Genomic DNA, 92,407 nt, shown 5'->3' with positions numbered 1-92,407 from the left:
ACGGAATAGAAAACCTGCGTGCTGATGGTGCGCCTTGGTCAGAAGATGGAGAGATATATTTCTGGAAGGCATACCGAGAATGGAATCGCGAGATATATGTTGAATATGATGGTAGCTGGCGTGGATGGAATAATGATGATAAAAGCGATGATACGTTTAAATATGAATTTAAACATAATGGAACAAAGTGGGAAATTGTGGGCTACGAAGGTGTGGATAAGTAATCATGGAGAAATTTTTGAAGGATTCTGATGTGTTGAGTCGCCGCACCCTGCTGAGTAGCGGTGCGCTTGTGGGCCTGGGGGCCCTGCTTGCGGCGTGTGGCCAGCAGGCAAATAACGAGGCGGCAGCTACCGCCTCCACCGCACCGAATGAGTTGGCTTCGGCTGCGGTATCTGAGTCGCCTTCGGCGAGTGCTACTCCGTCTACTGTTCGTGGCTACTCGGGTGGTTCCAAGGCGCCGGATGGTGAGTACCGCCCTGCGGATAAGTACGGCAATGCACAGAATGTACCCAAGCCTGCTGAGCCAGAAGATGGGTACCGTGAGAAGTCTGTTGAAGGCATGCGTAAGACCCTTAAAGCGTGGGTTGAATGGGCTAACTATGGCACCGAGACTGGTGATTATTCCGTGGCTCGTCAGTTTGTGTCGTCGGAGTTTAAAGATGAGTTGCAGGCATATGCCGATGTTGAGGATCTTTACGCTAGTGGCGGTTGGATTATTGGTGGAGTTGACTATTTTGAGGCTGATGGTGCGCCGTGGTCTGAGGATGGGGAGACGTATTTTTGGAAGGCGTATCGTCACTGGGATCGTGAGATTTATGTTGAATCTGACAGTAGTTCGCGTAGCTGGGTGAATGAGGATAAGACCAATGACACTTTCAAATTCGAGCTGAAGCATGATGGTCAGAAATGGGAAATTATGGGCTACGAAGGTGTGGATAAGTAATTATGAAGAAATTTTTGATGGATTCTGATGTGTTGAGCCGCCGCGCATTTTGAAGCAACAACCAAAGTGAAGCCCTCCTAAACTTTCCGCAAGATAGACCGCCACCCGCCCGGAGGGTAGGAAAGCAATGACAGGTTCCACGTGCGCGCTCGCGCATAATGGAGATAAGCGGGAGACCATGCACTACAACGATGTGGAGGACCAACCATGAACCCGAACATGCTGAACCGCCGCTCAATGCTGACCGGAGGCACACTCATCAGCCTCAGCACCCTACTCGCCGCCTGCGCACCGCACGACATCACAACTGCAGGAGACGGATCCACCGCCTCCGGCAAGTCTGCCACCAACAGCAGCCCAAGCAGTAGTTCCGGCAACAATGCCGGTAACAGCGAATACCGCAAGGCAGACGCCAAAGGCCCCGCCCAGAACGTCCCCAAACCCAACGCCCCCGAAGACGGCTACCGCGCAAAGACCCCCGACGGCCTCCTCAAAACCATGGACGCCTGGAACCAATGGGTCAACTACGGCGTCCAAACCGGCGACTACAGCAAAGCCCGCGAATTCCTCTCCTCATCAAACGACGGAGAACTCAAAATCTACAAGGAAATAGAAGCGCTCTACCAGCGCGGCGGATGGGTCATCGACGGCATCGAACACTTCGAACCCGAAGGCATACCCTGGAGCGACGACGGCCAAACCTACTACCTGAAAACCAACCACGAATGGGACAAACACACCGAGGTAGAACCCGACGGCCGCCAAGAAACCTGGAGCAGCGACAAGGAAGAAGAAATCTACACATTCGCCCTCGAACACCGCGACGGCAGGTGGCAGATCCTCTACTCCCGAATCGAAGCCTAACCGTACCGGCGTATAACCACGACATATACGTCCACGCGTAAGAGGGTAAGAATTAGCGGGCACAAAAATAGGGGAGAGGCCTTGAACCTTCAGGACCTCTCCCCACACCCAACAAGCACAACCCCCACAGAGCCACTAGGGAGCCACACCGCAGGGCACAAACGACTTAGTGCGGGTACTCGCCGTACTTCACCATCGGAACCGGGCGGCGCATACGACGAATCATCATCATACGGTTAAACGCATACATGCCAGAACCACGCTGAACCTCGCCGAACTTCGCAATCAGCTTCTTCTTCAGGCTGCGCCACAAAATAAAGTAGTCAACAACCCACAGAATCATCAGCGCATACATTGCGTACACGGAACCGTAATAAATCGGTGCCGCCGCAGTAGACGTACCCGACACACCCTGAGCAATCCAGCCACCAATAAGCAGAACCAGCAGCACAGCCAACATAAAATCGCCAAGGTTACGGCGCGCATCCACATAATCACGGATATAACGGCGCTGCGAACCACGGTCCACGGCGGGCAGGTAACGTTGATCGCCACCCATCAACGCATCATTCTGACGCTCACGAGCCTTCGCCATCGCCTCACGTTCACGCGCCTTCGCCTCCTTACGGTCATTAACAACCAGAGGCTGACGACGAGCCGCCTGCTGCTCCTTACGCGAAGGAGTAGGACGGCCCTTCTTCGGGGTGAACTTCGGATTAACCGGAGCCTGAGGCTCCTCTACAACCTGCGGCTGAACAGCTTCCGCTTCAGCCTTCTCTTTCTTACGACCAAACACCCTCCCATCATACCCGAACGGCACACACCAAACCCGCCCCCACAAGCCCACACCAGCAACTGAAACAACCCCAACCACCCGGCGGCGGCGGGTAAGGTAGGGGTAAGGTAGAAACATGACTACTGAATTCACCCACCACAGCGCCCTCAGCGACGCCGTCACCAAAAACTTCGAAGCAACCCTGCAGACCCTCACCGAGCTCGTCGCCATCCCCTCCATCGCCTGGGAATCGCACGACCTCACCCAGGTAGACCGCAGCGCCGAGGCAGTCGCCGCGCTCGCAACCAAGGCAGGCTTCAACAACGTACGCATCGAACGCGCCACCTACACCACCGCCGACGGCACCGAAAAGCAGGGCATGCCCGCCGTCATCGCCTCCCGCCCCGCCGCAGAAGGCTACCCGACCATCCTGCTCTACGCCCACCACGACGTACAGCCCGCCGGCAACCTCGACCTATGGGACACCGACCCCTTCGTCGCAACCCGCAAGGGTGGCCGCCTCTACGGCCGCGGCGCAGCAGACGACAAGGCAGGCATCCTCGTGCACCTCGCCGCGCTCGCAGCCCTCAACGAAACTCTCGGCGAGGACTTCAAACTCGGTGTGAAGCTCTTCATCGAAGGCGAAGAAGAGGCAGGCTCGCCCTCCTTCGTCTCCTTCCTCAACACCTACCGTGAGGAACTGTCCGCCGACTACATCGTGGTCGCAGACTCCGCCAACTGGCGTGCCGGCGTACCCGCACTGACCACCAGCCTGCGCGGCGTCGCATCCGGCGACATCGAGGTGCGCGTCGGCAGCCACGCCATCCACTCCGGCATGTTCGGCGGCCCCATGCTCGACGCACACACCCTCATGGCGCAGCTACTCGCCACCCTGCACGACGCCACCGGCGCCGTAGCCGTCGAAGGCCTACACCGCGCCCCCGAGCCCGAACTCGAATACGCCGAAGCAGACTTCCGCAACGACTCCGGAATCCTCGACACCGTACCCCTGGCAGGCACCGGTAGCGTTGCCTCCCGACTGTGGACCCAGCCGGCAATCTCCGTCATCGGCATGGACATCCCCTCCATCGCAACCTCCTCCAACACCCTCGCCGTCGTATCCCGCGCACGCATCAGCACCCGCCTAGCACCCGGCGACAACCCCGAAAACGCACACCGCGCACTCGCCGAACACATCAAGGCACACGCACCCCACGGTGCTCAGGCGAACTACACCGCCGTCGACTCCGGCATGCCCTTCGCCACCGAAGTCGACGCAGACGGCGCACAGACCGCCCTCGACGCAATGCGCGCCGCATGGGACGTAGAACCCGTACAGACCGGCATGGGCGGCTCCATCCCATTCATCTCCGACCTGAAGGACGTCTTCCCGCAGGCACAGATTCTCGTCACCGGCGTAGAAGACCCCGACACCCGCGCACACAGCGCCAACGAGTCCCTCTACATCCCGGACTTCAAGAACGCAATCCTTGCGGAGGCGCTGCTTCTGAGCGCACTCGGCGCTCGCTAAACGCGCTCGCTGACCAGCACCCACTCGGTTAGAAAGTTTCAGGAAGCGCGGGGGAGAAACATCCACAAAAAGTGGGGGAGAAAGGTCACAAACCCCAACCCCCACTTTTTCGGTATCCTAGAAGCAGAATTATTTGTCAAGCCCCCACACCAACACTCACGCCCCCGGCGAACTATGCACACCCTAGGTTGTACATCAAACACCCGGGCGCGTATCGTGAAGGCTAAAACACCCACACGCGGCGCACACGCGGCGCACACGGGCAACCAACAAAACAAAAGGACAACACCAATGAGTGCAACCACCATCGAACTGCCGACCCACGGCGTCAACCTCACCGAAGTAGCACAGACCAAGGTCCGCACCCTCCTCGAGCAGGAAGGCCGCACCGACCTGCGCCTGCGCATCGCCGTCCAGCCCGGCGGCTGCTCCGGCCTCATCTACCAGCTCTACTTCGACGAGCGCGTCCTCGACGGCGACGCAGTCCGCAACTTCGACGGCGTAGAAGTCATCGTCGACAAGATGAGCGCGCCCTACCTCGATGGCTCCACCATCGACTTCGAAGACACCATCGAAAAGCAGGGCTTCTCCATCGACAACCCCAACGCAGCAGGCTCCTGCGCATGCGGTGACTCCTTCCACTAAACCGCCACCACGCGCCACTAAAGCGCAACGCGCCTAATAAACCCCCGTCTCGCATACTGCACCCAACCATGCAGATACGCGGCGGGGGTTTTACACTTAACACATGACTACGCACGAAATCACCTGGAAATACATCCTCAACCAGCTCGTCAAACACCAAAACCTCACCGACACCGAAGTCGCCTGGGCAATGGACCAAATCATGACCGGCCAAACCGAACAGCCGATCCTCGCGTCCTTCCTCACCGCCCTCCACTCCAAAGGCGAAACTCCCGAAGAACTCGGCGCACTCGCAGCCGGAATGATTGCCAAAGCCGAAACCGTCGACATCGACCCCAACGCCGTAGACATCGTCGGCACCGGCGGCGACCAGCAAAACACCGTCAACATCTCCACTATGGCCGCCCTTGTCATCGCAGGCACCGGCGCAACCGTCGTCAAGCACGGCAACCGCGCCTCTACCTCCAAATCCGGCTCCGCAGACGTCCTCGAAGCCCTCGGAATCCGCCTCGACATGCCCATTCCCGCAGTCGCCGAATGCGCTCGCGAGACTGGCATCACCTTCCTGTTTGCCATGACCTTCCACCCGGCAATGCGCCACGTGGGCCCGACCCGCCGCCTGCTGGGCATTCCGACCGCATTCAACTACCTGGGCCCCATGACGAACCCGGCCCGCGTGAAGTCCTCGGCTATTGGCGTTGCTAACCCGGTCATGGCTGAGAAGATGGCTCACGTCTTCGCAGAGCGCGGCGACCACGCCCTGATTTTCCGCGGTGATGACGGCCTGGACGAGCTGACCATCGCCACCACGAGCCGCCTGTGGGAGGCTGTGGACGGCGAGCTGACCGAGTACCGTTTTGACCCGACCGAGTACGGCCTGCAGAACGCGCCGCTGGAGCAGCTGCGAGGCGGCGACGCCGAGTACAACGCGGGTGTTTTCCGTGCCATTTTGGCGGGGGAGGGCGAGGCCCCGAAGAGCCCGCTGCGCGCTATTCACGACGCTGTGCTCATCAATGCGGCCGCAGGCCTGGTGGCGTACCGCCCGGTCAACGGTGAGAGCTTTGAGACCCGCTTCACTCAGGCGCTGGCCGATGCACGCGAATCTATTGCATCCGGTGCAGCAGAGCGTGTGCTCAACGCCTGGGTAGAGTTCAGCTCCAGGCACGCAGAATAAAGAAGCCTAGTAGCTGATGATAGGCACCCGAGATGGGGCGCACCGAATGGTGTGAGCTCGTCTCGGGTGTTTGTCGTTTAACGGGAGGCGTTGAGGAATCCGAGGTTCGGAGCATGTGAGCGTACGGCTAGCTGAGGCGCGCGGAGTTCAGAACCGCGGATGGAACAGCGCGGTCGCACTGCGAGGAGCGCAGGTTTGACCCGTGCCAGCCTGAGCGTAGAAAGCACCGGTGAGCAGTCGGTGGGGTAGTGAAAAATAGGTCTACTTTACATAATGTATATTATCGGCTTTTTAGGGAGGTCTAGAATGAACCAAAGATTCCCCGTATCTAAATAAAGTCTTAACAGTTCATGTATTAACCTCACTCGGTCACCAGAACTGTCGCCAGTACTCAATCCGCCTGAAATAATGGATATACCCCGCATCACGAAGGTGCTGTCGCCTCGTGTGCAGATTCAACGTCAACCACGCCGGTTGATGTACACCAAAGGAGAAAACTCGTGGATTGGCTCTTTGAGACACCCTGGACACTCTGGGTTGCACTCGCCCTCGTTTTCGCCGTCATAGAAATGCTCAGCCTCGACCTGTTCTTTCTCATGCTGGCGATTAGCGCAGGCATCACCGCAGCAATATCGCCCTTCGTGGATAACATGCTGATTCGAACCGTTATTTTCGTGGTGATCTGCCTGATTTTGGTTCTTGGCCTGCGCCCGCCGCTGCTGAAAAAGCTCAATAAATCAGCCACCGGAGCTGTCACTAATGCTGAAGCACTCGTTGGTGCTGAGGTGCGCGTCACTCAAGATGTGACTAGTGAAACCGGTTTGGTTGTACTAGCTGGCGACACCTGGACGGCGCGCACCGCCTCCGGAACGCTCGTAGTAGGATCACACGCGAGGGTACGAGCCATTGAGGGTGCTACCGCAATCGTAGAGCCTCTCCCCCACGACTAAGACCAACAAACTAAGACCCATCTGAATACCGGCTCCAAAAGCCAACTCAGATACTCCAAAAACACACCATATAACTCACCGATAAGGAGAAACAATGCCTATCAGCCTTATTCTGACGGTTCTACTCATCCTCTTCGTGCTGACGATGCTCGCAAAGACCGTGCGCGTCATCCCGCAGGGACGAGCCGGCATCGTCGAACGACTGGGTAAGTTCCACGCCGTTCTCAAGCCCGGCCTGCACATCGTCATCCCCGTGATTGACCGCGTGCTGCCCCTCATCGACCTGCGTGAACAGGTCGTTTCCTTCCCCTCGCAGTCCGTGATTACCGAAGATAACCTCGTGGTCGGTATCGACACCGTCGTGTACTTCCAGGTCACCGACCCCCAGGCTGCAACCTACGAAATCACCAACTACATTCGCGCCGTAGACGAGCTGACCAGCGCAACCCTGCGTAACGTCGTCGGTGGCCTGAACCTGGAGCAGACCCTCACCTCCCGCGACCAGATCAACGCGGAGCTGCGAGGCGTACTCGACTCCACCACTGGCCGCTGGGGCCTGCGCGTCTCCCGCGTGGACATCAAGGAAATCCAGCCCCCGGTATCCATCCAGGACTCCATGGAGAAGCAGATGCGTGCAGAGCGTGACCGCCGCGCCGCAATCCTCACCGCAGAAGGCCAGAAGCAGTCCGACATTCTGACCGCAGAAGGTGAATCCCGCGCAGCCATCCTGCGTGCAGAGGGTGAAAAGCAGGCACAGATCCTTCGTGCAGAAGGTGACGCACAGTCCGCAATCCTGCGCGCAAACGGTGAAGCAGAAGCCGTGCAGAAGGTCTTCGCAGCAATCCACGAATCCAACCCCAGCCAGCAGCTACTCACCTACCAGTACCTGCAGACCCTGCCCAAGCTCGCCGAAGGCGACGCCAACAAGCTCTGGTTCATCCCGACCGAACTCGGCGATGCACTGCGCGGCCTCGGCAACGCATTCGGCACCCTGCCCGCATCCGACCTTGCGGACGCACCGAAGAAGCCCGCAGCAGAGGCACCCAAGAGCGCCCCGCAGGCACCCGGAAGCTACGGCATCAACGGCTAAACGCGAAATCTAACGCATAAAAAAGCGTGAATCACCAAAAATCACGCCGAATAAACACCACCACGTTGGGCGGGTGGAGACTATTACCGATATAATGGATGTTTTGTAAACGTTCGAGGGAATAGCTCTCCCCCGCCCAACGTTATGCCTAAAGCGCCAAAGAGCGCACCCGACGACACTGGAGGAAAAATGAGCGATCGTAGCCTGCGCGGTATGCGCCTGGGTTCCCAGTCGATGGAAACCGAATCGAACGTACAGCCCGCGCCCCGCCAGCGCGTCGAATACCGTACCGCTGACGGTGACCGCGTTTTCGTGACCTTCGCGGCAGAGGCAGAAATCCCCTCGGTATGGACCGCAAAGTCCGGCAAGGAAGCATACCTCGTCAACGGCGACTCCACCGCAGACGCCGAAGAGGAAAAGCCCGCACGTACCCACTGGGATATGCTCATGGAACGCCGCAGCATCGAAGAGCTGGAAAAGACTCTGGAAGACCGCCTGGAATACTACCGCAAGCACTACGCGCTCTAAAAGCACCGTAGAGGCGCCGTAGAAAGGCTGTAGAAGCCCGCTAAGAGCCACCCGTGCTCTGAGGCGGGCTTCTTGTTTGGTAGGGGGCTTCCCATCGGCACGTGAGCCAGGATAGAGCGCTACAGAAAGCGTAAAAAGACCGGGGCGGATACGTTATGTATCCGCCCCGGTCTTTCGTATAAGTCTCAGAGCGAGGGACGATTACTTGCCCAGAGCCTTCCTCAGCTTCTGAATGCGGTTAGCCATACCCCAGCGGGTCACCTTAGACATGGAGTCAAAGATAATGTTGCCGTCCATCTTCGAAGCGCCAATCTCACGCTCAACGAAGGTAATCGGAACCTCAACAATATTCAGGCCGGCCTGCTCAGAACGCCACGCCAAATCAACCTGGAACACGTAGCCCTTCGAGTCAATACCGTCCAGGTTCAGGCGCTGCAGAGCGTCACGACGGTATGCACGGAAACCAGCGGTAATGTCCTTGATGGAGGTGCCCAGAATCAGGCGGGTGTACAGGTTGGCGCCGCGAGAGAGAACCTGGCGGTGAGCCGGCCAGTTCTTAGTCTTGCCGCCGGGAACGTAACGCGAACCAATAGCCAGGTCAGCGCCCGCCTCCACAGCACGAACCAGAGAAGGAAGCTGTTCAGGCTGGTGCGAGCAGTCAGCGTCCATCTCAATCAGAACGTCGTAGCCTGCCTCAAGGCCCCAATCGAAGCCAGCGAGGTATGCGCCGCCCAGGCCGTCCTTAACGGTGCGGTGCAGAACGTGAATCTGGGAATCCTTAGCCGACAGCTCATCAGCAATCTGGCCGGTGCCGTCGGGGCTGTTATCATCCACCACGAGAATGTCCACCTCGGGAGCTGCCTTACGAAGACGCTCAACCACGATGGGCAGGTTCTCCTTCTCGTTATACGTCGGGATGACAGTTAGAACGCGCATATTACTCCCTCACAGGTGCATATAAAACAAGGCCGGTAGATATCCAGTATACCGGGTAAACATTCAGATTGATGAATTATTGAGGGGTTTTATCCCCATAAAAAGCCTCTGACAAGCTAAAAAATTAGTTACTTTCAGTGTAAACAGATTCCAGGATGGGCAGAGGCGAATCCTCATCCAGCACCGGAAGCAACGGAATGCGAGCGCGGGGGTCGGTGCTCCACGATGCGACGCGGGAGTCGGGTGCTTGGACCATGAGGGCTTCGACGCGCCATTGTGCTACGTATGCGGGGGTGTCGGGGGTGAGCTGGCCGGTGAAGGGGTTTTCTTCGTGTGCTAGGCGGTATACGCCGCGGGTGAGGGCGGCGAAGGCGCTGCGTGCGGAGATGCCGTGTTCGTCGTTGACGAGTTCGCGGATGAGGGACCAGGCGCCGGGTGCGTAGAGTTGGGTGTCGGAGCCGAGGGCGATGGAGGTGCCGGTTGCGTTTGCGCGGCGGGCGACTGAGGCAACAGACTCACGCGCTTCTCCCCCGGCGTGTGCGAGGAGTGCCTGGACGGTGTCGTTGGTGGCTTCGTCTTCTTCGGGTTCGCAGACGCTCAGGCCGAGGTTGATGCGTGCTTCTGCCAGCTGGGTGAGGTGTTCGTCGGTGATGGGGTCTTGCGGGGTGCTGGTTGCTGCGTCGAGGCGGATGGGCAGCCAGGGGCGGTTTTTGCGTGCGGTGAGTGCTGCGTCGGCTGCGTCGGCAAAGCTGGTGGATGCGTCGATGGAGAGCAGGAGTGCTGCGTCTTCGGCTACCTGTGCTGCTGCGGGGGCTTCGGTGGGTGCGACGGAGATACCGACTAGCTGCAGGCCTTTGATGGCGCGTTCGCCTTCGGTGAGGGGGCGTAGTGCCTTGATGGCGCTGATTAGTTCGTCGGTTTCTACGCCGGTGGCGTTGAGGATGAGGCGGATGTCGGGTACGCCGTGTTCGGCGTTGTAGTAGCTGAGTGCGGAGACGAGGTCGGGTACGTCTTCCATGCCGGCGAGTAGGGTGTGGGTGTGGTAGCCGGCGGCGCGGTATGCCTGCAGGTAGTCGAGGATTTCGGGTGCTTCTTTTCCTGCTACCGGTGCTAGGGCGCGCGCAAAGGCGGGGGTTAGTAGGGCGCCGTCGAGTTCGGTGATGGTGGCTGATTCGTCGGCAATGGAGCGTGCCCCGGAGTCGGAACCAACCCAGCGGACGAAGCCGTCTTCGACGAGCATTGCGGTTGCGTACGGGTCGACCGGGCTGTACACGCTACCATCTACAAAAATACGGGTAGACATTAGATTCCTTTCACCTTTGAGGCGCGCCGAGGCGCACACGGGGCGGGCACTTCAATTGTGCTCGCGTAGCTTAGCTGAGCGTCTCATTTGAGTATAGAAGCACCCCCGCTGCCTGTGGTAGTTCGTTCGTCCTTAGATGAGGCGGAACTTAGATGATGCAGAACAATGCACAGTCGCGGGGGTGGTGGCCCGAGCTGGTCGGGTGCGGTGTAGCACTATGTACGGTGTAGCACTACGGTGCGGGTTAGACGTCGAGTGCGACTACGCCGCGGCGTACCGCCTCGATTGCTTCTTCACAGCGGGCGCGGATGACCGGGTCCAGTGAACGGATGTGCGCGATCTGGTCCAGGGCGTCCAGTACCTGCTTTGCCCAGCGTACGAAGTCGCCGGCGGCAAGGCCGGTGTCCTCGATTGCCTTTGCGAGGTGTGCGCCGTTCGCCCAGGCGTACATGGGTTCGACCAGGCCGAAGTCGCATGCGGGGGTCGGGTTGACCTTGAACTGTTCTTCGGCTGCGTTCAGGTCGGCGAGGCGCTGCGTAATTGTCGCGATGGGTGCGCGCAGGGACGGGTGCGGGTAGTGCGCCAGGTATTCTACGGCGTCGCGCTTGCCCTGGTAGGTTAGTGCGGCGACGGTTGCTGCGATGGCGGCGGGCTCCAGTCCGTCGAGGAAGTGCGCGTCCAGGCACAGGGCGGTCAGTAGGTCGCGCTCGCCGTAGATGCGGCGTAGAGCCTGGCCGCCGGTGGTGAGCGACAGTTCGTTATCCTCGGTGCGTTCGACGTAGCCGTAGCTCTCCAGCAGACGCGCAATGCGGTTGAAGACCTGCGCAATCGTGTTGGTGCGGCGGGCAATCTGACGGCGCAACCCTTCCGTCTCAGCGTTGAGCTTCTGCCAGCGTTCAGCCCAACGCATGTGGTTTGCACGGTCGGAGCAGCCGTGGCACGGGTGGTTACGCAGCTGAGCCTGCAGCGCCTCCAGCTGCGCGTCAATACTGTTCTGACGAGCCGGGATGTTCTGCTGTGCGAGCGCACGCGGGGCGCGGCCGTCGTAGAGTGCCTGGCGCATGCGGCTTGCGGTGTCGCGGCGTTCCTTGGCGGTTTTGAGGCTTAGGCGCTTGGGGATTTTGATGCGTGAGACCGGTTCGACGGCGCCTTCGAAATCGCGGGTTGAGGCGGTGCGCTGGTGCGCGTCCTCGGTGACGATGCCGATGCGCGGGTCGGCGTGCGAGTCGGAGCGGGTGATGACGACTGCGTAGCCGCGGGAGCGGCCGTGCGGAATGTAGATGATGTCGCCGGGCAGTAGCTGTTGGATGCTGTGGTGTGCCTGCGCGCGTGCGTGGCGTTCGTTGCTCTTGGACGCTTTCTTTTCCAATTCGGCGATCTGGCGGCTGAGCTGGATGTATTCGGTGAAGTCGCCCAGGTGGCATGCCATTGCTTCGCGGTAGCCTTCTAGAGCGCTTTCGTTTTTGCGTACACGGGAGGCGACGCCGACGACCGACTTGTCTGCCTGGAACTGTGCGAAGGAGGATTCCAGGATTTTGCGGGTGCGTTCGGCGCCGTAGGAGGCGATGAGGTTTGCCGCCATGTTGTAGGTGGGGCGGAATGAGGAGTTCAGCGGGTAGGTGCGGGTTGAGGCGAGGGTTGCCACGTGTTCTGGGGACATGCCGGGGCGCCACATGACGACGGCGTGGCCTTCGATGTCGATACCGCGGCGGCCGGCGCGTCCGGTCAGCTGGGTGTATTCGCCGGGGGTGATGTCTACGTGGGATTCGCCGTTGTACTTGGTGAGCTTTTCCAGGATGACGGTGCGGGCGGGCATGTTGATGCCCAGTGCGAGGGTTTCGGTGGCGAAGACCAGCTTAATCAGGCCCTGCGCGAAGAGGGTTTCTACGACCTCCTTGAATAGGGGCAACAGGCCCGCGTGGTGCGCGGCGATACCGCGGATGAGGCCGTCACGCCATTCGTAGTAGCCGAGGGTGTTCAGGTCGCGGGTGTCCAGGTGAGCGGTTGCTTCCGCAATGTAGGCGCGGATGGTCTGCTGCTGTTCGGGGGTGGTCAGCGTGATATCGGCGGATACGCAGTGACTGACCGCGCCGTCGCAACCGGCACGGGAGAAGATAAAGCAGATTGCGGGCAGCAGGCCCTGTTTGTCGAGGGCGCGCACCATCTCCGGGCGGGTAATGCGCTGCGGGCGCAGAGGCTTCTGCTCACCGCGCGCATCAAAGTCCCGGTCGTTACTGAAACGATCGTTGCTGAAACGGTCACGACGGTTCGAGCGGCCGCGCTCGCCGCTGCTGAACGTCTCATTGAGCCAGCCTTCACGGCGGTGACGGAAACGCTCACGCTTGCCGCCGTAGCGTCCACGGCCCGGCGCGGAACGGAAGCCGGGGCGTAGCGCCTTCAGCTGCGGGTTCAGGCGCAGACCGGCAAGCAGAGGGTTGGCGCCCGCCTCCACGGTTGCGCCGCGCTGCTTAGCTTTCTGTGCCTTCTTCGCCTGCTTGCGGGAGAACTTCTCCTCCGGCTCCTGGTTCTTGCCCTGGGTGTGGTTTTTGCCCTGTGCGGAGTTGTCTTCGGGTATGAACAGGTCCACCACGCGGTGACCGACCATCATGTGCTGCCACAGGGGTACCGGGCGGTGCTCGGAAACAATAATGTCCGTGCCGCCGCGCACCGTATCCAGCCACGCGCCGAACTCCTCAACGTTCGACACCGTAGCCGACAGGGAAATGACGTTCACATGCTCGGGAAGGTGAATAATCGCCTCTTCCCACACTGCGCCACGGAAACGGTCCGCCAGGTAGTGCACCTCATCCATGACCACATAGCCCAGACCGGTCAGCGTGGTCGAGTTGGCGTAGAGCATGTTGCGCAGCACCTCGGTGGTCATCACGACCACGGGTGCTTCCGTGTTAATGCTCGTATCGCCGGTGAGCAGACCCACGTAATCCTCACCGTACGCGCGCACAAAGTCGTGGTACTTCTGGTTGCTCAGCGCCTTAATAGGGGTTGTGTAGAACGCCTTCATGCCGCGGCGCAACGCCAGGTAGATACCGAACTCACCCACAATGGTCTTACCGGCACCGGTAGGCGCGGCAACGAGGACGGAGCGGTTCGCCTCCACAGCGGCACACGCCTGACGCTGAAAATCATCCAGCGGAAAATCAAGGGACGCCTCAAAAGCCCCGAGGACGGTCTTCGCGTATGCGGCGCGTTCTCGGGATGCGGCGTAGGCGGCAGCGTAGTCGGTGCCGGTCTGCTCCGCCGGGGTCTGTGCGTTAGAAGCGTTAGAAGTGTGTGTGTCAGAAGTGTGCTGTGCGTGGTGCTTGCTCATAGTATGTCCAGTGTAACGGTTCGCCCGCCGCGAGCCTTCAGAAAGCATCCTGCACGGGCACTAATCCGGTATGGGCGAACAGCGAGCGCATCGGCTGCGCGGTTTCGGCGCAGTTTATGCTCAGTTTCTGCCGGGATGTACCGGCGGGCGTTGTAAAAATTCGTCTGTGCGCCTCGAGACGCTGTTGCGGAACATGCGAAAGGGGCGGGGTACAGGTTCTCTGTACCCCGCCCCTTTCGGCTAGGTTGCTCAAAGCGAGCTATTCAATTTAGGAAGTCTTCTCGTCCTCGAAGTAACCCATCTTCGCCAGGTCTTCACTGCTGGTTGCGGTGTTCAGGCTTGCTTCATCCGAACCCTGCGCCAGCTTGGCAAGCTTGCGGTCGCGGCGCTTGTCGTTAATCATACAGATGAGGATTGCTGCGAAGAAGAAAATCAGCAGCGGCGCCATGAGCACGAACATCATCATGATGTCGCTACCGGGTGCGGTTAGCGCTGCGATAACCGCAACGAGCACAACAACCCAACGCCAAGACTTCAGGATGGTCTTACCGCGAATCAGGCCCAGCATGTTAATGCCGACCAGAATCACAGGGATGATGAAGGCGCAGGAGAACGTCACAACGAACTTCAGGATGAAGGAGATGTACACGCCCGCGTCAATGTAGTTACTGTCGTTGAGGGGGGTGAACTTCAGCAGTGCGTAGACCACGCCGGGGAGGGTGAAGTACGAAATGGCGACACCGCAGGCAAACGCGAAAATAGATGCGGTGAGGAAGCCGAAGAGATACCTCTTCTCCTTGGTGTGCAGTGCCGGCAGCAGGAATCGCAGCGCCTGGTAGAGCCAGACGGGAGAGGCGATCACCAAGCCGATGTACATACCTACCTTCAGCAGCTGGTCGAAAGGAGATGCGACGCTACCGTAGTTCAGGTTTGCGTTGCGGCCGGTTTCTGCGTTGATCTGCTGCAGGGGCACAGAGATCATTTCGATGAAAGGCTGGTAGAGGAAGACCGTACCGATGATGGCTGCGATGACGGTTGCGATAGCCGCTTTGATGAGGCGGTCGCGGAATTCGCGCAGGTGTTCCTTGAGTTCCATGCGTGCTTCAGGATTGATTTTGCGGTTGCGCACGTCCTGGTCGGGTGTTGCCACGTGGTGTCCTCTGGGTGTCGGTGCCGTGTGTGATTCGGCTGAGGGGGTCTGGTGGGGTGTTTATGGGGTGGTGCCGCAAAACCCGTGCCGGCCGGTGGGCTGGCACGGGTTTGGTGCATCGGTGGCGGGACCGTTACTTGGTTTCGGTCTTGCCGTCCTTGCCGTTGTCTACGACCTCAGCGGTGACGACCTCTTCGCCGTCCTTCTCGCGGGGGTCCTTCTTGGAGTCGTTCTTCAGGCCCTCAACTTCGGTCTTGAAGATGCGCATGGACTGGCCGAGGCTACGTGCCATGCCGGGCAGCTTGGGTGCGCCGAAGAGCAGGACGATGAGGAGGATAACGACGATGATGGTCGCGGGGTGGCTGAAAATCTGGCCCATGGTGGTGTGCCTTTCTGTTAGAGCAGGTCTCCGATGTTTTGAGGTTGGCCGAGTCGATCTCGTCGGGAGACCCGTCGCTTGATCCGCTCAGACCTGCGTGTCTGCTTACCTTGTTCGTAGTTATTGTATGCCTCGGTGATGGGTGTGAATACCCCGAGGGTGGTGTCTCGTGGGAGTTTTCGGCTTGCGTTCGCTTGCGCTGCGTCGAATTGTCCCTCGATTGACTCGACCCAGGTTACGGTTTCGTCAAGGAGTGTGAAACCGCGAGTGAGTGCTTTGTAGGTGAACCATGCCAAATAGAGGAGCGAGCAGATGATGAGCGCGCCCCATAGCAAAATCCAGAACCACCAAGACATGAGCACCATTATACAAGTTTTAGGTTAATGTTTTGGCGCCTTAGATGGGTTTTTAGGGTGTTTTTGCTTGTGGGTGAAGTTCTATTTTTCTGCGGGCACACCCCTGCGGCTGCTCGCGTTGAGGGTTTGCAACTGGTCAAGCAACGCCGCGCGCAGGTGCGCAGGACCGACCAGTTCGAGGGCACCTCGGTGCGCAATGACGGTGTCGAGAATGTTCTTATCGCCAGCACCGTGGGCGTTGTTGTAGTAGTGGATGCGCACGTACTGGGTGCGTGAAGCTTTCTTCACGTGGTGGGTGCTGCGGCGCATGTACGTTGCGGTGAGCGTATCGAGCGGCTCACCGCTGGGAATATGCTCGGTCGGGTGAATCCGCAACTCAGCGAACGGGTTGGTCTGAGTGCTGTGCTGCTGCGCGTGCCAATGCGGGACGGTGTCACCGGTGACCGGGTGGGCGCGACCCGCGCCCGCCTCCTGAATGTGGTTGATGCGGGTGAGGCGGAAGTTACGCCAGAAAGTGGGGGTCTTCTCCCCTGCCTCATTGTCCGCCGCCTCGCTGTCTGCAACTTCGCTGTTCTCTGCCTCGCCGGTGGTGGGGTGAGCAAAAGCCTCGGGCACATACTCGGGCACCTCTTCACCGCGCGCGGCATAGTAGCGTTCCTCAGCGGTACGGCACCACGCATGCAGATACATGTGGTCGCGGTGCAGCACCAACGCATACGGGTCCACCAGGCGGTCCGCGGCACGCTCACCGTAACCAATGGTCACGGCGTTGCCGCTACTCAGGGCGGCAGTCGCCTCCTGCAGCAGAGGCTCCTCCGGGGCGAAGCACAGGTGCTGCGCATAGACGGGCGCGTTCGGGTACGCGGCGGCGAGCGCCGCACGGATACTGCCCAGACGCGCATCCGCCGGGTGCAGAATATCTGCGGCAGAGAGGGTAAAGACGAGAATGGCGAGCTCAGTGTCCGTGAGGCGCGCGTAGTTCAGCAGCGTGTTCGGGGTGGCGCCGCCAAAATCCGGCAGCAGGTTAATGTAGGTGGGCTTGAGCGCGTCCGGGTCCTTGGGGTCAGAATCGAAGGGAACGGTATCTACCTGCGCGAAAATCTCGGCAATGGTTTTGCCGAGGGCACGGTTCTTCTCGGTATCCACGCTGTAGAGGGCGTTGAGCTGGTTCAACGGCATGGGCTCTTCACCGTGGGCGCTCGCCCAGCGGTCGGCACGGTGCAGACCCAGGAGCAGGTCCACAAGGTCGTCGAGGGAGTTGTTACGGTTGCGCTGGTTGATATCCGCCCAGGTGCCGGGGTCTTCAACTGCGCCACTGTGCAGGTCGGTGAGGGTGCGCAACAGCTGCTGCTGGGCGGCGTAGCTGTCACGCTGGCGGGTAGATGCAGCCTCCGATTCCTCGGGCGGCTCAATCACGCAGCTGTAGCTGGTCGCCGCCACAGCGCTATCAATCGTGCCGTACGAAGGCACGGTGAAGGGCTCCGACAGCGTAGAATCGGCGTTGACCTCGGCAACAATCAGGCTCTCTTCGTAGCCCTGAATGTCTTCAAGCCAGTTCTTGGCGTTGAACGTCGCGTTGATGGGGGTCGAATCGATACGCGAAAGCATCGTGAGCTTCTGAATACGGCTGGCACGGAACGTGTACTCCTTACGCTCCGAGCTCTCAGTGTAGTAGCCGACAAAATACCAGGTGCCGTAACGGTAACCGATACCGGCGACACTGACCTTTTCCTGCACGCGGGTCGCACCGGCAGCCGTCTGATAGGTGAACGTGACCGTCTTACGCTCCGCATAGGCGGTGAACAGCTCATTCAGGTGCGGGTTATCGCTAAAGTAAATGCGCTGAAGGGGCTCGCGGTAGGTGTACAGGTTCTTCGCGCGCTGACGCTTGCCGGTCTTCGGCTCCAGAATCTTCGCGGCGGCGAGCGCCTCATCGGTGAGGTTCTCGCTGGTCAGCGCAATCTTACGCAGGATGCGGTAGGCGTCATCCTGCAGTTCGGTGCCTTCCCAGCCGCGCAGGATCGTGTTGATGAGGCGGAACTCCTCGGCGGTGGGGTTCCAGGCGGGCAGCTTTGCGGCGTCGCTGGGTTCGAGGCGGTAGCGCTCCCCCAGATCCGTGGTCACGTGGGTGATGCGCGCGCCGGCGTCCCGCAGGGTCTGCTTGGCTCGTTCAAAGGCGCGTTCCTGGGACTCGCTGAGGGAGCCGTTAGCGCGCGTGCTAATGCCGAGCAGGGTCAGTAGCTCGTTGCGGCTGATGCCCTGGGTTCGGGTTGCGGTGTCGCGTGCCTCGGCGGCGGTGGCGAGGCGGTGAAGAGTCATGTAAAGCTGAGCTGCGGTGGACATGATTCCATCATACCGTGTGTGTTCCGCGGCACTTACTTAGCGTATGGGGCGGATCAGTGCAGGGGGTGGCTGCGGGAGGAATACGCGGGTACGCAAAAGCCCGGTGCCCCCTCCCACAATCGGGAGAAAGCACCGGGCTGCGCGTCTCTGTGCGTCTTACGTGAGAAGCGCGAAAAACGCGAGAACCTTACCGGCTAGTCCTTAGCGGACGTCCAGCAGGTCCACCACGAAAATCAGGGACTCACCGGGCTTAATGACCGAACCAGCGCCGCGGTCACCGTACGCCATGTCGGCGGGAATCTCCAGACGACGACGGCCGCCGACCTTCATGCCGAGCAGACCCTCATCCCAACCGCGGATAACCTGGCCAACGCCCACCTGGAACGGCAGCGGCTCGCCGCGGTTCCAGGACGCGTCAAACTCTTCACCGGTGGAGAAAGCAACACCAACGTAGTGGGTGAGCACGCGGGAGCCGGGAACAACCTCAGCGCCAGCACCCTCGATCAGGTCGGTGATGACCAGCTCGGTGGGGGCGTCGCCCTCGGGGAAATCGATTTCGGGCTTTTCGCGGTCGAGGTTACGCTGACCGAAAGACATGGGTGTCTCCTTTGATTGGTTCGAAATACATCGAAATAGTGGGTGCGCCCGCCGCCTACGTCATATAAGCGGCGAGCGCGAAATAAAAATGTGGGCTACTGCGCGGTAGCCGAAGCGGTAGCCGCCGGGGTTGCGGTCGCAGAAGCGGTTGCCGAGGCGCTCGCCTCCGCAGCGGCCGCGCTAGAAGCCGCCTGAGCACGCTGCAGGGTCTGCGGGTTCTCCTCCGCGCCCAGAATATCAACAACGAACACCAGAGTGCCCGAAGGCTTGGAACCGCCGGTGTCGTTACCGTACGCCAAATCCGCCGGGATGACCAGCTCAACGCGGGAGCCGACCTTCTTGCCCTTCAGACCCTGAGTCCAGCCCTTGATAACGCCCTGCAGGGAGAGGCCCATCGGGGTGGAAGCGTCATAGTTGCCGTCGAAGACCTTACCGTCGGAGTACTGCACGCCAATGTAACGCACGTACACGGTATCGGTTTCCTTGACCTCGGCGCCCTCGCCCTCAATGAGGTTCTTCGAGACGAGCTCAGTGTATTCCTGCTTGGTGTCGGGCAGCTTAATATCAGCCTTGCCGGTGGACTCATCCAGAGTGAAGGACGGCAGCGACGGGTCAGCCTCAACAGCCTTACCGGTTGCGTACTTGGGCAGCTTCGTCTTCACGGTGTACACCTCAACGTTAGTTGCGGCACCGGGCGAAGCGGTCGTAGTGGTCACGCCCGCGGTGCTACGCTGCTGCAGAACGTTGGTGGTGTACGAGAAAGAACCGCCAACCTTAATCTTCTTCAGGGTTTCGTACACCTGCGGTGCAGCCTGCTTCAGCTGATCGTTAATCGGCAGCAGAATCGGCTCGCTGGAGTAAGTGGAACCGTTAAGCTTGCCGTCGGTGCCGTTGAACACGGCAGCCTCAACGAGCACGTAGTCACCATCGTTGATGGAGTCGCCGTTGCCTTCCTCAATCACGTATGCGGAGGGGCTAGAAGCGGCGAAGGGAGTCGCGAAGGACGCCTCAGGCGCAGCGGTCGCGTTCTTCAAGGTGTACTGCACCTTGGACAAATCGCCATTGCTGGACTGCGCGCCACATGCGGACAGTGCGAGCGCGAGAGCTGCCGCGCTGGCACCGAAAATAGTGAGCTTAGAGCGTTTGGTCATAGTGTTATCCTCTGGGGTTTTCTGTGAGAGTGGGGCGTGTGAGTGCCCGTGTGCCACAGAACAGTTTACAGGTATAGGTTTAGCTGTTTTATGCTACGGCACGTAGCTGTGTTCAGGCTGTGTCGCGGCGCGGGGTGAGCTGGGGTTTTAGCAGGGCGGCGGGAATGCCGCCTCCTGATGCTGACGCGCCTTAGACGCCAACAGGCTTAGCACCTCCTCCAGCTCCTCGCTGCCAGTAGCAAACGGGTCCTTACACACCAGCGTGTGCTGCGGGTAGGCGTTGAGCTTCAAGTGCACCCAATCCACGGTGAACTGCTCCCCCGCCGCAACCGCCGCGTTAATGAAACGCGAACGCTGCAGAGCGCGAGTGTTCGGCGGCTGAGTCTTCGCCGCCTCCGCAGCACCCTCGGGCAGGATGCGCTTGACCGCACCGCGACGAACCAGCGCGTGGAAGACGCTACGCTCCGGGTCGATGTCGTGGTACGCCAAATCCAGCTGACGGATGCGGGCGCTCGCATAATCGGCAGGCTGACCAGCCGCGCGGGCGCGGGCAATATACGCATCCAGAAGCTTCTTCTTAATCGCCCAGTCAATCTCAGTATCAATGCTGCTGTAGTCGCCGGACTCGATAGCGTCCAGGGTGCGTTGCCACAGGTCCAGGGCGTATTCCACGTGATGGTGGTGCGCGCCGTACTGCTGCACGTACTGGCGTGCCGCATCCAGGTAGTGGCGCTGAACGCTCAACGCCGTGTAGTGCTTACCGTCCGTGGTCTCGAAGGTCGCGGTGCCGGTCAGATCGTGGCTGATAGCGCGCAGAGCCGCCGGAACAGACACAATATCCAGGCTCGTGACCGGGAAGCGGTCCTCCAGCATGCGCAACACCAGGTCGGTGCTGGCAATCTTCAGCAGAGTCGTCGGCTCCGCCATGTTCGAGTCGCCATTAATGACATGCATGCGGCGGAACTTCGAAGCGTCAGCGTGCGGCTCGTCGCGAGTGTTAATGAGCGGGCGAGCGCGTGAGGTTGAGGTGGATGCCGCCTCCCAAATGTGGTCAGCACGCTGCGAGAACGAGTACGAGGGCACACCCGTGCTGGAGGCCGGGTCGGTCGAACCGGGCACCGGACCGCCATTTGGGTGGGTCTTACCGGCGCCGACCAGAATCTGGCGGGTCACCAGGAACGGCACGAGCTGGGCAATCAGGTCGTTGAACTGCAGTTTGCGGCTGATCAGGTAGTTCTCGTGGCTGCCGTAAGAGTTGCCCGCCGAATCCACGTTGTTCTTGAACAGGTACAGTTCACCGTCGAGGGGGCGGCCCTCCGAACCTGCGAGCAGGCGCTTGCGGGCGGTACGCGCCAGATCAGCGAAAAGCAGCTCACCGGCGCGTTCCTGTGCGAGCAACTCGTCAATGCTGCCGCATTCGGCGGAGGCATACTCGGGGTGCGAACCCACGTCAAGGTAGAGCCTACCGCCGTTGGGCAGGAAGACGTTCGTTGAGCGCCACTGATCCAGGACGGGCTTGAAAAGGGCGGCGGCGGACTCTTCGATGCTCAGCCGACCGAGCCCGTGCGGGACGTAGCTGAGCCCGAATTCGCTTTCAATGCCGAAAATACGGTGTTCCATGATGCTGACCCGGCGCGCAGGTGCGCCGGTTACTCGCCGCCCTTCTGGACGAAGCCGGTGACGAAGTCTTCAGCGTTCTCAGCGAGCAGGCCGTCAATTTCGTCGAGCAGGTCGTCGACCTCGCTCACGTCAGAGACAACGTGGGAGGCGGCGAGGGTCAGTTCCTGCTCCTGCTCGGCTGCGGTGGTTTCGGTCTGCTGTGCGCTGATGCGTTCGCGGCTCATGGTTCTCTCCTCAAGGGGTTTGCGGTTGTGGACAAATAAGTTTTTAGTGGGGTCGGGTGCGGGGTGTAAGGGTTTTGGTACCCGGATTCTCCTGCACCCTACCTGTGGGTTATGTGGTTTTTACTCTTCCGAATGGGGGTATTCGCCCCGGGGAAGAATATGAGTTTATGTGGGTTTGGTGGTGGTGAGGTGCTACTAGCGCAGGCGGTTCAGCAGCTCATCCGAATGGTTCACCTCATCCAGCAGCGGCTCCACCTGGGCGGCACCGTACCGGGTCGGCTCCATCATCGTAAAACGAGTCAAATCCTTCGAATACCTGCCACGGCAAGACACCGTATCCCAGTTAATACCGAGAATCTCCTCCGGCCAACGCGCCATCAACGTGCCACGCAAAAACGCGCGCGTCTCACGCGGCGGCTCGGTCGTCGCACGCTCAATCTGCTCCGCAGAGAACAGCGTGCGCATACGGCCACGCGACACCAGACGGTGATACAGGCTCTTCGACGGGTCAATATCAGCGTACTGCAAATCCAAAGCCTTCAACTTCGGATTCGCATAATCTACGCCCTGAGCGACATAACCGCGCACCAGCGCATACTTCGCCACCCAATCCAGACGATCTGCCAGTGAGAGCGGGTTGGTTTCCAGGGCGTCCAGAACCTCGCCCCACAGGTCAAGGATCTGCGCGGTCGCAGCATCCACACCCGCCGGGTTCGACTCCTCGTGCGCACGGGAGGCCTCATAGTAGGCGCGCTGAATCTGCAGGGCACTCGCCGAACCGCTCGTGGACACCGGGTTCGGCAGGGTCGCCGAAGACGGTGCCAGCGGCAGCTGAGCCGACAGCGACAAATCGTGGCTGACCGCGTGCATCGCCGCCACCGGATCGGACAGGCGCACACCCGGCAGCGCGGGGTGCTGCTCGCTATGCGACTCAATCAGGTTCATCACCAGCGCCGCCGTACCAAACTTCAACAGGTTCGAATAGTGCGAGAGGTTCGCGTCCGCCGGAATCACGTGCAGGCGGCGGTACTTCGACTCATCCGCGTGCGGCTCATCGCGCGTATTCACAATCGGGCGGCGAATCGTGGTCTCCAGACCAATCGTGCGCTCAAAGAAATCAGCACGCGAACTAATCTGAAAACCCGGAACCTCACCGTGCGTACCAATACCCACACGGCCCGCACCCGTAAAAATAGCGCGGGTCGCAAAGAACGGCAGGAGCGCCTCCGCAACCTGCTCAAACGGAACGTCACGGCTAATCAGATAGTTTTCGTGGGCGCCGTACGACTGACCCTTCGAGTCGGTGTTGTTCTTGTACAGCTTCACCTGCGGCAAATCCTGCGCGTGATTGCCCAGCTCCACCAGCGATTCGTACGCCAGCGCGTCACCGGCAGCGTCATAGAGCACCGCGTCGGCGGGGGTCAGAACCTCCGGCGACGAATACTCTGGATGCGCGTGATCCACATACAGGCGCGCACCATTGGGCAGAATCGCGTTCATGGTCACGCGGTCCCAGTCCAGACGCTCCGGGAAACCACCGCGGCCGTGCACACCGGCGAGCGCATCCAGGGCGCTACGCGGCTCGGCGGGCTCGCCCGGTGCCTGAACCCCCGCCTCACGCATAATCTCCAGGGCGATATCTTCGCTGGTCAGCTCGGTGCGGGTGTGCGTCATCTGGCTCGAGTGGGCGGTGGATGCGTCCTGAACCTGACCGAACGCATCACGCAGCGGCGACTCGGACTCGCCCAGCCACTGACCCCCGGGGGTGGCGGTCGAGTAGTTCTCTGCCTGGCGTGCCTGCTCGGCGGTCAGCTCATCCGCCAGGGCGCGGCGCTGCAGCTCCTCGCGGAAGGCGGCGCCGCGGCGGAAGGCGAGCTTGGCGTAGGTGTTGACCACCAGTGCGGACAGCACGGTCGGGTTGGTGCCCGGCACGGAGGGAGCGATGACGCCGTACTCGGTTTCGGCACCCATAATGCGGTGCACGCCGTAGCTGGGGGTGGAGTTCATGGGGTTCTCCTGAAAAAATCTATACCATCTAAAGGCTCTGGACCTGCGGTAATACTAAGTTTATGCGGGATAAGCGCGGTTTAGCGCGGCGGCTCCACCGACACCAGGCGGCCACGCACACCGGCAACGGTGAGCGCGTCCTCAATATCGGGCAGCGGCGGCAAGTCCACCTGATCCTCAAACTCGGCGCGTACCGCCTCCAGCAGGTGGCGGGTACCAATACCCACACCCGCTGCGTTATCGCCGGCGGTCAGCACCTGCAGCTGCTCCTTAATCGCGGCCTTCTTCGCGCGGTCCACAATATTGCGAATCACCGCACCCGAAGCGAAATCGCCGCGGTACAGCGTGTGAGTGGACAGGTTCGCGCTCGCACCAGAACCAACGACCATGGAAGAATCCACGGTCGCCACAGCGTACGCCGTGGAGGGGGTGCGCGCGTACAGCTGACCCGCCGCCGCCGCAATCATCGCGGTCAGGGCGGCGCGGGTCGAACCGGCGGCTGCCACCTCTGCCGCGTCCAGGGGCAGGTCCTCGGTCAGGTACAGGCCGAAAATCTCTGCGGCACCGGCGGCATCAGGGCGGTTAATGCGAATCTTCAGGTCGAGTCGACCCGGGCGCATCACCGCGGCATCAATCAGGTCTTCACGGTTGGTCGCACCAATAACGATGACGTTCTGCAGCGACTCCACACCGTCAATTTCAGCAAGCAGCTGCGGCACGATGGTCGTCTCAATATCGGAGGAACGACCCGAACCGCGCATACGGAACAGCGACTCCATCTCGTCAAAGAACACGACGACCGGGTGGCCCGCCTCCGCCTTCTCACGGGCGGCAACAAAAATATCGCGAATCTGACGCTCCGTCTCACCAACGAACTTATCGAGTAGCTCGGGGCCCTTAATGTTCAAGAAGTAGCCGCGGGTATTCGAACCCGGGTTCAGCGCTGCGGCACGGGCGGCCAGGGAGTTCGCCACGGCCTTAGCAATCATGGTCTTACCGTTACCGGGAGGACCGTACAGCAGAATGCCCTTGGGCGGCGCCAGGTGGTAGCGCTCAAAAATCTCGGGGTGCAGGTAGGGCAGCTCCACCGCGTCGCGAATCTGCTCAATCTGCGCGCCCAGGCCACCAATCTGCTCGTAGGTGACGTCCGGAATCTCTTCCAGGACCAGCTCCTGCGAGCGGGAGGCGGGCACCTGCGAGGTAATCATGCGGGTGCGCGTATCGAGGGTCACCGCGTCGCCGGTGCGCAACTGCTCAACATCCAGGGAACCGGCCACGCGCGCCACCTGCTGAGCACCCGAGGAGGTATCGACCAGCACGCGCTCGCCGTCGAGCACCTCGCGCACGGTCACCACGTCGCCAAAGGGCTCGGTGTCCAGGGCGACCACGGCCTCGGACTTGTCGTTGAGCAGCACGGTCATGCCGGGGGTCAGCATCGACAGGTCAATGAGCGGGGACACGGGAATACGCATCATGCGGCCGCTCACCTGAACATCCAGGTACGTATCAATCTCGGCGGGGGTCTTATCGTCCGCAACCTGCTCGTAGGTCATGGTCTGACCCTCATGCACCGCCAACACAATCGCCGAATTCAGCGGCGGCATAACATTCTGCGACAGGGACGCGCGCAGACGCTCCACCTGGTAGCGCATGCTGGTGATTGCCTCAACGAGCTTGCGGTTCTTCTCCCCCGCACCACGAATCTGTCGGCTCATATTGTCGCGGGTTGCCTCCGCCGCGGAGAGTCGACGCAGCACGGCGTCATACTCCTGCGCGCTGACGGGCTGACTGCCGGGCAGGGAGGTCGACCCGAAAGCAGCCGAGTAGTGCGGTGCCGCGCTGGCTGCACTGTGGGCGGTGCCGTACTGGGGGGTTCCTGCCTGATCTGCAGATTCGTGGGTGGACACGGTAGCTCCTTTAGCTGTTCGTCCTAATCGGCGGCTACTCGGTGCGGGTACTGGGTGGGTATCGGGCAAGGCGAGTAGCCTGGTGAGTGCACTGCGGGGGCTCCAGGCAACGCCCGTGCCCCCGCAGGTCAAAGATGGTTCAAATTATTCAGCAGACTCAGTCGCCTCAGCCGCTGCGCCGTTATTCTGCTCAGACTCCATGGCGTTTTGCGCAGTACCGTTCTGTTCCAGCGCAATCTCGTTCGCACGTGCGGCGTGAGCGGCAAGGTTCTTCGCATCGCGGGCTGCGCGGCGAATCTTCTTATCGGTCACCTCACGCTCACCCACGTTCATGGGAATCCACGCGTTCATATCCTCTTCAGAGAAGTCCGTCTTGGACGCGCGACGCTTCGGTGCCAGGCGTACCGCGCCGTCAGCCAGGCGACGAGCCACGACCAGGAACGCGGTGTGCGCAACCATGCGGTGGTCGGGGCGGACCGCCAGGCCCTCCACATGCCAGCCGCGAACAATGGTTTCGTCACATTCGGGTTCGGTGAAGCGGCCGTCCAGGCGCATGCCCTCAACCAGGCGGGACATCTGGGTCACGGTCGCAACGTAGCAGATGAGCACGCCGCCGGGTGCGAGCGCCTCCGCCACGGCGTCCAGGCATTCCCAGGGTGCGAGCATGTCGAGTACGACGCGGTCGACGCTGCCGGGCTCTTCAACCTGCGGAAGGGTGTCCTGCAGGTCGCCGATGCTCAGCTTCCACGCCGGGTGCGGGCCACCGAACATGGTCTCAATGTTGCCGCGGGCGACGTCTGCGAACTCTTCACGACGTTCGAAGGAATGCACGCAACCGTAGTCGCCGACTGCACGCAGCAGCGCGATGGACAGCGCGCCGGAGCCGACGCCGGCCTCGACGACGCGCGCGCCGGGGAAGATATCTGCCTTGACGATAATCTGCGCGGCGTCCTTGGGGTAGACGACGGCTGCGCCGCGCGGCATGGAGAGCACGAAGTCCTTGTAGAGGGGGCGTAGCGCCTGGTAGAGGATGCCGTGAGTGTTGGCGATGACGGTGCCTTCGGGTGCGCCGATGAGGTCGTCGTGCTTGAGGAAGCCCTTGTGGGAGTGGTATTCGCCGCCTTCGGCGAGGGTGATGGTGGTGATGCGGCCGCGTTCGTCAGTGATTTGGACGCGCTCGCCGGGGCGGAAGGGGCCGCGGCGGTTGATTGCGCCGGTGGGGGTGTGGGTGCCGCTGCTCACGGGGTGGTTCTCCTCGGGTTTGGGTCAGTCTGTGCTGTTCGCCGTCGCGGCGAACTGTGGACGGAAAAAATCCTTTTCTATTTTAGCGGAGTCTGCAAATCGGCTGTGGCGCGTTACCCCGCAAGCGTGATAATGAGGCGGCGGCTCCCCCGCCCGGTTTTATTACACCGCGGTAGAAAGCTGGCGCATTACATGGAGGCACAAAAAAGCGCAGGGCGGCAGCCACGGCTTTCACACCGTAGCGCCGCTCCTGCGCTTCAACGTTTTGTGGGGTGTTGTTCCTTAGAGGACCACGCCCAGGCGTGCCGCCAGGATGTCACGCACCAGCGCGCCACCACCGACGGTGGTGTCCGCCAGAGCCTTCACAGCCCACGCATCCACAGCCGCCAGTGCCGCCGGTGCGTTCAGGTCCTCGCCGAGCGCCTCACGCACATCGCCCAGCAGCTCAACAGCCGCCTCATCGGTAACGCCTTCGGAACCCTCACGGCCCTCAGCCATCGACACCGCGTGACGGTAAGTGTCCAGGCGAGCCTTCGCGTGCTCCAGTAGCTCATCAGTCCAGAACCAATCCGAACGGTAATGCTGACCCATAATCGCCAGACGCACCGCGTTCGCATCCTCACCGGCTGCACGCAGACGCGAAACCAGCACCAGGTTGCCGCGGGACTTGCTCATCTTGTGGCCGTCCAAACCGACCATGCCGGTGTGCGCGTAATGCTTAGCGTGCGGACGTGCAGACACAGCCCACGAATGGCCCGCACCCAAATCATGGTGCGGGAACGTCAAATCGTTACCGCCCGCCTGAACGGTCAGCGAACCATCCACGAAACGGCGGGCAATCATCGTGCATTCAATATGCCAGCCCGGGCGGCCCGCGCCCAGCTCGCCGGCATCCCAGCTCGGCTCGCCCTCACGCTCAATACGCCACAGCAGCGGATCCAGTGCGTCACGCTTACCGGCACGGTTCGGGTCGCCGCCGCGCTCAGCGAAAATCTCCAGCATCTCATCACGGCTCAGATGGCAGACCTCGCCCGGCGCCCACGAGTAACCCTCGGCATTCGCGGGCAGCTCACGCACAGCCTTCAAATCCAGGTACACGTCACCGTCAGGATGCACCACACCCTGCTCATCCGTGAAACCTGGCACGCGGTACGCCAGGCCGCGGCGCAGCAAATCCTCAATCAGCGGGAACAGCCACTCAATGGACTCCACCACACCCACATAGTGCGCCGGCGGAATCACGTTCAGCGCCTTCATATCGGTGCGGAACAGCTCCGTCTGATCCTCAGCCAGCTCACGCCAATCAACGTTCGTCGCGGTCGCACGCTCAAGCAGCGGGTCGTCCACATCGGTCACGTTCTGCACGTACGTCACCGGCACGCCCGCATCCAGCCAGGCGCGGTGCAGCAAGTCAAAAGCAACATAGGTGGAGGCGTGACCCATATGCGTCGCGTCGTACGGGGTGATACCGCAAACGTACAGGCTCGCCGCCTTATCCTCCTGAACCTGAACAATCTCACCGGCAGAAGTATCAAAAATGCGCGGCAGCGCAGCCTGACCGGGCAGAGTCACAGAGGCGGGGGCATCCCAAGCTCGCATGGGTTTCCTTTCCGTAAAAACGCCCACACCCGGTGGACGCGCCACACCCGCCGCCCAACCCAAGAGCATGCGGGTGCCAAAAAATCTACTCCAATAAGAATACCCGCCCGTGAGAAACTCACGGACGGGTATGTCATATCACGCTGAGGGCTAAAGCCTTAGAACGCCGAAGAAGTAGCGTTCAGAACGCCAGTGCCCAGACCAACGAAAATCAGGATACCGAGCGCAATGCGGTACCAGATGAAAATGCCGTAGGACTTCGAAGACACGTACTTCAGGAACCAGCCAATCATCAGGTAACCCACCACGAACGCGACCAGAGTCGCAACGATAGTCGACGGGATACCGTAGTAGCCGGTCGCCTCCTCGCCGGTGACCACCTTGAAGGTCTTGTACAGGCCAGACATGAACACGGCGGGCATCGCCAGAAGGAACGAGTAACGTGCCGCAGCCTCACGGGTGTAACCCATGAACAGACCCGCGGTAATCGTACCGCCCGAACGGGAAACACCCGGGATCAGTGCCAGCGCCTGTGCGCAACCGTACAGCAGGCCGTGACGGAACGTCAGGTCCTTCAGCTCACGCTGCTCGCGGCCAAAACGGTCCGCAAGGCCCAGGAACACAGCAAACACAATCAGCATGGTCGCCACAATCCACAGGCTGCGGAACTGCGTGTCAATATAGTCTTCCAGCAGCAGGCCCAGAACGCCGATGGGCAGGGAGCCAATAATAATCAGCCAACCCATGCGGGCATCCGGGTCGTTGCGCGGTACGCGGCCGGTAAGAGCGCCAAACCACGCCTTCACAATGCGCACAATATCGCGCCAGAAAAAAATCAAGACCGCGGTCTCAGTACCCAGCTGGGTGATTGCGGTAAACGCGGCGCCCGGGTCAGCCTTCTCCGGCAGGATCTGGCCAACAATGTTCAGATGCGCCGATGACGAAATCGGCAGAAATTCGGTCAGGCCCTGAACAAAGCCCAAAATAATTGCTTGAATCCATTCCACGCATTCAAGGATACAGGAGGCGCACCCGCCCGGGGCGGTTCGCCGAAGGTGATGTGGAACCTCCGCAAACCGCCCCGTCCACACTCTGAAACGCTCAGGGTGCCGTTTCAGGAGGTACACCGCGGTGCAACCGGGGCTTATCCATAGCTCATCCACGGTTCACCCATGGCTCAAGGAGGCCGCGCAAACACCTCAAATGCGCGCTCTCCGGCGCATCAAAGGTGCGTCACCGGTGCAAGCATACTAGCCGCACGACCAGTCGAAAACACCCGTCTCAAAATCAAAAACAGCGCTACCGCACCCAAAATTCAGCACATCAAACTCATCGAACTCAATATAACGAGCCGTCAGGCCCTCCGGCAGAGCCTGCGCATAAAAATGAGTGCCACCCAGGTGAGTACCCACCGCAATTAGCGGCTTCGCCCACTCAAACCACGCCGAATCCTCAGCATCCCAATCGAAAGGACTCAAATAACCAGTCTGCGAGTCCACATTCTCAAACACATCACTGGGGACCTTACCTGCATTCGGGTCATCCGTCGGAACCCACCCCACCAGAGCAGGCTTACGAGCCAGCGGCTGCTGCTGATCCGCCAAAGCCCAGGCGCTGAAGCTCTCCTCCTCACCACGATGCTCACCGGGCCGGCGCACATCCTGCGGCGGCGGCGTGCGGGACGAGAACTCCTCCTCACTCAGGTACAGCACCGCAAACTCAGCATCCAAAATATCGCGCAACAACAACTGATACGGATGCACCCGCGCCTGCGCATACTGCACCTCAAACGGGTCATCACTAGCAGCATTAGCAACACCCTCAGTCGCCTCATCCTCAGCGAACTGGCCATCACCGGCAAAGAAAGAGAATGCCACAACGCCCGGATACTTCTGCGCATCCGGCAGGTACTCCCCCGGCAACCTCACCGTAAAAATATGCTGCATCGGCAAACCAGTAAAAGTACTGCGCGGCCACTGATCCTGCTCAATACCGGGACCGGTCGAACCCACCCAGCCAGCCTCCCACACCTCAGGGCAACCTGCAGGCAGAGCAGTATCATCACCACCGTGCAGCTCATAATTCCAGGCACGAACAGAAGAATCGGTGCCCGCCGCATCAACGGGGCTAAACACCATCGCGTAGCTTTTCATGAGAGTTCCTCCCAGCAGATTATTCGCCCCACAGCACGCCGATGCACACAACACCTGCGCACATTAACGCGTAAGGGCGGGATACATACTCCCAGTATGCATCCCGCCCCCACATCATGCACGGCTAACGGTCACCAGCCAACCGGTCACCAGCCAACCCCGCACGAAATATGTACGGCTATCGCCTACGCCTGACGCTCATCACGCAGCGCACGGTTCACAGCTGAAATCATCGCCTTCAAAGCCGCACGAGTCGTCGAGTTATCCACACCAATACCCCACAGCACGCGAGAACCAACAGCAGCCTCAACGTAGCACGCAGCGTTAGCAGTCGACGAAGACGACATGGTGTGCTCCGAATAATCCATCACGCGAATATCCACGCCCTCGCCCGACAGAATGTTCTGCAGAGCATCCACCGGACCGGTACCCGAAGCCGAACGGGTGTAAGTGTGACCATCAATGTTCAGACCAACACGCAGAGTAGTCGCACCGGTATCAGCCGAATCAATGTTAATCGACTCAATACGGTACTTACCCCAACGCTTCTCCGTGTCGGTTGCGGGCAAGTACTCATCCGCGAAGATGTTCCACAGCTTCTGGCTGGTCATCTCGCCGCCCTCAGCGTCAGTACGAGCCTGAACAATCTTCGAGAACTCAACCTGAGCACGACGCGGCAGATCCAGGCCGTGATCCTGCTTCAGCAGGTACGCCATGCCGCCCTTACCGGACTGCGAGTTCACACGAATAATCGCCTCGTAGGTACGACCCAGGTCGCGAGGATCAATCGGCAGGTACGGAACCTCCCAGTACACCTCATCCACGGTCTTACCCGCCTCAGCGGCGGTACGCTCCAGAGCCTCAAAGCCCTTCTTAATAGCGTCCTGGTGAGAACCAGAGAACGCGGTGAACACCAGATCGCCACCATACGGCGAACGCTCGTGCACCTTCAGCTGGTTGCAGTACTCAACAGTCTTACGGATACCGTCAATATCAGAGAAATCAATCTGCGGATCCACACCCTGGGTGTACATGTTCAGGCCCAACGTCACCAGGTCAACGTTACCGGTGCGCTCGCCATTACCGAAGAGGCAACCCTCAATACGGTCAGCACCCGCCAAGTAACCCAGCTCAGCAGCAGCCACGCCGGTACCGCGGTCATTATGCGGGTGCAGCGACAGCACAATGTGCTCGCGGTGGTTCAGGTTGCGGTCCATCCACTCGACCGAGTCGGCGTAAACGTTCGGGGTAGCCATCTCAACGGTAGCGGGCAGGTTCACAATCAGCTCGCGGCCGTTCTGACCAACCTCCAGCTCCTCAGCCACAGCGTTCACCACGCGAGCCGCGTACTCAAGCTCGGTGCCGGTGAAAGACTCGGGCGAGTACTCGTAGATAACCTTAGTATCAGAAATCATCTGCTCTTCGTACTTGCGGCACAGGCGCGCACCCTGCAGGGCGATATCCAGCACGCCCTCCTGATCCTGGTTGAACACCACGCGACGCTGCAGAACGGAGGTCGAGTTGTAGAAGTGCACAATCGCCTGAGGTGCGCCCTCAATCGCCTCAAAAGTGCGGGCAATCAGGTGCTCACGCGCCTGCACCAGAACCTGAATGGTCACATCCGAAGGAATGTGGCCGTCCTCGACGAGAGTGCGCACAAAATCAAAGTCAGTCTGCGACGCCGAAGGGAAACCAACCTCAATTTCCTTGTAACCCATCTTCACCAGCAGCTTGAACATCGCAAGCTTACGGTCGGTGTCCATGGGGTCAATCAGCGCCTGGTTGCCGTCACGCAGATCCACTGCGCACCAGCGCGGAGCCTTCTCAATGACCTTATCCGGCCAGGTGCGGTCCGGCAGGTCAACAACAATCTGCTCGCGGAAAGGGCGGTACTTGTGTACCGGCATGGGGCTGGGCTTCTGGTGGTTTTTCATGATGAATTTCCTGTTGGTTGGTCCGTCTCGCTCTACCCCAAATGTGGGGCTCGTACCGTGCCGGGTATCGGTCCCCGGCAGCCGTGGTCAAGGCGGTGCATCAGAAAGGATGCGAAGGTGAGATGCCGCGTCAAAAAGCCGGAACGGTTGCGGCAGATTCTAGCGTGCCCCGTTCCGGCGAATAAGCAGCAGGTTCACTGCCTGGCGGGTAACCCCGCGCTTGCTCTCACCGTCAATAGTCATGCCTCCACGCTATCACAGGGGTCGGAGGCGGTGGCAGGGCACCCGGGAAGCCGTCCATCATCTGGAAAGAATCAACGACAAAGGGGCGCAGCCACCATTTCTGGCGCTACGCCCCTCACTCAATATTCACGCATCTGCGCTATGCCCTAGCTAGAACCTAGTAGGCGAAAGCAGTCTGGCACTTGTGCTGATCAGCAGTCTGACCGGTCGCGTTACCCGCAATCGCAGCCTCCTGCTTCTCCATCGCCTCACCGGACGGGAAGTCAGTACCAATCGTCACAGACACGCCCAGAACCTCTTCAGTCGCTACCACGCGGGTCACGTTCAGCTTCGCGGCAATTTCCTTCGCCTCCGCCTCGTAACCGGTCGAGTAGAACACCGTGGTGAAGTTCGTCGGGCTAGCGGAAGTACCCGGAGTAACATTCGTGTAGCCCAGGCCCTCAATCACCGAAGCGATCGTAGCCGAGCGGCCATCCAGACCGGTCGCGTTGTACACGTTCACCGGAACCGTACGATCCAGCTGAACCGGAGCGGCAGAAGTAGCCTCAGCTGCCGGAGCCTTCTCCTCCTTCAGCGACTTATCGTCACGCAGACGCTGGAACACGTTCGCAGCATCCGCAGAAACCTGCAGGCGGTTCTCATCCTGGCTCCACGGCTCAGTCGGCACCGTCGCAAACACAACATTCGACAGGTCCACGCCACCAAGAGCCGCACCAACACCCACCAGAGTGCTGATATTACCCAGGTTTTTATCCACCGTCACGTTCTGAGTAATCGCCTCAGCAATGTTAATCAGACGGCCCGGATTCGACAGAGTACCCTCGCTCTTCACCTTACGCAGCAGCGAAGACAAGAAGCCCTGCTGAGCCTGAATACGACCAATATCGGAACCATCCGAGAAGCCGTGGCGGCTACGCAAGAACGCAAGAGCCTGCTCACCCTCAACAGTAGAAGTACCCGCAGGAAGCTTCAGGCCACTGTACTCGTCATCAATCGGAGCGTCCACACACACCTGAACGCCGCCAACAACCTTCGACAGCTCCTTCACAGCGTTAAAGTCCACCAACATGAAGTGGTCAATATTCACACCGGTCAGCTTGCTAATGGTTGCCACAGTACAACCGGGGCCACCGCGAGACAGAGACTCGTTAATCTGAACGTTCTCCTCAGCCGGGTACACGGTGCCGCTCTCAGGATCAGTACACTGCGGCACATCAACCATCAGGTCACGCGGGAACGACAGCACGCTCACGTTCTTACGGTCCTTGCTGATCTGCAGCAGCATCATCACGTCCGCGCGAGCCTCAGAATTGCGGTCATCCTCATCGCCGTACGCGCCGTTATTGCCCTTACGGGTGTCGGAGCCAATCACGAGAATGTCCAAGGCGCCGTTCTCCAGGCCGTTCTTGTAATTGCTGATGTTCAGCTCCTGAGTATGCAGATTATTGCGCATACGCAGAGCCAACACGCCACCAAAGCCAACAACAATGACGAGCATGCAAGCAGTAAGCAGAGCAATCCACTTATTGCGGTTTGAAGTCATCACCGTCGTGCGCATATGACGACCGGTGCTTCGTAAACGAGGTGCCTGGGGCATACCTTTTCTCTTTCTGCCGGTGAGCAAGTGCTTTCTCAGAGTAACACTCTTCCCTATGAGCGCCGAATGAGAGTGAAAAGTTTCACCCGGAGGCATGCACATATTTCTGCAAGCCACCGGGTGAAAACTAAGGATGCGCGACCGCCCCCAAGGGCAACCTCTCGGGGCTGCCTCGCAGGGCAAAATCTCAGGGCGATGCGCTCAGGAAAGCTACTAGAATCCCAGGCGGTTCAACGCACGCGCGTCAGACTGCCACTCCTTCGCAACCTTCACATGAATATTCAAATAAATGCGGGTACCGAGCATCGCCTCAATCTGCTCACGAGCCTTCGTACCAATCTTGCGCAGGTTCGAGCCGCCCTTACCGATAATGATGTACTTCTGCGACTCACGCTCCACATACAGGTTCACGTGCACATCCAGCAGCGGGTTATCCTCCGGGCGGCCCTCACGGAACTCCATCTCCTCAACCGTCACAGCAATCGAGTGGGGCAGCTCCTCACGCGCACCCTCCAGGGCAGCCTCACGCACGAGTTCCGCGATGAGGGTTGCCTCCGGCTCATCGGTCAGCTCACCGTCCGGGTACAGCGGCGGCGACAGCGGAGTGTACTGCGCCAGCAGGTCAGCAACCGCATCCACCTGGAAATGCTTCACAGCAGACACCGGGATAATCGCAGCCCAGCCGCCCTTACCGTCAACCGGCATCGGCTCAGCAACCTCACCGGCACGGCGCTTAGCCGCAGGACCCGAACCCTTCGCGAAAGGCACAGCATCATTCTTGCCGCCCTTACCCTTGGGGCCCTTACCCTTCTGCTTCGCACGATGCGCGGCACGCTTAGCACGAGCCGCACGCTCAGCGCTCATGACCTCCTCGCCGAGTGCCTCAACAGCCAGCAGCTGCTCACGCAACTCCTCAGAGCTCACGGTATCAGCCTTCGTCACAATGGCAACCACCGGCTTATTGCTCGACGCCACCAGCTGCGACGCAATGTAGCGGTCACCCGGGCCAATCTTCTCATTCGCCGGAATGCAGAAGCCCAGCACATCCACCTGCGAAAGGGTGCTTGCCACCAGGTCGTTCAGACGCTCACCCAGCAGAGTGCGGGGGCGGTGAATACCCGGGGTGTCCACCAGAATCAGCTGGTACTCGTCCTTGTGCACAATACCGCGGATCGTGTGGCGGGTCGTCTGCGGACGGTTCGAGGTGATAGCCACCTTCTGGCCAACCATAGCGTTCGTCAGAGTGGACTTACCCGCATTCGGGCGGCCCACCAGCGACGCGAAACCCGAACGGAAATCCTTCGGGTAGGTCGGCAGCGGGGTGCTCAAGTCCAGAGTGCTCAAATCGAGCGGGGTGTACTCCTGGTCCATTGTGTTTCTCCTTGTCAAACCCCGTGCGGGGTGTGTGGGGTGCCAGACTCATCTACCGTGCGCCTTCGGGGCGGGGCGGCTGGCTCAAAGTGTGTATGGGATGATGCGGCGTCTATGTTCGATGTCTAGCGGTTGCCGTGCTTATCGGTGGCAGGTTCAGCCTCTGCGGTATCTCCCGGAAGACCCGGATGCGGGTGCGGGTCCGCCACCGCCGGCGGCTCAGTGTCCAGGGCGAGAGCATCGGCGGTTTCATCCTCCGGGGAACCCTCAGTGCCCTCCTGCTCATCACAAGGCGGCTCGTACCACGCCTGCAGCATATCCACCTGGTGGCGGCGGCCCGACGAACCAATCGCACGAATATGAATACCGTCAATCTCAATCTCAGAACCAACAATCGGCACCATACCCAGATGCTTAGCGAGCAGACCGCCCACCGTATCAACATCTTCATCGTCGAGTTCACGACCGAAAATCTCGCCCAGCTCATCAATCCCCAGGCGGGCAGAGAGACGGAACGTGCCGTCATCATTCAGCGTGTAATCGGGGCGCTCACGGTCGTACTCATCAGAAATGTCACCGACCAGCTCCTCAATCAGGTCCTCAAGCGTGATCAGACCGGCGGTGCCGCCGTACTCATCAACAATGATCGCCACGTGCGTGGACTCACGCTGCATCTCACGCAGCAGGTCCATGGCGCGCTTCGACTCGGGCTCAAAACGTGCCGGGCGCATCAGCTCAACCACGGTCGGCAGGGCGGTACCCTCCGGGGCCTCACCGTGCAGGATGAAGGCGCGCATCGCGTCCTTCAGGTAGAGCACGCCCAGAATCTCATCGCTCGAATCACCAATCACCGGCATACGCGAATAACCCGAACGCAGGAACAGGCTCAGCGCCTCACGCAACGTGGTGTCGCGGCTAGCGGTGAGCATGTCGGTACGCGGAACCATGAGCGAACGGATGCGGGTATCGTCCATCTCAAAGACGGACTGCACCATCTGCGCCTCGTCATCTTCAATGGTTTCAGCGTCGGAGGCGCGGTCCAGGAACTCGCGCAGCTCCTCCTCATCGAACACACCCACCGGGGCCTCAGCCGAACGTTCCGGCGCCAGGCGCACGCTGAGCTTATCGAGCAGACCAGTCGCCGGGCTCAGCAGAACCGACAGGTAGTGCACCGGGCGAGCCAGCACACGAATCGACGCGACCGGGCGGTTACGTCCCAGAGCACGCGCTAGCACATGCAGAATCGGGTAGCCCACCAGCGCAACGATCACGAGGGTCAACACGACGGCGAGCGCGTGCACCTCAACCAGGTTCAGCAGGCAGGTCATGGTGGCGAGCACCGCGGTGGCTGCCGCAATGAGGCGGGTCAGGCGCAGCGGGTGCGTGTACGCCTCGGAGTCACCGTCGAGGGTGCGCTGCAGGACGCGCGCACCGAGGGTGTCCGGGTGTGCCTCCACGGCTTCTTCCGCCTCATTATGCGGCAGGTAGGTGAACGCGGTTTCGGCGATTGCCGCGACCACGGTCAGGCAGAGCGCGAGAACGGCGAGGAGGGCTGTGAGTAGGATGTCCACGCCGCTCCCCTAGTGTCGGGTTTCGACCGGTGCCGGGCGGCCCAGGAACTCTTCGAGGATGGAGCGCTGAATGCCGAACATTTCAGCTTCCTCTTCGGCGGTGCCGTGGTCGTAGCCGAGGCAGTGCAGAATGCCGTGGGTGGTGAGCAGGCACAGCTCGTCCAGGGTGCTGTGACCCGCGTCTGCGCCCTGACGTGCGGCGACGGGCGGGCAGAGGATGATGTCGCCGAGCATGCCGCTGGAGGGGGTTTCGGGGGTTCCCGGTTCCAGCTCGTCCATGGGGAAGCTCATCACGTCGGTTGCGCCGGGCAGGTCCATCCATTCGATGTGCACGCGTTCCATTTCGTCTTCGTTCACAATGGCGATGGACAGGTAGGTGTCATCGGCAAGGTGCATGCGTTTGAAGGCGTGCTCGACGAGGCGGGTGAGCACCTCGGTGTCTACCGCTTCGAAAGATTCGCGGATGAAGGCGTCGGTTGCCGGGTCGGCACCGGTTGCGGGTTCTTCACAGTCGAATTCGATCTCTGCCACCGTTTAGCGTCCTTCCGGGGTGGTCTGTGCGTTGTTGGGGTTCTGCTCGGCGTTCTTTTCGGAGCCGCCGTTGATGCCGGCGCGGTCCAGCAACTTCTCGGCTGCGGCCTCGATGGTGGCGCGCTTGACCTTGCGGTTGCGCTTGCGTTCCATTGCCTTCTGGTCTTCGCCCCACTGGTCGTAGGCGGACACAATGTTCGACACCAGGGTGTGGCGAACCACGTCAGAGGATTCCAGGATGCTGAAGTGAATATCCTCCACACCCTGCAGAATGTTGCGCACCTGCTTCAGGCCGGAGGCGGCGCCACCGGGCAGGTCAATCTGGGTGATGTCACCGGTAATGACCATCTTCGAGCCGAAGCCCAGTCGGGTCAGGAACATTTTCATCTGCTCGGCGGTGGTGTTCTGCGCCTCGTCGAGAATGATGAATGCATCGTTGAGGGTGCGGCCACGCATGTACGCCAGCGGTGCGACCTCAATGGTGCCCGCCTCCATGAGCTTGGGGATGGTTTCGGGTTCGAGCATGTCGTGCAGCGCGTCGTAGAGCGGTCGCAGGTACGGGTCGATCTTCTCGTTGAGGGTGCCGGGCAGGAAGCCCAGACGCTCGCCAGCCTCCACGGCGGGGCGGGTGAGGATAATGCGGTTCACTTCGTGGCTCTGCAGCGCCTGCACTGCCTTCGCCATGGCGAGGTAGGTCTTACCGGTACCCGCCGGGCCGATGCCGAAGATGACGGTGTTCGCGTCGATAGCGTCCACGTACTTCTTCTGGTTAATGGTCTTGGGGCGAATCGTGGTGCCGCGGGTGGAGAGGATGCTGGTGGACAGCGAGTGCGCCGGGTTGCTCAGTTCGTCACCGAGCATGCCCATGAGGCGGTGAATGACCTGCACGGTAATCTGCGTGTCGTGGCTGGAGAGCACACGCAGTTCGTTCAGCAGCTTAGCGGCGGTGTTGACGGCCTCGGAGGGGCCGGTGATGAGCACGTCCAGGTCCTTGGGGCGCAGGCTAATCTGCTCGAAGTAGTCCTCGATAATTGCCAGGTGCGCGTCCTGCGGGCCGAGCACGGCGATCATTTCTGCGGCGCTCTTGAAGGATACGGTGCGCGCGGTCGAGAGAGGTCGGGAGGTAGTCATATGGGCTCCTTGGCTAGTGATGTATTTACAAGTATAGATGTGCGTGATGCACCACGCCCTGGTGGATGCCTGTCAGTTGGATTCCTGTCAGCTAGGTTCTATCGGAGGGAATCCAGTAGCGGGCGCTCTACCAGCGGCCCAGCACTACGTTCAGGGTGCACATGGCGGCAGAACCGGCGGTGGAGGAACGCAGCACCTCGTCGCCGAGCAGTGCCAGCTGCGCGCCGGCGTCGGTGAAAAGCTGCACTTCGCGGTCGCTGATGCCGCCTTCGGGGCCAACGAGCAGGTAGATTTCGTCGGGCAGGTTCTCCGCCTCTACAAGCTTGCGTGCCAGGGCACTGAGGCGTTCGGTCGCCTGCTCATGCAGGATGAACACGGCGGCGGACTGCTCAGAGCCGGCTACTTCTTCAATGAGCTCCACCAGGTCGGCGGTGCTGTACAGGTCGTACACCTCGGGAATGAGTGCGCGGCGCGACTGCTTCGCGGCGGCGGTGACGGTGTTCTGCCACTTGGTGTGTGCCTTGGAGGCGCGCTCCCCCTTCCAGCGCACGATGGAGCGGTCCGCACTCCATGGAAGCACACCGTACACGCCCAGCTCGGTCGCAGTTTCGATGGCGAGCAGGTCGCGGCCGTCCTTCGCGAGCGCCTGCACCAGGTAGATGGAGGGCACGCTGCGTTCCTCGCACAGCTCCTGCACCTGCACGCTCACGCCGTCCGCGTTGATGGAGGCGACCGTACCGAGTGCGCGGCGGCCGGTGCCGTCACCCAGGTCGATGCGTTCGCCGAGCTCAAGGCGCTTGACGAGGGCGTGCTTGCCTTCGGAGCCGCCGAGCGCGCAGGTGGCGCCGGGGGTGAGTGCGTCGTATTCTTCCGTGCTGATGTAGAAGATGGGGGCGCTCATGGTTCTCCTTGAGGGTGCGGTTTGAAAGCGTGGGTAGTGTGCGGGTGGCGTATGAAATAGGTGTGTTGCTTAGCGCGGGTGCATGCAGTGCAGTGCTGACAGTAGCGCTAACAGGAAAGCGGCGGGTGCGGGTTGAGTACCGCACCCGCCGCATCCTCAGCTTGGTGTAGGGATCCTACTTGAACTGGTCCTTCAGGCGGGAGAAGAGACCGCCGCGGTGCTTGACCTGCGAACCTTCGGTGAGGGATTCACCGCGCAGGGAGGCGAACTGGCGCAGCAGTTCACGCTGTTCTTCGGTCATATCGGTGGGGGTAACCACCTGGATACGCACCAGCAGGTCGCCGCGACGCTCGGTGCCGAGCACGGTTGCGCCCAGGCCGTTGAGGGTGATCACGTCACCGCTCTGAGTGCCTGCGGGGATTGCAACTTCCTGGTCGCCGTCGAAGGTATTCAGCGGGATGGTGGTGCCCAGCGCCGCCGCGACCATGGGGATGTTCACGGTGGTGACCAGGTTGTCACCCTCGCGGCTAAAGTACTTGTCACGCTTAACGTTCAGGTCAATGTACAGGTCGCCGTTGGGGCCACCGTACAGGCCTGCCTCGCCCTTGCCGCGCAGGCGGATGCGCGCCTGGTCGTGCACGCCGGCGGGAACGTTGAAGGTCAGCGGCACGTCTTCACGTACGCGGCCCTGACCGTGACATTCAGGGCAGGGGGTCTTGATGACGGTGCCGTAGCCGTGGCAGTCGGGGCATTCAACCTGCTGCATGACGGTACCGAGGATGGACTGCACGCGGCGCTGCATGAAACCGTGACCGGAGCAGGTGGTGCAGGTTTCGGGCTGGGTACCCTCTGCGGTGCCTTCGCCGTTACAGGACTTGCAGGTCACAGCGGAGCGACGCTCAATGGTCTTCTCAACACCGAACACGGCGTCCTGCAGGCTGATGGAGACGGTAATCAGGTCGTCCTGGCCCTGACGCATGCGGGATGCGGGGCCGCGGGCACCTGCCGCGCCGCCGGTGAACATGTTCAGCAGGTCCTCGAAACCGCCGAAGCCGCTGAATCCGCCGCCCGGGTAGCCGCCGCCTCCGGGGTAGCCTGCGCGGCCTTGTTCGTCGCCGGTGGTGTCATAGTTGCGGCGCTTTTCGGGATCGGAGAGCACCTCGTAGGCGAGGGTGACGCGCTTGAACTCTTCGGCTGCGTCCTCGGAGGGGTTCACGTCCGGGTGCAGCTGGCGTGCCTTCTTTCGGTACGCCTTCTTGATCTCTTCGGGGCTGGCGTCGTTCGATACGCCGAGAGTATCGTAGTGGCTCATGCGTTTCCTTCCTCTCGAGACGATGGCGGTGCTCGATGAGTGCACCGCCAACAATGGTCGTATCAATTCTAGGGGATACTACCCCCGACCCGATACAATGGCTAGGCTGAAAGGGGGTCGCTCCCGCTATCCGCTTAATCTGCGGTGCGCCCCGAACCCCGTTTTAGTTCCCCGCCGGTTCTGTCTCACGGTTCCGTCTGATTGTTCTGTCTTATAGTTCCGGCGCTGTCACCGCCCCTACTGGCTCTGCTGCCCCTACCGCCCCAAAGGAGAATACGTTGAGTACCCACCACTCCCCCTACGGTTGGGGTGCCCAGGACCTAAACGCCGCCCGCATGAGCCGCCAGGCGCCGCCCCCGCGTAAGGTGCCGCTGCGCCGCGGCCTGCTGATTGAGGATATTAACGGCTGGGTGGGTGAGGTCGTGAAGGCTGAACGCATCGGCGGTGCTCTCTTCTTCGGACTCGAGGACGCGAAGGGCCGCGTGAAGAATTTCCCGTTGGGTCCGGGCTACCTGATTGAGGGTGAGCCCGTTGAGATTGTCGCCCCGGTGGCGGCGAAGGAGCCGAAGCGCACGATTTCTCGTTCCGGTTCTATTGCGGTGAAGAACGCCCCGGCTCGGGTGGCGCGCGCCTCCCGCATCTGGGTTGAGGGTCTGCACGACGCCGAGCTCGTGGAGAAGGTCTGGGGCCACGATCTGCGCGTTGAGGGCATTGTTGTGGAGCCGCTGCACGGCGTGGATGATCTCGCCGGTGCTATTCGTGAGTTCGCGCCGGGCACGGGCCGCCGCCTGGGTATTCTGGTCGACCACCTGATTGAGGGCACGAAGGAGCAGCGCATTGTTGCCGAGGCGATGGCTGTTCCGGGTGCCGCCGGGCACGTGAAGATCGTGGGTCACCCGTTCATCGATATTTGGCAGGCGGTTAAGCCCTCGGTGCTGGGTTTGAAGGCGTGGCCGCAGGTGCCGCGCGGTGAGGACTTCAAGAAGGGCACGCTACGTCGTCTGGGTCAGCCGCACGAAACGCAAGCGGATGTGGCGCAGGCATGGAAGCACATCCTCTCCCGCGTTGACTCCTACGCTGACCTGGACCCGACGCTGCTCGCCCCGGTCGAATCGCTCATCGATTTTCTCACCGAGCCGGGTGCCTAACCGCACGCGAAACCCGTTATTCCACCCCCGTCTGCGGGCGTAGGTGTGAGTTTGCTCAGAACCTTTCCCTCGCGGGCATTATCCTGTGGGTTTTGCCCGCTAAAGCGGTACAATAGTTGAGCGTGTGGCATTGCCCCTGTGGGTTTATGTTGCACCATCACTACACTCTAGGTCACCACCGCTCAAACGATTCACCTCCTCGGAGGGCAGATCCACCGGCTTAGGTGATCACCACAAGAAACTTCTATCGAACCAGGATTTTCGTGACTAACGATGTTCGCCCGGCAACCGGGCCTCAGAAAACCCGTAAGATTAGCGTGATTCAGGACCGCAACCGTGCGACTCTCGCGCATTTCGGCGGTATTCTCGGCATCATCCCTTCCGCTGCGGTTTTCTACGTCAGCCGCAATAACGCGCCCTTCGCTGAGCAGGAAGCTCGCGAGGCGATGAACTTCACCCTCTTGCCCTCCATTGCTCTAGTGGCGCTGTGGGTTGTGTCGTTCCTGCCCGGCATGGGCAACATTGCCATGGTTCTGGGTGCGCTCGTGTGGCTGTTCATGGCTATTGCGTCGCTGCGCGCCGGCATTGAGGTGAACCGCGGTGAGCCGTACAGCTACCGTTTGAACCCGCGCCTGCTGGACCGCTTCTACTCCACCGAGAACGCAGAATCCGCAGAGTCCTAAGAACTGACGGTCCTAAACCGCGCTGTCTCAGAACCGCGCTGATAACTTTTACGATGAACGCCCCGCACGTTGTGTGCGGGGCGTTCTACGTTTAAGTGGGGCTTCTTTGCCTAGTGCGCGTGAATTGCTGCAAACTCTACCGAATGGTGCTGTAGATAATCGTTGTTAAACGATCGTGGGCCCCTGTTACCAGGAGCCCACAACCGTATTCACTCAACTTCAGCAAAGACGAGAACACGCTGTTAGACATATACCGTCCTGCCATGACCTATTATGGCACAGCGTAACCTTCAACCACAACTTGAAATTGGGTGTTTTGGAGAATTTTTTCTAAGGAAAGTAATCGAAAAATACGCATCCCAAAAGCGGCATGAAGGAGTGGAAAATTCTTTCGGCTAGTCCAGCACAAATGCGAACAATTAGCACACCGGTGTAAGGTGTGATGCTCCCCCAAAGTCCCTCCAAACAGACCCGAAAAAATTTTTTAAAAGTTTTTCTGAACCCACAAAAACACCCCGAAATCACCGAAATATTACGGCAATACCGGGGTGCACGCCGCGTGCAGGCGGCGGCAGAGACAAGGGGCAAATGAAGTTGAACCAGATCTGAGCCAAGACACAGCTCCAGCTGAAAAGCCCCTAATCAAGCAGGTATTTCTAGTGCTCTTCAGAGACCTCCGGGAGCAGCTCGCGGGTGACCGCATCGCCCAGCAGGCGGCCCTTGAGGGTTAGTCGCACGTGGGCTTCAGGGTCAGGTTCAGCTTGAGAATTCAAAGCATCAGGCTCAATCAGAGCTTGAGAAACCAGCCAGCGCAGGGAGGCACCCAGCTGCGCCTCATCGTGCACGGCGAGCAGCTCGCGCATCGCCAAGCCCTCACGCACACGGATCATGAGCATAACCGTCTCAAAAGCACGAGTGGCGGTGTCCAGCACCTCACGTGCCGCCGCCGGGGACTCCCCCGCACGCACCTTCTGCGCATACGGCACCGGGTGCTTCACGTTCCACCAGCGGGTACCGTTCACGTGCGAGTGCGCGCCGGGGCCGATGCCCCACCAGTCCTGGTTGCGCCAGTAGGCGAGGTTGTGGTCGCTGCGGGTGTCCTCGCTGCGCGAGTAGTTGGAGACCTCGTACCAGTTGTAGCCGGCTTCGGTGAGTAGCTCCTCGGCGAGCAGGTACATGTCCGCCATGAGGTCCTCATCGGGTATGGTGTATTCGCCGCGGCGGATCTGCGCGGCAAGCTTGGTGCCGTCCTCCACGATGAGCGAGTACGCCGAAATGTGGTCCGGCTCGTAGGAGATTGCGGCGCGAACGCTGCGCTCCCACTGGTGCAGGCTCTCCCCCGGCGAACCGTAAATCAGGTCCACGGACACCTGCAGGCCGACCTCCTTAGCCCAGGCGACGACCTTCGGCACGTTCGACGGCGTGTGGGTGCGGTCGAGTACCTGTAGCACCTCGGGGACGACGGACTGCATGCCGAAGGAGACGCGGGTGAAACCGCCGTCCTTGAGGGTCTGCAGGTCTTCGCGGGTTACGGAGTCGGGGTTCGCTTCGGTGGTGACTTCTGCGCCTTCGACGAGGCCGAATACGTCGATGGCTGCCTGCAGGATGCGCACGAGGTCGCGGGCGGGCAGTTTGGTGGGGGTGCCGCCTCCGAAGAAGACGGTGTGCATGGGGCGTTTTGCGACGCCGGATGCCTCGAGGGTGCGGGCGGCGAAGAGGATTTCTGCGATGGCGTCGTCGGCGTAGGTGCCGAGGCCGATGCCGTCGCCGAAGTCTTCGGTGGCGTAGGTATTGAAGTCGCAGTAGCCGCAGCGTACGGAGCAGAAGGGGATGTGTACGTAGAGGCTGAAGTCGCGGTTTTCGCATCCTGCGGCGCTGGTGGCGGGGATGCGCCCGTCGCGGGGTGCGGGGTCGCCGGTGGGCTGGGCGGGCATTCTGCCTCCTGGAACTAGGGGTACAGGTTGGGGGAACAAATATAGGTGGCGTGCAGAGAACCCGGCGGTACACGGGGCACCAGCCGGGTTCTCCACACAAACAGGTCGGCACACAGCCGGAAAAGCTACGAAGCGGCGAAAGGCTACTTCTTCTTTTCCTTCTCCTCGCCCGAAGACAGCGCCGCGATGAAGGCCTCCTGCGGGACCTCCACACGACCGACCATCTTCATGCGCTTCTTGCCTTCCTTCTGCTTCTCCAGCAGCTTACGCTTACGCGAAATATCGCCACCGTAACACTTGGACAGAACGTCCTTACGCATCGCGCGGATGTTCTCGCGGGCAATAATACGCGAACCGATAGCCGCCTGAATCGGCACCTCAAACTGCTGACGAGGAATCAGCTCACGCAGCTTAGAAGTCATCATCAGGCCGTACGAGTACGCCTTATCGCGGTGGGTAATGGCGCTGAACGCATCCACCTTCTCGCCCTGCAGTAGGATGTCGACCTTCACCAGGTCTGCCTCTTCCTCGCCGTCGAACTTCCAGTCCAGCGACGCATAACCGCGGGTACGGGACTTCAACTGATCGAAGAAGTCGAACACGATCTCCGCCAGGGGCAGGCGGTAACGCATCTCCACACGGTCCTCGGACAGGTAATCCATGCCGCCGATCTGGCCGCGGCGAGCCTGGCACAGCTCCATAATCGCGCCAATGTACTCGCTCGGGGCAATAATCGTACACGCCACCATGGGCTCGCGAATCGTCGCGACCTTGCCCTCGGGGAATTCGCTCGGGTTGGTCACGCGCTTAGCGTTGCCGGCCTCGTCCACCACGTCGTAAATAACGTTCGGCGCGGTCGAAATCAGGTCCAGGTTGAACTCGCGTTCCAGGCGCTCACGCACAATCTCCAGGTGCAGCAGACCCAGGAAGCCACAGCGGAAACCGAAGCCCAGAGCGGCAGAGGTCTCCGGCTCGTAAATCAGCGCGGCGTCGTTGAGCTTCAGCTTATCCAGCGCGTCACGCAGTGCCGGGTAGTCCGAACCGTCAATCGGGAACAGGCCCGAGAACACCATCGGCTTGGGGTCCTCGTAACCGCCCAGGGACTCCTCGGCGGGCTTGGCGGCGGAGGTGACGGTATCACCCACACGGGACTGACGGACGTCCTTCACGCCGGTGATGAGGTAACCCACCTCGCCCACGCCCAGGCCCTTCGACGGGACGGGCTCAGGGGAAATCACGCCGATTTCAAGCAGGTCATGCTCAGCGCCGGTGGACATCATCTTAATCTTCTGGCGCGGCTGCAGGCTACCGTCCACAACACGCACATAGGTGACCACGCCGCGGTAGGAGTCGTACACCGAGTCAAAAATCATGGCACGCGCCGGGGCGGATGCGTCACCCTGCGGGGCGGGAATCGCCTCCACAATACGGTCCAGCAGAGCCTCAACACCCTCACCGGTCTTACCCGATACGCGCAGAACCTCGTCCGGCTCGCAACCAATCAGGTTCGCCAGCTCCTCAGCGTACTTATCGGGCTGAGCCGCCGGAAGGTCAATCTTGTTCAGCACCGGGATGATGGTCAGGTCGTTCTCCATCGCCAGGTACAGGTTCGCCAGGGTCTGAGCCTCAATACCCTGGGCAGCGTCCACGAGCAGAAGCGCACCCTCACACGCAGCCAGGGAGCGGGACACCTCATAGGTGAAGTCCACGTGGCCGGGGGTGTCAATCATGTTCAGCGCGTAGGAGGTGCCGTCAACATCCCAGGGCATGCGCACAGCCTGAGACTTAATGGTGATACCGCGTTCACGCTCAATGTCCATGCGGTCCAGGTACTGCGCCTTCATATCGCGCGGGGCAACCACGCCGGTGGCCTGCAGCATACGGTCTGCGAGGGTGGACTTACCGTGGTCAATGTGGGCGATAATGCAGAAGTTGCGAATAATCGCGGGGTCGGTCGCCGCCGGAACGGGCGGGTTCTTCGACATGGGTGCCAATCACATCATCCTTTCGAGATGCTGGCTGCGGGTATGGGCATAGTTACCTATCATTTTCCCATACCCGCGCCATATGTGCGAACGGACCTAGCGTTCCGAAGAATCCTCCGCGGATTCCGCACCACCATCACCAGGGTTTTCACCCTCGGAGGCGCCGCTGAGGGAATCCAGGTAGCCCTCAATATCCTCGGCAATCACCTCACCGGAGACAGTGCGCAGGGTCGAATCCATCTTCTGCTCAATCTCACGCACCAGCTCGACCTTCTCGTAGTCCTTCGCCATTTCTTCGGCGAGTTCCGCCTCCCACTCATCAGCGTGGGCGCGCAGGCGGTCGTACTCCTCCGACTCGACCTTGATGCCGAGAATGACCTCCAGCGCCTCAATCAGGCTCACGACCGCGCGCGGGTTCTGCTGATCAAAGCTCAGATACCCCGGGATGCTCATACGCAGCATGACCGAAGAGCGCAGGCCGTGCTCGGCGGCGAGTGCAGACATTGCCATCGTCACCGAGGTAGAACCGGTGTAGTCCTCGTGCAGAATACCGGGGATTGCCGCCAGCTTCTCATCGTGAGTGGTCAGCGTGTACGGGTACGGGCGGGTGTGCGCCACCTGATCCTCGAAGGTCTCAACGAAAATCGTGTGGTCCACGTGGAGCTTCTTCACGTACTTGAAGAAGCGGTTCATGAAACGCTGCATGCACAGGCTCGGGGCGGGGCCGGTCACCACGAGCAGGCGCAGGCGGCGCTCCGGGATGGTGACCATGTTGTAGAACATCTTGGGCCACACCAGGAATGTGGATTCGGAGTCATCGGACTTCTGCAGCTGCGGGGCGACGGAACCGTAGTCGTAGAAGTCGTCCATGTCGAAGCCGGGGCTCTCATCGCACGGGTCGAAGGCGCGGTGAATCACGTCGAGGGCGTCCTCGCCGTTGCCCGGGGGTTCCTTCGCGGAGTTGAAACCGACCAGCATGACGGTCGTGTAGTTGTCCTCCTCGGAGGATTCGCCCAGGCCCAGCTTGCCGAGCAGTCCCTTCTTCGCGGGCTGTTCTGTGGAGGCGGGCTTGGCGAAAGCGTCAAAGAGTCGGGCGGGAGGGAAGTTCGGCTGGCTCATCGTTGGTCCTTAGCTCGTGGTCGGTGGTTGTGTGGTGTGTATCGGCGGTACTCGCTCCCCCGGTGCCGTTCGTAGCGCTGTGTACGGCGCTATTGATAGGGCGCGGGCGGTGTGCGGTACCGCTGATAGTTCCCACTATACGGGCTCCCGTGCGGCCCGCAAGCGGTTTCGTCACCGGGCAGGCGCCTTCATAAGATTGGGCATAAAAATTCAGCAACGAGTCATCAGAGACAAACACATCACTCACCCACAGTTGTGTTTAGTCTTTCACCTGTTGCCCTGTGTCCTGCCCTGGTTGGATGTGGCTGGTTATGATGGCTGATATGGATTCACAATTTATAGCAAATCTTATCTCTGGCATATCGGCATTCGCTGCCATTGCTTCGGCCATTTTTGCAGGGCGGCAAGCTATTAGTTCTAAGGAAGCTAAGGCGAAGGCAGAGGAATCACACAAGGCAGCTCTAGACATGTGTGATGCAGCTCAGCGTTCTGCAAAGGCTGCAGAAGAACAGGCTAACCAGGCTGAGCTGGCACGTAAAGCTGCAGAGGAACGAGTCCGACAGGCTGAGAAGTCACTCGAGCAGATGCAGCAGCTTGTTGCTGAACAACAGAGCCAATCCCAGTCGCAGTCTAAGATTGCGGCTAACCTATGGCGCCCTAAATTTCAGCTAACTCATGTCCGAGAAATGCGGTACAAACTACAAAACATCAGCGAGCATTCTTTAGATGTGCTTAAGGTTGTGAATCAGAATGAATTTGTTTGGTGCGATGATATTCACCAACGATTCAATCCAGGTGAATCACTCGACATTCATTTAGGAGGCGTAGCGCAGATTCCCTTACCGTCAAATTTAATTCTTCAGGTTGCGGACCAAAATGAACCTATCTACGTTCAGATTCCAGCTAAATCTGGCTAAAGCAGTATTCATGCTGGTATATGCCCTACTGACGGAGAGACCCGCTGAACCCTAGTAGATAGCCCCGTACTGATAAAGGTACGGGGCCATCTATTTGCCTTATGCTGCGGCAGAGACGTCTAGGAAAATTACCGTGAGTGTAGAATACCTGGTATGGATCTATTTTCAAATATTCCTTCCTGGATATCAGTAGTCCCCGCCGCATTTTCAGCCCTTTTTGCAGGCATATCGTGGTATCAATCCAATGGTTCTAAGAAAGCGAAAGCGAAGGCAGAGGAGCGAGCCCGACAGGCAGAGGAATTGCTCGAACAGATGTCAGATATTGCGTCCAGCCTGCGCGGACCTGTCCTGGAACTGATTAAAGAACCTGGGAAATGCAACTACACACTGCGTAATAACACTGAAAGCTCTATCAAGATTCTTGAAGCGCTGAACCACAAATCCTTCTATTACGACGTTTACTCCGATGAGCTTGCTGAAATTCCAAAGGAGGTGCACCCCGGTAAGCCGATTGATCTGCCCCTGCCTCATACAGCATCCGTTAGAAGTCTGGATCTCCGAATCGAAATCAATGGGGAGGAAAAAATCCTCTATGTCGAGATTCCTCGATAGTCCGAGCTTTCAATATCAAGAACCAGCAAGCTTCTCGTAAGTTTGATGATATAGATGCAGATTGCTACAGCATTAATTACCTGAGCGTCTATGGAGCAACAAGGGCAATCGCATTTACTGAGATGCAAGGGCATATCTGTAGAGTAATTTATCCCCATTTACTCCATACTTTGAGTTGCTATTCATTACAGCAGGTAAGCAGATAAAAGAGACCCCCTGCGTTCCCCTTAGAGGAGGGGGAACACAGGGGGTCTCTGCCCTTAAACCAGAGAGGTACTCACGTACCCCGCAAGTTTTAGAAAGCCTTGTTTACCAGCGTAGCAAGACCGGACTTCTTGTTTGCAGCGGTCTTCTTGTGCAGAACACCCTTGGAAACAGCCTTGTCCAGCTTACGGTTCACAAAACGCAGAGCCTCAACAGCAGCTTCCTTGTTCTGTGCCTCAACAGCAGCCTTGACCTTGCGGGTCGCGGTCTTCAGCTCGGACTTTACAATGTTGTTGCGCAGGCGAGCCTTCTCGTTGGTGAGGATACGCTTCTTCTGAGACTTAATGTTAGCCACAATTAAACTTTCTGTTTTGTCTTATTGGTCGGTGAGGGCGACGCTGGCCGATCATCGACTGAGCGGCGTGGGGATGCCTATGGCAACCGGCCAGCAGTGCCCGATGACCATCGGACACTCAACCACACATAATACCAGATGAACAGCCTCCACGACAGACCCTCGCGGAGAGAAAAATACTGTGAAAACCGCTACACGCAGCTTCCACATCTAACGCCGGTCGCCCAAACAGGTTCCCGGCGTAAAGCACAGGGTGCTAGCCGTTACGGCGAGTCCACGCACGCTCAATCAGGCGGAACGTATCCTCCGGCATAATCGCACCCTCACGGCGCATCGAATCCGGGCGAACACGAATCACACGGTTCAGTTTCACCTCAGAAGCGCGGCCCTGCGGATCCCACGGACCCGAACCAATATCAAGGTAGTTCGAATCAGCGTGCTCACGGTTATTGTGGTCCTTGCTGGTCATCATCAGCGCCAGCAGGTACTCACCGTCACGACCCACCAGGATCACCGGGCGGTCCTTACCCTGCGAGTGGTCCTCCTCGAAGGGAACCCACGTCCACACGATTTCACCCGGGTCAGCGTCGCCGTCCAGGGAGGGCGAGTACTCAAAGTTGATCATGTCGCGGTAATCGCCCGGGTAATCCGAACCGTCGGATGCGCCGGTCGAAGCCGGTGCGGAAGGCTTAGGTGCCGAGGACTTTACCGAGGAAGACTTCGGGGCGCTCGGCTTAGGCGCCGAAGAGCCGGAGGTACGAGCCTCACCCTGACGAGAATCATCCTTGTGGGATTCGCTCTTCTGGGAGGACTCGGAGTCACCCTTAGACGCAGTAGCGTCGTTGAGGGCATCCTCTGCCGCCTTCTGCAGGAAGGGCAGCAGGGCAAAGAAAATTTTCTTCAGAATTTCGAGCATGGGCTCTATTATGCACTACAGGCGCGGAGGTAGAGCAATCGCCAAAACAGCCTGCTCCACCGCATACACGGCGTCCTGCGACTCGCCCTTCAGCTGGGCGTCAGCATCAGCCAGAAGCTGCACAATATGCGCCAACTGGGCGCCGGTAAAACGGCGGCCGTCACGCTGAGCCTGCTCAACCTGCCACGGCGCCATACCCACCTCACGCGCCAGCTCGTTAGCGCTCATGCGCACGTGGTGCACGCGCGCAATATTGCGGATGCGCATGGCGAGCGCACCCAACATCGGAATCGGCTCCGTGCCGGTGGCAAGGGAATGGCGGAGCAGACGCAGAGCCTCCGGGGCGTTACCGGAAATCGCGGCGTCACTCACGCGAAACGCGGTGACTTCGGTGCGGCCGCCGTAGTAGCGGTTCACCGCCTCTTCGGTGATTTCGCCGGGTACGTCTGAGAGCAGCTGCTGGCATGCGGCGGCAAGCTCCGCAGTGTCGGAGGCGGCGGCCGTCAGCAACGCCAGAGCCCCGCCGGTAATCGGGCGCTGAGCTGCTGCGAACTCCCCCGCCAAGAACTCGCTCTTCTCACGGTCGGTCTTGAGCGCCTTGCAGTTAATGAGCACGAACTGGGAGCGCACCAGGTCGATGAGCTTCTTGCCGCGGTTACCGCCCGAGTGGTTCAGAATGAGCATGATATCCGGCTCGGGGGCGTTCAAGTAGGCAAGCGTATCGGTCAAAAACTCGTCGCTCATGGAGGCTACGTTCTCAACCTCAATAATCTTCGCCGAACCGAACAGGGAGGGCGAAGCGTGCAGGATCAGCTCCCCCGCCGTGTAGGTGGCGGCGTTAATCTGAACGCGGTCCACCTCCGGGTGGATGCTGCGGAACAGCTCACGCAGGCGTGCCGCGGCACGGGAGGCGAAGTACTCCTCCGGGCCGTAGAGCATGACGGCGGGTGCCGGGGTGACGGTACGCCACGCGGTGTCGAGGGCGGGGCCGCCTCGGCGGGCGTAGCCTCGGGAACCACCACGCTGGGTTGAACGCTTACGCTCGGACACGCTTATCACTCGCCTTTATCTGCAGGGTACGGGCTGAACTCGGCCCCGCTGCGCGCGGGGTGCGGCGCGGGTAGAGTCTCGAGTATCCATCATAGCGTTTTCTTCTCAGATGCCTCCTAGCGGTGGTTAGGGGTAGCCGGTCAGGGTCAGTCGGTCAGAGGTAGATGTTTGCGGTTAGATACCCGCAGTTAGATAATCAGGAACGGGCGGGCTGATGGGAGCGTGCGGTGCGCGGTACTACCCGCAAATACTGCCGGTGCGTGACCGCGCGGTAGCGGCGCGCATCCACCCACCACAGGGCTATGCTCAACGCCAGCACGCAGAGGGCGCTCCACACCACCGCCGGGACGCTCGAACCGGGCTCCCACGGGTTACCCGGCGCATGCGCGGCAGTGTGTGCCGCCCACTCGATGCCCTGCGCGGCAAGACCACCGGCGCGAAGACACAGATCCGCCGCAGTGGGCAAACCCAGGAGCATGAATCCGAGCGCAACCAGCCCGGCGAGCATACTCAGCGGCGCCAAAGGAGCGGCAACCAGATTCGCCGGAACCGAGTAGAGCGGCACTTTACCGCTCATCGCCAAAATCAGCGGGGTGCACCACAGGGATGCCACGATGGGCGCGGCGAGCATTTCCGCGCAGAACACCGGCATGATGCGCATGAGCAGGCGAATCAGCGGCGGGCCCAGCAGGATCAGCGCGGAGGTTGCCGTCACCGACAGGGCGAACCCCATATCCACGGCGAGGTGCGGGGCGGCAAGCAGACACATCAGTACCGTTGTTTGCAGCGCCGCCAAGGACTGGCGACCCGAACCGCGCAGCATCGCGTAAGCACCGAGCAGACCCATGGCGAGGGAACGAATGACGGAACCCTCAGAGTCCAGCAGCATGGCGTAGGCGAGCACCGCCGCGACCCCGCACAGCACCATGACGCGGTGCGGAATGGCGAGGGTGCTCAGCCGGTGCACGAGAGGCGGCAGGGTGTGGGCATTTGGCGGGGTAGATTGCTGACGCTGGGCAAGTTGATGGGGTCGGGCGGGGCGGCGAGAACGACCCGTGCCTCTCCCCCGCAACCGCTGCATCCAGGAACGGAACAGCAGGTATGCGCTAGCGAAACGGTACGGACGAATCGCCAGCACCAGCCGGTACGCACCCAAAAACACAATGGCAATATTCGCCCCGGACACCGCTGTAATATGGCTGAGCCCGCTGAGCTTATACTCCTCCCGCGCGGTGGAACTCATCAGCGAATCATCCCCGTAGGCGGTACCCAAAACCAGTGCCGCCGACTCCGTGCCGAGGGTCTCCAGGGCGCGGGTACGCAGATGCTCCTTGAGCGTGGACAGGTACGGCTCCTCCGCGGCGCGAGTAATAGTGTTCGACCCGGCGCCGTAGGCGGGTGCGGGCATCGGGAAAATAGTTGCGCCGCTCAGCTTTGCCGTGGAGCCGTTGAACTCCACCGTGCCGAGAGCGGTCACCTTCATCCCCGGATAAATCGCCCGCGAGCGCGCGGCGCCGCTCCCCTGATGCTTAGCCGCAGAAACGCTACCAGCCGAGCTCGCCTCCGAACGTACCTCCGGACGCTGTGCAGCGCTCTTTGCCGAACCGTCACGCCGGTACACGCGCACCCGCTCATTCACGAGCGCACGCACGCTCCGCCCCTGAATTTCCTCCAGCTTAATGACCACCAGAGTAGTGCGCGGATCCACGCGGCGTACCTGCTCCACCGTGCCATTCAAACGAAGCGAGGCACCCTGCGCCTGCTGCAGGGTGGCGCGGGATGCATCCACCCCCGTAGCGCACAGAAGCACCGCCTGAACCGTCACGATACACGCCAGGAAAACCAGCTGACCGGTCGTGCGAAAGAGCAGGCTATAGGGCATCACCGCACGCGGCGGAAAGAACAGCAGAATCGCCAGGCACCCCAGTAGGGCAATGAGCACGCACGCCAGCGGATGCATCACCCGCCACGTGCCCACGGTCAGCGCTGCCGCGGTAAACACCCACAGCATCAGCACCGTGAACGTCAAGCGAAGGTCCAGGTGAATGAGGCTTCCCTGGGCGCGCAGCTCCTGCTCGTCGCGGCGGGTACGCCACCGTTCAGCACCGATGCTCCAACGGTAGCGGGCACGGTCATACGCCATAGCCAGCGACCGGGTGAGGCGCGAGGAGCCGGGAAAGAGCTCCCCTGTCTGCCACGCGCGCTTTTGCGGTGCGCTGGGTTTTTGCAGTGCAGCAGGCTTTCGCGCAGATGCCTGCTTGCCTCGCGAAGGGCGCCCCTGCGGCGTAGGCTCCCGGCGGTTCCATGCAAGCATTAGACCGTCACCAGCGGACGCAGGTTCTCCAGCATCGACGGGCCGATACCGGGCACCGCATCCAGCTCATCCACGCTGCGGAAACCGCCGTGCGCCTCACGCCAAGCAATAATGCGCTGAGCCATCGCCGGGCCAATACGCGGCAGGCTCTGCAACTCCTCAGCGGTGGCGGTGTTAATGTTCACCGGAGTTGAGCCCTTCTGTGCGCTCCCCGAAGCGGTCAGCGTGCGCGCAGGCTGAGGCTGAGCGGCATTATTCTGCGCTGCACCATTCGCCGCGTTACCCTGACCCGCATTCGCCGTGCCACCATTGGGCTGAATCTGCGCCGGAGCAGCCGTCTCACCGCGATGCGGCACATAAATCTGCACCCCGTCACTCAGCGCACCGGCAAGGTTCACACGGTCCAGGTCAGCATCCGCTGCGGCACCGGAGGCGGCGGCAATCGCATCCACGGCGCGGCCCTGCGCGGGCAGGGTGTACACGCCGGGGTTGTTTACGGCACCCGCCACGTGCACCCGCACGGTAGCCTCACCGGAGGCGCCACCCTGCGCGGATTCACTCGGGTTAGCACTCGGCTGGGCGGTCGACTGGGTGCCGGGGCTCTGCTGGGCACCCACCGCCTGCACCGACTCAGCGGAAGCACTCGGGGAGGCAAACTGCTCGGCACGCGGCGCCGCCGAAAACTGGGTCACACCCCACACCACGGCAACCAGCGCCAACACCGCCACGAGAAGCAGCACGCGCGGCGACAAGCCCCAACGGGTACTGCGGGTGGTGCCGGGCTGATCGGCCTGCTCCCATTCCGCCCAGTCGTCCACTTCGTTCCAGTCGGGCTGCTGGTCCCAGTCAGCCCAGCCGTTCGACTCCGGGCGGGATGCCTCGGGCTGGCTAGTGCCGGACTGGCTGGTAGGTGCGGGCTGGTTAGTCTTGGGCTGAGAGGTTTCACCCTGCGACGCCTCGGTATCTGTCTCCACCGGCGTTACCTCAGTGGAAATAGCCAGCGGCACGGTGTCCTCGGCATCCGGCGCACCGTTCTTGCGGGCGCGCGGGCTGCGGTAGAGGCTGTTCATCAGGGAGCGGGCGCTACGCTGCGCGCCGCTCTGCTGGGATACGTTGTCTTGCACAGCACCGTTGTCCTGTTCAGGGCTCAGGCTCTGCAGGTGGTTCTGCTCGTGGTTGGGGGTCATGCTCGTCATACCCCTACCCTAGGCTCACGCGCGCGAACGCACGAGCGCAAACAAAGAACCTGTGGATAACTCCCCTCTCGCAACGAGAAAGGAGCCATCCACAGGCTCATTTTTGAAAAATATGCGGTTTTTGTTTAAAAACGGCGGGTTCGGGTTTGTCATAAAACCGTCACAAACACCTCAGCCACACGCGCAGACACATGCCTAGCCACACGGGCAGTCAGCCCCGCGCAAGACCAGAATCTAGCCCTTGCCTAGTCCTCACGCGGCAGCTCAGTACCCGGAACGCCCAGCTCCGAAGCACGCTTATCAGCCATCACCAACAGACGGCGAATACGGCCCGCAATCGCGTCCTTCGTCATCGGCGGATCAGCCAGACGACCCAACTCATCCAGCGAAGCGTGCTTATGCAGCACACGCAGCTCACCGGCATAACGCAGGTGATCCGGCGCCTCATGACCCAGAATCTGCAGGGCACGCTCCACGCGGGCGCTCGCCGCAACAGCCGCCTGCGCGCTACGGCGCAGGTTCGCGTCATCAAAATTCGCCAGACGGTTCGCGGTCGCACGAACCTCCTTGCGGGTGCGCGCCTCACGCCACGTGGTCAGGGTGCCGGTCGCGCCCATGCGCTCCAGCAGCTGCGAAATCGTCTCGCCGTCACGGACCACCACGCGGTCGGTACCGCGCACCTCGCGCGCCTTCGCGATAATGTCCAGGCGACGAGCCGCACCCACCAGCGCGAGCGCCGCCTCCGGGCCGGGGCAGGTAATCTCCAGCGAGGAGGAACGACCCGGCTCAGTCAGCGAACCGTGCGCCAGGAACGCACCGCGCATGACCGCTTCGGCGTCCTGCAGGGAACCGTTCACCACGGCCGGCGGCAGGCCACGCACCGGGCGGCCGCGCAAATCCAGCAGACCGGTCTGGCGAGCCAGCGCCTCACCGCCGTGATCCACGCGCACGATGTACCTGCCGCCTCGACGCAGACCACCACCGCTGACGCTGGTCAGCTCAGAGTCGTGGCCGTAAATCTCCGCGATGGTGCGGCGCATGCGGTGGGCGGTTGCCTCGTGGTCGACCTCAGACTCCACCACGATTCGCCCCGAGACAATGTGCAGGCCTCCGGTAAAACGCAGAATCGTAGAGATTTCTGCCTTACGAGCAGAGACTTTCGTTGCCTCGTAGTTGGCGAGTTCGTCCTTGACGAGCGTGGTTAATGCCATGAACAGGTCCTTCTGGGCGTAGTGTCTAAGAGTCTATAACTTCGGGAAATGGGCACACCAAAATAGCAGCCGCAACGGTGATTCTAGGAGCTCAGCTCAAACGCTTCGTTATACGCAGCCGCAAGCTTCAGCGGGTCGTGCACATTCGGCTGGGAGCTCGAACGCAGGTGCGCCCACACAACCTTCGCACCCATCGCAGAAGCCTCACGCTCCAGCTCGGAACGGTGATCAGCCTGCATGTCAGCGTCAGCAATCACCGCGTCAAGGTGAAGCTTCGGGGCGTACTGGCGCAACAAATCCAGGTGCGTTGCCGGGGTGAAGCCGACTGTCTCCTTATCGTCGGAGAGGTTCATGACCACGCAGCGGCGTGCCTCCGTGCGGATAATCGCCTCACGCTGAGCGTCCAACAGCAGATGCGGCAGAACCGATGTACGCCACGAACCCGGACCCAAAACAATCCAGTCGGATTCCTCAATGGCGGAGAGCGCCTCCGGGCAGGGGCGAGCATTCTCAGGGGTCAAACCGATATCGTGAACCCGCTCCTCCTTCGAGAGGTTCACCTGGCCGACCACCTTCACGCGCTCAATACCGCCGCCGTTATGTTCACGCAGCACGGTGCCGTAAATGACCATCGGATCCAGCGCCATCGGCAGCACGCGGCCGCGTGCATTCAGCAGGGCACCCGCCCAGTCCAGGCCGGCAACCGGGTCATCCAGCAGCTGCCAGAGAGTCGCAATCAGCAGGTTACCGAGAGCATGGTAATCCAGCGGGAACTCACCCTCGTACCCCTCGGGCGCGCTAAAACGATGCTGCATCACATCACGCCACGTGCGACCCCAATCGGTGTCATCACACAGCGCAGAAAGCGCCATACGCAAATCTCCCGGAGGGAGAATACCCATCTCCTCACGCAAACGACCCGACGAACCGCCATCGTCAGCAACCGTCACAACAGCCGTCAAATCAGGCGTGACGTGGCGCAACGCAGACAGGGAACCGTACAGCCCGTGACCGCCGCCCATCGCCGTGACCTTCGGCGAACGGTGCGTGGTCTTCAACAGGCGCAACGCCTGAGTCGGCAGAGCCGGCAGGCGCGGAATACCCTGAGTGTCATAACTGGTCGAATGGGTGGACATAGTAATACCTCACATACCCGGAAGGAATGGTATGCCGGCCCCACGGTGTGCGGGGCCGGACGGCGGCTAATGAAACACGACGCGGTGGTTGGGACGCGCCGGGCGGAACTTACTCGCGGCCCTTGTCACGGTGCTGAACATTCACGTTCAGCTCACCGAAAGCAGAGAGACGACGAGCCAGTTCTTCCGTCACAGCCACGGAACGGTGCTTACCACCGGTGCAGCCAATTGCGATGGTGGCGTAGTACTTGCCCTCACGGCGGTAGCCCTCAAGCACGGGGCGAAGAGCCGCAAGGTAGTTGCTGATGAACTCCTCGGTACCTGCGTGCTCCAGCACGTAGTCGCGCACCGGGGCGTCCTGACCAGTCAGGGGGCGCAGCTCCGGAACCCAGTGCGGGTTCGGGATGAAACGCATATCAGCCATGTAGTTAGCGTCCGAAGGCGCACCGTACTTGAAGCCGAAGCTCATCACGGTCAGGTTCAGCTTCTTATCCGCACCCTCAGCAAACATTTCACGCACGGTACGAGCCAGCTCGTGAACGTTCATGCCGGTGGTGTCAATGGTGCGGTCAGAAGCGAGGCGCAGACCTTCGAAGAGAGTGCGTTCAGCGCGGATACCGTCGAGGACGCGGCCCTCACCCTGCAGCGGGTGCGGGCGGCGCTGAGCCTCGTAGCGGGCAATAATGGTTTCGTCCTTGGCGTCAAGGAAGAGCATGGAGAAGTCAATATCGGACTTGCGCAGAGTCTCAATCGCAGCGGGAAGATCGGAGAACAGTGCGCGGGCGCGAACGTCAATGCCGAGCGCCACCTTCGGAACTCGTGCACCGTCGCGGGTCACCAGCTCAGCCAGGGAACCGAGCATCTGCGGCGGGATGTTATCGATAACGTACCAGCCCTCATCCTCCAGCACGTTTGCGACAGTGCTGCGGCCTGCACCGGAAATACCGGTGATCACCAGAATCTGAGGACGCTCCTCACTCTGGGCGGACTGTACCGTGGCGGGCTTGCTCTGATTCTCGGGCATGGTGCTTCTTCCCCTTCAACGCGAAATACTCTCTATGCCATGATACAAGACCTTTATCTGACGGTTCGGGGGTACGGTCAGAAATTTCACCAGTATGACAGAAATATGAGACACTCCCCCGGCGGAACCCCAGAAGAAAGAAACCCGCATCACAAGTGCTTGCTCATAATGCTCTCCAAGGGAGTCTAAAGAAGGAGGCGGGTGACAGAGTCGGGCGGCAGAGCTACGGAGGGTACACCAGATCCACGGAGAGTAAACCAGAGCCACAGAGGGTACAGCAAAGCCCGCGCGATACCTCCCACAGGAGATACCGCACGGGCTTCACACCATATACGCCTGCGAACTACGAACGCTGCGAAACTTTACGCGGATGCGCCAGGTTGCCTTAGACGAAAACTCAGGCAGAAAGCTCAGGCAGGAAAGCCGCCACATGCTCCAGCAGGCGCACCGACAGTTCCTTCTTCGAACCGGAGAACACCGGCGCCTCATCATTCAGGGTCGACAGCAACGTAATCGTGTTATCGTCCGTGCCGAAACCACGATTCACGCCCACCGTATTGACCGCCAAGAAGTCCGTGCCCTTACGCTGCAGCTTCTCACGACCCAGCTCCAACGGAGTCTTCTCCGCCGAACCGGTCTCCGCCGCAAAACCAACAATGAGCTTCGGGCCGAGGGTGCTCTCCCCCGCCTTACGAGCCTGCTGGCGGCGCACCACGACCTCACGCAGAATATCCGGGTTGCGTACCAGCTGAATCACCGGCGCATCCTCAGAATCGGCGCTCTTCTTAATCTTGAACTCGGCAAACTCGGCGGGCCTAAAATCAGCCACCGCCGCAGACATGATCAGCACATCCGCCGCCGCGCTCGCCTCAAGTGTCGCCTCACGCAGATCCAGGGCGCTCACCACGCGGGTCACCTGCACACCCTCCGGCGCGGGAACCTCAAGGTTCGCACCGATCAGGTGCACGGTCGCGCCCAGGTCGCGTGCCGCCTCCGCGAGCGCCACACCCTGCTTGCCGGTCGAACGGTTGCCGAGGAAACGTACCGGGTCCAGCGCCTCACGGGTGCCGCCGGCGGTAATGACCACGAGGCGACCGGACAGAGGACCATGCAGCGATTCGGATGCGCCAGTTGCCTGGCTGGGTTCAATCTGACCAGGCTCAGCCTTGCCCGAATCACCCTTCCCCAGCAACGCCGAAGTCAGCGTCGCCGCACGCGCCGCCGCCATACGCTCCTGCTCCGTACCCGTGTACAGGGGCTCAGTCGGCGCGTAACCGGGCGTGTACACCGGGTGCACCTGACCCTTCGGGAAGCGGGCAATCACATCCAGAGCCACCGCGAAAATATCCTCCGGCTCAGGCATGCGACCCGGACCAGAATCCGGGCCAGTCAAACGCCCAATCGCAGGCTCAATCACGTGATAACCCCACGAACGCAGAATCTGCACATTCGCCTGAGTCGCCGGATGCTCCCACATCTGGGTGTGCATCGCCGGCGCCAAAATCACCGGGGCGTGCGTCGTCAACACGGTAGAGGACAGCAAATCGTCAGCACGACCAGCCGCCAAACGAGCCAGCAAATCAGCGGTCGCCGGGGCAATCACCACAGCGTCAGCCTGCTCAGCCTGACGCACGTGGTTCACCTCCGGCACACGGTCAAACACGTCCGTTGAGACGGGGTTGCCGCTCAGCGCCTCCAGGGTGGGAACACCCACGAACTTCGTCGCGTTCGGGGTGGGCATGGCGATTACCTCGTCGCCATTCTTCGCAAAAAGACGAAGGAGCATCGCCGCCTTATACGCAGCAATGCCCCCTCCAATACCAACGATAATGCGCATGGTACGTCAAAGAATCCTTGTAGAAGCAGATTACTCAGCGGACTCGTCGAGGATAACCTCTTCGATAGCAATAACCTCTTCGCTACCTGCGGGGATGTACTCCTCCTCGATAGCGCCAGAGAACTCAGCCGCGCTGAAATCAATCACAGCGGACAGATCCTCGGGAATCGGGTAGCCGTCCTCATCGAACTTAGCGTCCGGGCGGTGCTCCGCCACAACACGGTCAGCAATGATTTCACGCATTGCCACCGACAGGGACTTCTCGTTCGACTCAGCGTCAACCAGCGGGCCAACGTGCGCAGCAGTATTGTCCTGCAGGTTAGCGTAGTACGCGTTAATCTGGCGTGCACGGCGGGCACCGAAAATCACCAGGCCGTACTTGGACTCCGCCTTCTCAATCAGCGCGTCAGCGCTGGGGCTCACGATGCCCTCGGGAGCGACACCGTCAACGAAGTTGTAGTCCTCGTGTTCCTTGATTTCGTTTGCCACTAAAAACTCCAAATAGCTTGATGGAATGTACGTACCGAACACCCCCGCACACCGTTCGCGCTATGGCGCAAACCGGGCGCACTGAGGGCACGGTCAAAACTAAAGAACTATTCTACCCTCTCAACGGCTAAAACGCACGTACCAGCCTGGATAAAAGATGCCAACCCAGACAAAAAGGTGGGGGTTCGAAGAAAACTCTTCGAAACCCCCACCTTTCACAACGCCTCACGGCAGAACTACAGGTCGGAAGAAACTCTAGCCCCACCGCAAACGCAAAGCATGCAGATTAGGCGGCGCCAATCAGCTCAGCAATCTCCTTCGCTGCACGCTCAACAGAGTCGTTGACGACCGTGACGTCAAATTCCTTCTCAGCAGCCAACTCAACCTTCGCGGTTTCAAGGCGACGAGCTTGCTCCTGCTCACTCTCGGTACCTCGACCCACCAGACGCGACACCAGCTCATCCCAGCTCGGAGGAGCCAAGAAAATCAGGCGAGCATCAGGCATGGTCTCGCGAATCTGGCGAGCACCCTGCAGGTCAATCTCAAGAATCACCGGGCGGCCAGCATCCAGAGCCTCCTGAACCTTAGCGCGCGGAGTACCGTACTTGTTCTTACCGTGCACCACAGCGTACTCAAGCATCTGACCGTCAGCAATCATCTGGTCAAACTCTTCCATCGAAACGAAATAGTAGTGAGTACCGTCAACCTCACCGGGGCGAGGATCACGAGTGGTAGCGGAAACAGAGAACCACACGTTCGGGTAGTTCTCACGAATGTACTGGCACACCGTACCCTTGCCAACAGCAGTGGGGCCAGCCAGTACGGTGAGAGTCGGCTGAGACATAGCTTCCTTACTGCGCCTTCATCGGCTGAAGGCACGAGGTATTAGGACTGAGAAGGCTCGGAAGACTGACCAGCAGTCTTACGACGTGCACGGTTCAAATACCGCGAATTACGGTTGAAGTACTCCACCATCTTGCGACGCTGGTGTACACCCAGGCCGCCAAGGCGGCGAGTCGGTGCAATATGAAGTTCTTCAATGATGCGTTCAGCTCGAACGGCACCAATGCCCGGAAGTGCGCGCAGCATCTGCCCCACCGGCATTTTAGCCAGTGCAGGGTCGGAATCGACCATATCGAGCACCTGACGCACGGAAAGTTCACGTTCACTCAGTGCACGCTTAATTTCCTGGCGGTGTGCTCGGGCAAGTACTGCCTTCTCGCGGGCGGAGGCGCGCGCATCCTCAGTTAGCGGAGTCAGCGGCATGGTTGGGTCCCCCATTTCTGCGAGTTATAGAATTTTACTTATCAACTAATGTAACACGGATAGCACGAGAACCCTCGTTCCACCCGCGGCACTCACCCTCGCACCAACAATGCGTCTACGCACGTCAGCACGTAAATATCAGGGAGTACCCCTATAGCATAGCGGAGTATTCGCCCTATCAAAAGCGGAACCACGCACGCGCCTCAAAGAGCAGGCGCGCTCCCCCACTACAGAGGTGAGCAAACTCGCATCGGCGCGAGCGGGCGGGAGAAAAATTATGCATGCGGATGTACCGAAAAAATGCGATAAAACACGCAAAAGGGGCGCGCACCCCGAGCAGACTCTCAATAGAATCCACTCGGAGCACACGCCCCTCACATAACACGCGAACTACGCGCCGCGAGCCGCCAACAGGTCATCACGAGCCGCCTGCGCAGCCTGCGCCAAACCCTCAACCGACGGGCCAGCAGCAAGCACGCCACGGCTGGAATTCACCAGCACCTGCGACTCAACACCCGCAAACACGCGGTACAAATCAGCCGCCGAAGCGCCCTGCGCACCATAACCCGGCGACAGAATCGGGCCGTTGAACACACTCAGGTCAATACCCAAATCAACCAGCGCCTGACCAACAGTCGCGCCAACTACCAGGCCGCACGGGCCCATCTGCTCCCACTGGCGGGAAGCATTCTCAGCGGTAGCCGCAGCGATAATACGCTTAGCCACAGCGCCCCCAGACTCTCCGGAATGACCCTCAGCCTCGCCGGAATGACCAGACTCAGACGCGCCCACGTGCTGAACGCTCTTACCCTCGGGGTTCGAGGTCAGCGCCAGCACGAACGTGCCGCGGTCATTCTCATCCGCCAAATCCAGCGCCGGACGCAGCGACTCAAAGCCCAGGTACGGGCTCAAAGTCACCGAATCGGTACCCAGCGGCGAGGAGGATCCGAGCCACGCATCCGCGTACGCCTTCATGGTCGAACCGATATCGCCGCGCTTAGCGTCAGCAACAATCAGCACACCATCAGCGGCAGCGCGGGCAAACAGCGCCTCCAGCACAGCAAGACCAGCCGAACCGTGACGCTCAAACAGCGCCACCTGAGGCTTCAACGCCGCCGCAAACGGGGCGCAACCCTCATAGACCGCCTCAGTAAAAGCAGCCAGACCGGCAGCGGAATCCTCAAGACCCCACTGCTCCAGCAGGTTCGGATGCGGGTCAATACCCACACACAGCGGGCCGCGCTCCGCCATCGCCTTCGCCAGACGATCACCAAAAGCAGCGGACATTACGCCTCGCCACCCTCGGAACGAGCATCCACAGCGGCAGCCAGCTGAACGCCGTGCTCCTGCAGGCTCATGATGTCCCAGCTGTGCTCACGCAGAGCATTAATCGCCTGAACAGCCGCAGCGAACTCAGAAATGGTAGTCATGACCGGGCAGCCCACCGAAACCGCAGCGGCACGAATCTCGTAACCATCGCTACGAGCAGCACCACCAGCAGGGGTGTTCAGAATCAGGTCAATATCACCATTGCGGACCATGTCCACAATCGAGTGGTCGCCATTCGCCTCAGCGAACTTCGAAGCCACAATCACCGAGTTCAAGCCGTTACGGCGCAGAATCTCAGCGGTACCACCGGTCGAAACGATCTCAAAGCCCAGCGACTCCAGCATCTTCGCGTAAATAATGACGTTACGCTTATCGTGGTTAGCCACCGAAATGAACACCTTACCGGAGGTCGGCAGCGGCGAACCAGCACCAGCCTGAGCCTTCGCGAACGCGGTGTCATAGTGCTTATCCAGACCCATGACCTCACCGGTCGAACGCATCTCCGGGCTCAGCAGCGAATCCACCACAACACCCTCGGGGGTGCGGAAACGAGCGAACGGCAGAACCGCAGCCTTCACAGCAATCGCGGTTTCCTCAGGCAGGGACGCGCCATCCATGTTCGACGGCAGGTAACCCTCAGCCTTCAGCTCAGCAATGCTCTTACCCAGACCAATCAGCACAGCAGCCTTAGCCATCTGCACGCCGGTAGCCTTCGACACGAACGGAACAGTACGAGACGCACGCGGGTTCGCCTCAATCACGTACAGGTTCTCAGACACGTACGCGAACTGAATGTTAATCAGGCCGCGCACACCGGTGCCGCGAGCAATCTTCTCGGTAGCGTCCTTCACCTTCGCGATGATGTCCGGGCCGAGAGTAATCGGAGGCAGAGTACAGGAGGAGTCACCCGAGTGAATACCGGCTTCCTCAATGTGCTCCATGACGCCGCCCAAGTACAGCTCCTCGCCGTCGAACAGGGCGTCAACGTCAATCTCGATAGCGTCCTCAAGGAACTTATCAATCAGAGCAGGCTGCGAGGGCGAAACCTCGGTAGCGTTCTCCAGGTAGCGTGCCAGGTTCGCCTCATCATAGACGATCTCCATGCCACGGCCACCCAGCACGTACGAAGGACGAACCAGAACCGGGTAACCAATCTCATCAGCGATGCGCTTAGCACCCTCGAAAGTGAACGCGGTACCGTTCTTGGGCGAAATCAGGCCGCCCTCCTCCAGCACGCGGGAGAACTCGCCGCGGTCCTCGGCCAGGTCAATAGCCTCGGGGGTGGTGCCCAGAATCGGCACGCCCGCATCCTTCAGGGCACGAGCCAGCTTCAGCGGGGTCTGACCGCCCAGCTGAACGAACACGCCCATCAGGCCGCCGGTACGACGCTCCGACTCAACAATCTCAAGCACATCCTCAAGGGTGAGCGGCTCAAAGTACAGGCGAGTCGAAATATCGTAGTCAGTCGAAACGGTCTCGGGGTTGCAGTTGACCATGACGGTCTCGTAACCCAGCGAACGCAGCACCAGCGAAGCGTGCACGCACGAGTAGTCGAACTCGATACCCTGACCGATGCGGTTCGGGCCCGAACCCAGAATCATAATCGAGGGCTTCTCGTGGTGAGCAACCTCATCCTCCAGGTCGTAGGAGGAGTAGTGGTACGGAGTGAACGCCTCAAACTCGGCTGCACAGGTGTCAACAGTCTTGAAGACCGGGCGGATACCCAGAGCGTGGCGAACACCGCGCACGACATCCTCAGAAGAGCCGATAATCTCAGCAATCTGAGCGTCCGAGAAACCGTGACGCTTAGCCAGCTTCAGGGTCTCCGGGTCAAGGTTGTCACGCTTAGCGTGAACCACGCCGGCAACCTCATTCAGCAGCACCAGCTGATCCAGGAACCACGGGTCAATCTTGGTAGCCTCGTGCAGCTGCTCCACGGTAGCGCCAGCCAGCAGAGCCTGCTGAACCTGGTAAATACGCTGAGTGGTCGCAACCTTAGTCTTCTCAATCAGCTCAGCCAGCTCAGCCTCAGACAGAGACAGCGGCTTGAACGAGAAGGACGCGCCCTTCTGCTCCAGCGAACGCATCGCCTTCTGCAGAGCCTCAGTGAAGTTACGGCCCAGAGCCATAGCCTCGCCAACACTCTTCATGGTGGTGGTCAGGGTCGGGTCAGCAGCCGGGAACTTCTCAAACGCGAAGCGCGGAACCTTCACGACCACGTAGTCGAGGGTCGGCTCGAAGGATGCCGGGGTCTTCTGGGTGATATCGTTCGGGATCTCATCCAGGGTGTAACCCAGGGACAGCTTGGTCGCAATCTTCGCAATCGGGAAGCCGGTAGCCTTCGACGCGAGCGCCGAAGAACGAGACACGCGCGGGTTCATCTCAATGACGATGATGCGGCCGGTCTTCGGGTCAATCGCGAACTGGATGTTACAACCACCGGTGTCCACGCCAACCTCACGAATCACGTTGATCGCGATGTCGCGCAGCTTCTGGAACTCACGGTCGGTCAGGGTCAGTGCGGGTGCCACGGTGATGGAGTCACCGGTGTGCACGCCCACGGGGTCGAAGTTTTCGATGGAGCAGACGACCACGACGTTGTCGTTGGTGTCACGCATCATCTCCAGCTCGTATTCCTTCCAGCCGAGGATGGACTCCTCCAGCAGGACCTCGCTGGTCGGCGAGTACTGAATACCGGCGCCGGCAATACGGTAGAGGTCTTCCTCGTTGTACGCCATACCCGAGCCGAGACCACCCATGGTGAAGGAGGGGCGGACCACCATCGGGTAGCCCAGCTCCTTAGCTGCTTCCAGCGCCTCCGGCATGGAGTGAACAATCACCGAGCGTGCAGACTCGCCGCCGGCGCGCTCCACCACGCCCTTGAATGCTTCACGGTCCTCACCGAGGTTAATCGCCTCAATGTTCGCGCCGATCAGCTCAACGTTGTACTTGGAGAGCACGCCGCGCTCATCCAGGGAGATAGCCGCGTTCAGCGCGGTCTGACCACCCAGGGTCGGCAGGATTGCGTCCGGCTTTTCCTTCTCGATGATCTTCTCAATCACCTCGGGGGTGATGGGTTCAATGTAGGTGGCGTCCGCGAACTCGGGGTCGGTCATGATGGTTGCCGGGTTCGAGTTCACGAGGATGACGCGCACGCCCTCCTCCTTCAGCACGCGCAGTGCCTGAGTGCCGGAGTAGTCAAATTCCGCTGCCTGACCGATGACGATGGGGCCGGAACCGATGACGAGGACGCTATTAAGGTCAGTACGACGAGGCATTTATGCTTCCTTTGCAGTCTTGGTTGCGACCATCAGGTCGATGAAACGGTCAAAGAGGTAGGCGGAATCGTGCGGGCCCGCAGCAGCCTCGGGGTGGTACTGCACGGAGAACGCGGGGATGTCCTTACAGGTCAGGCCCTCAACCACGTTGTCGTTCAGACCCACGTGGGAGACCATGACCTGACCAAACTCGGCGTTCGGTGCGGTCACGTAGTCGCCAATCGGCGCGTCCACAGCGAAGCCGTGGTTCTGCGCGGTGATTTCAACCTTGCCGGTGGTCTTATCCATGACCGGCTGGTTGATGCCGCGGTGGCCGAAGGGCAGCTTGTAGGTGCCGAAACCCAGGGCGCGGCCGAGTAGCTGGTTACCGAAGCAGATGCCGAAGAACGGGGTGCCCTTACGCAGCACGCCCTGTAGCAGCTCAACCTGCTCGTCAGCGGTTGCCGGGTCACCGGGGCCGTTGGAGAAGAACACGCCGTCGGGGTTGTGGGAGTAGATGTCCTCGAGGGTTGCGCTTGCGGGCAGCACGTGCACGCGCACGCCACGCTCAGCGAAACGCTGCGGGGTCATCGACTTAATGCCCAGGTCCAGGGCGACAACGGTTGCGACCGGGGGTGCGAACCAGTTGAACTGGTGCGGCTCAACGGTGTAGGCGGTGTCAACCGAAACGGAGTCAGCGAGCTTACGGCCAGCCATCGGCTCGGAGGCGCACACCTCCTCCAGCAGTTCAGCTTCGGGGCGTTCTGCGTGCTCACCGGAGAACACGCCCGCACGCATCGAACCGCTCGAACGCAGGCGGCGGGTCAGGGAGCGAGTGTCAATGCCCTGAATACCGACGATGCCCTGCTCGATGAGCTCTTCGTCGAGGGTGCGCTCAGAACGCCAGTTGGATGCCACACGTGCGGCGTCGCGAACCACGTAGCCGGCAACCCAAATCTTGCGGGACTCAGCGTCGGTGGTGTTCACGCCGGTGTTGCCGATATGGGGAGCGGTCTGAACCACAATCTGACCCGCGTAGGAGGGGTCGGTCAGGGTTTCCTGGTAGCCGGTCATACCGGTCGAGAAAACCGCCTCGCCCAGGGACGCGCCGGTTGCGCCGTAGCCGTAGCCGCGGTAGACGGTGCCGTCCTCCAGGACGAGCAGCGCGCGGTCCGTACGCAGGGCGCCGGATCGTGTCATGTCAGTCATGCTCTTCTTCCTTTTCTCTGGTGTTCTCCCCCGCTTCCTGTACGGCCTCTACCGTGCAGGTTCCGGGGTAGTCTATGGTGCCTTCGGCGGGTGTTCGCCTGACCTCAGGCAAAATCTATGGGTGTGGGTGCACCGGGTATTGCGCCGGGATATTACACCGGGATTTAGGCTTCCGGTTCTGCCGCCCACTTCTCGGGCGCATCCACCGCATTCGGGGCGATGCGGCGCAGCTCCCGCAGTACCGCCTGCTTGTCCTCGGCGTAGCGGGTGCGGAAGCCGGTCTGCACGCGGTGACCGTCCAGGGTCCAACCAATCACGACCAGGCCGTTCTTCTCCACAACCTTGCCCGCCATACCGCGGTCGGTGGTGATGACTGCGAGCTTCTTCGCCGGAATCCACAGGTCCTTCGCGCCGTTACGGGTGAAGATGATGCTGTCCGGGTAAATCAGCAGGGTGGACTTGCTCTTGAAGCCGAGCGAATCGAAACCCACGCGGTCCAGCCAGTTACCGAAGATCGTGGTGCTGACGTACTCGCCCTCGAAAGCGGCGTCAGCGGTCATACCCTCGTAGCGTTCGGGAACTTCCTTGAGGGAGCCGAACATGTTCGCCTGGCGTGCCAGGCGCGAGCGCCATCCGTGCCACATGCCGTAGATGCACAGGGCGACCAGGGCGATGCAGATGACGGCGGTCAGGAACTTTCCCACGAAGGTTCTCTCTTTCGGTTGGGGTCTCGGTCGATGATCTCGGCCTGGGTTGGTGAGGTTGGGGACGGTGCTCCCGGCGAGGCGGTGGCAGGCGTGAACCTACCACCGCCAGGCACGGTCACTACGTACGTTTGCCTCGCGGGTTAACGGCGCGGGGTTGCCAGCTCGCCGTTCAGCACGGTCGGGTGGCCAGCGTAGAAGGTTGCACGGATCGAGCCGGGTACCTCCATGTCGCGGTAGGGGTTGTTCTTACCCTTGGTTGCCTGCTCCTCCGGCTTGATGACGCGGGTTGCCTTCGGGTCGACCAGCACAATGTTTGCCGGTTCGCCTTCGGCAAGCGGGCGGCCCTGCTCGTGGTCCAGGCGACCAATCTTCGCGGGCTCCTCGGAGAGGATGCGTGCCACATCGCGCCAGGTAATCATGCCGGTGTCAACCAGGGTCATCTGGATGATGGACAGTGCCTGCTCCAGGCCGGTCATACCGTTCGCGGCGCACGCCCACTCGCATTCCTTGGTCTCTGCCGGGTGCGGTGCGTGGTCGGTACCAATCACGTCGATGATGCCGTCAGCAACAGCCTGACGCAGCGCCATGACGTCCTCTTCGGTGCGCAGCGGCGGGTTCACCTTGAAAATCGGGTCGTAGGTGCGTGCGGTCTCGTCGGTGAGCAGCAGGTGGTGCGGGGTTGCCTCCGCGGTCACCTTCACACCGCGGGACTTAGCCCAGCGCACAACCTCAATGGAGCCCTTGGTGGACAGGTGGCAGATGTGCAGCTTGGAGTCCAGGTGCTCAGCCAGCAGCACGTCGCGGGCAATGATTGCCTCTTCAGCGACGGCGGGCCAGCCGGTCAGGCCCAGGTCAGCGGACACCTTACCTTCGTTCATCTGGGCGCCTTCGGTCAGGCGCGGCTCCTGTGCGTGCTGTGCAATAACGCCGTCGAAGGTCTTGACGTATTCGAGGGCGCGGCGCATCACTGCGGGGTCGTACACGCACATGCCGTCGTCAGAGAACACGCGCACGTTCGCGGTGGAGTTCGCCATGCCGCCAATGTCGGAGAGGCGCTCGCCCTTCAGACCCACGGTCACTGCGCCGATGGGCTGCACGCGGCACCATGCGGATTCCTTGCCGAGGCGGTCAACCTGCTCAACGACTGCGGCGGTGTCTGCCACGGGCATGGAGTTTGCCATGGCGAACACTGCGGTGTAGCCGCCCAGGGCTGCTGCGCGGGTGCCGGTCTCGACGGTTTCGGATGCCTCGTAGCCGGGCTGACGCAGGTGGGTGTGAATGTCGACCAGGCCGGGCAGCGCCACCTGGCCTGCCGCCTCGACTACCTGTGCGTCTGCTGCGTCAATGTTCTCTGCGATGCGGCTAATCACGCCGTCCTCGATGAGGATGTCGGCGACCTTTTCGCCGTAGAGGCTTGCGCCCTTAATCAGGTACTTGCTCATGGTGTTGGTTCCTCTCGTTAGGAAGGTCGTTTAGGATTCGTCGCCGGCGTAGAGCTTGGCGCTGGAGCCGTCGGTCAGAAGCAGGTAGAGCACCGCCATGCGTAGCGCCACACCGTTGCTGACCTGGCGTAGGACCCAGGAGTTGGTGGCGTCGGCGGCTTCGGTGCAGATTTCCAGGCCGCGGTTCATGGGGCCCGGGTGCAGGATTGCGACCGGCTGCGGCTGCGCCTGCAGGGTTGCGAAGCGTTCGGCGGTCAGGCCCCACAGGTCGGTGTACTCCTCTGCGGAGGGGAAGTACGCGGCGTTCATGCGTTCCTTCTGGATGCGCAGCAGCATGACGGCGTCGGGGTTGGTGGCGATGGCTTCGTCAAAGTCGTGGAAGATTTCCAGGCCGGCTTCTTCAACCCAGGAGGCGGTGTTCAGCGGCAGCAGGGTCGGCGGCGCGACGAAGACGACCTGCGCGCCGAGGGTGGTCAGCAGCCAGAGGTTGGAGCGTGCCACGCGCGAGTGCAGGATGTCACCGACGATGAGCACGCGCATGCCGGAGAGGTCGGTGCCGCGGGGGCTGTCGAGGCCGTCGCGTTCTGCCTTGTACTGGCGCAGGGATACGGCGTCGAGCAGTGCCTGGGTGGGGTGTGCGTGGGTGCCGTCACCCGCGTTGAGTACGGGGATATCGGTCCAGCCTGCCTCGGCGAGGCGCTGCGGCGCGCCGGATGCCGAGTGGCGGATCACGAACGCATCCGCGGCAATCGCCTTGAGGGTCTGCGCGGTGTCCTTGAGCGACTCGCCCTTAGACAGGGAGGAGCCAGATGCGGAGAAGTTGGTGACGGCGGCGCCCAGGCGCTTCTCTGCGGCTTCGAAGGAGAGGCGGGTTCGGGTGGAGTCCTCGAAGAAGAGGTTGACGACGGTCTTGCCGTTGAGCACGTTGAGGGTGCGGTTTTCGGCTTTGACCTGCGCCATGTAGTCGGCGACGTCAAGGATTTCGATGGCTTCTTCGCGGGTTAGTTCGCGGGTGTCGAGCAGATGCTTCATGAGAGCCCTCCCAGCTGGATAATGTCAACTCGGTCTGTTGCGTTGTCGGTTTCAGTCAGTACGACGCGCACGGTTTCGCTGGCGCTGGTGGGCAGGTTTTTGCCCACGTGGTCGGCGCGGATGGGTAGTTGCCGGTGTCCGCGGTCTACGAGGACTGCCAGGCGTACGAGGGCGGGTCGTCCGTGGGCGTTGAGTGCGTCGAGGGCGGCGCGTACGGTGCGGCCGGAGTAGAGGACGTCGTCAACGAGGACTACGGTTTTGCCTTCAATGCCGATGGTGGGCATGATGCTTTCCCCTGCGGTGTCTGGGGAGGTGGTGCCGCCGGTTCGCTGGTCGTCGCGGTAGGCGGTGATGTCCAGGGCGCCGATTCGTGTTTCTGCGTTGAAGTTCGGCTCGATGGCTTGGATGCGGGCTGCGAGTCGTACGGCAAGGGGCACGCCGCGGGAGCGGATGCCGATGAGTACGAGGTTTTCTACGCCTTTATTGGTTTCGATGATTTCGTAGGCGATGCGGGTGAGGGCGCGGCGGATTTCGTCCTCGCTGAGGATGGTGCGGCCGACGGTGGTCGCGTCCTCGGAGGTGCTTTGAGGGGTTGCCGAATGGGGGGCTGCGGTTAGATTTCGCCCCTGATTCGCGCCGGATGTGGGTACAGTTGACCCAGGCATAGCCGTCTCCTTCCCCGCCTCACGGGACGGATTTAAAGGTTTTGTGCTTCTAGTAGGGTACCACAGTTCACAGGCTACGTTCAGGTTCGGCGAGAGACCGCTCACGGTGAGGGGGCTGCAAGAATATTTCAGAGAATTAGGCACGGTGCAATAGGTGGAGCCCCCACCTGCATGCCGATATGTGCCCCTGTGTACATCTCGGGACACCTTTACCTGCACTGAAATGAATAGAAAATTGGCAAAATGAACAAATAATACGCCGGGGTGTGTGCTCTGTGGATATATGTTAGGGTAATGGCATCAACCGATAACATTCCGCTGAATTCCACACGTTGTTGCGTGGATAATTCAGCGGTTTACACAACCACACACCAGAAAAGAACTAACAATGATGTTTAACCGTAGTTCTATTGCCGCGCTCTCTGCGGCAATGATGCTCACCCTGTCCGCATGTTCCGGCGGCGCGCAGGTCAGCGCAGAATCGAGCGCTTCCACCTCCGCGAGCGCTGAATCGGCAAGCGCGGAAGCTTCTGCAACTCCCACTCCTTCACCCACTCCGACGGGTTATGAGCCCGTGCTGATTCGTGCGAACGTTGATTTGGATAACCCGTCGAAGGAAGCAGCAGATGCGACCCTCAAGGCTGCATACGATGCGTTGGAACAGTACCGACTCATTTGGAATGCATGGATGCATGGGAGCATGGAGCACACGAGCGATGAAGAGCTGCTCCGATACGTGCATAAAAACTTCCTGGAAGACACAAAGGAGGAAGTGGAGAATATTCAAAAGTTCACAGAAGAAAACCACGGTCCTATTAAGGGCGAAATTGCCTTCAATAACATCGATCCAGTCACCTATGGAACCATGAACGACGATGGTTCTGTCTCATACAACACCGGCGCAACCATCACGTTCTGTGAAGACTGGAGCAACGTTCGCTCTGCTGAGGGTAAGAAATTTAAGGACCCGCAGCTAACGCGACGGGTCTTTGTTGTTCGCCGTTCTGAAGATAATGCGTTTGTTGTTATCAAGTCTGAGACCCTTCATAACGGTTGCGGAGACGAAGCAGACGCTACGAGCGAGGCGACCGCATCCGCTCAAAGCAAGTAGCTGATACTGCACGAGGCGCATACCGGGCACGCGAGGCGGGGGCTCCGTCCTCAAGGCGCTCAGCGCCGCAGAGGGGGCACTCCCCCGCCCGCGTTGTCCGGTGAAGCCTCGCCTACCTTCCAAACCACGCGAGCGCATCCACACCAAATGCGGAACCCAACGCAGAAGCGCGCCAACCGAAGAAGCGTAGACACAGAAAACCCCCGCCGTCCTGTAGCGAACTACAGCACGGCGGGGGTTTCACGTACGCTTCCCTGCGGGCGCATCCTCAAACAGCGAACCAACCAGCTACGGGCTGGCGGGCAGGCCGCGGCGGGACGTCTTACGCGAGCAGGGTCGGCTTCACCTGACGGAGCTTATCCAGCAGACCGTTCACGAACTTCGGAGATTCATTCGTGGACAGCACACGCGCCAGACCGACAGCCTCAGAAATTGCGACAGCATCCGGAACTTCGTCATTGTACAGAAGCTCCCAAGTGCCAATACGCAGCACGGCACGGTCCACGGCGGGCATACGCTCGAAGGACCAGTCACGGGCGTAAGTCTCCACAAACTCGCGAATCTCTTCGTCGTGGTCGCGGACGCCACGAATGATTTCCTCAGAGTAAGCAGAAATCTGCGCTACCGTGTACAGTCGGCGGCGGCGGAGTACCTCAATATAATCTTCGTTGCGCTGATCCGCCTCGAAGAGCACTTCGAGGGCGCGCAATCGGGCTTTAGTACGCGAATTCATTAGTCGTTCACGCGACCGAGGTACTCACCGGTGCGGGTATCAACCTTGACCTTGGTGCCGGTCTCCAGGAACAGGGGAACCTGGATTTCGTAGCCGGTCTCAACGGTTGCGGGCTTGGTGCCGCCGGTGGAGCGGTCACCCTGCAGGCCGGGCTCGGTGTAGGTGATTTCGAGGACCACGGATGCGGGCAGCTCGATGTACAGGGGGCTACCCTCGTGCATTGCGATGGTTGCAGTCTGGGACTCGAGCATGTAGTTTGCTGCGTCGCCGACAACGGTTGCGGGAACGTTGATCTGGTCGTAGGTCTTCATGTCCATGAAGACGTAGTCGTCGCCGTCCTGGTACAAGTACTGGTAGTCGGAGCGGTCAACGGTTGCGGTTTCGATCTTAGCGCCAGCGTTGAAGGTACGGTCGACGACCTTGCCGGAGGTAACGTTGCGCAGCTTGGTGCGGACGAATGCGCCACCCTTGCCGGGCTTAACGTGCTGGAACTCTACGACGGACCAGAGGTTGCCGTCAATCTTCAGGACGGCGCCGTTCTTAATATCGGTAGTGGATGCCATGGGGCTCTCCTTCGTGTCATCGACGCTCACGCCGTAGTGGTACCCGGCGAGGCGCTAAGTTTTCAATGAGCAAAAATATGTCCCGTACATTCTACAGGATGCGCACGAATTTGCCTAGCAGGGGCACCACAGTTTTTCTGTGGCGCCCCGCCCGGCTGGCGCGTATTAGCAAACACGCGCTGAGTGCATCCGGTGATTGTACGGGACCCGTCACCTACTCGGTAATCTCCTGGTAGGTCATGTACAGGATTGAGTCGTCCGGCACCTCGTAGACGCGCGGGCGAGCTAGACCGTCAAGAATGATGAAGCGCAGCAGGTTGCCGCGTGCCTTCTTGTCGCGGCGCATTGCTTCAAGCAGCTGGGGCCATGCGTCTGCCTTGTAGGAGGTGGGCAGGCCCAGTGATTCGAGGATGCGGCGGGTACGCGCCACGAGCTCCTCGTCGGCGTGGCCGGTTGCCAGCGCCAGCTCCGCGGCGTAGACCATGCCCACCGCAACGGCCGCGCCGTGACGCCACTGGTAACGCTCGTTGCGCTCAATGGCGTGGGCGAGGGTGTGGCCGTAGTTCAGGATTTCGCGGCGGCCGGACTCGCGCAGGTCCTCAGAGACCACCTCCGCCTTCACGCGCACGCTGCGCTCAATGAGCTCGCGCATCACGGCGGACTGCGAGTCGCGTACGGCGTTCGGGTTCGCCTCGATCAGGTCGAGGATTTCGGGGTCTGCGATGAAGCCGCACTTGACGACCTCACCCATGCCGGTCAGCAGCTCATGTTCAGGCAGGGTGCGCAGGGTGCCAATCTCGCAGAGCACCGCGGCGGGCGGCCAGAACGCGCCGACCAGGTTCTTACCTTCGGCGGTGTTGATGCCGGTCTTACCGCCCACGGCGGCGTCCACCATGCCGAGCAGGGTGGTCGGAATGTGAATAACGCGCACGCCGCGCAGCCAGGTTGCCGCGACGAAGCCGGCAACGTCGGTAATAGCACCGCCACCCACGGAGATGATCGCGTCGGTGCGGGTGAAGTCGTTCTGACCGAGCACCTGCCAGCAGAACGCCGCCACCTGGTAGTGCTTTGCCTCCTCAGCATCCGGAATTTCGGCGCTGAACGATTCGTAGCCCATGGCGCGCAGGTCTTCCATGACCAGCTCACCGGTGGAACGCAGGGCACGCGGGTGAATCACGAGCACCTTCTTGGCGCGGTTGCCCAGAATTTCGGGGATTTTACCGAGCAGGTTGTGGCCGATAAGAACCTCATAGTTCTCACGCGGGGAGCTGCCGGTCACCGGGATGCGGGTGATATCTTCCGCGCCGGAGGCACCGAAAGTGGGGGTGGGCTGAGTGCTCATCGTGTGTCCTTTCACAGGTGAGGGGTTATGCTTGGGGGCGCTGCGCGCGGGAGGTGCGGGTTGCGGTCACGTACGCCTGGATTTCGGCGGTCATCTCGGTGATGGGGCGGCCGCCTCGTGCATCCAGGGTGAAGTGCGCCAGCTCTTCGTATCGGCTGCGGCGTCGCTCAAAAATTTCGGTCCACCGCTCGACCGGGTTCGGCTGCAGCAGCGGGCGTGTCTTGTTGCCGGTAATGCGCGGGGTGACGGTGTCAGCATCAACGAGGATGTACACCACGCATTCGTCCTTGAGCAGCTCCGCGACCGAGTCGGTCATGGGCGCGCCACCGCCCAGGGAGAACACCGTGTTGCGGTACACGGGCGAGGTGAGGACCTCTTCGATGGTTTTGCGTTCGAGCTCGCGGAAATACGCCTCACCGAAGATCTCGAAGATTTCGGAGACTTCGCCGTAGCGTTCCACGATGAGCTGGTCGGCGTCGAGGAACTCGTAGCCGTAGAAACGCGCCAGGTGCGTACCAATGTAGGTCTTACCTGCCGCCATGGGGCCAATGAGCACGATGGGGCGAGAGCGTTCCGCAAAGTTCTCGTGCATTTCACGCACCTGCTGCGGGTGGATGCGAGCGCCGGCGGACTCGTCTTCTGCGAGCGTTTCTGCGGGGACGGTGAGCTCTGCGGGTGTGGCAGACTCAGCGGGAGTTGCAGGCAACTCCGAGGTTTCGAGGGGCTTCTCCTCTGCCTGGTTCTCTTCTTCCACTGCGGGTGCAACGGGTGTTGCGGATACTGCGGGTGCGGCAACCTGAACCTTGCCGAACAGCGCCGGGGTCGGACGAACCGGCTTGGAGGGTTCAGCCGCGGGCACAGCTACGGAAGTTTCGGGCACACCTACGGGGGCTGCGGGCGTGACCGGTACAGGCTTGGGTTCAGCCTTCTGCACGGGAGCAGAAGCGCTCTCCCCCGCCGCCTCTGCAGGCTGAGCCTGCTTTACAGGTGCCGGCTTGGGCGCGGCAGGTTTCGGCGCAGTCGGCTTGGGCGCAGCGACTACTGACGGCGCGGCAGGCTTAGGAGCAGTCGGCTTGGGTGCTTCCGCCTTCGCGGGTTCCTTGCGGGATTCCTCTTCAGCGGTGCCCATGCCCTGCAGGGCGCTGAGCAGCTTCAGGCGCAGGTCCTCGTCCAGGCCCAGCGCCGGGTCGGCGTCCTCAGACACCGAGGAGGCGTACAGGCGCACACCCTGCGTGCTCACCGCAGCAGCGGCGGGCAGGGGGCGGGCGCCAGAACGCATCAGGTCAGCGGGGGTAGGCACGCGAGAAGCCGGGCGCACAGAAGAAACAGATGCGGCAGTCTCACGAACCCCAGCGCCCGCAGCCTCAACACTCCGCTCAGCCGCAGCAGATACGCCGGGTTCCGCACCGGATTCTGCGCCGGGTTCCGGGCGCGGCGAAGCGCCCCCTCGCGCACGTTGCGTTGCCGCAGCAATACGCGCAAGGGGGCTCGAAGCGACCGGGCGAACACCCTGCTCCACAGAAACCTCCCCGGAACCGCGACCCTTCGTGCCGCGGCCCTCTGACTCCGCCGGAAGGGGCACTACGCGTCCCAACCAGCCACGTTAGACTCCCACGCCAGAGACGCCGGAATGGCGTCCAGGTAGGAATCCATGTTGCGGCGAGTCTCACCAATCGAGTCGCCGCCAAACTTCTCCAGTGCGGCCTCAGCGAGCACCAGGGCGACCATAGCCTCCGCCACCACGCCGGCGGCGGGAACAGCACACACGTCCGAACGCTGGTGGTGGGCGCGAGCCTCTTCACCGGTGGAAGTGTCAATGGTCTTCAGAGCCTTCGGCACGGTCGCAATGGGCTTCATCGCCGCGCGCACACGCAGCAGGTCACCAATGCTCATGCCGCCCTCAATACCACCGGCACGGTTGGTATCGCGGGTTACGCCGTGCTCACCGATGGAAATCTCGTCGTGAGCGGCAGTGCCCGGGCGGTCAGCGGTCGCGAAACCGTCGCCAACCTCAACGCCCTTAATCGCCTGAATACCCATCAGCGCTGCGGCAAGGCGCGCGTCCAGGCGGCGGTCCCAGTGCACGTACGAACCCAGTCCGGGAGGCATACCGTACGCGAGCACCTCAACCACGCCGCCGAGGGTCTCGCCGTCCTTGTGCGCCTCGTCCACGCGCTGAACCATCGCGTCGGAGGTTGCCTTGTCGAAGCAACGCAGCGGGTCAGCGTCCAGCTGGTCAACGTTGCGGGGCGAAGGCACCGGGGCGCCCTCGGGAGCGTGCACGCCACCCACAGCCACGGTGTGAGAAACCAGCTCAACACCCAGAGCCTTCAAAATCTGGGCGGCAACCACGCCAAGAGCCACGCGGGTCGCAGTCTCACGCGCGGAGGCGCGCTCCAGCACCGGGCGAGCCTCAGAGAAGTTGTACTTCTGCATACCCGCAAAATCGGCGTGACCGGGGCGCGGACGGGTCAGCGCAGCATTACGCGCACGACCCTCAATCAGCTTCGGATCCACCGGGTCGGAGCTCATCACGTCAGTCCACTTGGGCCACTCGGTGTTCGCAATCTCAATCGCGACCGGGCCGCCCTGAGTCAGGCCGTGACGCACACCGCCCAGGATGCGCACGCGGTCCTCCTCAAACTTCATGCGGGCACCGCGGCCGTAGCCGAGGCGGCGACGAGCCAGGGCGTCACGCACCATGTCGCTGGTGAGTTCCACACCGGCGGGTACGCCCTCAATAATGCCGACGAGCGCCTCGCCGTGGGATTCTCCGGCAGTGAGCCAACGCAGGGCCATAGGTTAACCTCTTTTCATCGCACCCGCACCGCAGCGCAGGAGGAAGGAATAATAATTCTTCACGTGTATAAATAGTGTATAAAATGCCCGTTTACTGAGCGAGTGAAAGCACGCTTTTTTCACGAAACGGAAGCACGAGGCGCAAGATCAACCGCCGCGCACATCGCATTGATTAGACCCAGCAGTTCGGCGGGCTGCAGTTCACGGCCGGTAAACAGCAGAACCTGCTCCACCGCCTGATACAGCAGCATCTCCAGGCCAGAAACCACCGTGCCGCCGTTCGCCTCCCAGGCGCTCGCCAGCACCGAAGGCCACGGGTTATACGCAACATCGAGCAGTACCGGCCGGTGCGTTGCGGAGGCGCCCTTCAGCCCGCTCAGCTGGCTCGCCCATTCATCCGCCGCATGCGCCGGAAGCGTAGAAATCACCGGGTGATGACCGCGCTCCGCAAGATTCTGCGGCAGCTCAGCCAGGGAAACCTGCTCCAGCTGAACGCCCAGGCGGTCCGCCGCCTCCTGCACGCTACCGAGCTTATGCAACGAACGGGCGTACACGCTCACACGGGAATACCCCAGCTGATGCAGTGCGGTCAGGGCGGAAATAGCGGTCGCTCCCCCGCCCACAATCGCGGCAGAATCCTTGAGCGGCTGCGGCTCCAAACCGGCGTGGCGCAGCGCGTTCACAATGCCAATCACATCCGTGTTATCGCCCAGCACCTTCTCACCGCGCGGATACACCGTGTTCACCGCACCGGTCACTCGGGCAGTCTCACTCAGCTCATCGCAATACTGAATGACCGCGGTCTTCAACGGCATCGTCACCGACAGACCCGCAATATACGGGGCGTCCTCCGTACCCTTCGGGTGGCGCACCCCGTGCATAATCTCCGGCAAATCATCGGGCAGAGTATCGCGGCGATCATAACCCAAATTCTGCTCACCCAAAAAGTCATACGCGGCACGATGCAGCGCAGGCGACAGCGAATGCGCAATAGGGTGCCCCAGCACGTAGGCGCGGCGAAGATACGGGGCCTCACGGTACGGTTCAGTCTTCATCGATAGATACTCTTTCGCTCTCAACGCGGGGGAACGCTCTCAACGCTTGGGGCTTGCGGACGCGCACGCCACGAACCCGCGTTCATGGGCGCACTCTACCCATTTTAAGGGACAAACCAATATTCGGGTATAGCCCAACAACAAAGCACAGCCCAGCATTCGGGTACAGCAAAGGCGGGCACCTCCCCACTCTCGTGGAGGCGGTACCCGCCTCAGCAAGGAACCTTCAGTCCAAAGCTACCAAATCGTAGCTACCAGCTAAACCAATGAGCTACAACTTAGCTACAACGGTTCGGGTGCTTAGAACACCACTGGTTGTACTCTTCAACGTAACGCTGGTGCTCAGCGTACGTGCGGGAGTACTTAGTCTCACCGGAATCCAGGTCCACAGTCACCCAGTAGTAGTACGGGTTCTTCTCAGGAGCCGCAGCAGCCTTAATCGAAGCCAACTGCGGGGAACCAATCGGACCCTTCGGAAGACCCTTATTCGCATAAGTGTTGTACTTATTGCTCTTATCGGCCTTCTGCTCTTCAGTCAGGTGGTACGAACGGACACCCAGACCGTAAGTCACGGTCGCATCCGACTGAATCAGACCCGAGGTCTCACCATCGGGGTTGTTCAGGCGGTTCTCAATGATGCCTGCAACCGCCACGTAGTCCTTCGGCTGAGCCTCAAGCTCCACGATGGAGGCGATGGTCAGCACCTCGAAGGTCTTCTGGTCGCCGCTCACGCCGGCTTCCTTCAGGTCAGCCTTGGTCTTATCAACCATGGTCTGAATGACCTTCTTGATGTCGGTGTCCTTCGGGAAGCGGTACTCACCCGGGTGCAGCCAACCCTCAATCGAGGGGAAGTTGCTCGGCACACCGTACTGGGTGTAGTTGCTGACCGCGTCCTCAACCTGCTTGCGGGTGAACGCGCCATCGGAGCCAGAAACAATCAGGTCGATGGTTTCGCTCACGCGCTTACCCTGCGGAATCGCCAGGTACAGTACGTTGCTGTTCGCCTCGATAATGGTCGTAATCGCGCTCGAGCTGCTCATGTGCTGCTGCAGTTCGTAGGTGCCAGGCTGCAGGTACTTGCCCTTGCTCTCCTTGGTGTACACCTCAACAAACTTATCAGCATCAGCAACCACGCCCGCTGCCTCAAGCTCCTGCGCCACCTGCGCGGTGGACTGGCCAGAACGAATCGTGAAGGTCACGGTCGTACCATTGCCGCCACCCGAGTAGTCACGAGTCTTGAACGGGTCATAGCGAGTAATCAGGGCACCAGAAATGATGACCAGAGCCACCACAAACAAGGAAATAGCGCTCAGCATGATGGCGCGGCGGCGGCGCTTACGCGCACGCAACGTAGCCACCGACACGATTTCCTGTTCCATCGTGATGCCGGTGATGCCCTTACGTTCATCCTCGGCTGTCGGCCTAAAGAGGTCGAGCCCGCTCTCTTCGGGATGTTTATTCTGTTCGGTCACTGAAGGTTCTCCGTTTCGTTGACGGCACCGACCGTGGTCCCTTCTGACTCGGACGGTCGGTTTTCTTCGTGGGCCGGATCGCTCACCTTGTACCCGGCTACGGACTGCCCCGCCTTGAGGGCATCCAGGCTGTACTGCAAAATATTCACAGCCGCCACCTGGTCAACCATAGTCTTGAAATCTCGGCTGGAAACCCCAGCCTCGTGCAGTGCACGGTGAGCGCTCACGGTGGTGAGTCGCTCATCCACCAGCCAAATGTTAATGTGTGTTTTCTCTTCGGCATCCAGCTCGGAGCGCAGAGCCTGAGCGTACTCCCGAGCCATTTCCGTGGAGGGAGAATCCCCACCACGCATGGTCTTCGGAAGCCCGACGAACACCTCCACTACCTCGTTCACCTCAATCAGCTTGCGCAAAACACGGCGGTCAGAGTTCTTCTTCGCGTCGCGGCGCAGCGTCTTGAGCGGGGTGGCGAGGATACCGTCGGGGTCGCTGAGGGCGGTGCCGACGCGGGCGTTACCCACATCGACACCCATCCGCACTCCGCGCTGGAATTCTGCCATATTTAGGCCTGAGCCTGTGCGATAGCGTCGCGGACAGCGTCCAGAGCAGCACCAATCTTGGATGCATCCTGGCCACCACCCTGAGCGACGTCGTCCTTACCGCCGCCACCGCCGCCGAGAACACCGGCAGCGACGCGGACCAGAGCACCAGCCTTCACGCCAGCCTCACGAGCACCCTCGTTAGTTGCCACCAGGATGACGGGGCGACCATTAGCCACACCCACCACAGCAACAACCGCAGCCTCGGAGCCGAAGCGCGAACGCAGATCCAGAGCCAGCTCACGAACGCCGTTAGCGTCCAGCTCGCCAGCGTCATGCGCCAGAACGCGAACAGAACCGATGGTCTGTGCGTTCTCCAGCAGCTTGCCAGCCTCAGCCTGCAGCTTCTCGCGGCGCAGCTGAGCCAGTTCCTTCTCAGCAGCCTTCAGCTTAGCCAGAGTCTGGTTAATCTTCTCCGGCAGATCAGCGGAGGACTGAACCTTCATCAGGCCGGTCAGCTGGTTCACCAGGGTACGCTCAGCAGCCAGGTGGTTGAAGGAATCCAGACCCACCAGAGCCTCAACACGGCGGTTACCGGAGCCAACAGAGCTCTCAGTCAGCAGGGTCAGCGAACCAATCTCAGCGGACGAACCGACGTGGGTACCACCGCACAGCTCGCGAGAGAACTCGCCGCCGATTTCAACAACACGAACCACGTCGCCGTACTTCTCGCCGAAGAGGCTCATAGCGCCCAGAGCCTTAGCCTCAGCCAGCGGCATCTCGCGGGTAATCACCTCGTGGTTATCGCGGATCGCGAGGTTAGCAACCTCTTCAACCTCACGCTTAGCGGACTCGGACAGGCCCTCGCCCCACGCGAAGTCGAAACGCAGGTAGCCTTCCTTGTTGAAGGAGCCACGCTGAGTAGCCTCGTTGCCGAGCACCTGGTGCAGGGCAGCGTGAATGATGTGGGTACCGGAGTGTGCCTTCTCACCGTCGCGGCGGCGCTGAACATCAACCTGTGCCACAACATCGGCACCGACGTGAACCTCGCCCTCACGCACGATAGCGCGGTGAACGCTCAGACCCTTCACGGGCTGCTGAACGTCCTGAACGTCAATGATGAAGCCGTTGCCGGTAATAACACCGGTATCAGCTGCCTGGCCACCAGCCTCCGCGTAGAACGGGGTCTCGTCCAGGACAACCTCAATCTTGTCGCCAGCCTTAGCGGCGGGCACGGAAACGCCGTCCACCAGGATTGCACGCAGCTTAGTCTCAGTACGCAGCTCGGTATAACCGGTGAAGATGGAGCCGCGCTCATCCACGAGCTTACGCAGCTCAGACAGGTCAGCAAACGCACCCTTCTTCGCCTTAGCGTCAGCCTGCGCACGGTGACGCTGCTCAGCCATCAGCTCGCGGAAGGACTTCTCATCCACCTTCACGCCAGCCTCAGCAGCCATCTCCAGGGTCAGGTCAATCGGGAAGCCGTAGGTGTCGTGCAGAGCAAACGCCTCAGCACCAGAAACAGCGTTGGAGCCGTCCTTCTTAGCGGCAGCAACAGCCTCTTCCAGACGCTCAGTACCGGTCTCAATGGTGTGCAGGAACGCCTTCTCCTCAGCGTACGCAATACGGGAAATACGCTCGAAGTCGTCAGCAACGTACGGGAAAGCACCCTTCATCGCATCACGCGAAGCCGGGAACAGTACGGGCAGGCAGGGCTCAGTAACGCCCAGCAGACGCATCGCACGGATAGCACGGCGCATCAGACGGCGCAGAATGTAGCCGCGACCCTCGTTGGAGGGGGTCACGCCGTCAGCAATCAGCATCAGCGAGGAACGGATGTGGTCAGCCACCACGCGCATACGCACGTCGTCCTCGTAGCCCTCGTCCTCAGCGGACTCAGAGCCGTGGTACTTCTTACCGGACAGCTTAGAAGCAGCGTCCAGAACGGGGCGAACCTGGTCGGTCTCGTAGAAGTTCTCAACACCCTGCAGCAGCATGGCAAGACGCTCAACGCCCAGACCGGTATCGATGTTCTTCTTCGGCAGATCACCCAGAATCTCGAAGTCATCCTTACCGATACCCTCGCCACGCTGGTACTGCATGAACACAAGGTTCCAAATCTCAATGTAACGGTCGTCGTCAGCCGCCGGGCCGCCTTCCTTACCGTACGCGGGGCCACGGTCGTAGAAGATCTCCGAGTCAGGGCCTGCGGGGCCGGGCTGACCGGTGGACCAGTAGTTTTCCTTCATACCCATACGCTGAATACGCTCAGCCGGGAAGCCCACCTTGTTGTGCCAAATGTCGAAGGCCTCATCGTCACCCTCATAAATGGTGACCCACAGGCGCTCCGGATCCAGGCCGAAACCGCCCTTATCCTGAGGGGTGGTCAGCAGCTCGTAAGCAAACGGAATCGCCTGCTCCTTGAAGTAATCACCGAACGAGAAGTTACCAGCCATCTGGAAGAAGGTACCGTGACGCGCAGTCTTACCGACCTCTTCAATATCCAGGGTGCGGATGCACTTCTGCACGCTGGTCGCGCGGGAGAACGGAGGGGTCTCACGGCCCAGGAAGTAGGGAATGAACGGCACCATACCGGCGATGGTGAACATAGCGCCGGGCTCGTTCGAAATCAGCGATGCCGAAGGCACCACAGTATGGCCGCGGGAAGCGAAGAAATCGATCCAGCGCTTAGAAATCTCCTGTGAGAGCATCTCGTTCCTTAGAGTAATCTGTGCGAAATTCTAAATTAGTCTACTGACCTATGGTGCCTGTCCGAGAGCAAAATGGCTAATCGAGCCACCCTCGTACCGTGGTTAACGGACAAAAGCACCACCTTTAAAAACCTAGTTGAAGAAGCCGTCGCCGAGCTGACGGTCACGCGCAATACGCTGCTCACGCGCTCGCTTCTGAGCCTCTTCCAAGGAGGCAATCTCAGCCTCCACCTCAATGAGCTCACGCTCCGCCAGGCGACGGTTCGTGGACTCAATCTCAGCCGAGCTCATCTGACGATCCCAGGTGTCCAGGGAGCCAGGACGCAAATCCTGCTTCTGGCGCTCCACCTTCGCGTTGAGCTCCATCTCCTTCTCCTGCATGCCTTCACGCACGCGGGCGGCGAACTCAACAGCACGCAACGCATACGGCTGCAGGGGCTTGCCAATCGGCGAATCGAAGAACTTTCCCATCTGAGACTCCGGGTTGAGGGCAAGCTCACCGTGCTCACGCATGAGCAGGGCGCTGCCGGGGGTACGCTGAGCAGGTTCGGAGGCGGCACGTCGGGACGCGAAATAGCCAACCGCCGCGCCGGCGCCGAGCAGAAGAGCTGAACGAAGCAGACCCATTAGTTCTCACCGCCTGCAGAGTAAGAGCCGCCCTGTGCCGAACCGTACTGGCCACCAGCGTGGGTGTTGCCGTGTGCATCGCCGGTCTTGCCGCCGCGGAACGCCTGACGCACACCGTACGAGAAGGACGCAACCTTAATCAGCGGCTGACCCACAGTCGAAGTCACCAGCGAGGACAGCGCAGAAACGTTCGCGGACGCATCCGAAACATTCGAAGTGATGTCGTCAACCTTCTCCAGCTGCTCATTGGTGGTCACCACAGTGCGGGTCACCTCTTCAATGAGAGGGCCGGTGCTCTGGTTCAGCGAACGAATCGTCACGATAAGCTCATCAAACACCTTGGTCAGGCGAATAATGGGTAGCGCAAGAAGAGCCACCAGAATCGCAAAAACTCCTGCTGCAATCAGGCCCGCAATATCTCCGCCGGTCATCTATAACCCCATTCCGCTCAATGCATGATGCTTATCAATAGTCGTACAAGGCTGGACGCCACCGTGGCGCGCAGCCGGATCGTGCATACAGTTCAGGACTGTATACACAGCTCAATCCCCTATTTTAGTCGAAAAATCCTTCAAGCGCCCCCTAAACTCTCATGAAACTCCCAGCGAAGGAAGATTCACAGGTTCAGCGGCACCACTGCCCTGTAGTGTATAAGCCCCAAAAACCCACGCGTTAAACGGGAACAACCCGCCCCCACCGAACGGTGCAGGACGGGTTGCTTCTCGAAAAATCGAGATTATGCCAGACGCGAGTAGTACTCAACGACCAGCTGCTCGTCGCAGATCACGGGGATCTCTTCGCGCTTGGGCTTGCGCTCAAGCTTTGCGTGCAGCTTCTCGATCTCAACGTTCAGGTATGCGGGAACCTCGGGCAGAACTGCCTGGTTCTCACCTGCAGCCGCAGCCTGGAAGGGGGTGGTCTTCTCAGCCTTGGGGTGAACGTGGATCAGCTGGCCGGGCTTGACGTGGAACGAGGGGCGGTCCACGCGAACGCCGTCAACCATGATGTGACGGTGAACAACCATCTGACGTGCCTGTGCAATGGTGCGGGCGAAGCCTGCACGCAGAACCAGAGCGTCGAGGCGGGTCTCGAGCAGCTCGACCATGTTCTTACCGGTCTGGCCCTCGGTACGCTTTGCCTCGAGGTATGCGCGGCGCATCTGTGCCTCGCGGATGTTGTACTGAGCGCGCAGACGCTGCTTTTCCTTCAGCTGGGTAGCGTAGTTGGAGTCAGCCTTCTTGCGGGCACGGCCGTGCTGGCCGGGGCCGTAAGGACGACGCTCGAGGTACTTTTCTGCCTTCGGGGTCAGTGCAATGCCCAGGGCACGGGACTGACGCACGGTACGGCGGGTGCGGTTGTGCTTAGCCACAATCTACCTTTCATATGTGAGGCTCCTGCACCCTCACGGGCGGGGCCTCGGTCTGTTGAATACTGGCCTCCTCGGTTGACCCCGCCGGGATCCGTACGCGACCGATTCGGTCGTTGCTGTACGGCGGTGGGGCGGAGAGCTCGGGGCAGAGTACCCCGCAGCTACATTACTGACACCCGCACGGACGCGGGCATAGTAATTGCCAGACCCGTCAAGCTTACCGGATGCACCCGAGCTTTACCAGCCTTTTGGGAAATCTTTGGTTCAAATCACTGTGCGTGTGGGTTTTCGACACTTACCCACACGACCCCACAGGAATTATTTATGCCCGTCAGAGCTATTTAGGTGCGACTTCCCCGAAAAATTGCGGCGCTAAGATGTTGGATTGTAATCATTTCGTTATTTTTAACCTGTGTCTTTATGGGAATAGCTTGAATCAGACCCCCATATCGCCTAGACTAGAAACCATAACAAGCTTGGCGTCCGCCCTTCCGGGAAGGCCGATAGTCAAGACGTCTATCACAACTCAAAACTCTGATGCGGTGCGCAGTACTACCGAGGTACTACGCACCGCTTTCTGTTTGCACTCAGCCCTATACGGCTGCTTGCTCTATACGGTTGCTTTCCTACCGAGGCGCACCACTCCCCCCGGTAGTCAGCGCTCAAAGTAGTAGACGGCTCGATGGGAGCCACGTAAGCTAACGGGCCGTATCCTGCACCGGAGCCGCATCCAAAATACGGCGAATACGCTCACGACGCTCCGTCAACGTACGCTCAAAACCATGCTGAGTCGGCTCGTAGTAGACCGTACCGCGCAGAGTATCCGGCAGGTACTGCTGCGCCGCCACATGCCCCGGCTCATCATGCGCATACACATACCCCACGCCGTGACCAAACTGCTTAGCCCCCGCATAATGACCATCACGCAAATGCACCGGAACCTGACCCGAAGCACCCGCACGGACGTCCGCAATCGCGCGGTTAATCGCGTTATACGCGGCGTTCGACTTCGGCGCGAGCGCACAATAAATCACCGCCTGCGAGAGGATAATGCGAGCCTCCGGCATGCCCACCAGCGCCACCGACTGCGCCGCAGCCGTCGCCACCTGCAGCGCCTGCGGATCAGCCAGGCCAATATCCTCACTCGCCAAAATCATGATGCGACGCGCCACGAAACGCGGATCCTCGCCGCCCTCCAACATGCGCGCCAGATAGTGCACCGCGGCATCCGCGTCAGAGCCGCGCATGGACTTAATGAACGCACTCACCACGTCATAATGCTGATCGCCCGAACGGTCGTAACGGATCGCGGCGCGGTCCACCGCCTCCGTAGCATGCGCCAGGGTGATGCGCACGGGCGCGGTAGGTTCCGGGTCTTTCTCCCCCTCCGGGTCTTCTGAACCCTCAGCGGAGCGGGCAGATTCTGCCGAAGCCTGTTCGGCCTCGCTAAACGCAATCGCAGCCGCCGCCTCCAGCGAGGTCAGGGAGCGGCGAGCGTCGCCTCCCGAAACCGCCGCGAGGTGGGCGCGCGCATCCGCATCAATCACCGCCGCACCGCCAAAACCGCGCGGGTCAGCCAGAGCACGGTCAATCAGGTGCTCAATATCGGACTGCTCCAGCGAATGAACCCGCAACAACAGCGAGCGCGACAGCAGCGGCGAAATAACGCTGAACGACGGGTTCTCCGTCGTAGCCGCAACCAGAATCACCCAGCGGTTCTCCACGCCGGGCAGGAGCGCATCCTGCTGGGCCTTCGTGAAGCGGTGAATCTCGTCGAGGAAGAGCACTGTGGTCGTACCGTACATGTCGCGGTCGAGCAACGCCTGATCCATGACTGCGCGCACATCCTTCACGCCCGCGGTAATCGCCGAAAGCTCCACGAACTTACGACCCGGCGCGCGCGCAATCACATGCGCCAGGGTGGTCTTACCCGTACCCGGAGGGCCGTACAAAATCACCGAGGACGGGCCAGCCGGGCCGGCATTCTCCCCCGCCAACACGCGCAGAGGCGCACCCGGAGTCAGCAGATGCTCCTGGCCGAGAACCTCATCAATCGTGCGCGGACGCATACGCACCGCCAACGGCGCACGAGACGCCGAACGCGCAGAATACGTACGCGAGGCAGAGGCACGCGAGGAGGGCTCCTCAGCGGGCGCACCAATCAGGCTCACGCGGTCCCCGTCATCGGGCAACTCAAGATCAAAGAGGGAATCAGCCATAGTCTTACTCTATCGTTTCACAATCTGGAGGCGGGTACGGGGTGTGGGTATACAGCTGCGGATTTAGCTCGCGGCGTGACACCACACGGGTTTTCGATAGGTTAGTGTCTTCGCCGTGGGTTTTAAACCCCGGGACAATCCACTAACCTATCGAAAGCGCCGGCCTAGAGGGTCTCACTATCGAGAATCAGGGTCACCGGGCCGTCATTGACCAGCTCCACCTGCATGTCCGCACCGAACACGCCGGTCTCCACGTGCAGGCCACGCTCACGCAGCGCCTGAACATAGTCGTTGAACAGCGGCTCACTCACCGCGCCGGGCGCAGCGGCAGACCAGGAGGGGCGGCGGCCCTTCTTCGCATCCCCATACAGGGTGAACTGGCTGACCGCCAGCACGGGTGCGCCCTCATCGAGCAGGGACTTCTCCCCCTCCATCAGGCGCAGGTTAGCGGTCTTATCGGCAAGCTTCGCAATCTGCGCCGCACCGTCACCGTGCGTGATACCGACCAGCACCAGGTAGCCGGGCTGCTCAATCGCGCCGACCGTCTCACCCGCCACGCGCACCGCCGCGCGGGTCACACGCTGAATAACTACTCGCATCGTTCACCTTTCATCATGGAACCGGCATTCGCCGGGCTCATACATCTCTTTCGACACCACTCTCAGCGGCTGGTTTAGGGGAGCCGCAGTTCTAGAGGCAGCCGCCTCAGAGCACGCCGCGCAGCTGCACGGCACGCAAAAACTGGTTCGCCGCCCGCGGAGTACGAAACTCAATAAAACGCTTCTGCAGATGCTGCCCGCGAGCCTCCGCCAGCAACTCCCCGACGTGCGGGTAGCTCCTCCACGTGTACCGAATCATGTTGTCCGGGTCGCGCAGAATATTCTTCAGCGGCGGCTCCACATTATCAGCCCACAGCCTCTGACCCGTCACCGCACGGCGCACCGTCCGGCGAACCACACGCCACATGACCACCGCACGGCTATAGCGCAAGTAAATCACCACATCCGCACGCTCCAGCAGGCGGCCGCGCACCTGCGGATACTGCCACTCCGTAATCCACGCAGGCCGCTCAATGAGTGTCTGAACATCCGCCTCAAAACTAGGGCGCGGAGTCCAGTTCGGACCCCAATGCAACGAGTCCATCTCCGTATGCGGAATGTCCAGGAGGCGCCCCAACCGCGCCGCGAACGTCGTCTTACCGCTACAGCTCGGGCCGGCAATCAGAATACGCATGCTCCCCTCCCTTTGGTTAGTACACAAATCGGCACGCACGCCAGTTGATACAAAAGGTGGGCTGCGACCCTGCACCAGCAGAATACACAGCCCACCCTCAACGGCGACCCCGGCACAACTCAACGCCCGCCGGGTCCACGCCGCACAGGCCCACACCCCCTACGGGGCGCACGACCAAAGACTAGAGAATTACTCCTCGTCCTTCTTCTTCGGCTTGAAATCAACGCCAGCTTCCTTACGCTGCTCCGGAGTAATCGGTGCAGGAGCCGCAGTCAGCGGATCGAAACCATTACCGGTCTTCGGGAACGCAATAACCTCGCGAATCGAATCAACGCCAGCCAGCAGAGACACAATACGGTCCCAACCGAATGCAATACCACCCATGGGCGGTGCGCCGTACTTGAACGCATCCAGCAGGAAGCCGAACTTCTCCTGAGCCTCTTCCTCACCAATGCCCATCACAGCGAACACGCGTTCCTGCACGTCACGGCGGTGAATACGGATTGAACCGCCACCAATCTCGTTACCGTTGCAGACAATGTCGTAAGCGTACGCCAGAGCCGAACCCGGGTCAGTGTCGAAAGTATCCATGAACTCGGGCTTCGGGGAGGTGAACGCGTGGTGCACGGCAGTCCATGCGGAGTGACCCAGAGCCACGTCACCGGACTCAGTAGCCTCAGCAGAAGACTCAAACATGGGAGCGTCAACAACCCACACGAAAGACCACTCGCCGTCCTTAATCAGGCCGGTACGGTGACCAATCTCAACACGAGCAGCACCCAGCAGTGCACGGGAAGCCTTAGCCTCGCCAGCAGCGAAGAAGATGCAGTCGCCGGGCTTCGCGCCGGTAGCCTCAGCCAGGCCAGCACGCTCAGCGTCAGTGATGTTCTTAGCAACCGGACCGGTCAGCTCGCCATCCTCCTGAATGAGGACGTAAGCCAGGCCCTTAGCGCCACGCTGCTTAGCCCACTCCTGCCAAGCGTCCAGAGTACGGCGAGGCTGAGAAGCACCACCGGGCATCACAACAGCACCCACGTAAGGAGCCTTGAACACGCGGAAAGTGGTGTCCTTGAAGTACTCGGTCAGCTCGGTCAGCTCCAGGCCAAAACGCAGGTCAGGCTTGTCCGAACCGTACTTCTCCATCGCATCCTTGTAGGTCATGCGCTGAATCGGGCGGGGAACCTTCACATCAATCAGGTTCCACACAGCCTCAACGATGCGCTCGCCCAGCTCAATGATGTCTTCCTGATCAACAAACGACGCCTCAATGTCCAGCTGAGTGAACTCAGGCTGACGGTCCGCACGGAAATCCTCGTCACGGTAGCAGCGAGCAATCTGGTAGTACTTCTCAATACCGCCCACCTGCAGCAGCTGCTTGAACAGCTGCGGGGACTGCGGCAGAGCATACCAAGAACCCGGAGCCAGACGAGCCGGCACCAGGAAGTCACGCGCACCCTCAGGGGTGGAACGGGTCAGGGTCGGGGTCTCAACCTCAATGTAGCCGTCCTCAGCCAGCAGGTTGCGTGCCGCACGGTTCGCGTCCGAACGCAGGCGCATGATGCGAGCCGGCTCCGGGCGGCGAAGATCCAGGTAGCGGTAGCGCAGGCGCGCCTCCTCACCCACCTCAACGTGCTCGTCAATCTGGAAAGGCAGCGGAGCGGCAGTGTTCAGCACCTCAACGGCGGACACCTCAACCTCAATCTCGCCAGTCGCCAGGTTCGGGTTCTCGTTACCCTCCGGGCGCTTAGTCACCAGACCGGTCACACGCAGCACGTACTCATTGCGCAGGTGCTCAAAATCAGCCTCATTGTGGAAAACACACTGGGTGACACCCTCACGGTCACGCAGGTCAACGAAAGCGACACCACCGTGGTCGCGGCGGCGAGCCACCCAACCGGTCAGGGTAACAGTCTCTCCAATATTTGCGGCGGTCAGCTCGCCGTTGGTGTGAGTGCGAAGCACAGACATTCCTTTCATAGCGGGCACCTCACGACTATAGACAGTAGCCGGGTACACGCGGTTGATGATATGCGCACACTGCGTGCGCCTCATATATTGTATCCCCTCCGGGCAGGTCGATGGCGGGTCGGGGCAAGTCTGGGCAAGTCAGGCGCCAGAAAATGGGGTGCGGAGGCGGGATGCGGGTAGGGCGGCCGGTTCGTGGGTGTCTGCGGTCGATAGGTTAGTGTCTTCGCCGTGGGTCTTTAA

Annotated in this window: 76 protein-coding genes and 1 pseudogene; 14 read left to right on the top strand and 63 right to left on the bottom strand. The window is 60.7% G+C overall.

Annotated features, from left to right (window positions below; genetic code table 11):
• The 3 genes and pseudogenes from HMPREF2942_RS02390 to HMPREF2942_RS02380 all read left to right on the top strand — a co-directional run.
• Window positions 1-224 (top strand): annotated as a pseudogene (locus tag HMPREF2942_RS02390) (DUF6318 family protein); the annotation flags it as partial.
• A gap of 2 nt (window positions 225-226) precedes the next feature.
• A complete protein-coding gene (locus tag HMPREF2942_RS02385; RefSeq protein WP_070688241.1) occupies window positions 227-946 on the top strand; it encodes a DUF6318 family protein in 720 nt (239 codons plus the stop codon).
• A gap of 207 nt (window positions 947-1,153) precedes the next feature.
• Entirely contained in the window at window positions 1,154-1,810 is a 657-nt protein-coding gene (locus HMPREF2942_RS02380) for a DUF6318 family protein (protein WP_070634065.1), read from the top strand.
• Between the two features lie 166 nt (window positions 1,811-1,976).
• Here the strand turns inward: HMPREF2942_RS02380 and HMPREF2942_RS02375 are convergent, their stop codons facing one another.
• Window positions 1,977-2,606 carry a DUF3043 domain-containing protein gene (locus HMPREF2942_RS02375; protein WP_070634064.1) on the bottom strand — a complete coding sequence of 210 codons (630 nt, stop codon included), beginning with the start codon at window positions 2,604-2,606 and terminating at the stop codon, window positions 1,977-1,979.
• A gap of 115 nt (window positions 2,607-2,721) precedes the next feature.
• Here HMPREF2942_RS02375 and HMPREF2942_RS02370 point away from each other — a divergent pair, with 115 nt between their 5' ends.
• The 6 genes from HMPREF2942_RS02370 (at window position 2,722) to HMPREF2942_RS02345 (ending at window position 8,503) form a co-directional block, all read left to right on the top strand.
• Window positions 2,722-4,116: a M20/M25/M40 family metallo-hydrolase gene (locus tag HMPREF2942_RS02370; RefSeq protein ID WP_070688239.1), complete on the top strand. Its 1,395-nt coding sequence runs from the start codon at window positions 2,722-2,724 to the stop codon at window positions 4,114-4,116.
• Window positions 4,117-4,407: 291 nt separating this feature from the next.
• On the top strand, window positions 4,408-4,761 hold the full coding sequence (locus HMPREF2942_RS02365; protein WP_049337623.1) for a HesB/IscA family protein: 354 nt from the start codon (window positions 4,408-4,410) through the stop codon (window positions 4,759-4,761).
• 103 nt (window positions 4,762-4,864) lie between these two features.
• Window positions 4,865-5,935, top strand: coding sequence for an anthranilate phosphoribosyltransferase (trpD, locus tag HMPREF2942_RS02360; RefSeq protein ID WP_049337622.1), 1,071 nt, complete (start codon window positions 4,865-4,867; stop codon window positions 5,933-5,935).
• Between the two features lie 500 nt (window positions 5,936-6,435).
• Window positions 6,436-6,885: an NfeD family protein gene (locus tag HMPREF2942_RS02355; RefSeq protein ID WP_070666600.1), complete on the top strand. Its 450-nt coding sequence runs from the start codon at window positions 6,436-6,438 to the stop codon at window positions 6,883-6,885.
• Window positions 6,886-6,979: 94 nt separating this feature from the next.
• Window positions 6,980-7,975 (top strand): SPFH domain-containing protein, encoded by a 996-nt coding sequence (locus HMPREF2942_RS02350; RefSeq protein ID WP_070688237.1) that lies wholly within the window; start codon window positions 6,980-6,982, stop codon window positions 7,973-7,975.
• A 189-nt stretch (window positions 7,976-8,164) separates the two neighbouring features.
• Window positions 8,165-8,503, top strand: coding sequence for an RNA polymerase-binding protein RbpA (locus HMPREF2942_RS02345; protein ID WP_005506034.1), 339 nt, complete (start codon window positions 8,165-8,167; stop codon window positions 8,501-8,503).
• A gap of 201 nt (window positions 8,504-8,704) precedes the next feature.
• Here the strand turns inward: HMPREF2942_RS02345 and HMPREF2942_RS02340 are convergent, their stop codons facing one another.
• The 24 genes from HMPREF2942_RS02340 to dnaJ all read right to left on the bottom strand — a co-directional run bounded on the left by HMPREF2942_RS02340 (window position 8,705) and on the right by dnaJ (window position 41,389).
• Complete coding sequence (locus tag HMPREF2942_RS02340) at window positions 8,705-9,439, bottom strand: polyprenol monophosphomannose synthase (RefSeq protein WP_070604287.1); 735 nt, start codon at window positions 9,437-9,439, stop codon at window positions 8,705-8,707.
• 124 nt (window positions 9,440-9,563) lie between these two features.
• Window positions 9,564-10,742, bottom strand: a complete 1,179-nt coding sequence (locus HMPREF2942_RS02335) for an amidohydrolase (protein WP_070688235.1) — start codon at window positions 10,740-10,742, stop codon at window positions 9,564-9,566.
• A gap of 244 nt (window positions 10,743-10,986) precedes the next feature.
• The gene (locus HMPREF2942_RS02330; protein WP_070688234.1) at window positions 10,987-14,070 is read right to left on the bottom strand and encodes a DEAD/DEAH box helicase; all 3,084 of its coding nucleotides are present in this window, start codon (window positions 14,068-14,070) and stop codon (window positions 10,987-10,989) included.
• Window positions 14,071-14,338: 268 nt separating this feature from the next.
• On the bottom strand, window positions 14,339-15,220 hold the full coding sequence (tatC, locus tag HMPREF2942_RS02325) for a twin-arginine translocase subunit TatC (RefSeq protein WP_070666591.1): 882 nt from the start codon (window positions 15,218-15,220) through the stop codon (window positions 14,339-14,341).
• A gap of 133 nt (window positions 15,221-15,353) precedes the next feature.
• On the bottom strand, window positions 15,354-15,599 hold the full coding sequence (gene tatA, locus HMPREF2942_RS02320) for a Sec-independent protein translocase subunit TatA (protein ID WP_005506024.1): 246 nt from the start codon (window positions 15,597-15,599) through the stop codon (window positions 15,354-15,356).
• A 437-nt stretch (window positions 15,600-16,036) separates the two neighbouring features.
• Entirely contained in the window at window positions 16,037-18,298 is a 2,262-nt protein-coding gene (locus tag HMPREF2942_RS02310) for a WYL domain-containing transcriptional regulator (protein WP_070688232.1), read from the bottom strand.
• Window positions 18,299-18,499: 201 nt separating this feature from the next.
• The gene (locus HMPREF2942_RS02305) at window positions 18,500-18,895 is read right to left on the bottom strand and encodes an FKBP-type peptidyl-prolyl cis-trans isomerase (protein ID WP_005508667.1); all 396 of its coding nucleotides are present in this window, start codon (window positions 18,893-18,895) and stop codon (window positions 18,500-18,502) included.
• A gap of 95 nt (window positions 18,896-18,990) precedes the next feature.
• Entirely contained in the window at window positions 18,991-20,046 is a 1,056-nt protein-coding gene (locus tag HMPREF2942_RS02300; RefSeq protein WP_070688229.1) for an FKBP-type peptidyl-prolyl cis-trans isomerase, read from the bottom strand.
• A gap of 147 nt (window positions 20,047-20,193) precedes the next feature.
• Window positions 20,194-21,666 (bottom strand): Pup--protein ligase, encoded by a 1,473-nt coding sequence (gene pafA, locus HMPREF2942_RS02295; protein ID WP_070543511.1) that lies wholly within the window; start codon window positions 21,664-21,666, stop codon window positions 20,194-20,196.
• Between the two features lie 29 nt (window positions 21,667-21,695).
• The gene (locus HMPREF2942_RS02290) at window positions 21,696-21,890 is read right to left on the bottom strand and encodes a ubiquitin-like protein Pup (RefSeq protein WP_005506016.1); all 195 of its coding nucleotides are present in this window, start codon (window positions 21,888-21,890) and stop codon (window positions 21,696-21,698) included.
• Between the two features lie 195 nt (window positions 21,891-22,085).
• Window positions 22,086-23,897 (bottom strand): depupylase/deamidase Dop, encoded by a 1,812-nt coding sequence (gene dop, locus HMPREF2942_RS02285; RefSeq protein ID WP_070688227.1) that lies wholly within the window; start codon window positions 23,895-23,897, stop codon window positions 22,086-22,088.
• 80 nt (window positions 23,898-23,977) lie between these two features.
• On the bottom strand, window positions 23,978-25,804 hold the full coding sequence (arc, locus tag HMPREF2942_RS02280) for a proteasome ATPase (protein WP_070688225.1): 1,827 nt from the start codon (window positions 25,802-25,804) through the stop codon (window positions 23,978-23,980).
• Window positions 25,805-25,948: 144 nt separating this feature from the next.
• The gene (locus HMPREF2942_RS02275) at window positions 25,949-27,046 is read right to left on the bottom strand and encodes a tRNA (adenine-N1)-methyltransferase (RefSeq protein ID WP_070635206.1); all 1,098 of its coding nucleotides are present in this window, start codon (window positions 27,044-27,046) and stop codon (window positions 25,949-25,951) included.
• 282 nt (window positions 27,047-27,328) lie between these two features.
• Window positions 27,329-28,645, bottom strand: coding sequence for a cysteine--1-D-myo-inosityl 2-amino-2-deoxy-alpha-D-glucopyranoside ligase (gene mshC / locus HMPREF2942_RS02270; RefSeq protein ID WP_070688223.1), 1,317 nt, complete (start codon window positions 28,643-28,645; stop codon window positions 27,329-27,331).
• A 158-nt stretch (window positions 28,646-28,803) separates the two neighbouring features.
• The gene (locus HMPREF2942_RS02265) at window positions 28,804-29,652 is read right to left on the bottom strand and encodes an undecaprenyl-diphosphate phosphatase (RefSeq protein ID WP_044145830.1); all 849 of its coding nucleotides are present in this window, start codon (window positions 29,650-29,652) and stop codon (window positions 28,804-28,806) included.
• 243 nt (window positions 29,653-29,895) lie between these two features.
• Entirely contained in the window at window positions 29,896-30,798 is a 903-nt protein-coding gene (locus HMPREF2942_RS02260) for a hypothetical protein (RefSeq protein WP_060824779.1), read from the bottom strand.
• A 185-nt stretch (window positions 30,799-30,983) separates the two neighbouring features.
• A complete protein-coding gene (gene leuA, locus HMPREF2942_RS02255; protein ID WP_070688221.1) occupies window positions 30,984-32,732 on the bottom strand; it encodes a 2-isopropylmalate synthase in 1,749 nt (582 codons plus the stop codon).
• 400 nt (window positions 32,733-33,132) lie between these two features.
• A complete protein-coding gene (locus HMPREF2942_RS02250; protein WP_070688219.1) occupies window positions 33,133-34,572 on the bottom strand; it encodes an LCP family protein in 1,440 nt (479 codons plus the stop codon).
• A gap of 213 nt (window positions 34,573-34,785) precedes the next feature.
• Window positions 34,786-35,943: a GTPase Era gene (locus HMPREF2942_RS02245; RefSeq protein ID WP_210399416.1), complete on the bottom strand. Its 1,158-nt coding sequence runs from the start codon at window positions 35,941-35,943 to the stop codon at window positions 34,786-34,788.
• Window positions 35,944-36,068: 125 nt separating this feature from the next.
• On the bottom strand, window positions 36,069-37,514 hold the full coding sequence (locus HMPREF2942_RS02240) for a hemolysin family protein (RefSeq protein ID WP_070688217.1): 1,446 nt from the start codon (window positions 37,512-37,514) through the stop codon (window positions 36,069-36,071).
• Between the two features lie 9 nt (window positions 37,515-37,523).
• A complete protein-coding gene (gene ybeY, locus HMPREF2942_RS02235; RefSeq protein WP_070688215.1) occupies window positions 37,524-38,045 on the bottom strand; it encodes an rRNA maturation RNase YbeY in 522 nt (173 codons plus the stop codon).
• A 3-nt stretch (window positions 38,046-38,048) separates the two neighbouring features.
• Window positions 38,049-39,176 (bottom strand): PhoH family protein, encoded by a 1,128-nt coding sequence (locus HMPREF2942_RS02230; RefSeq protein ID WP_070688213.1) that lies wholly within the window; start codon window positions 39,174-39,176, stop codon window positions 38,049-38,051.
• A 127-nt stretch (window positions 39,177-39,303) separates the two neighbouring features.
• Window positions 39,304-40,077 (bottom strand): 16S rRNA (uracil(1498)-N(3))-methyltransferase, encoded by a 774-nt coding sequence (locus HMPREF2942_RS02225; RefSeq protein ID WP_070688211.1) that lies wholly within the window; start codon window positions 40,075-40,077, stop codon window positions 39,304-39,306.
• Window positions 40,078-40,252: 175 nt separating this feature from the next.
• The gene (gene dnaJ / locus HMPREF2942_RS02220; protein ID WP_070688209.1) at window positions 40,253-41,389 is read right to left on the bottom strand and encodes a molecular chaperone DnaJ; all 1,137 of its coding nucleotides are present in this window, start codon (window positions 41,387-41,389) and stop codon (window positions 40,253-40,255) included.
• A gap of 278 nt (window positions 41,390-41,667) precedes the next feature.
• Between dnaJ and HMPREF2942_RS02215 the strand changes: the two genes are divergently transcribed.
• Window positions 41,668-42,537 carry a DUF3097 domain-containing protein gene (locus tag HMPREF2942_RS02215; protein WP_070688207.1) on the top strand — a complete coding sequence of 290 codons (870 nt, stop codon included), beginning with the start codon at window positions 41,668-41,670 and terminating at the stop codon, window positions 42,535-42,537.
• A gap of 263 nt (window positions 42,538-42,800) precedes the next feature.
• Entirely contained in the window at window positions 42,801-43,220 is a 420-nt protein-coding gene (locus HMPREF2942_RS02210; protein ID WP_070688205.1) for a DUF4870 domain-containing protein, read from the top strand.
• Between the two features lie 656 nt (window positions 43,221-43,876).
• Here the strand turns inward: HMPREF2942_RS02210 and hemW are convergent.
• From hemW to HMPREF2942_RS02195, 3 genes are all read right to left on the bottom strand, one after another.
• Window positions 43,877-45,154 carry a radical SAM family heme chaperone HemW gene (gene hemW / locus HMPREF2942_RS02205; RefSeq protein WP_070688203.1) on the bottom strand — a complete coding sequence of 426 codons (1,278 nt, stop codon included), beginning with the start codon at window positions 45,152-45,154 and terminating at the stop codon, window positions 43,877-43,879.
• 143 nt (window positions 45,155-45,297) lie between these two features.
• The gene (lepA, locus tag HMPREF2942_RS02200; protein WP_371325810.1) at window positions 45,298-47,139 is read right to left on the bottom strand and encodes a translation elongation factor 4; all 1,842 of its coding nucleotides are present in this window, start codon (window positions 47,137-47,139) and stop codon (window positions 45,298-45,300) included.
• A gap of 96 nt (window positions 47,140-47,235) precedes the next feature.
• Window positions 47,236-48,258 (bottom strand): PAC2 family protein, encoded by a 1,023-nt coding sequence (locus HMPREF2942_RS02195; RefSeq protein WP_070688201.1) that lies wholly within the window; start codon window positions 48,256-48,258, stop codon window positions 47,236-47,238.
• 311 nt (window positions 48,259-48,569) lie between these two features.
• On the opposite strand from HMPREF2942_RS02195, the gene HMPREF2942_RS02190 reads away from it, so the two are divergent.
• Entirely contained in the window at window positions 48,570-49,175 is a 606-nt protein-coding gene (locus HMPREF2942_RS02190; protein WP_070688199.1) for a hypothetical protein, read from the top strand.
• Between the two features lie 153 nt (window positions 49,176-49,328).
• Entirely contained in the window at window positions 49,329-49,787 is a 459-nt protein-coding gene (locus HMPREF2942_RS02185; RefSeq protein ID WP_070688197.1) for a hypothetical protein, read from the top strand.
• Window positions 49,788-50,082: 295 nt separating this feature from the next.
• Here the strand turns inward: HMPREF2942_RS02185 and rpsT are convergent, their stop codons facing one another.
• The 19 genes from rpsT to pyrR form a co-directional block, all read right to left on the bottom strand.
• Complete coding sequence (gene rpsT / locus HMPREF2942_RS02180) at window positions 50,083-50,346, bottom strand: 30S ribosomal protein S20 (protein ID WP_049360830.1); 264 nt, start codon at window positions 50,344-50,346, stop codon at window positions 50,083-50,085.
• Window positions 50,347-50,602: 256 nt separating this feature from the next.
• Window positions 50,603-51,262 (bottom strand): type II toxin-antitoxin system PemK/MazF family toxin, encoded by a 660-nt coding sequence (locus HMPREF2942_RS02175; protein ID WP_070688195.1) that lies wholly within the window; start codon window positions 51,260-51,262, stop codon window positions 50,603-50,605.
• Between the two features lie 15 nt (window positions 51,263-51,277).
• Window positions 51,278-52,312 (bottom strand): DNA polymerase III subunit delta, encoded by a 1,035-nt coding sequence (holA, locus tag HMPREF2942_RS02170; protein ID WP_070688193.1) that lies wholly within the window; start codon window positions 52,310-52,312, stop codon window positions 51,278-51,280.
• 196 nt (window positions 52,313-52,508) lie between these two features.
• A complete protein-coding gene (locus HMPREF2942_RS02165) occupies window positions 52,509-54,455 on the bottom strand; it encodes a ComEC/Rec2 family competence protein (protein ID WP_246824333.1) in 1,947 nt (648 codons plus the stop codon).
• Window positions 54,456-54,625: 170 nt separating this feature from the next.
• Complete coding sequence (locus HMPREF2942_RS02160) at window positions 54,626-55,822, bottom strand: ComEA family DNA-binding protein (RefSeq protein WP_070688191.1); 1,197 nt, start codon at window positions 55,820-55,822, stop codon at window positions 54,626-54,628.
• 245 nt (window positions 55,823-56,067) lie between these two features.
• Window positions 56,068-57,033 carry a DNA-binding protein WhiA gene (gene whiA / locus HMPREF2942_RS02155; protein WP_005505961.1) on the bottom strand — a complete coding sequence of 322 codons (966 nt, stop codon included), beginning with the start codon at window positions 57,031-57,033 and terminating at the stop codon, window positions 56,068-56,070.
• 83 nt (window positions 57,034-57,116) lie between these two features.
• Window positions 57,117-58,169, bottom strand: a complete 1,053-nt coding sequence (gene yvcK / locus HMPREF2942_RS02150; protein ID WP_012903503.1) for a gluconeogenesis factor YvcK family protein — start codon at window positions 58,167-58,169, stop codon at window positions 57,117-57,119.
• 109 nt (window positions 58,170-58,278) lie between these two features.
• Window positions 58,279-59,193: an RNase adapter RapZ gene (rapZ, locus tag HMPREF2942_RS02145; protein ID WP_005505957.1), complete on the bottom strand. Its 915-nt coding sequence runs from the start codon at window positions 59,191-59,193 to the stop codon at window positions 58,279-58,281.
• A gap of 397 nt (window positions 59,194-59,590) precedes the next feature.
• Window positions 59,591-61,030 (bottom strand): bifunctional phosphopantothenoylcysteine decarboxylase/phosphopantothenate synthase, encoded by a 1,440-nt coding sequence (locus HMPREF2942_RS02140; protein WP_070688189.1) that lies wholly within the window; start codon window positions 61,028-61,030, stop codon window positions 59,591-59,593.
• A 30-nt stretch (window positions 61,031-61,060) separates the two neighbouring features.
• Complete coding sequence (gene rpoZ, locus HMPREF2942_RS02135) at window positions 61,061-61,519, bottom strand: DNA-directed RNA polymerase subunit omega (RefSeq protein WP_044150418.1); 459 nt, start codon at window positions 61,517-61,519, stop codon at window positions 61,061-61,063.
• A gap of 286 nt (window positions 61,520-61,805) precedes the next feature.
• Complete coding sequence (gene gmk / locus HMPREF2942_RS02130; protein WP_005505951.1) at window positions 61,806-62,363, bottom strand: guanylate kinase; 558 nt, start codon at window positions 62,361-62,363, stop codon at window positions 61,806-61,808.
• A gap of 41 nt (window positions 62,364-62,404) precedes the next feature.
• Window positions 62,405-62,785, bottom strand: coding sequence for an integration host factor, actinobacterial type (gene mihF, locus HMPREF2942_RS02125; protein ID WP_070688188.1), 381 nt, complete (start codon window positions 62,783-62,785; stop codon window positions 62,405-62,407).
• 390 nt (window positions 62,786-63,175) lie between these two features.
• On the bottom strand, window positions 63,176-64,072 hold the full coding sequence (pyrF, locus tag HMPREF2942_RS02120; RefSeq protein WP_070688186.1) for an orotidine-5'-phosphate decarboxylase: 897 nt from the start codon (window positions 64,070-64,072) through the stop codon (window positions 63,176-63,178).
• The gene (gene carB / locus HMPREF2942_RS02115) at window positions 64,072-67,392 is read right to left on the bottom strand and encodes a carbamoyl-phosphate synthase large subunit (protein WP_005508717.1); all 3,321 of its coding nucleotides are present in this window, start codon (window positions 67,390-67,392) and stop codon (window positions 64,072-64,074) included. Before carB ends, pyrF begins: the two co-directional genes overlap by 1 nt.
• Window positions 67,393-68,580: a glutamine-hydrolyzing carbamoyl-phosphate synthase small subunit gene (carA, locus tag HMPREF2942_RS02110; protein ID WP_070688183.1), complete on the bottom strand. Its 1,188-nt coding sequence runs from the start codon at window positions 68,578-68,580 to the stop codon at window positions 67,393-67,395.
• Between the two features lie 164 nt (window positions 68,581-68,744).
• Window positions 68,745-69,284 carry a PH-like domain-containing protein gene (locus HMPREF2942_RS02105; RefSeq protein WP_005508722.1) on the bottom strand — a complete coding sequence of 180 codons (540 nt, stop codon included), beginning with the start codon at window positions 69,282-69,284 and terminating at the stop codon, window positions 68,745-68,747.
• A 143-nt stretch (window positions 69,285-69,427) separates the two neighbouring features.
• Window positions 69,428-70,729, bottom strand: a complete 1,302-nt coding sequence (locus tag HMPREF2942_RS02100; protein WP_070506251.1) for a dihydroorotase — start codon at window positions 70,727-70,729, stop codon at window positions 69,428-69,430.
• A 30-nt stretch (window positions 70,730-70,759) separates the two neighbouring features.
• The gene (locus HMPREF2942_RS02095; RefSeq protein ID WP_049354673.1) at window positions 70,760-71,761 is read right to left on the bottom strand and encodes an aspartate carbamoyltransferase catalytic subunit; all 1,002 of its coding nucleotides are present in this window, start codon (window positions 71,759-71,761) and stop codon (window positions 70,760-70,762) included.
• Window positions 71,758-72,426 (bottom strand): bifunctional pyr operon transcriptional regulator/uracil phosphoribosyltransferase PyrR, encoded by a 669-nt coding sequence (gene pyrR / locus HMPREF2942_RS02090; protein ID WP_049345471.1) that lies wholly within the window; start codon window positions 72,424-72,426, stop codon window positions 71,758-71,760. Before pyrR ends, HMPREF2942_RS02095 begins: the two co-directional genes overlap by 4 nt.
• A 388-nt stretch (window positions 72,427-72,814) precedes the next feature.
• Between pyrR and HMPREF2942_RS09490 the strand changes: the two genes are divergently transcribed.
• Entirely contained in the window at window positions 72,815-73,537 is a 723-nt protein-coding gene (locus HMPREF2942_RS09490) for a hypothetical protein (RefSeq protein WP_070687740.1), read from the top strand.
• Between the two features lie 322 nt (window positions 73,538-73,859).
• On the opposite strand, the gene nusB is transcribed toward HMPREF2942_RS09490, so the two are convergent.
• From nusB to aspS, 16 genes are all read right to left on the bottom strand, one after another.
• Window positions 73,860-74,270, bottom strand: a complete 411-nt coding sequence (nusB, locus tag HMPREF2942_RS02080; RefSeq protein ID WP_005505934.1) for a transcription antitermination factor NusB — start codon at window positions 74,268-74,270, stop codon at window positions 73,860-73,862.
• On the bottom strand, window positions 74,270-74,833 hold the full coding sequence (efp, locus tag HMPREF2942_RS02075) for an elongation factor P (RefSeq protein ID WP_005505932.1): 564 nt from the start codon (window positions 74,831-74,833) through the stop codon (window positions 74,270-74,272). Before efp ends, nusB begins: the two co-directional genes overlap by 1 nt.
• A gap of 214 nt (window positions 74,834-75,047) precedes the next feature.
• Window positions 75,048-76,175 (bottom strand): 3-dehydroquinate synthase, encoded by a 1,128-nt coding sequence (aroB, locus tag HMPREF2942_RS02070; RefSeq protein ID WP_070688181.1) that lies wholly within the window; start codon window positions 76,173-76,175, stop codon window positions 75,048-75,050.
• Window positions 76,176-76,200: 25 nt separating this feature from the next.
• A complete protein-coding gene (locus tag HMPREF2942_RS02065; protein WP_070688179.1) occupies window positions 76,201-77,757 on the bottom strand; it encodes a shikimate kinase in 1,557 nt (518 codons plus the stop codon).
• A complete protein-coding gene (gene aroC, locus HMPREF2942_RS02060) occupies window positions 77,757-78,974 on the bottom strand; it encodes a chorismate synthase (protein WP_005508730.1) in 1,218 nt (405 codons plus the stop codon). The genes HMPREF2942_RS02065 and aroC overlap by 1 nt, the downstream gene beginning before the upstream one ends.
• 119 nt (window positions 78,975-79,093) lie before the next feature.
• Window positions 79,094-80,029 carry a shikimate dehydrogenase gene (locus HMPREF2942_RS02055; RefSeq protein ID WP_049341920.1) on the bottom strand — a complete coding sequence of 312 codons (936 nt, stop codon included), beginning with the start codon at window positions 80,027-80,029 and terminating at the stop codon, window positions 79,094-79,096.
• 278 nt (window positions 80,030-80,307) lie between these two features.
• Window positions 80,308-81,501: an endolytic transglycosylase MltG gene (gene mltG, locus HMPREF2942_RS02050; protein WP_049341921.1), complete on the bottom strand. Its 1,194-nt coding sequence runs from the start codon at window positions 81,499-81,501 to the stop codon at window positions 80,308-80,310.
• Window positions 81,498-82,061: a Holliday junction resolvase RuvX gene (gene ruvX / locus HMPREF2942_RS02045; protein ID WP_012903482.1), complete on the bottom strand. Its 564-nt coding sequence runs from the start codon at window positions 82,059-82,061 to the stop codon at window positions 81,498-81,500. Before ruvX ends, mltG begins: the two co-directional genes overlap by 4 nt.
• A gap of 2 nt (window positions 82,062-82,063) precedes the next feature.
• A complete protein-coding gene (alaS, locus tag HMPREF2942_RS02040) occupies window positions 82,064-84,751 on the bottom strand; it encodes an alanine--tRNA ligase (RefSeq protein WP_070688177.1) in 2,688 nt (895 codons plus the stop codon).
• A gap of 132 nt (window positions 84,752-84,883) precedes the next feature.
• Window positions 84,884-85,378 (bottom strand): hypothetical protein, encoded by a 495-nt coding sequence (locus tag HMPREF2942_RS02035; protein ID WP_005508736.1) that lies wholly within the window; start codon window positions 85,376-85,378, stop codon window positions 84,884-84,886.
• Window positions 85,378-85,809, bottom strand: coding sequence for a DUF948 domain-containing protein (locus HMPREF2942_RS02030; RefSeq protein WP_070688175.1), 432 nt, complete (start codon window positions 85,807-85,809; stop codon window positions 85,378-85,380). Before HMPREF2942_RS02030 ends, HMPREF2942_RS02035 begins: the two co-directional genes overlap by 1 nt.
• Window positions 85,810-86,114: 305 nt before the next feature.
• Entirely contained in the window at window positions 86,115-86,747 is a 633-nt protein-coding gene (gene rpsD, locus HMPREF2942_RS02025; RefSeq protein WP_005508739.1) for a 30S ribosomal protein S4, read from the bottom strand.
• A 698-nt stretch (window positions 86,748-87,445) separates the two neighbouring features.
• Window positions 87,446-88,966 (bottom strand): replication-associated recombination protein A, encoded by a 1,521-nt coding sequence (locus HMPREF2942_RS02020; protein ID WP_070688173.1) that lies wholly within the window; start codon window positions 88,964-88,966, stop codon window positions 87,446-87,448.
• 164 nt (window positions 88,967-89,130) lie between these two features.
• On the bottom strand, window positions 89,131-89,565 hold the full coding sequence (gene dtd / locus HMPREF2942_RS02015) for a D-aminoacyl-tRNA deacylase (RefSeq protein WP_012903476.1): 435 nt from the start codon (window positions 89,563-89,565) through the stop codon (window positions 89,131-89,133).
• 106 nt (window positions 89,566-89,671) lie between these two features.
• A complete protein-coding gene (locus HMPREF2942_RS02010; RefSeq protein ID WP_070688170.1) occupies window positions 89,672-90,199 on the bottom strand; it encodes a P-loop NTPase family protein in 528 nt (175 codons plus the stop codon).
• A gap of 189 nt (window positions 90,200-90,388) precedes the next feature.
• Window positions 90,389-92,161 carry an aspartate--tRNA ligase gene (gene aspS / locus HMPREF2942_RS02005; protein WP_044150411.1) on the bottom strand — a complete coding sequence of 591 codons (1,773 nt, stop codon included), beginning with the start codon at window positions 92,159-92,161 and terminating at the stop codon, window positions 90,389-90,391.
• Window positions 92,162-92,407: the final 246 nt, after the last annotated feature.

Source organism: Rothia sp. HMSC071C12 (genome assembly GCF_001813895.1).
Taxonomy (GTDB): Bacteria; Actinomycetota; Actinomycetes; order Actinomycetales; family Micrococcaceae; genus Rothia; species Rothia mucilaginosa.
This window is presented reverse-complemented; position numbering and strand designations above follow the sequence as displayed.

What these genes read in the sequence shown, in the direction of transcription:
- HMPREF2942_RS02350 (WP_070688237.1), top strand. Translation starts at nt 6,980, where the DNA reads ATGCCTATCAGCCTTATTCTGACGGTTCTACTCATCCTCTTCGTGCTG.
- efp (WP_005505932.1), bottom strand. Translation starts at nt 74,833, where the DNA reads ATGGCATCCACTACCGATATTAAGAACGGCGCCGTCCTGAAGATTGAC.
- dnaJ (WP_070688209.1), bottom strand. Translation starts at nt 41,389, where the DNA reads ATGAGCCACTACGATACTCTCGGCGTATCGAACGACGCCAGCCCCGAA.
- HMPREF2942_RS02335 (WP_070688235.1), bottom strand. Translation starts at nt 10,742, where the DNA reads ATGTCTACCCGTATTTTTGTAGATGGTAGCGTGTACAGCCCGGTCGAC.
- mihF (WP_070688188.1), bottom strand. Translation starts at nt 62,785, where the DNA reads ATGCCGCTGACTCCGCTAACTGAGGATGCGCGCGCCTCCGCCCGCGAG.
- pafA (WP_070543511.1), bottom strand. Translation starts at nt 21,666, where the DNA reads ATGGAACACCGTATTTTCGGCATTGAAAGCGAATTCGGGCTCAGCTAC.
- aroB (WP_070688181.1), bottom strand. Translation starts at nt 76,175, where the DNA reads ATGAGCACTCAGCCCACCCCCACTTTCGGTGCCTCCGGCGCGGAAGAT.
- HMPREF2942_RS02100 (WP_070506251.1), bottom strand. Translation starts at nt 70,729, where the DNA reads ATGAGCAAGTACCTGATTAAGGGCGCAAGCCTCTACGGCGAAAAGGTC.
- tatA (WP_005506024.1), bottom strand. Translation starts at nt 15,599, where the DNA reads ATGGGCCAGATTTTCAGCCACCCCGCGACCATCATCGTCGTTATCCTC.
- HMPREF2942_RS02030 (WP_070688175.1), bottom strand. Translation starts at nt 85,809, where the DNA reads ATGACCGGCGGAGATATTGCGGGCCTGATTGCAGCAGGAGTTTTTGCG.
- HMPREF2942_RS02260 (WP_060824779.1), bottom strand. Translation starts at nt 30,798, where the DNA reads ATGAAAAGCTACGCGATGGTGTTTAGCCCCGTTGATGCGGCGGGCACC.
- HMPREF2942_RS02340 (WP_070604287.1), bottom strand. Translation starts at nt 9,439, where the DNA reads ATGCGCGTTCTAACTGTCATCCCGACGTATAACGAGAAGGAGAACCTG.
- HMPREF2942_RS02290 (WP_005506016.1), bottom strand. Translation starts at nt 21,890, where the DNA reads ATGAGCCGCGAACGCATCAGCGCACAGCAGACCGAAACCACCGCAGCC.
- lepA (WP_371325810.1), bottom strand. Translation starts at nt 47,139, where the DNA reads ATGTCGAAGAACCCGCCCGTTCCGGCGGCGACCGACCCCGCGATTATT.
- whiA (WP_005505961.1), bottom strand. Translation starts at nt 57,033, where the DNA reads ATGGCATTAACCACGCTCGTCAAGGACGAACTCGCCAACTACGAGGCA.
- HMPREF2942_RS02095 (WP_049354673.1), bottom strand. Translation starts at nt 71,761, where the DNA reads ATGAAGCATCTGCTCGACACCCGCGAACTAACCCGCGAAGAAGCCATC.
- hemW (WP_070688203.1), bottom strand. Translation starts at nt 45,154, where the DNA reads ATGCCCGCCCAGCCCACCGGCGACCCCGCACCCCGCGACGGGCGCATC.
- HMPREF2942_RS02165 (WP_246824333.1), bottom strand. Translation starts at nt 54,455, where the DNA reads ATGGCGTATGACCGTGCCCGCTACCGTTGGAGCATCGGTGCTGAACGG.
- HMPREF2942_RS02020 (WP_070688173.1), bottom strand. Translation starts at nt 88,966, where the DNA reads ATGGCTGATTCCCTCTTTGATCTTGAGTTGCCCGATGACGGGGACCGC.
- HMPREF2942_RS02160 (WP_070688191.1), bottom strand. Translation starts at nt 55,822, where the DNA reads ATGACGAGCATGACCCCCAACCACGAGCAGAACCACCTGCAGAGCCTG.
- yvcK (WP_012903503.1), bottom strand. Translation starts at nt 58,169, where the DNA reads ATGTCCACCCATTCGACCAGTTATGACACTCAGGGTATTCCGCGCCTG.
- HMPREF2942_RS02330 (WP_070688234.1), bottom strand. Translation starts at nt 14,070, where the DNA reads ATGAGCAAGCACCACGCACAGCACACTTCTGACACACACACTTCTAAC.
- HMPREF2942_RS09490 (WP_070687740.1), top strand. Translation starts at nt 72,815, where the DNA reads ATGATGTTTAACCGTAGTTCTATTGCCGCGCTCTCTGCGGCAATGATG.
- HMPREF2942_RS02175 (WP_070688195.1), bottom strand. Translation starts at nt 51,262, where the DNA reads ATGCTCGAAATTCTGAAGAAAATTTTCTTTGCCCTGCTGCCCTTCCTG.
- dtd (WP_012903476.1), bottom strand. Translation starts at nt 89,565, where the DNA reads ATGCGAGTAGTTATTCAGCGTGTGACCCGCGCGGCGGTGCGCGTGGCG.
- HMPREF2942_RS02055 (WP_049341920.1), bottom strand. Translation starts at nt 80,029, where the DNA reads ATGAAGACTGAACCGTACCGTGAGGCCCCGTATCTTCGCCGCGCCTAC.
- HMPREF2942_RS02250 (WP_070688219.1), bottom strand. Translation starts at nt 34,572, where the DNA reads ATGCCCCAGGCACCTCGTTTACGAAGCACCGGTCGTCATATGCGCACG.
- carB (WP_005508717.1), bottom strand. Translation starts at nt 67,392, where the DNA reads ATGCCTCGTCGTACTGACCTTAATAGCGTCCTCGTCATCGGTTCCGGC.
- HMPREF2942_RS02370 (WP_070688239.1), top strand. Translation starts at nt 2,722, where the DNA reads ATGACTACTGAATTCACCCACCACAGCGCCCTCAGCGACGCCGTCACC.
- HMPREF2942_RS02345 (WP_005506034.1), top strand. Translation starts at nt 8,165, where the DNA reads ATGAGCGATCGTAGCCTGCGCGGTATGCGCCTGGGTTCCCAGTCGATG.
- HMPREF2942_RS02185 (WP_070688197.1), top strand. Translation starts at nt 49,329, where the DNA reads ATGGATCTATTTTCAAATATTCCTTCCTGGATATCAGTAGTCCCCGCC.
- HMPREF2942_RS02380 (WP_070634065.1), top strand. Translation starts at nt 1,154, where the DNA reads ATGAACCCGAACATGCTGAACCGCCGCTCAATGCTGACCGGAGGCACA.
- nusB (WP_005505934.1), bottom strand. Translation starts at nt 74,270, where the DNA reads ATGAATTCGCGTACTAAAGCCCGATTGCGCGCCCTCGAAGTGCTCTTC.
- HMPREF2942_RS02365 (WP_049337623.1), top strand. Translation starts at nt 4,408, where the DNA reads ATGAGTGCAACCACCATCGAACTGCCGACCCACGGCGTCAACCTCACC.
- rapZ (WP_005505957.1), bottom strand. Translation starts at nt 59,193, where the DNA reads ATGCCCGAGAATCAGAGCAAGCCCGCCACGGTACAGTCCGCCCAGAGT.
- aroC (WP_005508730.1), bottom strand. Translation starts at nt 78,974, where the DNA reads ATGGCCCTGCGTTGGCTCACTGCCGGAGAATCCCACGGCGAGGCGCTC.
- HMPREF2942_RS02010 (WP_070688170.1), bottom strand. Translation starts at nt 90,199, where the DNA reads ATGCGTATTCTGATTGCCGGCCCGAGCTGTAGCGGTAAGACGACGTTC.
- HMPREF2942_RS02230 (WP_070688213.1), bottom strand. Translation starts at nt 39,176, where the DNA reads ATGACTACCTCCCGACCTCTCTCGACCGCGCGCACCGTATCCTTCAAG.
- trpD (WP_049337622.1), top strand. Translation starts at nt 4,865, where the DNA reads ATGACTACGCACGAAATCACCTGGAAATACATCCTCAACCAGCTCGTC.
- mshC (WP_070688223.1), bottom strand. Translation starts at nt 28,645, where the DNA reads ATGCGAGCTTGGGATGCCCCCGCCTCTGTGACTCTGCCCGGTCAGGCT.
- carA (WP_070688183.1), bottom strand. Translation starts at nt 68,580, where the DNA reads ATGACTGACATGACACGATCCGGCGCCCTGCGTACGGACCGCGCGCTG.
- HMPREF2942_RS02245 (WP_210399416.1), bottom strand. Translation starts at nt 35,943, where the DNA reads ATGGACCAGGAGTACACCCCGCTCGATTTGAGCACTCTGGACTTGAGC.
- alaS (WP_070688177.1), bottom strand. Translation starts at nt 84,751, where the DNA reads ATGCTCTCACAGGAGATTTCTAAGCGCTGGATCGATTTCTTCGCTTCC.
- HMPREF2942_RS02140 (WP_070688189.1), bottom strand. Translation starts at nt 61,030, where the DNA reads ATGCGCATTATCGTTGGTATTGGAGGGGGCATTGCTGCGTATAAGGCG.
- HMPREF2942_RS02305 (WP_005508667.1), bottom strand. Translation starts at nt 18,895, where the DNA reads ATGTCTTTCGGTCAGCGTAACCTCGACCGCGAAAAGCCCGAAATCGAT.
- HMPREF2942_RS02310 (WP_070688232.1), bottom strand. Translation starts at nt 18,298, where the DNA reads ATGTCCACCGCAGCTCAGCTTTACATGACTCTTCACCGCCTCGCCACC.
- leuA (WP_070688221.1), bottom strand. Translation starts at nt 32,732, where the DNA reads ATGAAAAACCACCAGAAGCCCAGCCCCATGCCGGTACACAAGTACCGC.
- HMPREF2942_RS02035 (WP_005508736.1), bottom strand. Translation starts at nt 85,378, where the DNA reads ATGGGTCTGCTTCGTTCAGCTCTTCTGCTCGGCGCCGGCGCGGCGGTT.
- dop (WP_070688227.1), bottom strand. Translation starts at nt 23,897, where the DNA reads ATGAACTCCACCCCCAGCTACGGCGTGCACCGCATTATGGGTGCCGAA.
- HMPREF2942_RS02195 (WP_070688201.1), bottom strand. Translation starts at nt 48,258, where the DNA reads ATGAGCCAGCCGAACTTCCCTCCCGCCCGACTCTTTGACGCTTTCGCC.
- pyrF (WP_070688186.1), bottom strand. Translation starts at nt 64,072, where the DNA reads ATGTCCGCTGCTTTTGGTGATCGTCTGGCGAAGGCGATGGCGGAGCGC.
- gmk (WP_005505951.1), bottom strand. Translation starts at nt 62,363, where the DNA reads ATGTCTCAGCCGACTCTCACCGTACTGGCTGGCCCCACTGCTGTTGGC.
- ruvX (WP_012903482.1), bottom strand. Translation starts at nt 82,061, where the DNA reads ATGGCAGAATTCCAGCGCGGAGTGCGGATGGGTGTCGATGTGGGTAAC.
- HMPREF2942_RS02385 (WP_070688241.1), top strand. Translation starts at nt 227, where the DNA reads ATGGAGAAATTTTTGAAGGATTCTGATGTGTTGAGTCGCCGCACCCTG.
- pyrR (WP_049345471.1), bottom strand. Translation starts at nt 72,426, where the DNA reads ATGCCTGGGTCAACTGTACCCACATCCGGCGCGAATCAGGGGCGAAAT.
- HMPREF2942_RS02190 (WP_070688199.1), top strand. Translation starts at nt 48,570, where the DNA reads ATGATGGCTGATATGGATTCACAATTTATAGCAAATCTTATCTCTGGC.
- HMPREF2942_RS02300 (WP_070688229.1), bottom strand. Translation starts at nt 20,046, where the DNA reads ATGACCAAACGCTCTAAGCTCACTATTTTCGGTGCCAGCGCGGCAGCT.
- HMPREF2942_RS02225 (WP_070688211.1), bottom strand. Translation starts at nt 40,077, where the DNA reads ATGAGCGCCCCCATCTTCTACATCAGCACGGAAGAATACGACGCACTC.